General features: G+C 67.1%; 107 protein-coding genes, 1 other RNA gene and 1 pseudogene (1 of these 109 cut by a window edge). 64 read left to right on the forward strand and 45 right to left on the reverse strand.

The features are described from left to right. From ACZ2IA_RS00825 to ACZ2IA_RS00850, 6 genes are all read left to right on the forward strand, one after another. Positions 1-142, forward strand: partial view of a rod shape-determining protein gene (locus ACZ2IA_RS00825; RefSeq protein ID WP_470290655.1) — the 3' portion only. Its footprint begins 899 nt before the window's first position; only the last 142 of its 1,041 coding nucleotides appear in the window; its start codon lies beyond the left edge, outside the window; its stop codon occupies positions 140-142. 42 nt (positions 143-184) lie between these two features. Then, entirely contained in the window at positions 185-1,159 is a 975-nt protein-coding gene (gene mreC / locus ACZ2IA_RS00830) for a rod shape-determining protein MreC (protein ID WP_470290656.1), read from the forward strand. A gap of 9 nt (positions 1,160-1,168) precedes the next feature. Beyond that, positions 1,169-1,666: a rod shape-determining protein MreD gene (mreD, locus tag ACZ2IA_RS00835; protein WP_470290657.1), complete on the forward strand. Its 498-nt coding sequence runs from the start codon at positions 1,169-1,171 to the stop codon at positions 1,664-1,666. A gap of 10 nt (positions 1,667-1,676) precedes the next feature. Continuing rightward, on the forward strand, positions 1,677-3,674 hold the full coding sequence (gene mrdA, locus ACZ2IA_RS00840) for a penicillin-binding protein 2 (protein ID WP_470290658.1): 1,998 nt from the start codon (positions 1,677-1,679) through the stop codon (positions 3,672-3,674). Further along, positions 3,655-4,749 carry a rod shape-determining protein RodA gene (gene rodA / locus ACZ2IA_RS00845; RefSeq protein WP_470290659.1) on the forward strand — a complete coding sequence of 365 codons (1,095 nt, stop codon included), beginning with the start codon at positions 3,655-3,657 and terminating at the stop codon, positions 4,747-4,749. Before mrdA ends, rodA begins: the two co-directional genes overlap by 20 nt. Before the next feature lie 189 nt (positions 4,750-4,938). Further along, positions 4,939-5,799, forward strand: a complete 861-nt coding sequence (locus ACZ2IA_RS00850; RefSeq protein WP_470290660.1) for a sterol desaturase family protein — start codon at positions 4,939-4,941, stop codon at positions 5,797-5,799. Between the two features lie 337 nt (positions 5,800-6,136). Here the strand turns inward: ACZ2IA_RS00850 and ACZ2IA_RS00855 are convergent, their stop codons facing one another. The 3 genes from ACZ2IA_RS00855 to ACZ2IA_RS00865 form a co-directional block, all read right to left on the reverse strand. Beyond that, entirely contained in the window at positions 6,137-6,451 is a 315-nt protein-coding gene (locus tag ACZ2IA_RS00855) for an AzlD domain-containing protein (protein ID WP_470290661.1), read from the reverse strand. After that, complete coding sequence (locus ACZ2IA_RS00860; protein WP_470290662.1) at positions 6,448-7,155, reverse strand: AzlC family ABC transporter permease; 708 nt, start codon at positions 7,153-7,155, stop codon at positions 6,448-6,450. Before ACZ2IA_RS00860 ends, ACZ2IA_RS00855 begins: the two co-directional genes overlap by 4 nt. Positions 7,156-7,230: 75 nt before the next feature. Then, positions 7,231-8,082 (reverse strand): AraC family transcriptional regulator, encoded by an 852-nt coding sequence (locus ACZ2IA_RS00865; protein WP_470290663.1) that lies wholly within the window; start codon positions 8,080-8,082, stop codon positions 7,231-7,233. Positions 8,083-8,217: 135 nt separating this feature from the next. Here ACZ2IA_RS00865 and ACZ2IA_RS00870 point away from each other — a divergent pair, with 135 nt between their 5' ends. Further along, positions 8,218-8,571 carry a YkgJ family cysteine cluster protein gene (locus ACZ2IA_RS00870; protein ID WP_470290664.1) on the forward strand — a complete coding sequence of 118 codons (354 nt, stop codon included), beginning with the start codon at positions 8,218-8,220 and terminating at the stop codon, positions 8,569-8,571. Positions 8,572-8,624: 53 nt separating this feature from the next. Here the strand turns inward: ACZ2IA_RS00870 and ACZ2IA_RS00875 are convergent, their stop codons facing one another. Next, a complete protein-coding gene (locus ACZ2IA_RS00875) occupies positions 8,625-9,269 on the reverse strand; it encodes a MarC family NAAT transporter (protein ID WP_470290665.1) in 645 nt (214 codons plus the stop codon). 181 nt (positions 9,270-9,450) lie between these two features. Between ACZ2IA_RS00875 and ACZ2IA_RS00880 the strand changes: the two genes are divergently transcribed. The 9 genes from ACZ2IA_RS00880 (at position 9,451) to dinB (ending at position 18,762) form a co-directional block, all read left to right on the forward strand. Further along, positions 9,451-9,915: a copper chaperone PCu(A)C gene (locus ACZ2IA_RS00880; RefSeq protein ID WP_470290666.1), complete on the forward strand. Its 465-nt coding sequence runs from the start codon at positions 9,451-9,453 to the stop codon at positions 9,913-9,915. 903 nt (positions 9,916-10,818) lie between these two features. After that, on the forward strand, positions 10,819-12,456 hold the full coding sequence (locus tag ACZ2IA_RS00885; protein ID WP_470290667.1) for an Nramp family divalent metal transporter: 1,638 nt from the start codon (positions 10,819-10,821) through the stop codon (positions 12,454-12,456). Between the two features lie 179 nt (positions 12,457-12,635). Then, positions 12,636-12,860: a hypothetical protein gene (locus ACZ2IA_RS00890; protein WP_470290668.1), complete on the forward strand. Its 225-nt coding sequence runs from the start codon at positions 12,636-12,638 to the stop codon at positions 12,858-12,860. Positions 12,861-12,863: 3 nt separating this feature from the next. Then, positions 12,864-13,664, forward strand: a complete 801-nt coding sequence (gene hflK / locus ACZ2IA_RS00895; protein WP_470290838.1) for an FtsH protease activity modulator HflK — start codon at positions 12,864-12,866, stop codon at positions 13,662-13,664. Next, the gene (hflC, locus tag ACZ2IA_RS00900; RefSeq protein ID WP_470290669.1) at positions 13,664-14,539 is read left to right on the forward strand and encodes a protease modulator HflC; all 876 of its coding nucleotides are present in this window, start codon (positions 13,664-13,666) and stop codon (positions 14,537-14,539) included. Before hflK ends, hflC begins: the two co-directional genes overlap by 1 nt. A 1-nt stretch (position 14,540) precedes the next feature. Continuing rightward, positions 14,541-15,779: an NRAMP family divalent metal transporter gene (locus ACZ2IA_RS00905; protein WP_470290670.1), complete on the forward strand. Its 1,239-nt coding sequence runs from the start codon at positions 14,541-14,543 to the stop codon at positions 15,777-15,779. Positions 15,780-15,815: 36 nt separating this feature from the next. After that, positions 15,816-17,042 (forward strand): YjbE family putative metal transport protein, encoded by a 1,227-nt coding sequence (locus tag ACZ2IA_RS00910; protein ID WP_470290671.1) that lies wholly within the window; start codon positions 15,816-15,818, stop codon positions 17,040-17,042. 336 nt (positions 17,043-17,378) lie between these two features. Further along, positions 17,379-17,666: an Rdx family protein gene (locus tag ACZ2IA_RS00915; protein WP_470290672.1), complete on the forward strand. Its 288-nt coding sequence runs from the start codon at positions 17,379-17,381 to the stop codon at positions 17,664-17,666. Positions 17,667-17,688: 22 nt separating this feature from the next. After that, positions 17,689-18,762, forward strand: coding sequence for a DNA polymerase IV (gene dinB / locus ACZ2IA_RS00920; protein ID WP_470290673.1), 1,074 nt, complete (start codon positions 17,689-17,691; stop codon positions 18,760-18,762). A gap of 322 nt (positions 18,763-19,084) precedes the next feature. On the opposite strand, the gene ACZ2IA_RS00925 is transcribed toward dinB, so the two are convergent. Then, positions 19,085-19,456, reverse strand: a complete 372-nt coding sequence (locus ACZ2IA_RS00925; protein ID WP_470290674.1) for a hypothetical protein — start codon at positions 19,454-19,456, stop codon at positions 19,085-19,087. A gap of 41 nt (positions 19,457-19,497) precedes the next feature. Then, entirely contained in the window at positions 19,498-20,529 is a 1,032-nt protein-coding gene (locus ACZ2IA_RS00930) for a sensor histidine kinase (protein WP_470290675.1), read from the reverse strand. A gap of 32 nt (positions 20,530-20,561) precedes the next feature. Between ACZ2IA_RS00930 and argH the strand changes: the two genes are divergently transcribed. The 7 genes from argH to ACZ2IA_RS00965 all read left to right on the forward strand — a co-directional run bounded on the left by argH (position 20,562) and on the right by ACZ2IA_RS00965 (position 31,112). Next, positions 20,562-21,944: an argininosuccinate lyase gene (argH, locus tag ACZ2IA_RS00935; RefSeq protein WP_470290676.1), complete on the forward strand. Its 1,383-nt coding sequence runs from the start codon at positions 20,562-20,564 to the stop codon at positions 21,942-21,944. Positions 21,945-22,139: 195 nt separating this feature from the next. Beyond that, the gene (locus ACZ2IA_RS00940; RefSeq protein WP_470290677.1) at positions 22,140-23,723 is read left to right on the forward strand and encodes an ABC transporter substrate-binding protein; all 1,584 of its coding nucleotides are present in this window, start codon (positions 22,140-22,142) and stop codon (positions 23,721-23,723) included. A 211-nt stretch (positions 23,724-23,934) separates the two neighbouring features. Next, positions 23,935-25,515 carry an EAL domain-containing protein gene (locus ACZ2IA_RS00945; protein ID WP_470290678.1) on the forward strand — a complete coding sequence of 527 codons (1,581 nt, stop codon included), beginning with the start codon at positions 23,935-23,937 and terminating at the stop codon, positions 25,513-25,515. 227 nt (positions 25,516-25,742) lie between these two features. Beyond that, positions 25,743-27,344, forward strand: a complete 1,602-nt coding sequence (locus ACZ2IA_RS00950; RefSeq protein WP_470290679.1) for an EAL domain-containing protein — start codon at positions 25,743-25,745, stop codon at positions 27,342-27,344. Positions 27,345-27,566: 222 nt separating this feature from the next. After that, complete coding sequence (locus ACZ2IA_RS00955) at positions 27,567-28,337, forward strand: DeoR family transcriptional regulator (RefSeq protein ID WP_470290680.1); 771 nt, start codon at positions 27,567-27,569, stop codon at positions 28,335-28,337. Between the two features lie 175 nt (positions 28,338-28,512). Beyond that, positions 28,513-30,450 (forward strand): ribonuclease catalytic domain-containing protein, encoded by a 1,938-nt coding sequence (locus ACZ2IA_RS00960; protein WP_470290681.1) that lies wholly within the window; start codon positions 28,513-28,515, stop codon positions 30,448-30,450. Positions 30,451-30,776: 326 nt separating this feature from the next. Next, on the forward strand, positions 30,777-31,112 hold the full coding sequence (locus tag ACZ2IA_RS00965; protein ID WP_470290682.1) for a hypothetical protein: 336 nt from the start codon (positions 30,777-30,779) through the stop codon (positions 31,110-31,112). 227 nt (positions 31,113-31,339) lie between these two features. Here ACZ2IA_RS00965 and ACZ2IA_RS00970 read toward each other — a convergent pair. From ACZ2IA_RS00970 to edd, 3 genes and pseudogenes are all read right to left on the reverse strand, one after another. Further along, positions 31,340-31,519 (reverse strand): annotated as a pseudogene (locus ACZ2IA_RS00970) (ATP-binding protein); the annotation flags it as partial. Between the two features lie 1,055 nt (positions 31,520-32,574). Then, entirely contained in the window at positions 32,575-33,207 is a 633-nt protein-coding gene (eda, locus tag ACZ2IA_RS00975; protein WP_470290683.1) for a bifunctional 4-hydroxy-2-oxoglutarate aldolase/2-dehydro-3-deoxy-phosphogluconate aldolase, read from the reverse strand. Between the two features lie 5 nt (positions 33,208-33,212). Further along, entirely contained in the window at positions 33,213-35,057 is a 1,845-nt protein-coding gene (edd, locus tag ACZ2IA_RS00980) for a phosphogluconate dehydratase (RefSeq protein WP_470290684.1), read from the reverse strand. A gap of 228 nt (positions 35,058-35,285) precedes the next feature. On the opposite strand from edd, the gene zwf reads away from it, so the two are divergent. The 6 genes from zwf (at position 35,286) to ACZ2IA_RS01010 (ending at position 40,662) form a co-directional block, all read left to right on the forward strand. Further along, a complete protein-coding gene (zwf, locus tag ACZ2IA_RS00985; RefSeq protein WP_470290685.1) occupies positions 35,286-36,743 on the forward strand; it encodes a glucose-6-phosphate dehydrogenase in 1,458 nt (485 codons plus the stop codon). 20 nt (positions 36,744-36,763) lie between these two features. Then, positions 36,764-37,435 (forward strand): 6-phosphogluconolactonase, encoded by a 672-nt coding sequence (gene pgl, locus ACZ2IA_RS00990; protein ID WP_470290686.1) that lies wholly within the window; start codon positions 36,764-36,766, stop codon positions 37,433-37,435. Between the two features lie 38 nt (positions 37,436-37,473). Then, complete coding sequence (gene hexR, locus ACZ2IA_RS00995) at positions 37,474-38,337, forward strand: transcriptional regulator HexR (protein ID WP_470290839.1); 864 nt, start codon at positions 37,474-37,476, stop codon at positions 38,335-38,337. Next, positions 38,334-39,983 carry a glucose-6-phosphate isomerase gene (gene pgi, locus ACZ2IA_RS01000; protein WP_470290687.1) on the forward strand — a complete coding sequence of 550 codons (1,650 nt, stop codon included), beginning with the start codon at positions 38,334-38,336 and terminating at the stop codon, positions 39,981-39,983. Before hexR ends, pgi begins: the two co-directional genes overlap by 4 nt. Before the next feature lie 91 nt (positions 39,984-40,074). After that, a non-coding RNA gene (locus ACZ2IA_RS01005) (sX9 sRNA) lies at positions 40,075-40,150 on the forward strand. A gap of 59 nt (positions 40,151-40,209) precedes the next feature. Beyond that, positions 40,210-40,662, forward strand: a complete 453-nt coding sequence (locus ACZ2IA_RS01010) for a YehS family protein (protein ID WP_470290688.1) — start codon at positions 40,210-40,212, stop codon at positions 40,660-40,662. A gap of 552 nt (positions 40,663-41,214) precedes the next feature. Here ACZ2IA_RS01010 and ACZ2IA_RS01015 read toward each other — a convergent pair. Continuing rightward, complete coding sequence (locus ACZ2IA_RS01015; protein ID WP_470290689.1) at positions 41,215-41,535, reverse strand: MGMT family protein; 321 nt, start codon at positions 41,533-41,535, stop codon at positions 41,215-41,217. Beyond that, entirely contained in the window at positions 41,535-42,185 is a 651-nt protein-coding gene (locus tag ACZ2IA_RS01020; RefSeq protein ID WP_470290690.1) for an MBL fold metallo-hydrolase, read from the reverse strand. The genes ACZ2IA_RS01015 and ACZ2IA_RS01020 overlap by 1 nt, the downstream gene beginning before the upstream one ends. Before the next feature lie 153 nt (positions 42,186-42,338). Between ACZ2IA_RS01020 and ACZ2IA_RS01025 the strand changes: the two genes are divergently transcribed. Next, positions 42,339-42,692 carry a DUF4352 domain-containing protein gene (locus tag ACZ2IA_RS01025; RefSeq protein WP_470290691.1) on the forward strand — a complete coding sequence of 118 codons (354 nt, stop codon included), beginning with the start codon at positions 42,339-42,341 and terminating at the stop codon, positions 42,690-42,692. Between the two features lie 40 nt (positions 42,693-42,732). Here the strand turns inward: ACZ2IA_RS01025 and ACZ2IA_RS01030 are convergent, their stop codons facing one another. From ACZ2IA_RS01030 to ACZ2IA_RS01045, 4 genes are all read right to left on the reverse strand, one after another. Then, on the reverse strand, positions 42,733-42,990 hold the full coding sequence (locus ACZ2IA_RS01030; RefSeq protein WP_470290692.1) for a GIY-YIG nuclease family protein: 258 nt from the start codon (positions 42,988-42,990) through the stop codon (positions 42,733-42,735). Between the two features lie 174 nt (positions 42,991-43,164). Continuing rightward, a complete protein-coding gene (ccsB, locus tag ACZ2IA_RS01035; protein ID WP_470290840.1) occupies positions 43,165-44,349 on the reverse strand; it encodes a c-type cytochrome biogenesis protein CcsB in 1,185 nt (394 codons plus the stop codon). Then, positions 44,349-46,367 (reverse strand): cytochrome c biogenesis protein ResB, encoded by a 2,019-nt coding sequence (locus ACZ2IA_RS01040; protein ID WP_470290693.1) that lies wholly within the window; start codon positions 46,365-46,367, stop codon positions 44,349-44,351. The genes ccsB and ACZ2IA_RS01040 overlap by 1 nt, the downstream gene beginning before the upstream one ends. A 115-nt stretch (positions 46,368-46,482) precedes the next feature. Next, positions 46,483-47,097, reverse strand: a complete 615-nt coding sequence (locus ACZ2IA_RS01045; RefSeq protein WP_470290694.1) for a c-type cytochrome — start codon at positions 47,095-47,097, stop codon at positions 46,483-46,485. 90 nt (positions 47,098-47,187) lie between these two features. Between ACZ2IA_RS01045 and yihA the strand changes: the two genes are divergently transcribed. Beyond that, on the forward strand, positions 47,188-47,832 hold the full coding sequence (yihA, locus tag ACZ2IA_RS01050) for a ribosome biogenesis GTP-binding protein YihA/YsxC (RefSeq protein WP_470290695.1): 645 nt from the start codon (positions 47,188-47,190) through the stop codon (positions 47,830-47,832). Between the two features lie 226 nt (positions 47,833-48,058). On the opposite strand, the gene ACZ2IA_RS01055 is transcribed toward yihA, so the two are convergent. From ACZ2IA_RS01055 to ACZ2IA_RS01065, 3 genes are read right to left on the reverse strand one after another with little or no spacing between them, the layout of a single operon-like run. Continuing rightward, the gene (locus tag ACZ2IA_RS01055) at positions 48,059-48,895 is read right to left on the reverse strand and encodes a septal ring lytic transglycosylase RlpA family protein (RefSeq protein WP_470290696.1); all 837 of its coding nucleotides are present in this window, start codon (positions 48,893-48,895) and stop codon (positions 48,059-48,061) included. Positions 48,896-48,930: 35 nt separating this feature from the next. Continuing rightward, positions 48,931-49,395 (reverse strand): tRNA (cytidine(34)-2'-O)-methyltransferase, encoded by a 465-nt coding sequence (locus tag ACZ2IA_RS01060; protein ID WP_470290841.1) that lies wholly within the window; start codon positions 49,393-49,395, stop codon positions 48,931-48,933. Positions 49,396-49,435: 40 nt separating this feature from the next. Next, positions 49,436-50,158, reverse strand: a complete 723-nt coding sequence (locus ACZ2IA_RS01065) for a phosphoribosyltransferase family protein (protein ID WP_470290697.1) — start codon at positions 50,156-50,158, stop codon at positions 49,436-49,438. Between the two features lie 53 nt (positions 50,159-50,211). Here ACZ2IA_RS01065 and bioB point away from each other — a divergent pair, with 53 nt between their 5' ends. The 8 genes from bioB to ACZ2IA_RS01105 all read left to right on the forward strand — a co-directional run bounded on the left by bioB (position 50,212) and on the right by ACZ2IA_RS01105 (position 59,513). Continuing rightward, positions 50,212-51,195, forward strand: a complete 984-nt coding sequence (gene bioB, locus ACZ2IA_RS01070) for a biotin synthase BioB (protein ID WP_470290698.1) — start codon at positions 50,212-50,214, stop codon at positions 51,193-51,195. Between the two features lie 83 nt (positions 51,196-51,278). Further along, positions 51,279-52,433, forward strand: coding sequence for an 8-amino-7-oxononanoate synthase (gene bioF, locus ACZ2IA_RS01075; protein WP_470290699.1), 1,155 nt, complete (start codon positions 51,279-51,281; stop codon positions 52,431-52,433). Positions 52,434-52,646: 213 nt separating this feature from the next. Beyond that, entirely contained in the window at positions 52,647-55,475 is a 2,829-nt protein-coding gene (locus ACZ2IA_RS01080; RefSeq protein ID WP_470290700.1) for a bifunctional diguanylate cyclase/phosphodiesterase, read from the forward strand. Further along, on the forward strand, positions 55,447-56,064 hold the full coding sequence (locus ACZ2IA_RS01085) for a class I SAM-dependent methyltransferase (protein ID WP_470290701.1): 618 nt from the start codon (positions 55,447-55,449) through the stop codon (positions 56,062-56,064). Before ACZ2IA_RS01080 ends, ACZ2IA_RS01085 begins: the two co-directional genes overlap by 29 nt. 23 nt (positions 56,065-56,087) lie before the next feature. After that, positions 56,088-56,855 (forward strand): pimeloyl-ACP methyl ester esterase BioH, encoded by a 768-nt coding sequence (bioH, locus tag ACZ2IA_RS01090; protein WP_470290702.1) that lies wholly within the window; start codon positions 56,088-56,090, stop codon positions 56,853-56,855. After that, the gene (bioC, locus tag ACZ2IA_RS01095) at positions 56,852-57,766 is read left to right on the forward strand and encodes a malonyl-ACP O-methyltransferase BioC (protein ID WP_470290703.1); all 915 of its coding nucleotides are present in this window, start codon (positions 56,852-56,854) and stop codon (positions 57,764-57,766) included. Before bioH ends, bioC begins: the two co-directional genes overlap by 4 nt. Before the next feature lie 50 nt (positions 57,767-57,816). Continuing rightward, positions 57,817-58,737, forward strand: coding sequence for a patatin-like phospholipase family protein (locus tag ACZ2IA_RS01100; protein WP_470290842.1), 921 nt, complete (start codon positions 57,817-57,819; stop codon positions 58,735-58,737). A gap of 110 nt (positions 58,738-58,847) precedes the next feature. Next, positions 58,848-59,513 carry a glutathione S-transferase family protein gene (locus ACZ2IA_RS01105; protein WP_470290704.1) on the forward strand — a complete coding sequence of 222 codons (666 nt, stop codon included), beginning with the start codon at positions 58,848-58,850 and terminating at the stop codon, positions 59,511-59,513. Positions 59,514-59,580: 67 nt separating this feature from the next. On the opposite strand, the gene ppc is transcribed toward ACZ2IA_RS01105, so the two are convergent. Beyond that, complete coding sequence (gene ppc, locus ACZ2IA_RS01110) at positions 59,581-62,292, reverse strand: phosphoenolpyruvate carboxylase (RefSeq protein ID WP_470290705.1); 2,712 nt, start codon at positions 62,290-62,292, stop codon at positions 59,581-59,583. A gap of 277 nt (positions 62,293-62,569) precedes the next feature. On the opposite strand from ppc, the gene hemC reads away from it, so the two are divergent. From hemC to ACZ2IA_RS01130, 4 genes are read left to right on the forward strand one after another with little or no spacing between them, the layout of a single operon-like run. Beyond that, complete coding sequence (hemC, locus tag ACZ2IA_RS01115) at positions 62,570-63,502, forward strand: hydroxymethylbilane synthase (protein WP_470290706.1); 933 nt, start codon at positions 62,570-62,572, stop codon at positions 63,500-63,502. Positions 63,503-63,504: 2 nt separating this feature from the next. After that, positions 63,505-64,257 carry a uroporphyrinogen-III synthase gene (locus tag ACZ2IA_RS01120; protein ID WP_470290707.1) on the forward strand — a complete coding sequence of 251 codons (753 nt, stop codon included), beginning with the start codon at positions 63,505-63,507 and terminating at the stop codon, positions 64,255-64,257. Continuing rightward, positions 64,254-65,294 (forward strand): uroporphyrinogen-III C-methyltransferase, encoded by a 1,041-nt coding sequence (locus ACZ2IA_RS01125; RefSeq protein ID WP_470290708.1) that lies wholly within the window; start codon positions 64,254-64,256, stop codon positions 65,292-65,294. The genes ACZ2IA_RS01120 and ACZ2IA_RS01125 overlap by 4 nt, the downstream gene beginning before the upstream one ends. Next, positions 65,291-66,499, forward strand: a complete 1,209-nt coding sequence (locus tag ACZ2IA_RS01130) for a heme biosynthesis HemY N-terminal domain-containing protein (RefSeq protein WP_470290709.1) — start codon at positions 65,291-65,293, stop codon at positions 66,497-66,499. Before ACZ2IA_RS01125 ends, ACZ2IA_RS01130 begins: the two co-directional genes overlap by 4 nt. Before the next feature lie 139 nt (positions 66,500-66,638). On the opposite strand, the gene ACZ2IA_RS01135 is transcribed toward ACZ2IA_RS01130, so the two are convergent. Continuing rightward, positions 66,639-67,346, reverse strand: coding sequence for a pseudouridine synthase (locus ACZ2IA_RS01135; protein WP_470290710.1), 708 nt, complete (start codon positions 67,344-67,346; stop codon positions 66,639-66,641). Between the two features lie 43 nt (positions 67,347-67,389). Continuing rightward, complete coding sequence (locus ACZ2IA_RS01140; RefSeq protein WP_470290711.1) at positions 67,390-69,306, reverse strand: sensor domain-containing diguanylate cyclase; 1,917 nt, start codon at positions 69,304-69,306, stop codon at positions 67,390-67,392. Positions 69,307-70,000: 694 nt separating this feature from the next. On the opposite strand from ACZ2IA_RS01140, the gene ACZ2IA_RS01145 reads away from it, so the two are divergent. Further along, a complete protein-coding gene (locus tag ACZ2IA_RS01145) occupies positions 70,001-70,495 on the forward strand; it encodes a GNAT family N-acetyltransferase (protein WP_470290712.1) in 495 nt (164 codons plus the stop codon). A gap of 170 nt (positions 70,496-70,665) precedes the next feature. On the opposite strand, the gene thpR is transcribed toward ACZ2IA_RS01145, so the two are convergent. Beyond that, a complete protein-coding gene (gene thpR / locus ACZ2IA_RS01150; protein ID WP_470290713.1) occupies positions 70,666-72,021 on the reverse strand; it encodes an RNA 2',3'-cyclic phosphodiesterase in 1,356 nt (451 codons plus the stop codon). A gap of 167 nt (positions 72,022-72,188) precedes the next feature. Here thpR and ACZ2IA_RS01155 point away from each other — a divergent pair, with 167 nt between their 5' ends. Next, the gene (locus ACZ2IA_RS01155; protein WP_470290714.1) at positions 72,189-72,818 is read left to right on the forward strand and encodes a LysE family translocator; all 630 of its coding nucleotides are present in this window, start codon (positions 72,189-72,191) and stop codon (positions 72,816-72,818) included. 100 nt (positions 72,819-72,918) lie between these two features. On the opposite strand, the gene arsC is transcribed toward ACZ2IA_RS01155, so the two are convergent. Further along, complete coding sequence (arsC, locus tag ACZ2IA_RS01160; RefSeq protein ID WP_470290715.1) at positions 72,919-73,269, reverse strand: arsenate reductase (glutaredoxin); 351 nt, start codon at positions 73,267-73,269, stop codon at positions 72,919-72,921. Between the two features lie 62 nt (positions 73,270-73,331). After that, the gene (locus ACZ2IA_RS01165) at positions 73,332-74,210 is read right to left on the reverse strand and encodes a LysR family transcriptional regulator (RefSeq protein WP_470290716.1); all 879 of its coding nucleotides are present in this window, start codon (positions 74,208-74,210) and stop codon (positions 73,332-73,334) included. A gap of 99 nt (positions 74,211-74,309) precedes the next feature. Here ACZ2IA_RS01165 and ACZ2IA_RS01170 point away from each other — a divergent pair, with 99 nt between their 5' ends. Further along, positions 74,310-74,642, forward strand: a complete 333-nt coding sequence (locus tag ACZ2IA_RS01170) for a DMT family transporter (protein WP_470290717.1) — start codon at positions 74,310-74,312, stop codon at positions 74,640-74,642. Between the two features lie 60 nt (positions 74,643-74,702). On the opposite strand, the gene ACZ2IA_RS01175 is transcribed toward ACZ2IA_RS01170, so the two are convergent. Both ACZ2IA_RS01175 and ACZ2IA_RS01180 read right to left on the reverse strand, forming a co-directional pair. Continuing rightward, positions 74,703-74,948, reverse strand: coding sequence for a DUF2164 domain-containing protein (locus ACZ2IA_RS01175; RefSeq protein ID WP_470290718.1), 246 nt, complete (start codon positions 74,946-74,948; stop codon positions 74,703-74,705). A 93-nt stretch (positions 74,949-75,041) separates the two neighbouring features. Continuing rightward, a complete protein-coding gene (locus ACZ2IA_RS01180; protein WP_470290719.1) occupies positions 75,042-76,628 on the reverse strand; it encodes a DEAD/DEAH box helicase in 1,587 nt (528 codons plus the stop codon). A gap of 546 nt (positions 76,629-77,174) precedes the next feature. On the opposite strand from ACZ2IA_RS01180, the gene ACZ2IA_RS01185 reads away from it, so the two are divergent. Next, positions 77,175-77,723: a YaeQ family protein gene (locus tag ACZ2IA_RS01185; RefSeq protein ID WP_470290720.1), complete on the forward strand. Its 549-nt coding sequence runs from the start codon at positions 77,175-77,177 to the stop codon at positions 77,721-77,723. A gap of 101 nt (positions 77,724-77,824) precedes the next feature. On the opposite strand, the gene ACZ2IA_RS01190 is transcribed toward ACZ2IA_RS01185, so the two are convergent. The 5 genes from ACZ2IA_RS01190 to ACZ2IA_RS01210 form a co-directional block, all read right to left on the reverse strand. Beyond that, the gene (locus ACZ2IA_RS01190) at positions 77,825-78,034 is read right to left on the reverse strand and encodes a hypothetical protein (protein WP_470290721.1); all 210 of its coding nucleotides are present in this window, start codon (positions 78,032-78,034) and stop codon (positions 77,825-77,827) included. A gap of 192 nt (positions 78,035-78,226) precedes the next feature. Then, positions 78,227-78,667: a hypothetical protein gene (locus tag ACZ2IA_RS01195; RefSeq protein WP_470290722.1), complete on the reverse strand. Its 441-nt coding sequence runs from the start codon at positions 78,665-78,667 to the stop codon at positions 78,227-78,229. Between the two features lie 5 nt (positions 78,668-78,672). Next, positions 78,673-80,649 carry a phosphocholine-specific phospholipase C gene (locus ACZ2IA_RS01200; protein ID WP_470290723.1) on the reverse strand — a complete coding sequence of 659 codons (1,977 nt, stop codon included), beginning with the start codon at positions 80,647-80,649 and terminating at the stop codon, positions 78,673-78,675. A gap of 239 nt (positions 80,650-80,888) precedes the next feature. After that, the gene (locus ACZ2IA_RS01205) at positions 80,889-81,662 is read right to left on the reverse strand and encodes a DODA-type extradiol aromatic ring-opening family dioxygenase (RefSeq protein WP_470290724.1); all 774 of its coding nucleotides are present in this window, start codon (positions 81,660-81,662) and stop codon (positions 80,889-80,891) included. A 106-nt stretch (positions 81,663-81,768) separates the two neighbouring features. Further along, positions 81,769-82,179: a DoxX family protein gene (locus ACZ2IA_RS01210; protein WP_470290725.1), complete on the reverse strand. Its 411-nt coding sequence runs from the start codon at positions 82,177-82,179 to the stop codon at positions 81,769-81,771. 126 nt (positions 82,180-82,305) lie between these two features. Between ACZ2IA_RS01210 and ACZ2IA_RS01215 the strand changes: the two genes are divergently transcribed. Then, positions 82,306-83,193, forward strand: a complete 888-nt coding sequence (locus ACZ2IA_RS01215) for a LysR family transcriptional regulator (protein ID WP_470290726.1) — start codon at positions 82,306-82,308, stop codon at positions 83,191-83,193. A 530-nt stretch (positions 83,194-83,723) separates the two neighbouring features. On the opposite strand, the gene ACZ2IA_RS01220 is transcribed toward ACZ2IA_RS01215, so the two are convergent. Continuing rightward, positions 83,724-84,575, reverse strand: coding sequence for a hypothetical protein (locus ACZ2IA_RS01220; RefSeq protein ID WP_470290727.1), 852 nt, complete (start codon positions 84,573-84,575; stop codon positions 83,724-83,726). Positions 84,576-84,766: 191 nt separating this feature from the next. Here ACZ2IA_RS01220 and ccoG point away from each other — a divergent pair, with 191 nt between their 5' ends. Beyond that, positions 84,767-86,128: a cytochrome c oxidase accessory protein CcoG gene (gene ccoG, locus ACZ2IA_RS01225; RefSeq protein WP_470290728.1), complete on the forward strand. Its 1,362-nt coding sequence runs from the start codon at positions 84,767-84,769 to the stop codon at positions 86,126-86,128. Positions 86,129-86,177: 49 nt separating this feature from the next. On the opposite strand, the gene ACZ2IA_RS01230 is transcribed toward ccoG, so the two are convergent. Continuing rightward, the gene (locus ACZ2IA_RS01230) at positions 86,178-87,533 is read right to left on the reverse strand and encodes an aminotransferase-like domain-containing protein (protein ID WP_470290729.1); all 1,356 of its coding nucleotides are present in this window, start codon (positions 87,531-87,533) and stop codon (positions 86,178-86,180) included. A gap of 117 nt (positions 87,534-87,650) precedes the next feature. On the opposite strand from ACZ2IA_RS01230, the gene ACZ2IA_RS01235 reads away from it, so the two are divergent. Beyond that, positions 87,651-88,127 carry a hypothetical protein gene (locus tag ACZ2IA_RS01235; protein ID WP_470290730.1) on the forward strand — a complete coding sequence of 159 codons (477 nt, stop codon included), beginning with the start codon at positions 87,651-87,653 and terminating at the stop codon, positions 88,125-88,127. Here ACZ2IA_RS01235 and ACZ2IA_RS01240 read toward each other — a convergent pair. After that, complete coding sequence (locus ACZ2IA_RS01240; protein WP_470290731.1) at positions 88,119-89,285, reverse strand: GGDEF domain-containing protein; 1,167 nt, start codon at positions 89,283-89,285, stop codon at positions 88,119-88,121. The genes ACZ2IA_RS01235 and ACZ2IA_RS01240 overlap by 9 nt on opposite strands. A gap of 76 nt (positions 89,286-89,361) precedes the next feature. Beyond that, the gene (locus ACZ2IA_RS01245; protein ID WP_470290732.1) at positions 89,362-90,453 is read right to left on the reverse strand and encodes an MFS transporter; all 1,092 of its coding nucleotides are present in this window, start codon (positions 90,451-90,453) and stop codon (positions 89,362-89,364) included. A gap of 121 nt (positions 90,454-90,574) precedes the next feature. On the opposite strand from ACZ2IA_RS01245, the gene ACZ2IA_RS01250 reads away from it, so the two are divergent. Beyond that, the gene (locus tag ACZ2IA_RS01250; RefSeq protein ID WP_470290733.1) at positions 90,575-91,564 is read left to right on the forward strand and encodes a serine/threonine protein kinase; all 990 of its coding nucleotides are present in this window, start codon (positions 90,575-90,577) and stop codon (positions 91,562-91,564) included. A gap of 61 nt (positions 91,565-91,625) precedes the next feature. On the opposite strand, the gene ACZ2IA_RS01255 is transcribed toward ACZ2IA_RS01250, so the two are convergent. After that, a complete protein-coding gene (locus ACZ2IA_RS01255; protein WP_470290734.1) occupies positions 91,626-91,868 on the reverse strand; it encodes a DUF2798 domain-containing protein in 243 nt (80 codons plus the stop codon). A 106-nt stretch (positions 91,869-91,974) separates the two neighbouring features. On the opposite strand from ACZ2IA_RS01255, the gene ACZ2IA_RS01260 reads away from it, so the two are divergent. Further along, on the forward strand, positions 91,975-92,877 hold the full coding sequence (locus ACZ2IA_RS01260; protein WP_470290735.1) for a LysR family transcriptional regulator: 903 nt from the start codon (positions 91,975-91,977) through the stop codon (positions 92,875-92,877). A 151-nt stretch (positions 92,878-93,028) separates the two neighbouring features. Here ACZ2IA_RS01260 and ACZ2IA_RS01265 read toward each other — a convergent pair whose 3' ends face one another. Beyond that, on the reverse strand, positions 93,029-93,565 hold the full coding sequence (locus tag ACZ2IA_RS01265; RefSeq protein WP_470290736.1) for an acyloxyacyl hydrolase: 537 nt from the start codon (positions 93,563-93,565) through the stop codon (positions 93,029-93,031). 284 nt (positions 93,566-93,849) lie between these two features. Beyond that, positions 93,850-94,470: a LysE family transporter gene (locus ACZ2IA_RS01270; RefSeq protein ID WP_470290737.1), complete on the reverse strand. Its 621-nt coding sequence runs from the start codon at positions 94,468-94,470 to the stop codon at positions 93,850-93,852. A 131-nt stretch (positions 94,471-94,601) separates the two neighbouring features. Here ACZ2IA_RS01270 and ACZ2IA_RS01275 point away from each other — a divergent pair, with 131 nt between their 5' ends. The 4 genes from ACZ2IA_RS01275 (at position 94,602) to ACZ2IA_RS01290 (ending at position 97,903) form a co-directional block, all read left to right on the forward strand. Beyond that, positions 94,602-95,057: an Lrp/AsnC family transcriptional regulator gene (locus ACZ2IA_RS01275; RefSeq protein ID WP_470290738.1), complete on the forward strand. Its 456-nt coding sequence runs from the start codon at positions 94,602-94,604 to the stop codon at positions 95,055-95,057. A 103-nt stretch (positions 95,058-95,160) separates the two neighbouring features. After that, positions 95,161-96,555: an MFS transporter gene (locus tag ACZ2IA_RS01280; RefSeq protein ID WP_470290739.1), complete on the forward strand. Its 1,395-nt coding sequence runs from the start codon at positions 95,161-95,163 to the stop codon at positions 96,553-96,555. Between the two features lie 116 nt (positions 96,556-96,671). Continuing rightward, positions 96,672-97,484 (forward strand): lysozyme inhibitor LprI family protein, encoded by an 813-nt coding sequence (locus ACZ2IA_RS01285; RefSeq protein WP_470290740.1) that lies wholly within the window; start codon positions 96,672-96,674, stop codon positions 97,482-97,484. Between the two features lie 14 nt (positions 97,485-97,498). After that, positions 97,499-97,903, forward strand: a complete 405-nt coding sequence (locus tag ACZ2IA_RS01290) for a lysozyme inhibitor LprI family protein (protein ID WP_470290741.1) — start codon at positions 97,499-97,501, stop codon at positions 97,901-97,903. Between the two features lie 84 nt (positions 97,904-97,987). Here ACZ2IA_RS01290 and ACZ2IA_RS01295 read toward each other — a convergent pair whose 3' ends face one another. Next, the gene (locus ACZ2IA_RS01295; RefSeq protein WP_470290742.1) at positions 97,988-98,479 is read right to left on the reverse strand and encodes a glycine zipper 2TM domain-containing protein; all 492 of its coding nucleotides are present in this window, start codon (positions 98,477-98,479) and stop codon (positions 97,988-97,990) included. 199 nt (positions 98,480-98,678) lie between these two features. Here ACZ2IA_RS01295 and ACZ2IA_RS01300 point away from each other — a divergent pair, with 199 nt between their 5' ends. Together ACZ2IA_RS01300 and ACZ2IA_RS01305 are read left to right on the forward strand one after the other, a co-directional pair. Next, positions 98,679-99,020, forward strand: coding sequence for a hypothetical protein (locus ACZ2IA_RS01300; RefSeq protein ID WP_470290743.1), 342 nt, complete (start codon positions 98,679-98,681; stop codon positions 99,018-99,020). A 56-nt stretch (positions 99,021-99,076) separates the two neighbouring features. Next, the gene (locus ACZ2IA_RS01305) at positions 99,077-99,574 is read left to right on the forward strand and encodes a M48 metallopeptidase family protein (RefSeq protein WP_470290744.1); all 498 of its coding nucleotides are present in this window, start codon (positions 99,077-99,079) and stop codon (positions 99,572-99,574) included. A gap of 198 nt (positions 99,575-99,772) precedes the next feature. Here the strand turns inward: ACZ2IA_RS01305 and ACZ2IA_RS01310 are convergent, their stop codons facing one another. Continuing rightward, complete coding sequence (locus ACZ2IA_RS01310) at positions 99,773-100,672, reverse strand: DMT family transporter (RefSeq protein ID WP_470290745.1); 900 nt, start codon at positions 100,670-100,672, stop codon at positions 99,773-99,775. A gap of 91 nt (positions 100,673-100,763) precedes the next feature. On the opposite strand from ACZ2IA_RS01310, the gene ACZ2IA_RS01315 reads away from it, so the two are divergent. Further along, complete coding sequence (locus ACZ2IA_RS01315; RefSeq protein ID WP_470290746.1) at positions 100,764-101,327, forward strand: helix-turn-helix domain-containing protein; 564 nt, start codon at positions 100,764-100,766, stop codon at positions 101,325-101,327. On the opposite strand, the gene ACZ2IA_RS01320 is transcribed toward ACZ2IA_RS01315, so the two are convergent. The 3 genes from ACZ2IA_RS01320 to ACZ2IA_RS01330 form a co-directional block, all read right to left on the reverse strand. Further along, positions 101,317-102,252, reverse strand: a complete 936-nt coding sequence (locus tag ACZ2IA_RS01320; protein ID WP_470290747.1) for an alpha/beta hydrolase — start codon at positions 102,250-102,252, stop codon at positions 101,317-101,319. The genes ACZ2IA_RS01315 and ACZ2IA_RS01320 overlap by 11 nt on opposite strands. Before the next feature lie 168 nt (positions 102,253-102,420). Then, complete coding sequence (locus tag ACZ2IA_RS01325) at positions 102,421-103,695, reverse strand: aryl-sulfate sulfotransferase (protein WP_470290748.1); 1,275 nt, start codon at positions 103,693-103,695, stop codon at positions 102,421-102,423. Between the two features lie 42 nt (positions 103,696-103,737). After that, on the reverse strand, positions 103,738-103,878 hold the full coding sequence (locus tag ACZ2IA_RS01330; RefSeq protein WP_470290749.1) for a hypothetical protein: 141 nt from the start codon (positions 103,876-103,878) through the stop codon (positions 103,738-103,740). A 300-nt stretch (positions 103,879-104,178) separates the two neighbouring features. On the opposite strand from ACZ2IA_RS01330, the gene ACZ2IA_RS01335 reads away from it, so the two are divergent. The 5 genes from ACZ2IA_RS01335 (at position 104,179) to alr (ending at position 108,070) form a co-directional block, all read left to right on the forward strand. Beyond that, positions 104,179-104,370 (forward strand): Lar family restriction alleviation protein, encoded by a 192-nt coding sequence (locus tag ACZ2IA_RS01335; protein WP_470290750.1) that lies wholly within the window; start codon positions 104,179-104,181, stop codon positions 104,368-104,370. Positions 104,371-104,837: 467 nt separating this feature from the next. Further along, the gene (locus tag ACZ2IA_RS01340) at positions 104,838-105,041 is read left to right on the forward strand and encodes a dodecin family protein (RefSeq protein ID WP_470290751.1); all 204 of its coding nucleotides are present in this window, start codon (positions 104,838-104,840) and stop codon (positions 105,039-105,041) included. A 51-nt stretch (positions 105,042-105,092) separates the two neighbouring features. Continuing rightward, positions 105,093-105,566, forward strand: coding sequence for an Hsp20/alpha crystallin family protein (locus tag ACZ2IA_RS01345; protein WP_470290752.1), 474 nt, complete (start codon positions 105,093-105,095; stop codon positions 105,564-105,566). A gap of 665 nt (positions 105,567-106,231) precedes the next feature. Continuing rightward, positions 106,232-106,567: a hypothetical protein gene (locus tag ACZ2IA_RS01350; RefSeq protein ID WP_470290753.1), complete on the forward strand. Its 336-nt coding sequence runs from the start codon at positions 106,232-106,234 to the stop codon at positions 106,565-106,567. A gap of 276 nt (positions 106,568-106,843) precedes the next feature. Next, the gene (gene alr, locus ACZ2IA_RS01355) at positions 106,844-108,070 is read left to right on the forward strand and encodes an alanine racemase (RefSeq protein ID WP_470290754.1); all 1,227 of its coding nucleotides are present in this window, start codon (positions 106,844-106,846) and stop codon (positions 108,068-108,070) included. 1,226 nt (positions 108,071-109,296) lie between these two features. On the opposite strand, the gene ACZ2IA_RS01360 is transcribed toward alr, so the two are convergent. Continuing rightward, positions 109,297-109,632: a DOPA 4,5-dioxygenase family protein gene (locus ACZ2IA_RS01360; protein ID WP_470290755.1), complete on the reverse strand. Its 336-nt coding sequence runs from the start codon at positions 109,630-109,632 to the stop codon at positions 109,297-109,299. Between the two features lie 76 nt (positions 109,633-109,708). Next, positions 109,709-109,942, reverse strand: a complete 234-nt coding sequence (locus ACZ2IA_RS01365; RefSeq protein WP_470290756.1) for an HP1242/YdcH family protein — start codon at positions 109,940-109,942, stop codon at positions 109,709-109,711. Positions 109,943-110,028: the final 86 nt, after the last annotated feature.

Raw genomic sequence — 110,028 nt, forward strand, 5'->3', positions numbered from 1 at the left:
GGACATCGACCGGCTGTTGGCCGAAGAGACCGGCCTGCCGGTGTTCGTCGCCGAAAACCCGCTGACCTGCGTGGTGATCGGCTCGGGCAAGGCGCTCGACAAAATGGACAAGGTCGGCACCATCTTCACCAACGTACCTTAAGCGGGAAGCCGCGCCGCTCCTGACGGGGCGGCGTTTTTTTGCATGGATTTCGCCAATACCCCCAGCTTTTTCCGCCAGGGTCCGCGCCCGCTCGTCCGGCTGATCAGCTGCGCGACGCTGTCGGTCGCGCTCCTGGTGGCGGACAGCCGTTTCGGCCTGATGGAACCGGCGCGCGAAGCGATGTCGGTGGTGCTCTACCCGCTGCAGTGGGCGGTCAACGCGCCGGTCACCGGCGTGCGCGAGCTGAGCCGCTTCTTCACCTCGCAGACCGAGTTGCAGCAGGAGAACACCCGGCTCAGAGCCGCCGCGCTGAACAACGCCGCCCAGCTCGGCCGGCTGGCGACGGTGGAACGCGAACTGGCCGAGCTGAAGACGCTCGCCCAGATCGTCTCGAGCCGCACCGACGTCGCCGCGCAGGCCGAGGTGCTGTACACCGGCCGCGACACCTTCACCTATAAGCTGATCATCGACCGCGGCACCAACGCCGGCCTGAAGGGCGGCATGCCGGTGCTCGACGGCCACGGCCTGCTCGGCCAGATCACCCGGGTGCAGCCGTTGACCGCCGAGGTGACCCTGGTGGTCGACAAGAACCAGATGGTGCCGGTGATGATCGAGCGCACCGGCCAGCGCGCCATCCTGTACGGCTACGGCGGCGGGGTGGAGCTGCGCTATATGCCGGTCCATGCCGACGTCAAGGAAGGCGACCGGCTGGTCACCTCCGGCATCGACAGCGTGTTCCCGCCGGGAGTGCCGGTGGCCCAGGTCAGCAAGGTCGACCGCAACGCCGGCGCGGCGTTCCTGCGCGTCGCCTGCGCGCCGTACGCCGGGGTGCAGAGCTCGCGCTACGTGCTGGTGGTGAGTGAAAAACAGATGCCGCCGCCGCCCAAGCCGGCGCCCGAGGTCGCGCCACCGGATGCCAAGGCGGCCAAAGCCGCCAAGGCCGCCGCCAAGTCGGCCGCCAAATCGGCCAGCAAGCCCGCCGCCAAGGCGCCGGCCACCCCGTCCGGTCAACGCTAGGTTTTATCGATGGAACGTCCGCAGGAACTCCTCAAACCGGTAAAACGCCGGCTGATCTACCTGACCTTCGCGCTGGCGCTGATCGTCGAGCTGGTACCGCTGCCGGTCGGCTCGGTACGGTGGCTGCCCGATTTCGTCGGCATGCTGATCCTCTACTGGGTGCTCAACCAGCCAAGCCGGGTCGGCATCGGCACCGCCTTCATGCTCGGCCTGATCGCCGACGTGGCCACCGCCGGGCTGTTCGGCCAACACGCGCTCGCCTACACCGTCACCGCCTATCTGGTGCTGCTGCGCCAGCGCCAGCTGGTGATGTTCAACCTGGGGATCCAGGCGATCGCGATACTCGGCCTGTTGCAGGTGAACCAGCTGATCATGGTGCTGGCGCGGATGGCGACCGGCTCGGCCTTCGTCGGCTGGAGCTTCTTCCTGCCGCCGCTGATCGGCGCGCTGCTGTGGCCGCTCTTGACCAACCTGCTGGTGCTGCCGTACCGCCAACGTTCGCTGTAAGGCTGTCCGGATGCCGCGCCCTACCCGCTTGAAAAACACCCGCTCCGACGACGACCAGTTCCAGCTGCGTCTGGTGGTCGCCTACGCCTTCATGGTGCTGATGTTCCTGGTACTGGCGAGCCGTTTCGTCTACCTGCAGGTGCTGCAGCACGACCACTACATGACGCTGGCGCAGAACAACCGCATCTCGCTGGTGCCGACGCTGCCCAACCGCGGCCTGATCGTCGACCGCAACGGCGTGGTGCTGGCGCAGAACTACTCGGCGTACACGCTGGAAGTCACCCCGGCCAAGACCGGCGGGCTCGACGCCACCGTCGCCGAACTCGGCAAGCTGGTCGAGCTCACCCCGCGCGACATGAAGCGCTTCAAGAAATTCCTGTCCGAGTCGCGCAGCTTCGAGCCGGTGGCGCTGAAGATGAAGCTGTCCGAGGAAGAGGCCGCACGGGTCGCCGCCAACGCCTGGCGCCTCCCCGGCGTCGAGGTGAAGGCGCGGCTGTTCCGCGACTACCCGTTCAAGGAGATGACCAGCCACGTGCTCGGCTACATCGGCCGGATCACCCAGAAGGACCAGGACCGGCTCGAGGAAGAAGACAAGACCGCCAATTACCGCGGCACCAACTACATCGGCAAGACCGGCCTGGAAGCGGTGTACGAGGACGACCTGCACGGCACCTCGGGCTTCGAAGAGGTGGAAACCGACGCTGGCGGCCGCGCGGTGCGCACGCTCAGGCGCACCGCGCCGATCAACGGCAACACGCTGAAGCTGGCGCTCGACATCCGCCTGCAGGAACTCGCCGACAAGCTGTTCGGCCAACGTCGCGGTGCACTGGTCGCAATCGACCCGCAGACCGGCGGCGTGCTGGCGTTCCTGTCCAAGCCCGGCTTCGACCCCAATCTGTTCGTCGACGGCATCGACAGCGCCAGCTGGAAGGGCCTGAACGACGACTGGCAGAAGCCGATGATCAACCGCGCGCTGCGCGGCGTCTACCCGCCGGGTTCGACCTTCAAGCCGTTCATGGCGATGGCGGCGCTGGAAACCGGCGCGATCGGCTACAACGATGTGCGCGCGGCGCCGGCGTTCTTCACCCTGCCCGGCTCCAACCACCAGTTCCGCGACTCGAACAAGCGCGGCAACGGTTCGGCCAACCTGGCGCGCGCGATCCAGGTATCGAGCGATACCTTCTTCTACAAACTCGCCTGGGACATGGGCATCGACAAGATCCACCCGGTGCTGGCGCAGTTCAGCCTGGGCAGCAAGACCGGCATCGACCTGGACGGCGAAGCCGTCGGCGTGCTGCCGTCCAAGGAGTGGAAGGAAAAACGCTTCGCCCGCTACAAGCCGGAAGTGCGGCGCTGGTACCCGGCCGACGTGGTCAGCATCGGCATCGGCCAGGGCTTCAACGCCTATACGCCGCTGCAGATGGCCAACGCCGTCACGCTGATGGCCAACGGCGGACAGGTGTTCAAGCCGCACCTGGTGCAGGAAGTGGCCGACGCCAAGACCGGCAAGGAGCGCCGCATCGAGCCGCAGCCGGAGCGCCAGCTGCCGTTCAAACCGGCCAACTTCAGCTACATCCAGCACGCGATGCAGAGCGTGCTCAAACCGGGCGGCACCGCCGCGCGGATCGGCGTCGGCCTGCCCTACACGATGGCCGGCAAGACCGGTACCGCGCAGGTGGTGGCGATCAAGCAGGGCGCCAAGTACAACTCGTCGGCGATCGCCGAGCAGCAGCGTGACCACTCCTGGTTCGTCGCGTTCGCCCCGGTCGAGCAGCCGAAGATCGCCGTGGCGGTGATCGTCGAGAACGCCGGCTGGGGTGCCGCGGCGGCCGCACCGATCGCCCGCGCGCTGTTCGACTTCTACATGACCGGCAAGGTCCCGGCGGATCTCGCCGGCCAGCTGACCACCGTCAAGACCACCGCGGTCGATGCCGCCGCCGCCGCCCGCGCGCAGGCCGAACGCGCCGCCGCTGAACAGGAAAGTGCCGATGCAAGCCCACCCCCTTAAGCGCCTGTGGGACTTCATCAAGGAGCCGCTCGACGGCTGGTTGATGCTGTTCCTCGGCCTGATCTACGTACTGAGCCTGTTCGTGCTGTTTTCGGCCGACAACCAGGACTGGGGCCGCGTGACCGCCAAGTTCGGCTACACCGCGCTGGCGCTGGTGGTGATGTGGGGCCTCGCCTACCTGCGCCCGCAGCTGGTGATGAACTTCGCGCCGCCGATCTACCTGGTCGGCCTGCTGCTCTTGATCGGCGTGGCGCTGTTCGGCGTCGTGGTGAACGGCTCGCGGCGCTGGCTGGAGCTCGGCATCACCCGCATCCAGCCGTCCGAGATCATGAAGATCGCGATCCCGATGATGCTGGCGTGGTTCTTCCAGAAATACGAGCTGTCGCTGAACTGGCGCCACTACGTGGCCGCCGGGCTGATGATGGTGATCCCCGGCGCCCTGGTACTGAAGCAGCCGGACCTCGGCACCGCCTCGCTGATCATGGCGGCCGGTTTCTTCACAATGTTCTTCGCCGGGCTGTCGTGGAAACTGATCATCGGCGGTCTCGTCGCCTTCCTCGGCAGCCTGCCGGTGATCTGGAACCTGATGCACGACTACCAGCGGATGCGGGTGTTGACGCTGATCGACCCGATGCAGGACCCGCTCGGCGCCGGCTACCACATCATCCAGTCGATGATCGCGATCGGCTCGGGCGGGCCGTGGGGCAAGGGCTGGCTGAACGGCACGCAGACCCACCTCGACTACATCCCCGAGCGCACCACCGACTTCATCTTCGCGGTGTACTCGGAGGAATTCGGCCTGGTCGGCAACATCATCCTGCTGATCCTGTACCTATTGGTGATCAGCCGCGGCATGATGATCACCGCGCGCGCGCCGACACTGTACGGCCGGCTGATGGCCGGCGCGATCACGCTGACCTTCTTCGTCTACGCCTTCGTCAATATGGGCATGGTGTCGGGCATCCTGCCGGTGGTCGGCGTGCCGCTGCCGCTGGTTTCGTACGGCGGCACCGCGACGCTGTCGATCCTGGTCGGCCAGGGCATGCTGATGGGCATCGCCAACCAGCGCAAGTAAGCGTCTATGAACCCGACCAACCGGCGCCCCTGGCGCCGGTTTTGTTTTGCCCGCGCCCGGGCGCAAACGCCACAACGTCGGCCGAAAGCGGCCCCCACGCACGATTCCGGTTGAATTCAAACAAGTGCTTGATTAGTATTCCTTGGCAACACAGAGAGCCGGCAAACGGCCAACACGAGGAACAGGGCGATGGGGTTTGACGTAGAGCTGATCCTGCTGGCGCTGGCGCCGGTGTTCGTCGGCTGCATCGCGTGGGAAATGCTCTGGTGGCGGCGCCGCGGCAACGACGCGGTGTACCGCTGGCGCGACACGCTGTGCAACACCGGTCTCGCGCTGCTGCACCAGGGCGCCGACAAGCTCGCCTGGCTGTTCGTCATCCCCATCTATTCCTGGGTGTACAAGCACTGGCGCCTCCACAGCTTCGACAACTCCTGGCTGTCGTTCATCGCGCTGTTCCTGGTGCAGGACTTCCTCTACTACGGGTTCCACCGGATGAGCCACCGGGTGCGCTGGCTGTGGGCGGCGCACAGCGTCCACCACAGCTCCGAGCACATGAACCTGTCGACCGCGTTCCGCCAGAGCCTGATGTACCCGGTCGCCGGCATGTGGCTGTTCTGGCTGCCGATGGCGTGGCTCGGTTTCCAGCCGGCGCTGATCGTGGCGATCGTGCTGCTCAACCTCGCCTTCCAGTTCTTCGTTCACACCCAGGCTATCCCCAAGCTCGGCATGCTCGAATGGGTGCTCAACACCCCGTCGATCCACCGCGTCCACCACGCCCGCAACCCGCAATACCGTGACCGCAACTACGCCGGCGTGCTGGTGATCTGGGACCGGCTGTTCGGCAGCTACGTCGAGGAAGACCAGGACGAGCTCTGCGACTACGGCACGGTGAAACGGGTCGCGTCATTCAACCCGCTGGTCGTGACATTCAGCGAGTGGCGCGACATGGCCGTTGAAACCTATCGCGCCAAGACCTGGCGGGATCGCTTCAAGCTGCTGTTTGCACCGCCTGAAATCGCGGAAACTGTCGCCGCCGCCCGGCGCAAATAATTACCCGCATCCATACGCCGGTGCGAACGTAGTCAAATGATGATGTTCAAGACGCGCGCATTTTTATCGCTATGACGCTTCCCCACCGGGGAGAACCGGCGCGTCATCTGCCGCTGAACCGCATCGTCACACTACAAACCAGGCCGCCCCACCAGGCGGCCTTTGCTTTTCCCGGCCGCCGCCCTAGCCCTATCAAGCAGAAAGTCATTCTTCTCGCTGTCACGATCCGGTCTGCGTGTCGCGCAGCGGACCCGCGACCGCCACTACGCTCGGCCTGTGGATAAGTCTGTGGACAAGCTGTCAGCCGGCGCTCGATAAGCTGTGGGTAACCGGTGGACTACGCCAGCCACTTCACCGCGCCGTACACCACAAAACCGACCACGATCGCCGCCAGCGTGTGGCGGGTGAAGAACGCGACCGCGCCGGCCACCAGCGTACCGATCAGGTAGGGGTTGGCCGGTGACAGCCACAGCGTACCCTGCGGCGCCAGCGCCATCGGCACCACCAGCGCCGGCAGCACCGCCACCGGCACGTAGCGCAGCGCCCGCTTCACCAGCGGCGGAAACGCCAAACGTTGGCCGAACACCAGGAAGCTCGCGCGGATCAGGAAGGTCAAGAGCGCCATGCCGCCGATCGCCAGCCAGTGGTTCATGCCGCCACCTCCTTGTGCACACCACTCAGCCGTTCGGCCAACAGGCCGGCCAACACCCCGGCCGCGGCGGCCGCCATCAGGTCGAGCTTGTACGGCAGGCCGCGCGCCGCGAGCGCCACCGCTCCGGCCGCCAGCGCCGCCGCCAGCGACGGGCGGTGCTTCAAGGCCGGCGCGACGATCGCGGCGAAGGTCGCCACCATCGCGAAATCGAGGCCCCAGCCGGACAGGCCAGGCACCGCCTCGCCGAGCAGCACGCCGACCGCGGTCCAGACGAACCAGTTGCCGTACATCGCCAGCGAGGAGCCGAGCCAGTAGGCGCGGCCGCCCTCGACCAGGCCCTCGCGCAGCCGGTGCTCGACCACCGCGAAGGTCTCGTCGGTCAGCCAGAACGCCAGCGGCAGCCGCCAGCGTAGCGGCCAGTCGCGCGCGTAGGGCAATAGCGTCGCGCTATACAGGGCGTGGCGAAGATTGACGACGAACGTGGTCAGCCAGATCACCGGCAGCGCCGCGCCACCGGCGAACAAGGTGGCGGCGACGAACTGCGAGGAGCCGGCAAACACGATCAGCGACATCGCCAGCGTCTGCGCCGACGTCAGGCCGGCGCCAAGCGCCAGCGTACCGAAGATCACGCCGAACGGCGCGGCGCCGACCAGCATCGGCACGCTGTCGCGCGCACCGGCCAGGAAGGGGGAGGAAGGATTCATCGCATCGCAACGGTGGGGTGGATGCCTTGATGTTGGCCGAAACCGGCCGCGCTGTCTTGAACGATCTTGCGCTGCTCAGCCGGCGCGCCCGGCCCGGCGTGGTGCGACGCCGAGGCCCTGCTGGTAGGCGGCCGGGGTGATGCCGAGCGCCTGGCGGAACGCGCGGGTGAAGTGCGGCTGGTCGGCGAAACCGAGCCGGCCCGCCACCTCGCCGGCCGGCACGCCCTGCGCCAGCATGGTGCGGCCGCGGGTCAGCCGCAGCTGGTTGCGCCAGGCGATCGGCGGCAGGCCGTAGGCGGTGCGGAAACTGCGGTTCAGATGGTACGGCGACAGCCCGACCGCAGCGGCCAGCTCGGCGAGCGACAGATTGTCGGCGAGCCTATCGGCCAGCAGCTGGCGCACCCGCTCGACGTTGTGGCGTACCTGCCCCGCCTGCGGCGCGTGGCCGAGCATGTGGCGCGACAACACGTCGCCGAACACCGCGTACAGCCAGGATTCGCGCAGCAGCCGGTCAGAGCTGTGCCGCAGGATCCGATAGAGCCGGGCCAGCCGCCGCGCCAGCTCCGGGTCGATCACCGCCGTGTCGCGAAAGAACGGCTCGACACCGGGCCGGCCGCTTAGCTGTTCGGCCAACTCGCGCATCAGCGCCAGCGACGGGTAGTAGCCGCAGTACGCCCAGCCGCCGTCGCTGCCGGCCTTGGCGGTGTGCACCGCGCCGGGGTTGACCAACACCAGCGCGCCGCGGCCGGCGCGGTAGCGACTGCCCTGGTAGTCATACGACTGCACGCCGTCGAGCAGCGTGTTGACCACGTACTCCTCGTGGAAATGCGGCGCGAACCTGTAATGCACATAGCGCGCCGCCTGGCACTCCAGCGCGCCGACGTCGTCGGCACGGAAGAAACGGGTGTATTCGGCGGAGGCGGGCATGGACGGGGACGCACGGGCAAAGACGCCCATTCTGCGCGGGCGCTCGCCCCTCGGCAAGCGGGGGCTTGAAGCGGCGCCGGGCGCCCTTATCTGAGCGTGCGGTTCCCGATTGTTGCGTTGTTTCGACTTGGCATCATGAGCTCACCGACCCCATCTCCTTGTCTTGCCTGCGGCGCCTGCTGCGCCAGCTTTCGCGTGTCGTTCTACTGGGCCGAGGCCGACGACGCGCCCGGCGGCACCGTGCCGGTCGCGCTGACCGAACAGCTCACCCCGCACCTGCGCGCGATGCGCGGCACCAACCAGAAGGCACCGCGCTGCCAACAGTTGCAGGGCGAGATCGGCGCGGCGCGCTGCGCGATCTACCCGCTGCGCCCCAGCCCCTGCCACGAGTTCGAACCGTACGACGAGCACGGTCAGCCCGACCCGCGCTGCAACCGCGCCCGCGAGCGCCACGGGCTGGCGCCGCTGAGCGCGTTCGGCCAACCCTAAACGAACACGCCGCCCCTAGGGGCGGCGTGGTGGACGGCAAGCGGGGCATCGGCTCAGGAGCCGGCCATGAAGGTGCGCACCCCGGAGCCGACGAACTGCACGCCGACGCAGATCAGCAAGAAGCCCATCAGCCGGGTCATCACCTCGCGGCCGGCGCGGCCCATCCGCTGGCTGATCATCGTCGACGAGCGCAGCACCAGCCACATGCCGACCGAGGTGCCGGCGATCGCCAGGACGGTCATGAAGAACGCCGCCGCCCGGCCCGGCCAACTCGGCTGCTCCATGATCTCGGTCGAGATGCCGATCACCACCGCGATCGTTCCGGGGCCGCTGATGCCCGGCATCGCCAGCGGGAAGAACGAATAGTCCTCGCGCTCGCTGGACGGCCGCGGCGTCATCTGCGGATCCTGGGTCAGGAACAGCATCCGGTAGCCGAGCACCGCCACCACGAAGCCGCCGGCGATCCGCAGCGCGCCGTACGAGATGCCGAACACCGCCAGGATCAGGTTGCCGGCCATCAGGCACACCAGCATGATCGCCGCCGCGTAGACGCAGGCCATCTTGGCCTGATGGTCGCGGCGCCGTTCGCTCATGTTCTGCGTCAGCGACACGAACAGCGGGATCTTCGACAGCGGGTTGGTGATGGTGAGCAGGCTCACCAGGCCGCCGAACAGGAACTGCAGCGATAGGTTGATCATGAACGGGGAGTGTCGACCAGAAGTGCTGCATTTTAGCGATTTCTGCCGCCGCGGCCGACGCGCGGTCGTGTTCTAGCAAGCCGATGTCGCCTCGGCGCAAGCGGCGCTGCGGCATTCGGCCGCACGGCGCCGCAGGGCATTCGTGCTAGGCTGACTGCACCGCCCCTTCTGGAAGATACCGATGCTCACCCGCCTGTTCGCCGCCGCCTGTCTCTGCCTGTCGCTGCCCGCCTTCGCCCACGACTTCCATGCCGGCGACATCGCGATCGGCCACCCGTGGAGCCGCAGCACCGCACCGACCGCCAGCGTCGGCGGCGCCTACCTGTCGCTGGCCAACCACGGCAAGCAGGCCGACGCCTTGCTCGCGGCCAGCACGCCGCGCGCCGCCCAGGTCGAGCTGCACCAGAATATCAACGATAACGGCGTGATGAAGATGCGCGAGCTGAAGGACGGCCTCACGATCGCGCCGGGCCAGACGGTGACGCTACAGCCGGGCGGCGCGCACCTGATGCTGATGAACCTGTCCGCGCCGCTGAAGCGCGGCGATCGCTTCCCGCTGACGCTCACCTTCAAGCGCGCCGGCAAGGTCACCGTCGAGGTGGTAGTCGACGACGGTGCGGCGCCCGGCGACGCACACCAGCACTGAGCGGTCGGACGATCACTAGCCGCCGCCCGTCTGCCGAGCGATTTCCATGTCATTTTATTTAAGAAACGACCACCCCCTGCCATTTGCGGCACCACTACTCCCGCCGGCAACGAAGCCCGCCATTGAGGCCGAACATTTCGTTACAAGCCGCTCGTTGACCCGGCCGCGGGGGAATACCTAAAATTCGGTGGTTATACAAAGAAGAGGTCCACTGCCTTGGACAGTCATAGTCGTCAACAGGACATGCTTTCCCTATAAGCTTGGCAAGACCTCTGCTTTTCCCTTAAGCCGCCGTCTTGCTCCAGGCAAGCGGTGCGCGCATCCCGTTTTCCCGTGCACCCCGTATCGATCAAAACCTGAATACAGGCTTCGTCCTGTCTTCGCCGCTGCCGCCGTGCGTATGTTATCCGTCCGGTCGTCGGCACAGGTTTTGTGCGTCCTTTTGACCGCCACTGCCATTGCCGTGATGGTGCGTCGCAACCCGCTCCTGACTCAGGAGCACGCGCGCCCCATGTCATCCGATTCGGATGATCGTCCTCGCCACCGTCAACCGCAACGCCGCCTCGTACGTTGCTGATTATTTGCGGCAGATGCATTGGCCGTTTTCTCATTCTAAGGAGCCGTTGATTCATGGACCCCAGTCCTAGTTGGCCGGTCACGCCGGCCAGAGTGGCTCCGTTGGATGGGAGAACGTAAAGCGATTGCTCTTTACCGCCCCCCGTTAAATCCCGCCTTTCCCCTCTATCTGGCGTGACCGGCTAATCCAGTCGGTGGCAAGCAAGCCTTGCCGCCGGGCTGCCATTACCTGCCGATTTCGAGGCTGCATGGCTATTTCAGCAAGCAATAGCCATATAGCTCCGGACCGGCCAATGCCAACACCCAGATAATTGAGGGGAAATCCCCATGGCCAACCAAAAAGTGGAAGCCGCCGTACTCGATACGGCACACGTCGGCGATATTCGCGGCGCACTCGGCACGATTCGGCACGACGACATCGAGGCGCGTCACAACTGGAAGCAGCGCTTCAAGACCCTGCTGGCGATCCTCGGCCCGGGGCTGATCGTGATGGTCGGCGACAACGATGCCGGCGCATTCAGCACCTACGCGCAGGCCGGCCAGAACTACGGCACCTCGCTGCTGTGGACGCTGTGCCTGTTGATCCCGGTGCTGTACGTGAACCAGGAGATGGTGCTGCGCCTGGGCGCGGTGACCGGTGTCGGCCACGCCCGGCTGATCCTGGAGCGCTTCGGCAAGTTCTGGGGCGCGTTCAGCGCGATCGACCTGTTCATCCTCAACGCGCTGACCATCGTCACCGAGTTCATCGGCATCAGCCTGGGGATGGACTTCCTCGGCGTGCCCAAGGTGGCGGGCGTCTGCCTGGCAGCCGTGTTCATCATGCTGTCGGCCAGTACCGGCGATTTCCGGCGCTTCGAGCGCTTCTCGCTGATCCTGGTGGTCGGCAGCCTGGTACTGGTGCCGATCTTCGTGATGGTGCACCCGCCGCTGAGCCTGGTGGCGCACGACTTCCTGGTGCCGCAGATGCCGGCCGGCGGCAAGCTGTCGGACGTGATGCTGCTGATCATCGGCATCGTCGGGACGACGGTGGCGCCGTGGCAGCTGTTCTTCCAGCAGAGCTATGTGATCGACAAGCGCATCACCCCGCGCTTCATCAAGTACGAGCGCGCAGACCTGTGGCTCGGCATCGCGCTGGTGGTAATCGGCGCGGTGGCGATGATCGCCTTTACCGCCCAGCTGTTCGCCGGCCGCCCGGAGTTCGGCCACTTCCAGGACGCCGGCGCGGTGGCCACCGGCTTCGCCAAGTACTACGGCCGGCTGCCGGGCGTACTGTTCGCGATCGCGCTGATCGACGCCAGCATCATCGGCGCGATGGCGGTGTCGCTGTCGACCGCTTACGCGCTGGGCGACGTGCTGAGCCTGAAGCATTCGCTGCACCGCAAGCCGGGCGACGCCAAGGGCTTCTACGCGATGTACTGCGGCCTGATCGCGCTGGCCGCGGCGCTGGTGCTACTGCCGGGCGTGCCGCTGGGCCTGTTGACCAACGCGGTGCAGACGCTGGCCGGAGTGCTGCTGCCGAGCGCTACCGTGTTCCTGTTGATCCTGTGCAACGACAAGGACGTGCTCGGCCCGTGGGTGAACAGCCGCATGACCAATCTGCTAACCGCGGTGGTGGTGGCGGTGCTGGTGCTGCTGTCTATCATCCTGACCGCGGCGGTGGTGTTCCCGGACATGTCCGGCGAAGCGATCACCGACATCCTGATCGGCGGCGGCGTGATCGGCCTGGTGATCGCGATCGCGGTGAACGTGCTGCACGCCCGCGAGGAAGCCGACCGGGGCATCCCGAAACAGGAGCGCAAGGTCGACCTGAAGACGCTGTACAGCTGGCGGATGGCGCCGCTCGCCAAACTGGCGCCGATGGTGCTGTCGCAGCGCAACCGCCTCTGGATGGGCGTGCTGCGCGGCTACCTGGTCGTGGCGATGGGCATGGTGATCTATCGGGTGCTCCAGGTAGCGCTGACCTAAAACGGCTCAGCCAGTGATATAACAACAACCAACACCGGGCCCTCGCCCGGTGTTGGGCTGTTAAGCCAAGCCGTTCGGCCAACCTGGCCTGTCGGCTTGGCTTAGCGGCCCCAAGCCCGCGGCAAGCGGGCTCGGTCATTTTCCGGGTGCCAGACACCGATCCATTCAGCGAGACACAGATGGCTTCTCAACAGCACGAGGATGACAGTGCGGCCGTCCCGTTCCGGGCGCTGCGCCGGCAGTTCGACTACTACCTGCGGCTGTTCGGCCTGCAGGGCAAGGGGCTGGCCCTGCTGCTGGGCTTGGTGGCAGTGGCCTGGCTGATGGCCGGCGTCTACCGGGTCCAGCCCGACGAACAGGGTGTGGTGCTGCGCTTCGGCCAATGGGTCGACACCACCGGGTAGGGGCTGCGCTACCACCTGCCCTGGCCGGTCGAGACGGTGCTGCTGCCCAAGGTCACCCAGATCAATCTGATCCGGCTCGCCAACCTGTACGACGGCATGCCGACCGACGTCACCGACCCGCGCGAGAAGCAGATGCTCACCGGCGACGAAAATATCGTCGAGACCGACGCGGTGGTGTTCTGGCGCATCAAGGACGCCGGCCAGTTCCTGTTTAGGGTGAAGGACCCGGAAACCTCGCTGCGCATCGCCGCGGAAAGCTCGCTGCGCGAGGTGATCTCGCGCACGCCGATCCAGGCCGCCATGTCCAATCGCCGCCAGCAGGTGGCCGACCAGAGCCGCGAACTGCTGCAGCAGCTGCTCGACGAGGAGCACGCCGGCATCCTGGTCACCCAGGTGCAGTTGCAGCGGGTCGACCCGCCGTCGGCGGTGATCGACGCGTTCAACGACGTGCAGCGCGCCCGCGCCGACCAGGAACGCGCCCGCAACGAGGCGCAGGCGTACAGCAACGACATCCTGCCCAAGGCGCGCGGCGAGGCCGCCCGCATCGAGCAGGAGGCCGACGCGTACCAGAGCCAGGTGGTCAACCTGGCCGAGGGCGAGGCGAAGCGCTTCGACTCGGTGTATCAGAGCTACGCGCAGGCCAAGGACGTCACCGCCTGGCGTTTGTATCTGGAAAGCATGGACGAGGTGCTGAAGAAGGCCAGCAAGGTGATCATCACCGATTCGAGCGGCAAGGGCGGCGGTGTGGTGCCGTATCTGCCGCTGCAGGACAAGGCCAAGAGCGGCGGCAAGGAGGTGCACTGATGAACCCACGCCTACGCGGCATCGGCGTGCTGGGCGGCTTTGCGCTGCTGTGGCTGCTCGGCTCAACCCTGTACACGCTGTCCGAGGGACAGCAGGCGCTGGTGATCCGGCTCGGCGCACCGGTCGACGTCAGCGAACAGCCCGGCCTGAAGTGGAAGCTGCCTATCGTCGACACGGTGCAGTTCTACGACACCCGGCTGCAGACGCTGGCGCCGCCGCCCGAACAGGTGATCCTCGGCGACGAGAAGCGCCTCGAGGTCGAGACCTACACCCGCTACCGCATCGCCGACCCGCTGCGCTTCTACCAGTCGCTGCGCACCGAGAGCCAGGCGCGCGCCCAGCTGAGCCAGCTGGTCAGCACCTCGCTGCGCCGCGAGCTGGGCAAGGTGCCGCTGAAGGCGCTGCTGTCGGCCGAACGCAGCCAGACCGTGGCGCGCATCCAACAGGAAGTGGCGGAACGCGCCCGGCCGCTCGGCGTGGCGGTGACCGAGGTGCGGCTGCACCGCGCCGACCTGCCGCTGGAAACCAGCCAGGCGATCTACGACCGGATGAAGTCGGCGCGCCAGCAGGAGGCGAAGGAGTTGCGCGCACAGGGTGCCGAGTGGGCGCAGCAGATTGAGGCGCGCGCCGACCGCGACCGCACCGTGATCCTGTCCGAGGCGCAGCGCCAGAGCGCGATCACCCGCGGCGAGGGCGATGCCCAGGCCAACCTGATCCTGGCGCACGCGTTCAGCAAGGACCCGAAGTTCTACAAGTTCTACCGCTCGCTGCAGACCTACCGCCAGTCGTTGGCCGAATCGGGCGCGACGCTGGTGCTGTCGCCCGACTCGGCGCTGCTGCACGACTTCAGGAACGGTCCGGGAGGCAAGCGCTGAGATGAACAGCAGCCGAACGCTTTCGCTCTCCCGCCTGAAGCACCTCGCCGCCGCGCTCGGCCCGGGGCTGGTGGTGATGCTCGCCGACACCGACGCCGGCAGCGTGATCACCGCCTCGCAAAGCGGCGCACAGTGGGGCTATCGGCTGCTGCTGCTGCAGTTCCTGATCATCCCGCTGTTGTTCGTGGTGCAGGAGCTGACGGTGCGCCTCGCGCTGTGTACCGGCAAGGGCTATGGCGAGCTGATCCTGCAGCGCTTCGGCGGCGCGGCGGCCAAGCTCGCCACCGTCACGCTGGTGATCAGCTGCTTCGGCGCGCTGGTGACGCAGATGAGCGGTCTGGCCGGCGTCGGCCAGCTGTACGGCGTGCCGGTGTGGCAGACGATCGCGGTGCTGGCGACGCTGATCTTCGCGATGGTCTGCACCGGCAGCTACCACTCGGTGGAGCGGGTGGCGATCTGCCTCGGGGTGTTCGAGCTGGCCTTCCTAGTGGTGGCCTGGCGCGCGCAACCCGACTACGGGCAGCTGTTCGGCCAACTGCGCCATATGCCGCTGTCCGACCGCAATTACCTGTACCTGCTGGCGGCGAACCTCGGCACCAGCATCATGCCGTGGACGGTGTTCTACCAGCAGTCGGCGCTGATCGACAAGGGCCTGGATCTGTCCGACCTGAAGGCGGCGCGGCTCGACACCCTAGTCGGCGCGCTGCTCTGTCAGGTGGTCACCGCCGCAGTGCTGGTGGCGGCGGCGGCGGCGTTCGCCGGCAAGGGCAGCGTGGCGCTCGACAACATCCCGCAGATCGCCGAGGCGTTTACCGCAGTGCTCGGCAAGCGCACCGGCGAGCTGCTGTTCGCGGTGGCGCTGAGCGGCGGCGCGCTGGTGGCGACCATCGTGGTCTGCCTGTCGACCGCCTGGGCGCTCGGCGAGGTCAGCGGCAAGCGCCACTCGCTGGCCAACCACCCGCGCGAGGCGCCGTGGTTCTACGCCGCGTTCGGGCTGATGCTGCTGGCCGGCGGCGTATTGGTGTCGTCCGGGATCAACCTGGTGCGGCTGTCGATCGCCACCGGGGTGGTCAACGCGCTGCTGCTGCCGGTGGTGCTCGGCTTCCTGTACTGGCTGGCGCACCACGAGCTGCCCGAGGAACACCGCCTGAAGGGCTGGTACGGCTACACCGTCGCCACGGTGTTCGTGCTGACCGTCGGGCTCGGGCTGTACGCCGGCATCGCCGGGGCGCTGGGATGACGCCGATGAGCAAACACGACTCCGGCAAGGGTGGGAATGATGGGCTTTGACAGTTTCGGCCACGCCATCACGATGGCGTTTCAGGTGTTCTTTCTCGACCTGATCCTGAGCGGCGACAACGCGCTGGTGATCGCACTCGCCTGCCGCCGCCTGCCGCGCCCGCTGGTGAAGCGCGCGGTGCTGATCGGCACCGGTTTCGCGATCCTGCTGCGGGTGCTGCTGACCACGGTGGTCAGCTTCCTGCTGCAGGTGCCGATGCTGCGCCTGGTCGGCGCGGTGCTGCTGATCGGCATCGCGATCAAGCTGCTGCTCGGCGACCTCGAACCGGCGACGCAGGGCGAGTCAGGCGACACCGCGTCCGATGCCGACCGGCTCTGGTCGGCGGTAGTGGTGGTGGTCAGCGCCGACCTGGTGCTGAGCCTCGACAATGTGGTGGCGCTGGCCGCCGCCGCGCAGGGCAGCGTGCTGTTCCTGGCGCTGGGCCTGCTGTTGAGCGTGCCGCTGTTGATGTACGGCAGCCTGTTCATCGCCCGCTTGCTCGACGACAACCCGCTACTCGTGCCGGCCGGCAGCGCGCTGCTCGGCTGGATCGCCGGGCGGATCGGCGTGTCCGACCCGCTGATCGCCGGCTGGATAGCCAGCCAGGCGCCGGCGCTGTCGCTGGTGATCCCGCTGCTGTGCGTGGTGTTCGTGCTGCTGGAGAGCCGCATCATCCGCCAGCAGCGCGGCCGGCCGGCTGGTGGCGCCGCCGCCGCTCGGGCTGGCCGCCGGCCTGGTGGCGCGGCTGGCCAGCTTCGGCGAATCGGCCGACAAGGCGGAGGCGGCCAAGCTGGCCACACTGGCCCCCGTCAGCGCTTCGCTCGACGCGCCGGCCGTGGTGATGGTGCGAACGGTCGAGCCGGCGCCTGTGCCGCCCCGCAAAGAACTCCCCGCCCCGACGAGCGCAGCCGAGCCCGACGCCGACCCGGTGCAGAGCTCGCGCGCGCTGTCGCTGCTGCTGAAGGCGCTGGTGACGGCGGCGGCGCTGATCGGCGTACTGGCAATCGGCTGGCTGCTGTTCCACCTGGCAAGCCAGGGCATACTGCCGGCGCCGGAACACCCGCCCCACTAGCCCCGCACCGCAGCATGCAAAACGCCCCGCCGACACCGGCGGGGCGTTCTCGTTGCAGCGGGGCTTATTTGGCAGCGGTCTTGCCGGCAGGGCGAAGGCGCTGGCGAGCGCTACGAGCAGCAGGGTCTTGTTCACCGTCTGTCTCCAGATAGCAGCGCATGTTGTTGTGCTGCCGGAGCCTCGCATCGTCAGGTGAGGATTTTATGACATATAAAAATAGATCCACACAAATCGAGCCCTGGCCGGATCGTCGCGCATTCGCGTTGTGTCAATGTGACAGTTGTAAACATTCTTTGCAGATAGTGCTTTACCGACGGCGCCGGCTTGGGCAGACTCTGCCGCGGAGATGGCCGGACTGTCGGACAAAAAATGCATCGCCAAGTCTGCTAGCGATGGAGGAGACAAGCCACACAACACCATAAGCCCGCACCGGCCATCCCGCCCCCGCCCGTATCGGTTATGCTTGGCTTTTACGCATGACCTGCACCATGACTCCCGCTACCCCCCGCATTACAATCCGCTACTGCACCGGCTGCCGCTGGCTGCTGCGCGCCGCTTGGTACGCGCAGGAACTGTTGACCACCTTCGAGAAGGAGCTGGGCGAAGTCAGCCTGCAGCCCGGCTCGGGCGGCATCTTCCAGGTTTGGCTCGACGGCGAACGGCTGTGGGACCGCAAGGACGACGGCGGCTTCCCCGACATCAAGGCGCTGAAGCAGGCGGTGCGCGACCGCGTCGCGCCGAACAAGCCGCTCGGCCACAGCGACACCCCGGCCTGACACAGCCAGGTTGGCCGAAGCGATGGACGCGCCTCAGCGCAAGATCATCCACGTCGATTGCGACTGCTTCTACGCCGCGATCGAGATGCGCGACGATCCGAGCCTCGCCGACATTCCGCTGGCGGTCGGCGGCCGCCCCGATGCGCGCGGCGTGATCGCCACCTGCAATTACATCGCGCGCCGCTACGGCGTGAGGAGCGCGATGGCCTCGGCTACCGCCATCAAGCGTTGCCCGAAGCTGAAGATCATCCCGCCCGACATGGCGCGCTACCGTGCCGCCAGCCGGCAGATCATGACCATCTACCGCGACTACACCGAGCTGATCGAACCCTTGTCGCTCGACGAGGCGTATCTGGACGTCACCGCCTCGCCGCACCACCAGGGCAGCGCCACCCGCATCGCCGAGGAAATCCGCGCGCGGATCCACGCCGAGGTCGGTATCACCGCCAGCGCCGGGGTGGCGCCGAACAAGTTTCTCGCCAAGGTGGCGAGCGACTGGAACAAGCCGAATGGGCTGTGCGTGATCCGCCCGCAGGACGTCGCCGACTTCGTCGCGGCGCTGCCGGTGACGAAGATCCACGGCGTCGGCCGGGTCACCGCCGAGAAACTCGCCGCGCTCGGCATCCTAAACTGCGCGGATCTGGCCGCCTGGCCGCTCGACAAGCTGACTGAACAGTTCGGCCGCTTCGGCGAACGGCTGCACCAGATGGCACACGGCATCGACCACCGGCCGGTCGAGACCGAGCGGCCGCGCAAGTCGCTCTCCGTCGAGGAGACCTTCGTGCGCGACCTACCGGATCTAGCCGCCTGTCACGCCGAGCTGCCTGCGCTGCTGACGATGTTGGCCGAACGCTGGCAGCGCGCAGACTCCCCGCCGTTCAAGCAGCTGACCGTCAAGATCAAGTTCGCTGACTTCTCGCAGACCACCGCCGAGCATCTGGGTAGCAAACTCGACGCCGCCGGCTTCGCGGCGCTGCTCGATGTCGCCTGGGCGCGCGGCGCGCGGCCGGTGCGGCTGCTCGGGGTCGGGGTGCGGATGAGCGAGGACGGGCAGGTTCGGCCTGAGCAGCTGACGCTGTTCGGCACGAGAGAATAGCGGGAAATATGGCAAGGTTGGCTGAAGCAGACACAACTGAATTTAGACCGTCACCAATTGCTAAAGCCCCTGTTCGGCAAGACACGCCCAATGGAGACCAAAGCAGCTCCGAGAAATTGGGCCCCGCAGCCAAAGTTCAAGGATTAGGCTCTGTCATATGATTCCTCATGTGAGCCAAGAATATCGGCCTTGGTGATGGAGGAAATCACACGGTCAAATTCCGCGAGAATGGTTCGGGCGGAGATATCTGATTCCGATTCTGGATCGTTCACGAAGATATCCCGGTTTGGGACATCCCATCCCGCAGGGCTTCGATTGGAAGTTACAGGGTTTTCCTTCCCGGCTTCTCCATCTTGGCTGCCGGCATACGAATTGCGGATAAGGTTTTCTTGAGCTGAGTTAACTCATCGAATGCTCTTGGCGAAAAGCATTTCTTGGCTTGGCACATGGTTCTCACAACTTCGTAGGCCCCGAGCGTCCACAACCACATCAAAGTTTCCGCACGTACCATTCGGCCTCCATCCACCACCGAGTCAGAAAACGCGCTCTCAAGGTTCTCTATGATTTCATCGCATATCGCGAGAAGCACGTTCACTCGACCAGAGAGATAGAAGGAAAACGCCATAAGGGGCTCCCGCTCCACAACTTGCTCCCATGTCGGGTTTATGAGCACTTCTTTGATACGGCGACTCACAGTCACTTCTCCTGCCTAACCTCAGCTCACAGACAAAGACCTCAGCCGCGCTCGCGCAGGAACGCCGGCAGATGCGTATCGATCGCCACCGGCCGGTACGGCAGCTCGAGCCGGGTGACGAAGCTGTCGACGCCGCGCTCGGTCGACAAGGTCGCGTCGCCTTCGAACATCAGCGCCAGCCGCTCGGCGATATTGCCGAGCGCCATGTGGTTGCCGGCCACCTTCAAGGCCGGCTCGTCGGCAACCGGGTTGAGGATGGTGATCACCAGCCGGCGCCGGTACAGCGCCGCCTCGATGCGGATCTCGCCGGGCACGATCAGCGTCTCGACGCCGTGGCTGACCGCGTTCTCGACCAGGGGTTGCAGCAGCAACGGCGGCAGCAGCGCGTCGTCCGGCGCGTCGAGCTGCCAGCTCACCTGCAGCCGCTCGCCGAGCCGCTCCGCCTCGATCGCCAGATAGAGTCGCGCCAGCTCCACCTCGCGCGCCAGCGTCGAGCTGCGCCCCGGGTCGGCCAGCTGGGCGCGGAACAGGTCGGCCAGGTTCTCCAGCACCATCTCGGCGCGTGCCGGCCGGCTGCGGATCAGGCTGATCGCCGCGTTCAGGCTGTTGAACAGGAAATGCGGGCGGATCCGCGCGGTCAGCGCCGCGAGCCGCGCCTCGGGCAAGGCCGGCGACAGCGCCCGTTCGCGCAGCGCGAAGTAGTGCATCAACAACAGCGAGAGCACCCCGACCCAGGCCAGATGCTGCCAGCGAACGCCGTGCCCGCCGCTGCCCGACAATTCGACCAGAGCGAACGCCAAGACCGACACCGCCACGCCCCACGGCGCCGGGTGACGCCGCCGCGCCAGCCACGGACTCGCCAGTGCGAGAGCTGCCAAGGTCAGCGCGAGACCAGGCGCCACCCAACGCGCCAGACCGAACCAGCCCGCGGCAAAGCCGTGTCCCGCCTCGGTTTTCAGCAAGGCCAGTGCGGCCAGCAGCAGCACGACCGCCGCGATTAGCCGGACGATCACCGCGGCGCGCCGGAAGTCGGGCACCGCGGTCAGCCCGGACGATTGACGTATAATGGCCATTTTCCGATCGCATACCCTGGGTGGACATTGTCATGCATGATAGCAAAGCCTGGTCCGGCCGGTTCTCGGAACCGGTCGCCGAACTCGTCAAGAAATACACCGCGTCCGTCACCTTCGACCAGCGCATGGCCGCGTTCGACATCGACGGCTCGCTCGCCCACGCCGCCATGCTGAACAAGGCCGGCGTACTGTCCGACGACGACCTGGCCGCTATCCGCCGAGGCATGGCAGAGATCCTCGACGACATCCGCGCCGGCCGCTTCGACTGGAGCCTCGACCTCGAAGACGTGCACATGAACGTCGAGAAGCGCCTGACCGACAAGATCGGCGATGCCGGCAAGCGCCTGCACACCGGCCGTTCGCGCAACGACCAGGTGGCGACCGACATCCGCCTGTGGCTGCGCGCCGCGATCGACGACATCGCCGGCCTGATCACCGAGCTGCAGGCCTCCTTGCTGGACCTCGCCGAACAGCACGCCGACACGGTGATGCCGGGCTTCACCCACCTGCAGGTGGCGCAGCCGGTCACCTTCGGCCACCACATGCTCGCCTACGTCGAGATGCTGACCCGCGATGCCGAGCGGATGGCCGACGTGCGTAAACGCGTCAACCGCCTGCCGCTGGGCGCCGCCGCGCTGGCCGGCACCACCTACCCGATCGACCGCTACTACACCGCGCAGTTGCTCGGCTTCGACGACGTCTGTCAGAACTCGCTCGACGCGGTGTCCGACCGCGACTTCGCAATCGAATTCACCGCCGCGGCGTCCCTGGTGATGATCCACCTCTCCCGCCTCTCGGAAGAGCTGATCCTGTGGATGAGTCCGCGCGTCGGCTTCATCGACATCGCCGACCGCTTCTGCACCGGCTCGTCGATCATGCCGCAGAAGAAGAACCCGGACGTGCCGGAGCTGGTGCGCGGCAAGTCGGGCCGGGTGGTCGGCCACCTGATCGCGCTGATCACGCTGATGAAGTCGCAGCCGCTCGCGTACAACAAGGACAACCAGGAAGACAAGGAGCCGCTGTTCGACACGGTCGACACGCTGGTCGACACCTTGCGCATCTACGCCGACATGATGCGCGGCATCACGGTGAAGCCGGAGACCATGCGCGCCGCAGTGCTGCAAGGCTTCGCCACCGCCACCGATCTGGCCGACTACCTGGTGAAGAAGGGCCTGCCGTTCCGCGACAGCCACGAGGTGGTGGCGCTGGCGGTACGCTACGCCGAGACGCAGGGCGTCGACATCGCCGACCTGAGCCTCGACAAGCTGCGCGAATTCTCGCCGCTGGTCGACGAGGACGTGTTCGCGGTGCTGACCCCGGAAGGCAGCCTGGCGCAGCGCGACCACGTCGGCGGCACCGCGCCGAACCAGGTGCGCGCGCAGATCGCCCGCCACCGCGCCCGGCTGGCCGGCTGAGCCCTTACCGTTACACCAGCAGACAGGCCGGGTTCGTCCCGGCCTTTTTCATGCCCGCAAGCTTGGCCGAACGGCCGGCGTCGCATGCCAGCCACATAGCAGCAAACGACATTATCCAATCGCCGGCGGGTATTTCCACCAGAAACGATAAGCCAGTAGACTAATCGGTCCATCCCCAGACCGGTGATCTCAATCATGCTGCGTTCCGTCGGCCGCCTGGCCCTGCCCGCCCTCGTCCTCGCCACCACCGCCCACGCCGGCGGCACGCTGATCTACTGTTCCGAAGGCAGCCCGGAGGGCTTCGACCCGGCGCAGTTCACCACCGGCACCACCTTCCACGCCTCGTCGGCGACCATCTACAACCGCCTGGTCGACTACGCGCCGGGCAGCACCCGGCTCGACCCGAGCCTGGCGACGCGCTGGCAGGTGTCGCAGGACGGCCTGACCTACACCTTCACGCTGCGCCAAGGAGTGAAGTTCCAGACCATCCCGGGCTTTGCGCCGAGCCGCGACTTCAACGCCGATGACGTGCTGTTCACCTTCCAGCGTCTGCTCGACAAGAACCAGCCGTTCCGCAAGGCCTACCCGACCGAGTTCCCGTACGTGGCCGACGCCGGCCTCGACAAGAACCTCGACAGGGTCGAGAAGGTCGACGATCACACGGTGCGCTTCGTGCTGAAGAAGCCGGACAGCGCCTTCCTGCCCAACCTCGCCACCGACTTCGCGTCGGTGCTGTCGGCCGAATACGCCGAGCAGCTGTTGAAGCAGGGCCGCCCGCAGGACATCAACCTGAAGCCGGTCGGCACCGGCCCGTTCATGCTGAAGAGCTACCAGAAGGACGCGACGATCCGCTACGCGCGCCATCCGGGCTACTGGCGCGCCGCTCACGTCAAGATCGACAACCTGGTGTTCGCGATCACCCCGGACTCGGCGGTGCGGGCGCAGCGGCTGAAGGCCGGCGAATGCCAGCTGGCCGACAGCCTGAAGCCGGACGACATCGCCGAGTTGAAGAAGGCGCCGCAGGTACAGCTGATCTCGCGCCCGGGGATGACGCTCGGCTTCCTCGCCTACAACACGCAGAAGCGCTACCTCGACCAGGCGAACGTGCGCCGCGCGCTCGACATGGCGATCGACAAGCCGGCGATCCTCGCCGGCATCTACCAGGGCAGCGGCATCGCCGCCAGCAACCCGATCCCGCCGGGCCAGTGGGGCTACCACGCGCTGAAGGGCGCACCGTACAACCCGGCCGAGGCGCAGAAGCTGCTGCGCGCCGCCGGCGTGCCGCAGGGCTTTGAAGTGGCGCTGTGGGCGATGCCGGTGCAGCGCCCGTACAACCCGAACGCGAAACGGATGGCCGAGATGATCCAGTCCGACTGGGCGAAGGTCGGCGTCAAGGCGAAGATCGTCAGCTACGAATGGGGCGAATACAACAAGCGCATCAAGAAGGGCGAGCACGACGCGGCCTTGCTCGGCTGGTCGGCCGACAACGGCGACCCGGACAACTGGCTCGGCACCTTGCTGTCCTGCGACGCGATCGGCGGCAGCAACAGCGCGCGCTGGTGCGATAAGGACTACGACAGCCTGGTGACGCAGGCACGCGGCCTGCAGGACGTCAAGGCGCGCAGCAATCTGTACTCGCGCGCGCAGCTCGTGTTCGGCCGCGAACTGCCGTTCAGCCCGCTCGCATACACGGTGGTGTACAAGGCGGCGCGCAAGAACGTGCAGGGCGTGGTGATCAGCCCGCTCAACACCAGCTTTGAGGACATCAGCGTGCGTTGAGAGCCGCTAACAAAACGAGGCTTAGCCGAGTTTCTGCGCAGCTAAAACCCTCCCGGCGTTGTTGCGCTGCCTTGCCGTACGACTACTGTTTGGCAGCGCGACGAGCGGGATCGCTTCGCTGGGTTTTGTTCACGACTCTAAACAACGGCGGCGGCTTGGGCCGCTTGCCGCCGCCCCCTATACTAGGGCTCCGCCACGCCCGACGATCCGTATGCCCGCCACGCTCAAGGCCTTCCGTTCCGTCTTTCCGCCGTCCCGTCGCCTGCCGCTGATCGCGGCGCTGGCCGTCGCACTGCTCGGCCCGGCGATCGGCGCGGGGATCGCCTACTACCAGGCCCGCTACTGGCTGAACAACAAGGCCGGCTATCGCGCCGGCGAGATCATTCAGAGCTCCAACGAGATGCTGGACGGTGCCGCGCGCACCGGTCTGCGGGTGCTGCCGCTGCTCGACAAGGACTGCGCGCAGATCCGCCAGAAGCTGGTGCTGTCGGCCGCGCTGACCCCCTACGTACGCTCCTTGTCGCTGTACCGCGGTGAGCAGGCCTACTGCTCGTCGCTCAGCGGCGCGGCCGTCTTCGACTACCCGCACGCGCAACTGGCCCGGAACGGCAACCTGGCACTGCTGCCGGGCAACAAGTTGACCCCGAACCAGCCGCTGCTGCTGCTGCGCATCGAACGCGGCAACGAAGGGGTGTTGATCGGCCTGCTCAACCATTTCGTCGCCGAGACGCTGGTCCCGACCCAGGAGGACACCGAGAGCGACGCCTTCCTGACCATCGGCGCGCTGCATCTGGACCGCCACGGCGCGGTGCATCCGGCCTCGTCCGCCGCCGGCAGCACGCCAGTGATCGAGGCCCACGCCGGCTCGACGCGCTTTCCGGCGCTGAGCGCCACCGTGCGGGTCGACCGGCAGACCCTGAACCGCTTCTTCTGGCAGCACTACGCGCCGCTGCTCGGCCTGCTGTTGCTCGGCGGGATCGTCGGTGGCGTGCTGAGCTACCGGCTGCTGACCCGGCGCGATTCGGCCGACCGGGAGCTGACGCGCGCGCTGCGCCAGAACGAGTTCGAGCCGTTTTACCAGCCGGTGATCGAGAGCCAGACCGGCCGCTGTGCCGGGGTCGAGGTGCTGATCCGCTGGCGCCATCCCGACAAGGGACTGATCCGCCCCGACCTGTTCATCCCGATCGCCGAGGAGACCGGGCTGATCCTGCCGATCACCCGGCAGCTGCTGCGTAATGTCGCGGCGCAGCTAGAGCCGCTGACGTTGCCGGCAAACTTCAAGGTCGGCATCAACCTGGCCCCCGCCCACCTGCTCGAACCGTCCTTGATCGACGACTGCCGCGCCTTCCTCGCCGCCCTGGCGCCGCACGGCGTCACGCTGGTGCTGGAGCTGACCGAACGGCACATGGTCGACGACGACGAGGCGGTGCAGCAGGCGATGCGCCGGCTTCGCGAGCTCGGCGTGCAGCTGGCGATCGACGACTTCGGCACCGGCCACAGCAGCCTCGCCTACCTGCACAAGCTCAACGTCGACTACCTGAAGATCGACCAGGCCTTCGTCAGCGCGGTCGGCCGCGATTCGCTCGGCGTCACCGTGCTCGACGCGATCATCGACCTGGGACGCCGGCTCAATCTGGCGCTGGTCGCCGAGGGAGTGGAAACCGCGGCGCAGCGCGGCTACCTGTTGCAATGTGGCGTCAGTTTCCTGCAGGGCTATCTGATCGCCCGACCGATGCCCGTCGAGCAGTTGCGCGACTATCTCGATGGCAAGCAAACACTTTCAATTCGCTGACATTTTTGTCACAGCGGCTTTTATTTAAATTCACTATTCTGGCCGTTTAGTTAATAATCGTGTCTTCATTTTTTACTGATTGAACGGAAAGTTTGATCTGCGCGCTCGACAGCCGGCACGCCGCCACTCACCATTCTGAGTCGATCGTTGACTGAGACCCCTTCAGCCCGCGCCCTACTGTCGCCGCCGGGGGTTGGCGTGCCAGCCGGGAGGCCTTTCCTCTTTCTATGAAGCCTCTCTCCTCCCTGTTCTCCCACGGACCGACCGCCAGCGCCCGGCATCGCCGCGACTGGCTGATCACGCTCGCGGCCGGCGTCTGCGCGGCGCTGCTGGCGGCCTGGCTGCTCGGCTACGGCATGCAGCGGGAGGTGAAGCAGCAGGCGCTGCAGAACGCCCGGTTGAGCCAGCTGGCGATCGACCGGCTGCTCGACGACGTCGGCACAACGCTGCGTCAGGTCGAGCCGCTGGTCGCGCTGCCCTGCCAGCAGCTGCGTACCCGGCTCAGCCCGGTGGTCGCGGCCAACCCCTACGTACGGACGATCGGGGTGATCAACGGCCGGAGCCTGTACTGCCTGACTTCGCTGGGCCGGGTCGACGTCGACATGCCGCAGCTGAGCTTCGCCCGACCCGAAACGCTGTGGCTGGCGCCACGCCCGCTGATCGGCGAGGGCCGGGCCAGCCTGGAGATGCTGCGCCGCCTGCCCGACGGCCACAGCGTGCTCGCCTCACTCGACATGCGGCTGCTGCGGCCGTTTCTGCGCCGGGTGCTGCTCAACAATCTGCAGGACCATGGCCTGGTGATCGGCGAGCAGCTGTACCTGGGCGAACAGCTGCTGGCGAACCTGCCGAAGCCGGATGCGCTGATGGTGCAGGTCGACTCGACCCGCTACCCATTTAGCGTGCTCGGCTACACCGAGCGCAGTGTGCTGTGGCGCCACATCGCCGACGAGCTGCAGATGAAGCTGCCACTGTTGCTGCTGGTCGGCGTCGTGGTCGGCATCGTCACCCGCCGCGCGTTGCGGCGTCGGCGCTCGCAAAGTAGCCGGCTCGAACAGGCACTGCGCAACCGGGAATTCCTGCCCTATTACCAACCGCTGATCGACACCCGCAGCGGCCGCTGCGTCGGCGCCGAGGTGCTGATGCGCTGGCAGCCGGATGGCGGCACGCTGGTGCCACCCGACCGTTTCATTCCGCAGCTGGAGGAAAACGGCCAGCTCGCCGCCGCCACCGCGCTGTTGATGCGTCAGGTGGCCACGGACCTCGCCGGCCTGGTGCTGCCGCCGGACTTCCATCTGAGCATCAACATCAGCCCGAGCCAGCTCGCCGACCCGGCGCTGGTCACCGACAGCCGGCTGCTGCAACAGGCGGTCGCGGCGAGCCAGGGACGGATCGTGCTCGAGCTGACCGAGCGGGTCGCGCTCGAGTCGACCGGCGCTACCCAGGCGACCTTGCAGCGGCTGCGCGAGCAGGGAGTGAAGATCGCCATCGACGACTTCGGCACCGGCCACAGCAGCCTCGCCTACCTGACCGAGCTGAAGGTGGATTACCTGAAGATCGACCGCCGTTTCGTCGCGACGATCCGGGGCGACGCGCAAAGCGCGGTGCTCGACGCGATCATCGCGCTGGGTCGCCAGCTGAAGCTGGTGACGGTGGCCGAGGGGGTGGAGACCGAGCGCCAGGTGGGCTATCTGCGCGCCCGCCAGGTGACGCTGCTGCAGGGCTTCCTGTACGCGCGGCCGATGGACTGCGCCGCGTTCGGCCGCTACCTCGCCGACAGCGGCGCCGCCGACCTGCCGGCGCCGGCCGAGCCGGTGTTCAGTCGCGGCTGAGCGTGCGCCCGACCGCCTCGCGCCAGCCGGCGTAGCGCGCGTCGCGGCGGCGCCGAACAGCATCGCGCGAGTGCTGGTAGTGCCTTGGTCAATAGCCAGGATCAGAGCGTCCATCAAAATCGCCCTTTGTGTATCGAAATTGAAGAAAGCACGCGCCCGGATTTGCTCACGTCGCAACAACTATGTTAAAGACAGTGACGTAATTTTCGCTTTCGAACCATCATGAGCCGATCCCCTCGACACGATAGAATCCTGCAGCTGGTCCGCGACAACGGCTTCATGCCGATCGAAGAACTGGCCCGGCTGCTGGACGTCACCCCGCAGACCATCCGCCGCGACATCAACCAGCTGTGCGAGGCCAACCTGCTGCGTCGCTACCACGGCGGCGCCGCGCTCGGCAGCAGCGTGGAAAACGAGGACTACTTCGCGCGCAAGGGGAAGTTCCAGAGCGAAAAAGCGCATATCGCCGACATGATCGCCGAGAGCATCCCCGACCACGCCTCGCTGTTCATGAGCATCGGCACCACGATCGAGGCGGTGGCGCTGGCGCTGACCAACACCCACAAGGGGCTGCGCGTCATCACCAACAACATCCACGTCGCGTCGATCATGTCGGCCAACCCGGACTTTACCGTGCTGATCACCTCGGGCACGGTCCGCGCCTCGGACGGCGGCGTCACCGGCGTCGCCACGCTCGACTTCATCAACCAGTTCAAGGTCGACTACGCGATCCTCGGCATCTCCGGCATCGAGCCGGACGGCTCGCTGCTCGACTTCGACTACCGCGAAGTGCGCGTCGCGCAGGCGATGATGGTCAACGCGCGGCACCGTTACCTGGCCGCCGACCACAGCAAGTTCGGCCGCAACGCGCTGGTGCGGATGGGCCACATCAGCGAGTTCCACTCGGTGTTCACCGACAACGAGCCGCCCGAGCCGCTGAAGAAGCTGCTCAACGAACACAACGTCAAGCTGTTCCTGGCCGCCCCGCTGTAAGCGCCGGTCCGACCCGAGCCGCCGCTCGCCTCGTCCAGGAGGGGAGCGGCGGCTTTGTCATTGGCACGCGCTACCGGCGGCACCGGCCCGGCCACCCGTCGTCGGGCGGCTGCCGGGCAGGGCCGCTGCGCTGTTATAATCGCCCCCTTCCAGCTCCACACTGTTAGCGCGCGCAATGAATATTTTTTACGAGGAAAGCGGTGCCTTCAAGGTCGGCACCGTGGTGACCAAGAACGACGCCTCGTTGCAGGTCGACACCCTGCACGGCAAGCGCGCCAAGATCAAAGCCGCCAACGTGATGATCGAATTCACCAGCGCACTGGCCGAGTTCCTGCCGGCCGCCGAGGCGCAGGCCGACGAGATCGACGTCGACTTCCTCTGGGAAGTGTGCGGCGACGACGAGTTCGACTTCGACAGCATCGCCAGCGAGTACTTCGGCCATAAGCCGAACGCCATCGAGGGCGCCGCGACGCTGATCGCGATCTACCGCACGCCGATGTACTTCTACAAGAAGGGCAAGGGCCGCTTCAAGGCCGCGCCGGAAGAGTCCTTGCGCGCGGCGCTCGCCGGCATCGAGAAGAAGAAACGCGAACAGGAACAGATCGACGCCTGGGTCGCAGAGATGGTCGCGGGGCAGCTGCCGGATGCGATCAAGAGCCAGCTGATGACGCTGTTGCACCGCCCGGACAAGCAGACGCTCGAATTTAAGGCCTTCGACGCCGCCTGCCAGAAGAAGGCGCTGTCGCCGCTGAAGCTCGCCGCCGCGCTCGGCGGCATCCCGTCGGTGCCGGACTACCTGCTCGCCGGCTTCCTGATGGAGCACTTCCCGAAAGGGCGCGGCTTCGGCCCACTGCCGGTGCCGACGCCGTCCGACGACCTGCCGACCGCCGACGTCGCCGCGTTCTCGATCGACGACGCCGCCACCACCGAGATCGACGACGCGCTGTCGGTGAGCGACCTGCCCAACGGCAACAAGCGCGTCGGCATCCACATCGCCGCGCCGACGCTCGGCATCGCCACTGGCTCCGAGATCGAGCGGGTGGTGTTCCAGCGCCTGTCGACCGTGTACTTCCCGGGCGACAAGATCACCATGCTGCCGGACGAGCTGGTGCAGGCGTTCACGCTGCAGGAAGGCGAAGCCTGCCCGGCGCTGAGCTTGTACGTCGAGGTGACACCTCAGTTCGAACCGGTCGGCTATGAAAACCGCATCGAGAAGGTGCGCATCGCCGCCAACCTGCGCCACGACCAGCTCGAGCAGGTGTTCAACGAACAAACGTTGGCCGAAGCCGGCTTCGGCCCGGACTATGCGTTCAAGCATGAACTGGTCTGGCTGTGGCAGTTCGCGGTGGCGCGCGAGAAATTCCGCGGCAAGCACGACCCGAGCCGCCCGGTGCAGAGCGACTACAACTTCGCCGTGATCGACGGCAAGGTACAGATCACCACCCGCAAGCGCGGCGCGCCGATGGACAAACTGGTGTCCGAGCTGATGATCCTCGCCAACAGCGAGTGGGGCCGCATGCTGGCCGAAGCCGGCATCCCGGCGCTGTATCGCGCGCAGACGATGGGCAAGGTGCGGATGACCACCAAGGCCGAGCCGCACGTCGGCCTGGGGGTCGCGCAGTACGCGTGGAGCACCTCGCCGCTGCGTCGCGCCGCCGACTTCGTCAACCAGCGCCAGCTGACCGCGATGATCCGCGGCGAGACGCCGCAGTTCGAGCAGGGCGACGCGATGCTGTTCGCGGTGCTGCGCGACTTCGACGCGGCGTACAGCGCGTATCTGGGCTTCCAGGACCGGCTGGAGTACTTCTGGTGCCTGCGCTGGTTCACCCAGGAAGGCGTCAGCGAGATCACCGCCAACTTCATCAAGGAAGACCTGCTGCGCCTGAACGGCCTGCCGATGCGGGTACGCGTGCCGGGTCTGCCGACGCTGGCGCCGGGCGACACGGTACGGCTCGGTGTGATGCGGATCGACGAGCTGGAGCTGACGATCGAGTTCCGCTTCCTGGGGCTGGAGGGTCATCAGGACCTGGCCGAGGAGAGCGCGGACGAGGTGGGTGCCGGGGGCGTGGTCGAGGTGGAAGCGGTCAGCGAGAGCGCGTTGCAGGCGGGGTAAGCTGCGTTACACTGTTTGGAAGAAGCCGGCCGAGGGGTCGGCTTTTTTGTTGGCTCTGTTCGCGTTACGTGTTGATTTCGTCAATACTCAAGTAGGACAAGGAGCGCGACGATGCGGGCGGAATAGTGCAAGCGAATGCTCAAGTGGGCCGGTCAACTCACAACAGAGCAGCTCGACGACCTTTTCCGGCGGCTAGAGAAGCGACGAGCTGCCATGTTCTCCTAACCGGGTGCCGGATGCGGCTCGCGGCACGGCCTGCTGCCGCCAGTGCGGCAGCCTGAATGTCGTTAAGAACGGCCATGCTCATGGCTTGCAAGGAGATGAATGTGAAGAAGATTGCATTGGTTCTAGCATGCATGATTCAGCCAAGCTTCGCGATCGAGCCTTTTCAGGCAGCACCCGTTGAGCCTTACCAGAGCGAGACCATCAAGGCGGATCCCCCCGCCCCGCCCCCCCATCTTTTTACACAGCAGGAAATGCAACGGATGTCGGATAACGATGTCCGTGCCGGGCGCACCGCTAAGAACAAGAAGCATGGTCGTGGTAAAGGCGGCAATGCCGCCAATAACTGCGCACCCAACTGTGGGTATGACTACAGCAAAGGGGAGAGCGCTCCGACGATCTACAGTCCATATCACAACTACAGTCCATATGGCAATTGATCACACAAAACAGACACCATGGCCGACATCAAGGCAGACCCGCTGATTGTTCAGCCGGAGTAGGTCACCCCAAAAGCACCCACCGGCTCACGACCGGTGCCAGTGCGGCAGAGTCGCGGTCAGATTGCACAGGCCCCTGTTGTCAACGCCGGTTGAAATCTGACCCACTTTGGCCGTAAATCGCAGAGTAAATTTGCCCCACCCAGGCACTCTGGGGTGGCCGTCACTTTCTTGACCGTCCCCGCTTTTCGCTTATCTTTCCGCCGGTAGCTTTCATCGCTCATGCTCACATATGGGCATGATGCATGCAGTCGATCCAGCATCGCCGCCGTCAGCGTGGCATCGTCAGCAAAGGTGCTACCGTACTGACTGAATAGCAGATTCGACGACAGAGTCAGCGAGCTTTTTGTTGACTGGCCGGGGGGCGGAGTCTTGGGTTCTACTTAGGCAACGTTAGCGGGACTGGCAGCTTTGTCGGTCTCGCCCGACTGGCGAGGTACTTTCTTTTGTCTCGCCAAAAGAAAGTACCCAAAGAAAATGCGACCCCGATGCGCTGGCCTTCGGCTTCCCTCGCACCTGCCCAAGCGGCCAGGCGCCGCCGAACTCGCGGGCGGCTAACGTCCGCCCGCTCGAACAAGCGGCGGCTTAAAACCTGGCCGCTTGACGATCGCTCGGCAGCGCAAAGGGGGATGGGCAGGATGATTGTGGCGGCAATGGATTTGGAAGAAGCCACTGAACGGCTTCCGGTTACTTGAAGGTTGGCCGAAGCCGACCACTATCCGGTGGATCACGCATCAGGCTCTTTCGGCCAACCTTGCGGCTTATCCACAGCAGCCATCCATTCAGTGGCTTTATCCACACCCACCTCCTACTCCAAAACAACCCACTGATTTTCCAAGCCAATTCACGACGGCCACCTACCACTGCCAATTCCCCTTCGACGCCGCCGAGGACGGCACGGCCAACGGGGGGATGTCGGCGAGCACTGTCCGAGTGCCGACGCAGTCGGCGCGAGTTGCGCAGCCGCCCGTTGGCCGTGGCGCCCGCAGGGCAGCCCGCGTAGCGGGCCGGCGTCGTGGGGTCGCCTTTTCTTTGGGTTCTTTCTTTTGGCGAGACAAAAGAAAGAACCTCGCCAGTCGGGCGAGACCGACAAAACCACCGCCCCCGCCAACGTTGGCAGAAACGCACTACCAGATGGCGGCGCAAGTCGCCTCCGCCATCCTAACAAGCCTGAGAAAACAGGCTCCCACAACCTTTCGGCCAACCTTCTGATCGTTCCGTAATCACCCACACGGAGGCCCTCAGCAACACCCCCGACACTCCTACCCCACTACAACGTTGGCCGAGCAAGACTCATCCGATTCGGCCAACCTCCCTACCCCACCAGACAAAAAAAGAGGGCGACACATGGTCGCCCTTGGGAGAGAAATGCAACAAAAAACACAAGGAGAAATCGTTTCGCTCAGCGCTCGCGCAATGCCCGCGCGCCGCGCGCCAATTCGGTGATCCGCGCCCAGTCGCGCGCCGCGATCGCGTCGTCCGGCGTCAGCCAGGAGCCACCCACCGCCAGCACATTCGGCAGCGCCAGGTAGTCGCCGGCGTTCTTTTCGCTGATGCCGCCGGTCGGGCAGAAACGCAGCTCGGACAGCGGACCGGCCAGCGATTTGAGCAGCTTCACGCCGCCGACCGCCTCGGCCGGGAACAGTTTCTGGATCAGGAAGCCCTCGTCGGCGGCGCGCATCGCCTCGGACGGGGTGGCGATGCCGGGGATGAACGGCACGGCGCTCGAGCGCGCCGCCGCGGCTAGCTCGCCGGTCAGGCCCGGGCTGACGCCGAACTGCGCGCCCGCTTCCAGCGCCGCTTCCCACTGCGCGCGGGTGCGCACCGTGCCGGCGCCGACGATCGCGTCGGGCACCTCCTCGCGCAGCCGGCTGATCGCGGCGAGCGCGCCCTTGGTGCGCAGCGTCACTTCCAGCACGCGGATGCCGCCGTCGACCAGCGCGCGGCCGAGTTCCGGCGCCAGGCCGGGGTCGGACAGCACGATCACCGGCATCACCGGGCCGTCTTGCAAGAGGGAAAGCGCGTCGATCGTCATCGTCATCAATCCTTGTTGGGGTGCCACAGCGGGTGGCGGAAACTCATCGCGCCGGCCTCGGCGCGGTCGGCGGTGTGGCGGAAACCGGCGAACAGCTCGCGGCCGACGCCGAAGTCGTTGCCGGACAGGTCGGCCGAAGCCAGCGGGCGGGCCGCCCACTCGGCCGCGTCGACCAGCACGTCGAGCGTGCCGGCGTCGGCGTCGAGGCGCAGCGGGTCGCCGTCGCGCAGCTTGGCGATCGCGCCGCCGTCGAGCGCCTCGGGGCTGACGTGGATCGCCGCCGGCACCTTGCCGGACGCGCCGGACATCCGGCCGTCGGTGACCAGCGCCACCTTGAAGCCACGGCCCATCAGCACCGCCAGGGTCGGGGTCAGCTTGTGCAGCTCGGGCATGCCGTTGGCGCGCGGGCCCTGGAAGCGGATCACCGCGATGAAGTCGCGCTCCAGCTCGCCGCGCTTGAACGCGTCGAGCAAGGCGTCCTGGCTGTCGAACACCAGCGCCGGTGCTTCGACCAGCCGGTGTTCCGGCTTCACCGCCGACACCTTGATCACCGCGCGACCCAGCGGCCCGGTGATGAGCTTCAGTCCGCCGTCGGCCGAGAACGGCTGCGACGCCGGACGCAGCACGTCCAGGTCGCCGGACACCGCCGGTGCCGGGCGCCAAGCGAGCTGGCCGTTGTCGAGCCACGGTTCATTCGTATAGTGCGTCAGTCCCTTGCCCGCGACGGTGTTGACGTCGTCGTGCAGCAGACCCGCGGACAACAGCTCGCGGATCACGAAACCGATGCCGCCGGCGGCGTGAAAATGGTTCACGTCGGCGCCACCGTTGGGATAGACGCGTGCCAGCAACGGCACGACGCTCGACAGCTCGTCAAAATCGTCCCATGAGATGTCGAGGCCGGCCGCGCGGGCGATCGCGACCAGGTGCAGGGTGTGGTTGGTCGAGCCGCCGGTGGCCAAGAGGCCGACGATGCCGTTGACGATGGCTTTCTCGTCGATCACGTGGCCGACCGGGGTCGGCGTGTCACCTTGGTTGGAAATCTGTACCGCACGCCGCGCAGCGGCGCGGGTCAGCGCCTCGCGCAGCGGCGTGTTCGGGTTGACGAAGGCAGTGCCCGGCAGGTGCAGGCCCATGATCTCCATCAGCATCTGGTTGGAGTTGGCGGTGCCGTAGAAGGTGCAGGTGCCCGGACCGTGGTAGCTCTGCGACTCGGACTCGAGCAACTCGGCGCGGCCGACCTTGCCTTCGGCGTAGAGCTGGCGGATGTGCGCCTTCTCGTCGTTGGACATACCGGTGGTCATCGGCCCGGCCGGCACGAACAGCGCCGGCAGGTGGCCGAAGGTCAGCGCACCGATCATCAAGCCAGGCACGATCTTGTCGCAGACGCCTAGGTACAGCGCCGCGTCGAACATCTGGTGCGACAGCGCCACCGCCGTGCTCATCGCGATCACGTCGCGCGAGAACAGACTCAATTCCATGCCGGCCTGGCCCTGCGTCACGCCGTCGCACATCGCCGGCACGCCGCCGGCAAACTGCGCGGTGGCGCCGGCACGCAAGGCTTCGTCCTTGATCCAGGCCGGGAACGCCTCGAGCGGCTGGTGCGCCGACAGCATGTCGTTGTACGCGGACACGATCGCCAGGTTCGGACGCTCGACCGCCTTCAGGCGGAACTTGGCGTCGTCCGGCATCGCCGCGAACGCGTGCGCCTGGTTGGTACAGGAGAGCTGGCTGCGCTCGACCCGGCCATGCTTCTGCGCCGCGGCGACGTGCGCCAAATAGGCGGCGCGGGTCGGTAGGCTACGGGCGGCAATGCGGCGGGTGACCTCGGCAACGACAGGATGCAGCGGCATGGCAACGGTCCGGGCGGTAGAAAACGATACCCAGATGGTAGTTTTACTACAAACAAAATGCAAGCCGTACCGCCGCAAGCGCCCGGACGCCGTCGCAAAAACACCAAACAATTCGTGCGTTTAGCCCGCGGAATGCCGAATCGGCGCGGCACCCGCTAAACTGGCTGGACAAGCCCCCACGCTTTGGTAGTATTACTACATTACCACTACCTGCCACGGAGACCCGGCGTGAACCCTACCCCCGCATTCGACATGGTGCTGTTCGGCGGCACCGGCGACCTGGTGATGCGCAAACTGCTGCCGGCGCTCTATCAGGCGCACGCCGCCGGTTCGCTGAACACCGACGGCCGCCTGCTGGCGCTCGGCCGCAAGGACTGGTCGCGTGAGCAATACCTCGGCTTCGTCGAGGAGCACGCGCGGGTTCACATCAAGGAATACTTCGACGCCGGCCAGTGGCAGCACTTCTGCGAGCGGATCGACTATTTCCGCCTCGATGCGTCCGACGCCGCCGGCTACCCCGGCCTGGCCGAAAAGCTCGCCGGCCATCCGCAGCGGGTGGTGGTCTGTTACCTCGCCACCGCGCCCGACCTGTTCGCGGGCATCTGCGAGAACCTGGCCGCGGTCGACCTGAACGACAAGCATGTGCGCGTGGTGCTGGAGAAGCCGCTCGGCCACGACCTCGACTCGTCGAACGCGATCAACGACGCGGTAGCGAAACACTTCGCCGAGGACCAGCTGTACCGGATCGACCACTATCTCGGCAAGGAGTCGGTGCAGAACCTGCTGGCGATCCGCTTCGGCAACGCGCTGTTCGAACCGTTGTGGCGGCGCGAATGGGTGCGCGACGTGCAGATCACCATCGCCGAGGACCTCGGCGTCGAGAGCCGCGGCGACTTCTACGACAACACCGGGGCGCTCAGGGACATGGTGCAGAACCACCTGCTGCAATTGCTCTGCTTCGTGGCGATGGAGCCGCCGGCCAGCCTCGACGCCGACGCGATCCGCGACGAGAAGCTCAAGGTGGTCAAGTCGCTGCGGCCGTTCAGCACCGACGACGTCGCCAACAAGACGGTACGCGGCCAGTACAAGGCCGGCGCGGTGAGCGGACGGCCGGTGAAGGGCTACCTGGAAGAGGACCACATCCCGCCGTCCAGCCGTACCGAGACCTTCGTCGCGATCAAGGCCGAGATCGACAACTGGCGCTGGGCCGGCGTGCCGTTCTTCCTGCGCACCGGCAAGCGGCTGCAGGAACGGGTCGCCGAGATCGTGATCAATTTCCGCGACGTGCCGCACAAGCTGGTGCCGGGCCCCTCCGGCCTTTCGGCCAACCAGCTGGTGATCCGCCTGCAACCGGAGGAGAGCATCCGCCTGCACTTCATGGCCAAGGCGCCGGGCGACTCGCTGGTGCTGCAGCCGGCCTACCTGAACCTCGATTTCCACGAGATGTCGCGCTCGCGCCGCGCCGACGCCTACGAACGCCTGCTGCTCGACGTGATCCGCGGCCGCCTCGCTCTGTTCATGCGTCGCGACGAGCTGGTCGAGGCGTGGCGCTGGGTCGAGCCGATCATCGAAACCTGGGAGGCGGCGACCACGCCGCCCAAACAGTACACCGCCGGCAGCTGGGGCCCGGCCGCGTCGAGCGCGCTGTTGTCGCGCAACGGCGTCGCCTGGCACGAGGAAAGCTGACACTAACCGACAGGACCCCTATGAGCGCCCACTGGCAGACTTTCGACACCCCCGCCGCGCAGGCCGCCGCCTTAGCCGCCGCGATCGCCGGCTGGCTGCAGGCCGCGATCGACCGCGACGGCGCCGCCGCGCTGGCTGTGTCCGGCGGCCGATCGCCGATCGCCTTGTTCACCGCGCTGTCCGGCGCCGACCTCGACTGGTCACGCGTCACCGTGACGCTGGTCGACGAGCGCGTGGTGCCGGCCGAGCACCCGGACAGCAACGCCCGGCTGGTGCGCGAACACCTGCTGGCGGGCAAAGCCGCCGCGGCGCGTTTCGTCCCCTTCGTCACCGACCCGGCCGACCCGGCCGCCGACATCGAGCGTCTCGAGCGCGAACTGCCTGAACTCACCGTCGCGGTGCTCGGCATGGGCGAGGACGGCCACACCGCGTCCTTGTTCCCCGACGCGGAAGGGTTGGCCGAAGGGCTCGACCCGGCGAGCCCTAATAAGGTGATCGCGATCACGCCGCCTGCCGCACCACACCGCCGGCTGACGCTGACGCTGGCCGCGCTGGCCGCCGCCGAGACGCGGCTCCTGGCGATCAACGGTGCGGGCAAACGCGCCATCGCCACGATCGCCGAAGCGGACGTGCAACGCTACCCGGTCGGCGCCTTGCTCGCGCTGCCGCTCACCGTGTACTGGTCGCCATGAGCAGCCATCCCGACACCCCGTCGATGGAAGCCGGCAACCTGCTCGAGCGGGTGCGCCAGGAGCTGCCGGCCCTGTCGGCCGCCGAGCGCAAGGTCGCCGAGCTGGTGCTGGCGCAGCCGTACACGGTGATGCAGGAGGCGGTCGGCGAGATCGCCCGACGCGCCGGCGTCAGCCAGCCGACCGTGATCCGCTTCTGCCGCTCGCTCGGCCTTTCCGGCCTGTCCGACTTCAAGCTCAAGCTCGCCGCCAGCCTGATGCCGGGCGTGCCCTATGTGCACGCCGCAGTGCGCCCCGACGACGCGATGCACGACATCGCCGCCAAGGTGTTCGACAACACCGTCGCCGCGCTGATCGCCTGCCGCAACCAGGTCGAGCCGGTCGCGGTCGAGGCAGCGGTCGAGGTGCTGAACAAGGCGCGCCGGGTCGAGTTCTACGGCCTCGGCAACTCCGGTATCACCGCCGCCGACGCGCAGCACAAGTTCTTCCGCTTCGGCCTGCCGACCGTGTCGTACAACGACCCGCACGTGCAGGCGATGGCGGCGACCTTGCTCGGCGAAGGCGACGTGGTGGTGGCGATCTCCAACACCGGCCGCACCGTCGACCTGATCGAGGCGGTGGCGCTGGCGCACGCCAACGGCGCGACGGTGATCGCGATCACCAAGCCGCACTCGCCGTTGGCCGAACACGCCGACCTGGTGCTGGCCGCCGATGTGCCCGAGGACGCCGACACCTACAGCCCGATGCTGTCGCGCCTGGTGCACCTGGTGCTGATCGACGTGCTGGCGGTCGGCGTCGCCCTAAAGCGCGGCCCGGCGCTGATCCCGCAGCTGGAAAGAGTCAAACGCAGCCTGACCCGCAAGCGGCTGCGCCAACCACCCCTGAGCGATCGAGGAGAATCATGAGCCTGCTCACCGAGCTACCCGCCTGGAAGGCGCTGTGGGACCACTTCGCCGCGGCGAAGGACGTGCACATGCGCGAATTGTTCGCCACCGACCCGGGCCGCGCCGAGCGCTACTCGCTGGAGGTGGACGGGCTGTTTCTCGACTACTCGAAGAACCGCATCGCCGACGACACGCTGGCGCTCTTGATGGAGCTGGCGCACCAGGTCGGCCTGCCGGCCAAGATCAAGGCGATGTTCAAGGGCGAGAAGCTCAACACCACCGAGAACCGCGCCGCGCTGCACATCGCCTTGCGCAACCGCACCAACGCGCCGATCCGCGTCGACGGCGTCGACGTGATGCCGCAGGTCAACTCGGTGCTGGAGCGGATGACCCGCTTCGCGCACTCGGTGCGCTCGGGCGAGTGGCTCGGCTACACCAACCAGCCGATCACCGACATCGTCAGCATCGGCATCGGCGGCTCGGATCTCGGCCCCCTGATGGTCTGTAGCGCACTCAAACCGTACGGCCACCCGCGCCTGAACATGCACTTCGTCTCCAACGTCGACGGCGCGCAGCTGAAAGAGACGCTGAAGCGGGTGCACTCTGAGACCACGCTGTTCGTGGTCGAATCGAAGACCTTCACCACGCAGGAGACGCTGACCAACGCGATCACCGCGCGCGAATGGTTCCTGGCGCGCTCGCGCGACGAGAAGGCGGTCGCCAAGCACTTCGTCGCGGTGTCGACCAATAAGCAGGCGGTCGCCGACTTCGGCATCGACCCGGCGAATATGTTCGAGTTCTGGGACTGGGTCGGCGGCCGCTACAGCCTGTGGTCGGCGATCGGCCTGCCGATCATGCTGTACCTGGGCGAGGAGAACTTCACCGAGCTGTTGAACGGCGCGCACAGCATGGACCAGCACTTCAAGAGCGCACCGCTCGAGGCGAACATGCCGGTGCTGTTGGCGATGGTCGGCATCTGGTACATCAACTTCTACGGCGGCGGCTCGCACGTGATCGCGCCGTACGACCAGTACCTGCACCGGCTGCCGGCGTTCATTCAGCAGCTCGACATGGAGAGCAACGGCAAGCAGGTGATGCTCGACGGCAGCCCGGTCGACTTCGAGACCGCGCCGATCATCTGGGGCGAGACCGGCATCAACGGCCAGCACGCGTTCTTCCAGCTCTTGCACCAGGGCACGCACATCTCGCCGATCGACCTGATCGCGTCGCTGGAGAACCGCTCCAGCCTGCCCGGCCACCACGAGATCCTGCTCGCCAACGTGTTCGCGCAGGCCGAGGCGTTCATGCGCGGCAAGACCGCCGACGAGGTGCGCGAGGAGTTGGCCGAACAGGGCCTGTCCGGCGACGCGCTGGAGGCGCTGGTGCCGCACAAGGTGTTCGGCGGCAACCGGCCGACCAACACGCTGTTGATGTCGCGACTCGACCCGCGCAACCTCGGCTCGCTGATCGCGCTCTACGAGCACAAGATCTTCGTGCAGGGGGTGATCTGGCACATCAACTCGTTCGACCAGTGGGGGGTGGAACTGGGCAAGCAGCTGGCCAAGACCATCCACGCCGAGCTGACCGGCAAGCTGACGGAGGCGCCGCACGACAGCTCGACCGCGCGGCTAATCCAGTTGTATCGCCAGGCGAACGGCCGCGGCTGAGAATCCGTCCTCAAAGCTACTGCGCAGGCGTAATCTCGGGTTGGGCGGTCGGCGTGCGTATTTGTAATACGCTCAGCGATCGGGAATCCTCATGTACTCCATGTACATTCCGGTTCCTGCGCTCCGTCCGCCCCGAGCTGACGCCCGCTCGCGACGCGTTGAGAACCGATTCTGAGGTGCGATTCACGCTATCATCCGCCCCGACCCATTCCAGGCCCTAGCTACCATGACCAATAACGACATCCTGCGCAGCCTGCGCTACCTGCTCGACAGCAGCGAGACCAAGATGGTCGAGGTGATCGCCCTCGCCGGACAAGAAGTCGACCGCGAGGCGCTGGCCGCCTACCTCAAGAAGGACGACGAGGAGGGCTTTCGCGACTGCCCGGCCGCCGTGTTGTCCGCCTACCTCGACGGCCTGATCGTCGAGCGGCGCGGCCCGAGCGACCGCCAGCCGCCGCTCGAACCGATGTCGCACAACCTAGTGCTGAAGAAACTGCGCGTCGCGTTCGAACTGAAGGAAGACGACGTGATCGAGACGCTGAAGCTGGCCAACTTCCGGGTCTCCAAGCCCGAGCTGTCGGCGCTGTTCCGTAGCCCGGACCACAAGAACTACCGGCCCTGCGGCGACCAGTTCCTGCGCAACTTCCTGAAGGGGCTGACGCTGCGGCTGCGCGGCTGACTGCCCGCCGAGATAGCCGGCCCCGACCGGCTCTGCTTTTCATGTCGCATCGTGACTGGCGGCGCACCGGCCGCCGTCGCCGGTGAGCATCCGCACGGCGCCCTGATGAGCCCGGCACGTCGGCATTGCCCGAACCGTTCTGCCCGAGCCCGTCGGTTCCCCTCCTTCGCCGTCACGGCCCCGCCTTGCCGCGGGCCGCCTGAACTGTCCACGCCACCATCAGAAGCCCCAGGCTGCGATCCCCCACAGACCGGGCAGCCCTGTCGTCACCCATTCATCATTAATCAACAAAACAACAAAATACGGCTGCTTTCATAAATATTTGCTGAAAAATGACGGTGAGGATTATAGCTTTACGCTAAGATGATACCGATACACAGCGCCAGTGGAATCGGCGGTAACTGCACGGTTTCTTGTCAATCTCCATCCTTTTCGCCACCGCAATGCGGTGGCATTTTTTTTGGCGGGACCGACAAACAAAACGCCACCGCATCGCGGTGGCGTCGTCGATACAACGTTGGCCGAACGGCCCACGGGAAGCGGCGTGCCGCGTCAGTCGAAACGGCCGGCCGGCCAGCCGTAACGACGCAGGTCGACCCGGCCGCTGCCTTCCACCTCGACCCCTTCGGCGTCGAGCAGCAGCCGCTGGTAGTCGGCCCCCGGCGTGCCCGGCCGGGCGATCCGGCCACCGCTGCCGACCACCCGGTGCCACGGCACGATCGCCCCGTCCGGCAGATGGCCGAGCAGCCGGCCGACGTGGCGGGCGTGGCGCGGGTAGCCGGCCAGCTCGGCGAGGGTGCCGTAGGTGGTGACGTGGCCCGGCGGGACCCGAGCCAGCTGCGCCAGCACCGCGCGGTCAAAATCGGGCGACATCAGCGGTAGCGCGGGTCGGCGACGAAGGGGTTGTGGCGCTTCTCGGCGCCGATCGTGGTGAGCGGGCCGTGGCCGGGGATCACCGTGGTGTCGTCGGGCAACAGGAACAGCTTTAGCCGGATCGCGTCGAGCAGCTGCTGGTGGTTGCCCATCGGGAAGTCGGTGCGGCCGATCGAGCCCTGGAACAGCACGTCGCCGGCGACCAGCAGCCCGGCCGCGGCGCTGTAGAACACCACGTGGCCGGGGGTGTGACCCGGGCAGTGGATCACGCTCAGCGTCTCGTCGCCGACGCTGACCGTGTCGCCCTCTTCCAGCCAGCGGTCCGGCGTCAGCGCCTCGCTCCTCGGGAAGCCGAACATCTGTCCCTGCGTCGGCAGCTGGTCGAGCCAGAAGCTTTCGGCCGACTGCGGCCCCTCGATCGCGACGCCGAGTTCGGCGGCCAGCGCCGCCGCGCCGCCGGCGTGGTCGATGTGGCCGTGGGTGAGCAGCAGCTTCTCGACGGTCAGGCCCTGTGCGTCGACCCAGCCCTTGATGCGCGCGATGTCGCCGCCGGCGTCGACCACCGCGGCGCGGCGGGTGACGTCGCACCACAGCACCGAGCAGTTCTGCGCGAACGGGGTGACCGGGATCAGGTGGTAGTGCAGGCTCATGGCAAGGCTCCGGCAAATAAGCACAATTGTGGCACGCCGACCGGCCGTCACCAACCGTCACCCAAATCCCACACGAAGCGGCTGCCGTGCCGTGCCCGCTTGGTCGAAGATAGGCAGCCACCCTCCCCTGCCCACGCACCCAAGGATCCCCGCATGAAAGCCATGCTGCTCGCCGCCTGCCTGACTCTCGCTGCCGGCCTCGCCCACGCCGCGCCACCGACCGCCGTGCCGCTGAAGGTGCACATGCTGGAGACGCCGGAGCCGGGCCGGGTGGTCGCGCACATCGCGCTGACCAATACTTCCGCCCAGCCGCGTTCGCTCGACAAGCTGAAGCTGTACGGCCGCGACGACCTCGGCCGGCGGCTGACGCCGGGGCTGATGGACCGCGAACTGACCCGGGGTACGCTGGCGCCGGGCACCACGCTGAACGGTGCGGTCGGCTTCGAGCTGGAACGGGGGCGCCGGCTGGAGAGCGTCGAGATCACTGCCTGGCCGCCGGCGGGTTAAGCACCGTTGCAGGGCCGGACGCTGCCACGGCCGGCCCTGCCTATCGGGACTCGCCGTGGCGCGTGCAGAACGCGCGTTTCTCGGCGGCGGACAACTGCTTGAACGCGTATTCGGCCTTCAGCGCGTTCGAGCGGTCGGCAAACTCCACCGTCAGCAGCAACCGCTCGGGCGGGTTCAGCCGGGTGTAGCGCGCGCCCTTGCCGGCGGCGTGCGTCGCGTAGCGGCGCGCCACGTCGGTGCTGATGCCGGTATAGAGCCGGCCACCGGCGCATTCGATCACATACAGGAACCAGGGCATCGCGGGTCGGGAAAACTATCGTGGGCCCGCCATGCTGCCGGGCCGCCGCGCGGCGGTCAAAGCCTGCGTCGGCCGAGGGCCTGAAACGAGCAACCCTGGCGCGTCGCAGGACACCGCCGGGGTCGAAGGGGTCAAGGTTGGCCGAAGCGTTCGGCCAACCTTGGTGGTAACGGCTTACAGGCCGCCGTAGGAGTGCAGGCCCGACAGGAACATGTTCACGCCGAGGAAGGCGAAGCTGGTGACGAACACGCCGATCACCGCCCACCACGCCAGCGGCTCGCCGCGCCAGCCCTTCACCAGGCGGATGTGCAGCCAGGCCGCGTAGTTCAGCCAGACGATCAGCGCCCAGGTCTCCTTCGGGTCCCAGCTCCAGTAGCCGCCCCAGGCGTCGGCCGCCCACATCGCGCCGAGTATCGTCGCGATGGTGAAGAACAGGAAGCCGAGCGCGATCGCCTTGTACATCACCTCGTCGATCACCTCGGCGCTCGGCAGGCGGCGGGCGAACCAGCCCGGCTGCGCGCCGTCACCGGCCGACTCGGCGCGCTTGGCGTCGCGCAGCACCAACAGCTCGGCGATGCCGAGCATCGCCGCCATCGAGAACGCGCCGTAGCCGACGAAGTTGGCCGGCACGTGGATCTTCATCCACCACGACTGCAAGGCCGGGATCAGCGGCTGGATCTCGTGCGCCTGGCGGTCGAAGGTGTACCAGAGGATGAAGCCGACCGCCGCGGTGATCACCAACAGCACGAAGGCGCCCATCTGCCGTGCGGCGAACTTGGCCTCGTAGTACAGGTACATCAGCGAGGTGATCAGACAGAACAGCACGAACACTTCGTACAGGTTCGACACCGGGATGTGGCCGACGTCGCTACCGATCAGATAGCTCTCGTACCAGCGCACGAACAGGCCGGTCAGGCCCATCGCCGCCGCCGCCCAGGTCAGGCTGCTGCCCATCTTCTGCAGCGTCTCGGAGCGGCGGATCAGCCCGGCCCAGTACACCAGCGCGGCGAGGAAGAACAGCGTGCACATCCACATGATCGCCGACTGGCTGGACAGCGCGTACTTGAGCCAGAACGCGCTCTGGCTGCGCGTGAGATCGCCGTGGTACAGGCTGATCGCGCCGAGCGCCAGCGCACCGGTCAGCGGGAAGAACACCCGCCACGCCTTCCAGAACCAGCCGAGCGCGACCAGGCCGAGCGAGGCGCCGGCCAGGATCGTCACCTCGTAGTAGTCCAGCACCTCGCCGTACAGCACGTAGGTATACGCCGCGGCGGCCAGCACCATGAGCGCGTAGCCCCAGTCGACGGCCGACAGCCGCTTCAGGAGCGGGGGATTTTCGTAAGAGTGAGCCAATTCCATCATGCGTCTCGCACCAGCTGATTCAGGGATTCGGTATGTCGCGCAAAATCGCGATCCAGGTCGCGGTTCGGGCGGTTCGAGCTCATCGCCACGCGCAGGCGGTCGCCGTAGCACAGCACCCACAGGCGCACTTCGCGTACGTAGAACATCAACAGGATGCCGATCACCAGCAGCAAGGCGCCGAGGTAGACCAGGTTCTTGCCCGGGCTACGGGTCATCTGCAGGCCGGACGCCTGCACCTGCTCGAAACCGGTCAGCTGCAGGAACACCGGCGCGCCGTAGTCGTTCAGGGCGCTGACGCCGACCAGGCTGTCGAGCAGGAAGCGGTAGTGCCTGGCGTCGGCCGGCAGCGGTTTCAGGCCGGCACGCGCTTGCGCCACGTCCATCACGTCGACCACCGCGCCTTGCAGGATCTTCACATAGGTCTGCGCCACCGCCTGGCGCTTGTCGGCCGGCACGCGCTCGTCGAGGAAGGTCTCGAGCGCGCTGAAGCCGCCCTGCGCGAAGCGCGCCAGCACCCAGGTCACGCTGCGCTGGAACTGCTGCTGCATCGCCGGGCTGATCGCCTGGCCCTGCAGCGCCTTGGCGGCGGTGCGCGCGGCGATCTGGTCGTACAGCGCCGGGTCGAGCAAGGCGGTGCGCAGCCGCATGAAGGTGTCGATATTGCCGTCGTCGTCGAGCGGCAGACGCAGAAACTGGAACGGCTTGGCCACCTCGCTACGCACGCCGCTGATCAGGTAGCTCGCGTCGTCCTGCGCTATCGGCGCCATGTACTGCTGGTACTCGCGCGCCTGGCCCTGGGCGTCGCGCAGCTTGAAGGTGATGCTCGGGCCGACGTTCTTCAGCGCCTTCTCGCGCTTCACCTCGCGCGCGTCGTGCATCCGGTCGGCCAGCGTCTTGGCGTCGTTCTGCGCGCCGCCCATGCTCTCGATGTTGAACACGCGCAGCTCGCCGAATTCCAGCTGGTAGTCGCGGCCGTTCGCCGTCAACGGTTGCGAGGCCAGCGAGGTGCCGCGCAGCGTCACCGGCGCCATCGCCGGCTGCGCCAGGTTCCAGCCCGTAAGCGTGAGCGGCGAGCCACCATCGCCGAAGCTCGCCTGGTAGATCGCGATGCCGTCGACGATCAGCGGGTGGTTCACCTTCACCGTCGCCGGGGTCTCCTTGCCGGTCTTCTTGTCGGTGACCACGATGTCGCTGGCGAACAGTTTCGGCATGCCGTTACTGTAGTAGCCGACATAGAACTTCTTCAACGTGACGATGAACGGCAGCTCCTGCACCAGGTAGCCGTTGCCGGCGTTCAGGAAGATCACGTCGGCGCTCTTGTTCTCGGCAATGGTAACGTTACCGCGGAACGACAGGTTGCCGGCCGACAGACGGCTCGGCTCGGGAATCTGGCTTTGCGGGATGTCGCGCGTCTCCGGCACGATCCGGCCGGCCAGCTCGCCGAGCTTCAGCGGCAGGTTGCCGTCGAGCAGGCCGCCGATACAGATCACCACCATCGCGATGTGCGCGCAGAAGTAGCCGAGCTTGTTGGCCGAGCCCTTCTTGGCGGCGAACAGCGTCGCGCCGTCGTCGCGCTCGCGCACCTTGAAGCGGAAGCCCTCGCGGCTCAGGTAGGCGGCCAGCGCCTCGGGCTTGACGGTGCCGTGGAGCTCGACGCTGTGCTTCATCGCGGCGAGCGACACATTGCTCGCCTTGTCGCGGAAGCCCTTCATCTCCTTGAGGAAGCCCGGACCATTGCGCGTGATGCACAGCGCGGTCGACAGCACCAGGAAGGCCAGGATCACCAGGAACCAGCCGGAGTGGTACACGTCGTAGAGGCCGAGCGCCTCGAACACGCGGAACCAAAACGGGCCGAACTCGAAGGCGTAATTGGGGTACGGTTCGTTCTGCTTGAGCACCGTGCCCACCACCGAGGCGATCGCCAGGATGGTCAACAGGCCGATGGCAAAACGCATCGAGCTCAACAACTCGAACAGGGAAGAACCAAAACCGGCCTGGCGTTTGCTTGTTTTCATCTATTTGTACGGCACAAAAAAAGGGAAGCCCCGAGCGGGCTCCCCTTTTGAGTAACACGGGGCACGAAAGTTGCGCCCGACGCCGCGCCTTGCGGCGCGGTCAGCCACGCGCGGCTTAGCGCAGGCCGGAGATGTATTCGGCCACCGCCTTCATCTCGGCATCGCTCATCCGCGACGCGATGTCGGACATCACCGGGTTCTTGCGCTCGGTACCGGCCTTGAAGTTGTTCAGCTGGGTCAGTACATAAGCGGCGTGCTGGCTGCCCAGGCGCGGGAACTTGTCCGGGATGCCGGAACCGGCCGGGCCGTGGCAGGCCATACAGGCCGGCACGCGGGTGACCGGGTTGCCGACGCGGTAGACCTGCTTGCCGAGCGCCATCTGCGACTTGTTGTTGGCCTCACGCGGCTTGATCTTCTGCGAGCTGAAGTACGCGGATACGTTCCACATGTCGTCATCCGACAGCGGAGCGGCCATCCCCATCATCACCGGGTTTTTGCGCGCATTGCCTTTGAAAGCCTGGAGCTGATCGTGAATGTACTTCTGGTGTTGGCCGGCCAGTGCCGGGTAATTCGACCCCGCGCTGTTGCCATCGACACCGTGGCAGGCGGCACACACCTGATCCACGATCAGTTTGCCCTTTGCCGGGTCGCCTTGGTATACCGGGCTGGCCGCGAAGGCGCTGCCAGCTACGGCGGCGGCGGCCAGCGCCAAGAGCATCTTAGGTTTCATGGTCGCTCCTTAGGAGAATGCGGTAACTGTCAGCAAGAGTGGCAATTCTAAACCTGCTATTCTATACCAACTGATTTCAGCCTTACTACTATGTCTATCTTTCAGAACGCTACATTTTATACCACTGTCAATCACCTGAAAGATCTGCCGCCGACTCGCGCCGAAGTGGCGTTCGTCGGCCGCTCCAACGCCGGCAAATCCAGCGCGATCAACACGCTGACCAATCGCACCCGGCTCGCCTACGTCTCCAAGACCCCCGGCCGCACTCAGCACATCAACTTCTTCGATCTGGGCGACGAGCGCTTCATGGTCGACCTGCCGGGCTACGGCTACGCCCAGGTACCGGAACCGGTGCGCGCCCACTGGGTGCAACTGCTCGGCCGCTACCTGCAGAGCCGCCAGAGCCTGGTCGGGCTGATCCTGATCATGGACGCGCGCCATCCACTCAAAGACCTCGACGTTCGCATGCTCGACTTCTTCGGCGACACCGGCCGGCCGGTGCACATCCTGCTGTCCAAGGCCGACAAACTGTCGCGCCAGGAGCAGGCCAAGACGCTGGCCCGGGTGAAAGAGGCGCTGGCCGAGCGCGCCGAACGCCAGCCGGTCAGCGTGCAGCTGTTCTCCAGCCTGAAGAAGCAGGGCATGGACACGGTGGAACAGGTGGTCAACGACTGGTTCGCGCTGGCCGACGAGACCGCCGCGCCGCACGACGAGGACGACAGCAACGCCGGTTGAGCCGCGACGGGAACTTTACCGCACGGGGCGTGCACTAAGTACGCAGGCGTCATTATGGCGCCTCCCGCTACCCTCCCTGAGCGGGTGCCTTGATCTGACATTGAGGCGCTTCTGACCCCGGCCCGCCCCGTTGCGGGACCGGGGTTTTTTTACGTCCCGACCAGCCACAAAAAAAGGCGAGGAACCTGAGTTCCTCGCCTTTTTACATTCGATGGTCAGACCCCGCTTAACTGGAGGTCACCTGAGCGGTCACGCTCAGTTCGGCCGCGGTCTTCTGCGCCTCGGCCGGGTTGTCGAACGGCCCCATGCGCACGCGGTAGTTGCCCTGCTGGTTGACGATGGCAAGCTTGGCGTCCTGCTGGCTGTCGAAGTGGCCGACCAGCTCCTTCAGCCGCGACTCGGCACTGGCAAGCTTCGAGAAGCTGCCCAGCTGCAGGTAGACCGGCTTGAGCTCGGCGGCGCGCTCGTTGTGCGCCACCGCTTCGCCACCGGCCGCCGGCCAGACGCGCTCGATGCGCACCTTGGCGCTGCCGTTCTTGACGAAACCGAGCTTGTAGGCGGCCGCGTACGACATGTCCATCACCCGATGCGGGTGGAACGGACCGCGGTCGTTGATCTTCACGATCACTTCCTTGCCGTTCTGCAGATTGGTCACCCGCGCATAGCTCGGGATCGGCAACGTCGGATGCGCCGCGGTCATCGCGAACATATCGTAGCGTTCACCCGAGGTGGTCTTGCGACCGTGGAACTGCTTGCCGTACCAGGACGCCCGCCCCACCACCTGGTAGGGTTTGGCGCTGGTATCCGGACGGAAGCTCATGCCCATCGCGGTATACGGGCGGTTGGCGGACCGGATGAGCGGCTCGTTCTGCGGGACCGCGTCCGGCACCAGCTCCAGGTTCACTGGAATGTGCGCGGCCGGGCCGTCTTTCTGGAAATAGGCGCCTTTATTGCTGGCGACCTTCTTGGGCTGACTGGTGGCACTGGCGGGTTTTACGGTGGAGCAGGCCACCAGTACCAGACTGAGAAAAGCTAGCCACAGCCATCGGAGAACAGGTTTCATATACCTCCCTTATGCTGTTGTGCCAACGGTGAACGTCAACTCCCTCCAATGAAGCCGGTTTGGCGCCAGGCTTCGAACACTGTCACCGCCACGGCGTTGGACAGGTTCATGCTGCGGGAATCCGGCCGCATCGGCAGCCGGATCCGGCGCTCGGCAGGAAAGCGTGCAAGCACGTCTTCCGGCAGGCCGCGCGACTCGGGGCCGAACAGCAGTACATCCCCGGGGAGGAAAGCCACCTGGTCATGACGGGTGGCACCCTTGGTGGTGGCGGCGAAGATCCGGCGCCCTGACAACGCGGTCAGGCAGGCGTCGAAGTCTTCATGAACCACCAGCCGGGCATACTCGTGGTAATCGAGTCCGGCCCGACGCAATTTAGCGTCGTCGAGCGGGAAGCCCAGCGGTTTGACCAGGTGCAGTTCACAGCCGGTGTTGGCACATAATCGAATCACATTGCCCGTGTTGGGCGGGATTTCCGGCTGGTAAAGAACTACGGTAAACATTGATAGCGAGGCGGATTGTTCCAAGGAATCAAACGCTTGGTCAAGTTTTAGAAAAAATGGCCCGTGCCAGCACTCTGGCGTCGACCCGTTTTGCCCCCTGTTTTTTCAGCACCAGCGCCAGCGCCGAGAGGGTCGATCCCGAGGTGGCAACGTCGTCCACCAGCAGTACGTGAAGCCCTTTTACGGCAGGGTCTACGCCAAAGGCATCACGCAAATTGCGGCGCCTTTCGGCCAGCGTTAAACGGGCCTGCGGCGGGGTGTTGCGTTTTCTCCACACTCGTGTCGCCGAAAACGGGCTGGCCAGTGTAGCAGCGAATGCACGCGCCAGCACCTCGCTCTGGTTGAAACCGCGTTCGGCCAGCCTGGCCGGCGCCAGCGGCACCGGCAGCACCAAGTCTGGTTTTTCGCCGACGTTGGCAACATTTAGCGCGAATAATTGCGCCATCACCCCGGACAATTCGTAACGCCGGCCGTATTTCCAGGCGTGCAACAACCCGGCCAGCGGGAAATCGAAGCGCAGGACGGCGTCGAGCCGGTCGAAAAACGGCGGCAAACGCTGGCATTGACCGCATGACGGCGCCGCGACGGCGAGCGGCAAGGCGCAATGCGGACAGCTCAGACCACTAAACCACGGCAGACCGTCTTGACAAACAGCACAAAGTCCATTAAGCGCATCTCGACTGCCACACAACGCGCATTGCTGCTCAAAAAATGGGCAGTTGTTAACAAATCGATCCAGCAGGTTTGACAGCGTAGGGGGCATCGCGCAGCATCACTCGCAGTGTTCTTAAACCTTCATAGACGACAATTATTGATATGTCTTCAAATCAGATCGTTTTCCAGCGCCCGGCCACCCCGCACCGCGAGTCCGGCCAGTGGTCGGTCGGCGAAGTCGAGGCGCTGTACGCGCTGCCGTTCATGGAACTGGTGTTCCGCGCCGCCGAGGTGCATCGCCAGTATTTCGACCCGACCCGGGTGCAGCTGTCGACGCTGCTGTCGATCAAGACCGGCGGCTGTCCGGAAGACTGCGGCTACTGCCCGCAGTCGGTGCACCACGACACGCCGGTGCCGAACGAGCCGTTGATGACGGTCGACCAGGTGGTCGCCGCCGCGCGCGCCGCCAAGGCCAACGGCGCCGGGCGTTTCTGCATGGGCGCCGCCTGGCGCGGCCCGAAGGATGCCGACCTGGAACAGACGCTGGATATGGTGCGTCAGGTCAAGGAACTGGGGCTGGAGACCTGCGCCACCTTCGGCCTGCTCAAGGATGGTCAGGCCGAGAAGCTCAAGGGCGCCGGCCTCGACTACTACAACCATAATCTGGACACCGCACCGGACAAATACGCCGACATCATCCAGACCCGCGACTACGAGGACCGCCTAGACACGCTCGGCAAGGTGCGCGGCGCCGGCCTGTCGGTGTGCTGCGGCGGCATCGTCGGGCTGAACGAGACGCGCGAGGATCGCGCCGGGCTGATCACCCAGCTGGCCAACCTCGAGCCACAGCCGGAGTCGGTGCCGATCAACAGCCTGGTGAAGGTGGAAGGCACGCCGCTGGAGGACGCCGAAGAGCTCGACTGGACCGAGTTCGTGCGCACCATCGCGGTGGCGCGGCTGACCATGCCGGAGAGCTACGTGCGGCTGTCGGCCGGCCGGCGCGGCATGCCCGAGGCGATGCAGGCGCTGTGCTTCCTCGCCGGCGCCAACTCGATCTTCTACGGCGACAAGCTGTTGACCACCGGCAACCCGGACGTCGAGGCCGACCGCGCGCTGCTGACCAAGCTCGACCTCGCGCCACTTTAAACCCGCGTCATTCCTATCCACCGGTTGGCCGAAACACTCTCTATATAATGAGACGGTTTCGGCCAATTTTTCATGAGGACCCCATGCGCCCCAACCAACTGGCCGATGCGCTGTCGGCGCTGTCCGACACGCACCGCTACCGCCACCGCGCTCTGCTCGACAGCCCGCAAGGCACCCAGCTCGTCATCGACGGCCGCGAGTTCATCTCGTTCGCCAGCAACGACTACCTCGGCCTCGCCAACCACCCGCGCCTGATCGCAGCGGTCCAAGAAGGCGTGGCGCGCTGGGGGGTCGGCGGCGGCGCCTCGCACCTGGTCGCCGGCCACTTCGGCGCGCACGAGGCGGCCGAGGCGGCGCTCGCCGACTTCGTCGGCGTCGAGGCGGCGCTGCTGTTCTCGTCCGGCTACGCCGCCAATCTCGGCGTGCTCACCGCCCTGCTCGACCGCCACGCCACCGTGTTCGCCGACAAGCTCAACCACGCGTCGCTGAATGACGCGTGCGTATTATCGCGTGCGACTTTTAAGCGATTTAAGCATAATGACCTCGAGCAGCTCGCCGAACAGCTCGAACAGAGCCCCGCCGGCACCCGGCTGATCGCCGTCGACGCGGTCTACAGCATGGACGGCGACGAGGCGCCGCTGGCCGGCCTGCTCGCCTTGGCCGAACGGTTCGACGCCTGGCTGTACCTCGACGACGCGCACGGCTTCGGCGTGCTCGGCGACGGCCGCGGCAGCTTCGGCGAATGCCCGGCGCTCGCCGGCTCGGAACGGGTGATCGGCATGATCACGCTCGGCAAGGCCGCCGGCGTCGCCGGCGCCGCGGTGCTCGGCTCGCGTCGGCTGATCGACTGGCTGGTGAACCGCGCGCGCAGCTATATCTATACGACCGCGCAGCCGCCGGCCTTGGCCTGCGCGGTCAGCGCCAGCGTCGCACTGCTGCGCGAGGAGGGCTGGCGGCGCGAACGCTTGTTCGAACGGGTGCAACAATGCCGTGCGATGCTCGGCGCCGGCCGATTTACGCTGGGCGACTCGCGCACGCCGATCCAGCCACTGGTGATCGGCAGCGACGCCGACGCGCTGCGGGTGGCCGCAGCGCTGCGTGAGGCCGGGCTGTGGGTGCCGGCGATTCGTCCGCCGACGGTGCCGGAAGGCAGTGCGCGGCTGCGCATCGCGCTGTCGGCGGCGCACAGCGAGGAGGATTGCCGACAGCTGGCCGACGTGCTGCAACAATTCGAATAGGGGCCCCGATCAGCCCTGTGCCGTGCTCGGTGCCGATCGGGGGATGTCGGACGGGCGATTTGGACACAGGGGGTGCGGCGCTGCCGCCCTGCTACGCACGAAGAGCCGCGAGCAAGCCCCAGGGCAACGACGCCGGAGATTTATTAGCGACGCTAAAGAAAGCTCCCGGTCTGTCGTAGTGTGTATATATGCGGAAAGCGCCACGATCATTCGATGACAAGCACGGCTGATAACCTGATAACGCCGCCGGCCGCGCTCGACAAAGCCCTGGCGATGCTGGCCCGCCACGGCTCGCTGTCGGCCCTCGCCATCTGGGCGCAACGCGGCCAACGCTGGCTGCGGCTGGCGGCGCTCGGCCAGGCCGACGCGCTGCCCAGCGCCGACGCGCTGCAGGCCGGCTTGGCCGCGCCACCCGACGGCGGCGCGCTGCCGCTGCGCGAAGCGGAGCAGACGGTCGGCTGGCTGGTCTGGCGCGGCCAGGCCTGTCCCGACCTCGATGCGCTCGCCGAGCTGTTGGCCGGCCACTTGCTGTGCGTCCGGCTGCGCGACGCGCTGACCGTCTCCCGCCTGTCCCACGAAATCCTGCTCGACATCAGCCAACTCGGCCACCAGTGCGGCCACGCCGAGGAACTGGCGCAGCAGTTCCTGCGGCGGCTGGAGCGGCTGATGGACGCGCAGCACTGCTACATCGCACTGCTCGACGACGAGCACGCCGCGCTGCGCTTTCCGTTCTACCGCGACGAGCGCCATCCGCTCGACCCGGCCCAGCCGGCCGCCGACGCGCTGCCGCCGCGGCTGGTCGGCCACCTGCTGCAGTCGGGCCAGCCGCTCTACTACAGCCGCGACGCACTGGTGCGGCTGATCCATGAACAGGGCTGGCCGTGCCCGCCGCACGCCCCGCTGCCAGCCAGCGGCATGGCGGTGCCGCTGGTGAACGCGCTCGGCCAGCCGGTCGGTGCGCTGGTGCTGCAGCGCTACCAGGGCGAGGCGCTGTCCACCGCCGAGCAGGCCAGCCTGCTGCTGCTGGCCCGCCACCTCGGTTTCGCGCTCGACACGCTGCGCTACCCGAGCCAGCTGGAGCGCCAGGTGCAGTGCCGCACCAGCGAACTGGAGGGGGTCAACGCCCGGCTGCGCGCCGAGGTCGCCGACCGCCAGCACCACGAGCGGCTGCACGGCGTGCTGTACCGGATCGCCGAGCTGGCCAACACCAGTCTGTCGCTGGGCGCCTTTCTCGCCGGCCTGCACCGGCTGTTGGCCGAACTGATGCCGGCCAGCCACTGCCTGGTGGCGCTGTACGACGCCGGCCAGGACCTGCTGAGCTTCCCGTACAGCTCGAGCGCCGGCAGCACCGCGCCGCGCCGCCCGGGGCGCGGCGCGATCGAGCAGGTGCTGCACAGCGGCCGGCCGCTGCTGACCACCAGCAAGACGCAGGGCGACGGCAACCCGATCAACTGGCTGGGGGTGCCGCTGTTCAGCGAACACAATCTGTTGGGCGTGCTGGCGGTGTCGAGTGACGACAGCACGGTGCGCTTCAGCCTGCGCGAGCAGGAAATCCTCGAATTCGTCGCCAACCACATCGGTGCGGCGCTGTCGCGGCTGCGCGCGCTCGAGGCGCTGCAGGGCTCGTACGCCGCGCTCGAGGCGCGGGTGCGCGAGCGTACCAGCGAGCTCGACGCGGCCAACGCCCAGCTCAAGTACGACAGCCTGCACGACCCGCTCACCAACCTGCCCAACCGCGCCTACTTCGCGCGAACGCTGCGCGAGAGCTGGGAGCAGTTCATCGCCGGCGGCCACCGCTTCGCGGTGCTGTTCATCGACCTGGACCGCTTCAAGCGGGTCAACGACACGCTCGGCCACCTGGCCGGCGACCACTTGCTGTTCGAGGTCGGCGCGCGGCTGCACCGCTGCCTGCGCCAGACCGACTTCCTGGCGCGGATCGGCGGCGACGAGTTCGCGGTGCTGCTGTCCGACGTGAAGAGCTTCGACGACTGCGAGCCGATCGCGCGGCGCATCGTCGCCGAGTTCGAACACCCGGTGATCCTGCACAGCCGCGAGGTGTTCACCTCGGCCAGCGTCGGCGTGGTGCTGGCCGACCGCGACCTGTACCACCAGGCCGACGACCTGTTGCGCGACGCCGACCACGCGATGTACCGCACCAAGCAGCAGGGCCGGCACGGCTACACGCTGTTCAACCACGCGCTGCGCCGCGACCAGGCCGACCAGCTGGCGCTGGAGTCGGAGCTGCGCCGCGCGCTCGAGGAACAGGACCAGCTGATCCCCTACTACCAGCCGTTCGTGCACGCGATCAGCGGCGAGCTGGTCGGCTTCGAGACGCTGGTACGCTGGCGCCACCCGGAGCGCGGCATGCTGTCGCCGGCCACCTTCCTGCCGGTGGCCGAGGAAAGCGGCCTGATCGTCCGGCTCGACCGCTATATGATCGAGGCGGCCTGCCGCCAGCTGACCCGCTGGCAGCTGACCGGCCGGGTGCCGGCGTCGCTGGCGCTGCACATCAACCTGTCGTCGACCAACTTCCACGACCCGGGCTTCGTCACCTGGCTGACCCAACTGGTGCGCCAGCTCGACCTGCCGCCCGGCACGCTGTACCTGGAGATCACCGAGAGTGCGCTGATCGACGAGCCGGACACCGCCGCGATGGTGATGGCGGCGCTGCGCAAGCTCGGCGTGCGCCTTGCGCTCGACGACTTCGGCACCGGCTACTCGGCGCTTTCGTACCTGCACCGCTATCGCTTCGACAAGCTGAAGATCGACCGCGCCTTCGTCAGCGAGGTCGACAGCAAGGACGAGGCCGATGCGATCGTGCGCGCCATCCTGGCACTGGCCGAGGCACTCGGCCTGGAGGTGGTCGCCGAGGGGGTGGAAACCGAGGGCCAGCTGCGCCGTCTAAGTGAAATGGGGTGTCACACCCTGCAGGGTTTCTACTTCGCGGCGCCGGCACCGGCCGAGCAACTGGACTGGTCGCGCCTGGCGACGCCACTCGTCAAGGTGGCCGACCATGTCGCACCCGCTTGCCAGCCAATTTAACCGCTTGCGCTACAACTTCTACGCGCCGTTCTACGACCGCGTGGCGGTGGTGTTCGCCGGCCAGCGGCGGCGCGCGATCAACCTGCTCGAGCCGCTACCCGACGAACGGTTGCTGATCGTCGGCGCCGGCACGGGTCTCGACCTCGACTTCCTGATGCCCAGCCAGCGGCTGACCGCCATCGACATCTCGCCCGGCATGCTCGCGAAGCTGCAGGCGCGCGCCCGCACGCTCGGCCTCGCCGTCGAGGCGCGGGTGATGGACGGCGAGAAGCTGGCGTTCGCCGACGGCGAATTCGACGCGGTAGTGCTGCACCTGATCCTGGCGGTGATCCCCGACCCGGTCGCCTGCCTCAAGGAAGTCGAGCGGGTGCTGAAGCCGGGCGGCCGGGTGGTGGTGTTCGACAAGTTCCTGCCCGACGCCGGCCATGCCGGCCTGCTGCGCCGTTCGGCCAATCTACTGACCCGGCTGATCGCCACCGACATCAACCGCCGGCTCGGCGACATCGTCGCCGCCACCGGCCTTACCAAGATCCACGACGAAACGGCCGGCCTCGGCGGTTTCTTTCGCATCGCGCTCTTGCGAAAATAGCGTTTTGCCCGCATCTTGCGCCGATGAGCTGTTTTGTTGAAACGCTGGGCCGCGGCCCGGACGTGGTGCTGCTGCACGGCTGGGGACTGCACGGCGGCGTGTTCGCCCGGGTGGCCGAACAACTGGCCGATAGCTACACGCTGCATCTGGTCGACCTGCCCGGCCACGGCGCCAGCCCCCTCCCCGCCGGTCCGTATACTGCCAACGCGATCGCCGACCAGTTGGCCGAGCAATTTCCACTGCCCTTGCATCTCGTCGGCTGGTCGCTCGGCGGCCTGATCGCCCAGCACTGGGCGCACCGCCACCCCGACTCGGTACGGAGCCTGGCCCTGGTGTCGACTAGCCCGCGCTTCGTGCGCGACGAGAGCTGGGACCATGCGCAGCCGCGCGCGCAGATCGAGGCGGTCGGCGCCAGCCTCGACACCGCGTTCGAGCTGACGCTGGAGCGCTTCCTCGCCTTGCAGACGCTCGGTGCCCCCGCGGCGCGCGACACACTGAAGGCCTTGCGCGAGCTGCTGTTCTCGCACGGCCGCCCTCAAGGGCTGGCACCCGCGTTACAATTGCTGCTCGACGCCGACGCGCGCGCCATCGCGCCCGAGATCGGCTGTCCGACCGCGCTGCTGTTCGGCGCGCGCGACATGATCACGCCGATCGGCGCCGGGCGCTGGTTGGCCGACGCGCTGCCGGACGCCACCCTGACCGAATTTCCGCAGGCCTCGCACGCGCCGTTCCTGTCGCACGAGGCCGAGTTTCTGGCGGCGCTGCGCCGCCACCTGGACCACCACGCATGAGCGAAGCCTTTTACACCGACAAGGCGCGGGTGCGCGCCGCCTTCGAGCGCGCCGCCGCCAGTTACGATTCGGCCGCCGTGCTGCAGCGCGAAGTATCCGACCGGATGGCCGAACGGCTCGCCTACATCAAGCACGAGCCGGCGGTGATCCTCGACGCCGGCAGCGGCACCGGCTACGGCGCCGCGCAGCTGCGCGAGCGCTACCCGGACGCGCGGGTGATCGAGCTCGATCTGGCCGCGGCGATGCTGCAGGCGTCGCGCGTCAAGCAGCAGGACGGCGCCGGCTTCTTCGGCCGACTGCTGGGCAAGGCGCGCTCGCCGTGGCAGGTATGCGGCGACCTGGAGGCGCTGCCGCTCGCCGACCAGAGCGTCGACATGATCTGGTCGAACCTGGCGATCCAGTGGGTGAACGTGCCGGACTCGGTGTTCGCCGAGTTCCGCCGCGTGCTCAAGCCGGACGGCCTGGTGATGTTCTCGACGCTTGGCCCGGACACACTGCTGGAATTACGCGCGGCATTCGCCGGCGTCGACGGCGCCACCCACGTCAACCAGTTCATCGACATGCACGACCTGGGCGACGCGCTGGTGCGCACCGGCTTCGGCGAGCCGGTGATGGACATGGACAAGATCGTGCTGACCTACGACGACGCGCGCGGCGTGATGCAGGACCTGAAGGCGATCGGCGCGCACAACGCCACCGGCGGCCGCGGCCGCGGCCTGATGGGCAAGCACGCCTGGCAGCAGGTGTGCGCCGCCTACGAGGTGCGTCGCCGCGACGGGAAACTCCCGGCGACTTATGAAGTCGTATACGGGCACGCCTGGTTCGGCCGGCCGAAGCAGAAGGCCAACCTGTTGCCCGACGGCCGCCAGGTGATCGAATTCGCCAAGCCCGGTCAAGCACCGCGCCGATGATTATCTTTATGAGAGCATGCCCAGGCCGGCGACCCCGGCCTTTTTCAATGATGAAATCACTGTTACGCCCTATTACCCTGTTGGCCGCGCTGACGCTGGCCGCCTGTACCTCGACCACCGCACCAACCCCGGTCGCCCCTCCCACCCCGCCGGCCGAGGTGAAACCGCAGCCGAAACCGAAGATCGCGCTGGCGCTCGGCGGCGGCGCCGCCAAGGGCTTCGCCCACATCGGCGTGATCAAGGTGCTGGAAAACGCCGGCATCAAGGCCGACATCATCACCGGCACCAGCGCCGGCGCCTTGGTCGGCAGCCTGTACGCGTCGGGTCTGAACGGCTTCCAGCTGCAGCTGAAGGCGGTGCAGCTCGACGAGACCAACCTGACCGACTTCAGCCTGTCGAGCGACGGGGTGATCAAGGGCGAGGCGCTCGCCAACTACGTCAACCGCCAGGTCGGCAACCGCCCGATCGAGAAACTGGCCCGGCCGTTCGCCGCGGTCGCCACCGACTTCGATAGCGGTGCGCGGATGGTGTTCAAGACCGGCAATACCGGCCAGGCAGTGCGCGCGTCGGCAAGCATCCCGAACGTGTTCCAGCCGGCGGTGATCAACGGCCGCCGCTACGTCGACGGCGGCCTGACCAGCCCGGTGCCGGTCAGCGCCGCGCGCGAGATGGGCGCCGACTTCGTGATCGCGGTCGACATCTCGGCGCGACCACGCGCCGGCAGCGGCGGCGGCTTCCTGGCGATCCTCGACCAGAGCCTCAACATCATGAGCGTGCCGATGCTGCAGCACGAACTGAAGCAGGCCGACGTGATCATCCGCCCGCAGGTGCAGCACATCGGCACCACCGGCTTCGCCCAGCGCAACCAGGCGATCCTCGAGGGCGAGAAGGCCGCCGCTCAGGCGGTGCCGATCATCAAGAAGCTGCTGGCGCAGAAGGCGCAGCAGATGACACTGACCGCCGCGCGCTAAGAGACCAGTACGATGACAGCACGCCGCCCACCCGGGCGGCGTTTTTTTTTGCGCCCAATCCCGTTGGCATTCGTGCTACAAAGAGGCTTCCCCCCGATGGAGAGTGTCCGATGATCACCCTGTACGGTGCCGCGCTGTCCCCCCACTACAACAAGGTCAAGATCGCCCTGATCGAAAAGGGCGTGAACTTCCAGGAGCAGTTCACCCCGCCGTCGCAGGAGCCGGAGCTGCTGGCCAAAAGCCCGATGGGCAAGATCCCCTTCGTCGAGATCAACGGCGAACCGTTGGCCGAATCGTCGGTGATCCTCGAATGGCTGGAAGACGCGTACCCGACTACCGCACTGCTGCCGCCGACTCCGCTCGGCCGCGCGCACGTGCGCGAGCTGACCGCGCTGTTTGAACTCTACCTGTACACCCCGGGTATCCCGCTGAGCAGCCACCTGATGTGGGACAGCCCGCTCAGTGCCGAGCAGCGCGACGAGGCGCTGGCGAAGATGCGCCGCGGCGTCGCCGCGCTACTGCGCCGCGCCAAGCTGACACCGTGGCTGGCAGGCGACGGTTTCACCTTGGCCGACGTCAGCGCGGCGGCGATGCTGCCGGGCCTCGTCGAGTCGACCCGGTCGCTGTTCGGTGCTAGCCTGCTCGACGAGTCGGCCGAACTGAGCGCGCTGTTCAAGACGCTAGGCGAGCGCCCCAGCGTGGCGCGCTGCTGGGCCGACCGCGACGCCGCCGTCATGCGCTTTCGCGAGTGGCGCAAACAGCAGGCGGCCGGCTGAGCCGACACAAAAAAAACCGGCCGGGGATAACCCGGCCGGTTTTTTTTCTAGCCCTAGCGCGAGCGAATCAGCCGCTGTTGCGCAGGCCGGCGGCCACGCCGTTGATGGTCAGATGGATCGCGCACAGCGCCTCGGCGTCGTTGGCGTCCTCGCGCAGCCGGCGCAGCAGCTCGACCTGCAGCAGGTTCAGCGTGTTCAAATACGGCAGCCGGATCGCGAGGCTGCGCGCCAGCGACGGGTTGTCCTGCAGCAGTCGGGTCTGGCCCGTGATCGCGAACAAGGCGTTCTGCGTCTGGTTCCATTCGGCCTCGATCGCGCCGAACAGCCGTTCGGCCAAGCTCTGGTCGGACACCAGCGTGGCGTAGCGGCGCGCGATCGCGAGATCCGCCTTCGCCATCACCTGCTCCATATTCGACAGCACCACCTTGAAGAACGGCGAGCTGCGATAGAGGCTCTGCAGGCGCGCGAGGCCGGCATCGCCGTGGCGCGCCAGGAACGCCGACACCGCCGAGCCGAAGCCGAACCAGCCCGGCAGCATCAGCCGCGCCTGCGACCAGGAGAACACCCACGGGATCGCGCGCAGGTCCTTGATCGAGGTGAGGCTCTTGCGCGACGCCGGACGGCTGCCGATGTTGAGCTTGGCGATCTCGGCGATCGGGCACGCCTCCATGAAGTACTGCATGAAGCCGTCGGTCTCGACCAGCGCGCGGTAGGCGGCGAACGCGTCGCCGGACAGCTCGGCGAACACCGACTCGTCGGTCTCGCTGCCCGCCGCGCCGGTCAGGCTCGCCTCCAGCGTGGCGGCGACCAGCGCCTCGAGGTTGCGCGCGCCGTTCAGCGTGTCGGCGTACTTGGACGCGATCACCTCGCCCTGCTCGGTGATGCGGATCCGCCCGGCCACCGACCCGGCCGGCTGCGCCATGATCGCCTCGTACGACGGGCCGCCGCCGCGGCCGACCGAGCCGCCGCGGCCGTGGAACAGCTGCAGCTTGACGCCGGACTTGGCAAAGCTCTGCACCAGCCGCTTCTCGGCCTGGAACAGTTCCCACTGGCTGGTGAGGTAGCCGCCGTCCTTATTGCTGTCCGAGTAGCCGAGCATCACTTCCTGCAGGTCGCCACGGCTTTGCAGCAGCTGGCGGTACCACGGCAGCGCGAACAGCGCATCGATCACCACGGTGGCGTTCTGCAGGTCGCCGATCGTCTCGAACAGCGGCACCAGGTTCAGGCGCGCGCGCGGCGTGCCGTTTTCGAGCCGGATCAGCCCGGTTTCCTTGCACAGCAGCGCCAGCGCCAGGATGTCGCTGACGGTGGCGCAGTTGGAGATGATGCTCTGGCTGATCGCGCCCTCGCCGAACACGTCCTTGACGCGGTTCGCCTCGCGGAAGATCGCCAGCTCCTTCTCGGTGTCGGCGCTGTACGACAGGTACGGCGAGTACAGCAGCCGCGGCGTGGCCAGCTCGCGGCTGAGCACCCGCACCCGTGCCGCCTCGTCGAGCGCACCGTATTCCTCGAGCCCGGCCTGCGCAAACAGCTCGGCGACCACCGCGGCGTGCTTGTCGGCATGCTGACGCAGGTCGACCGGCATCAGGTAGAAGCCGAACACGTCGATGGCGCGGATCAACCGGCTCAAGCGGCCCTCTTCGGCCAACATCGCGCTGCCGTTGGCGCGCAGCGAATCGGCCAGCACCGCCAGATCGGCGGCGAACGCCGCCGCGTCCGGGTACGGCTCGGCGGCCGGGTAGCGACCGCGCGCGGCCAGCCCGCGCACCGCCGACGCGCCGGCCAGGCGCGCCTCGATCCGCGCCAAGGCGCGGCGGTACGGTTCCTCGCGACGCGCCTCGGCCTGGTCGGGCGAGGCGTCGGACAGCGCCTGCACGTCGGCGCTGACGCTGACGCGACGGCTGGACAGCGACAGTTCGCGGTACAGCCCGGCCAGCTCGTAGAAATAATGCTCGAACGCCACGTCGGCCTGGCGGGTGATCGCATGGCGCAGCACGTCGGCGTCGACGTTCGGGTTGCCGTCGCGGTCGCCGCCGATCCAGCTGCCGACCTTGACGAAGGACGGCAAGGCCGGCGCCTCGCCCCAGCCGGCGCGGATCTGCTTTTCCAGCCGCTCGTACAAGCGCGGCAGCGCTTGGAAAAAGGTCAGCGGGTGGTAGGCGACGCCGTTCTCGATCTCGTCCTTCACCGTCATCCGGAAGTGGCGGATTTCCGAGGTCTGCCACAAGGTCAACAGCACACGTTTCAGTTTGGCGGTCAGCTCCTCGCGCTCGTCGTCGGTCAGGTCGTCGCGGTTGAGCTGGCACAGGAAGGTGCGCACCGCGCGCTGGCCGTCCAGCACGCTCTGGCGCTGCACCTCGGTCGGGTGTGCGGTCAGCACCGGCACCACGCTGGCGTCGGCCAGCGTGTCGGCCAGCCGTTTCAGCGTCACGCCGTCCTCGCGCAGCTTCTGCAGCGCGCGCTTCAGGCTGCCCTGCTGCGGCGCCGAGCCGGCCAGCTTGTGCGCGCGGCGGCGGCGGGCGTGGTGCAGGTCTTCGGCGATGTTGTACATCTGCGCGTAGAAGCCACAGGCGCGCACCAGCGCGGTGGTGTCCTGCGGCGGGAGCGTGGCGAGCCGGCCGGCCAGTGCGTCGGCGCTGGCGCCGGCGTCCGGCAAGGCGGCGAGTTCCGCGCGGATCGCCTGGCCGCTCTGTTCGGCCAGGATCTCGGCCAGCAGCGCGTCGAGCCGCGCCAGGTCCTGCTTGAGCGGCAGGTCCTTGTCCAGTGCTTGGTGAGACATCTATTTCCCCGATATGGCTATGGTTATGAAATGGTGTGAAAAGCGGTCAGGCAAGCCGCCGCTCGCGGCGCTTGCCGCAGCTTGCCTGACGGATCTCCGGGCGACTATCGATCATACCAAGTTCGTGCCACCCCTCCCTTAGCTCGATTTGCTATATATATTTCTTATATATGCCATAAAGCGGCACAAGGCCGTTCGGCCCGTCGCCGAGCGGTCGCTTCACCCCGTGCTAGAATCGGCGCATCCATTGTCTATTCCAATCTACACCCCGCGCATCATGAAGAAACTTGTCATCGCCAGCCGCGAGAGCCGGCTCGCCCTGTGGCAGGCCGAGCACGTCAAGGCCCGCCTCGAGGCGCTCTACCCGGAGTTGAGCGTCGAGATCCTCGGCATGACCACCCAGGGCGACCAGATCCTCGACAAGACGCTATCGAAAATCGGCGGCAAGGGCCTGTTCGTCAAGGAGCTGGAAACCGCGCTGGCCGACGGCCGCGCCGATCTGGCGGTGCATTCCATTAAAGATGTGCCGATGACGCTGCCGGACGGCTTCGAGCTGGCGGCGATCAGCGAGCGCGAAGACCCGCGCGACGCCTTCGTCTGCAACGCCTACGCCAGCCTCGCCGAACTGCCGGCAGGCAGCGTGGTCGGCACCTCGAGCCTGCGCCGCGAGGCGCAGCTGCGCGCGCACTATCCGCAACTGACGGTGAAGCCGCTGCGCGGCAACGTGCAGACCCGACTCGCCAAGCTCGACAACGGCGACTACGACGCGATCATCCTGGCCGCCGCCGGCCTGAAGCGGCTGGAGCTGGCCGACCGGATCCGCGCCGAACTCGACCCGGCCGAGAGCCTGCCCGCCGCAGGCCAGGGCGCGCTCGGCATCGAGATCCGCGCCGACCGCACCGACGTCGCCGCGCTGCTCGCGCCGCTCAACCACCCGGATACCGCCGCCTGCGTCAGCGCCGAGCGGGCGCTGGCACGCGAACTGGGCGGCAGCTGCCAAGTGCCGCTCGGCGCCTACGCCACGCTCTGCGACCGCGCGCTGACGCTGCGCGCGCTGGTCGCCCACCCGGACGGCTCGGTGGTGCTGCGCGCCGAGGCGAGCGCGCCGCTCGAGTACGCCGATGCGCTCGGCCGGGTGGTGGCGAAGAAGCTGATCGATCAGGGCGCGCTGCCGCTGATCGCGGCGGTGCTGGCCGAAGGCGCGCGCTAGCGATGGGCCTCGCCGGCCGCACCGTGCTGGTGACCCGCCCGGCCGCGCTAAGCGCCGCGCTCGCCGCCCGCCTGACCGCCGCCGGCGCCACACCGCTGGCGTTTCCCTTGCTGGAGATCGTGCCGCAGCCCGCGGCGCTGGCCGCGCTGCCGACCTTGGCCGAACGCGCCGACTGGTTGGTCTTCGTCAGCCCGAGCGCGATCGACGTCGCCTGGCCGGCGCTGGCCGAGCGGCCGCTTGCGGCCAAGCTCGCCTGCGTCGGCGCGCCGAGCGCGCGACGCCTCGCGGCGCTGGCCGGTCGCCCGGTGTTGTGCCCGGCCAGCGGCGCGGACAGCGCCGCCTTGCTCACCGAACCGGCGCTGGCCGAGCTCGCCGGCCAGCGGGTACTGATCGTGCGCGGCGTCGGCGGCCGCGCCGAGTTGGCCGAAGGGCTGGCCGCCCGCGGCGCGACGGTCGAGTTCGCCGAAGTGTACCGACGCGTCGACGCCACGCCCGACTGGGCGGCGTTTGACAGCGCGGCGGATGCTGGCACACTGGTAGCCGCCTGCGTCACCTCGACCGAAATCGCCGAGCGCTTATTCAGCTTGGCTGGCCGCCCCCGCGAGGCGACGTTACAATCGCTGCTATACAGCGTGCCGCACGCACGCATCGCCGAACGGCTCGCGCAGCTTGGCGCGCGCCATGTCGTGACAACCCTGGCCGGCGACGACGCACTGGTCGACGGCCTTAGCGAATGGTTCCAACGCCACCCATGAGCGAAACGCAAACCATCGAATCCACTCCCCTCAAGCCCGCGCGGCGCTCGCCGCTGTCGGCCGCGCTGCTGGTTGCGCTGGTCGCGCTCGGCGTGTCCGGCTGGCAGTACTACGACACCCGCCGCGAACTGGCCGACGTGAAACTGGCGCTGGCACAGCGGCTGGCCGAGTCGGGCGGCGCCGCCAAGGAACTGCGCGGCCTGACCGAGCAGGCGCTGTCGACCAGCCGTGCCACCGACGGCAAGCTGGCGGTGATCGAAGCGCGCGTCAACGAGTCGGCCGGCCAGTACGCCACGCTCAATAGCATGTACCAGGAGCTGACCAAGAACCGCTCCGACTGGCTGCTGTCCGAGGTCGAGCACACGCTGGCGGTCGCCAGCCAGCAGCTACAGCTGGCCGGCAACGTGCCGGCGACGATCGCCGCGCTCGAAAGCGTCGACGCCCGGCTCGCCAAATTCGACCGGCCACAGCTGATCAGCGTGAAACGCGCGGTGGCGAAGGACCTGGAAACGCTCAAGGCACTACCCTACCTCGACACGGTCGGCCTGACGGTTAAGATCGACCGGTTGCAACTGGGCGTCGACGCGCTGCCGCTGGCGATCGACCAGCACCGCCTGGCGCCGGGCAAACAGAACGTGCTGCCGGCGCCGGTGGCCGCGTCCGAACCGCTGTGGGAACGCCTGATCGCCGATGTCAGCCGCAGCCTCGGCGAGCTGGTGCACATCCGCCGGATGGACAAGCCCGAAGCGCTGCTATTGTCGCCGGAGCAAGCGTTCTTCCTGCGCGAGAACCTCAAGTTGCGCCTGTTGGACGCCCGTCTCGCGCTGATCCAGCGCGACGGCAACACCTATAATTCCGACGTCGCCGGCGCTGAAAGCTACGTGCTGCGCTACTTCGACCGCGACGCGCCGGCCACACAGAAGTGGCTCGCCACCTTGGCCGAACTGAAGGGCGCGCCGCTCAACGTCGCGCTGCCCGACCTCAACACCAGCCTGAAGGCGGTGCGCGACGCGCAGGGCACGGGAGACCAGCCGTGAAATTCGTGATCTGGATTGTCGGCCTGTTCGCGCTGGCGGTGCTGGTGGGGCTCGCCTCCACCGTCAACACCGGCTACGCCATCCTGTTTCTGCCGCCGTACCGGCTGGAAGTATCATTCAACGCGCTGATCATCGGCGTCCTGCTGTTGATCGTGGTGGTGCATTTCGCGCTGCGGCTGATCGGCCTCGCCGCGCGAATGCCCGAGGAAGTGCGCCGCTTCCAGCGCCAGAAGAAGCTGAAGGCTGCCCGCCACGCGCTGCGCGAGGCCGGCATCGCCTTCTTCGAGGGCCGCTTCCAGCGCGCCGAACGCGAGGCGATCCGCGCCATCGACGACGAGTACAGCGAGGAGAACCGCGCGCTGGCGCTGTTGATCGCGGCGCGCTCCGCCGGTTCGATGCGCGACTACGAGAAGCGCAACCAGTACCTCGCCAAGCTCGACGGCCTGCCGGCGCGGCTGCAGCTGGCGCACCACGTGCTGGAAGCCGAGCTGAAGCTGGACGCCAAGGACGCGCCCGGCGCGCTGGCGGCGATTGAACGCGCCCGGTCGATCTCGCCGAACCTGACCAGTGCGCTGAAGATCGAGCTGCGCATCCGCCTGCTGCAGAAGCAGCCGGACGCGGTGCTGGCGCTGACCGAGAAGCTGTTGAAGTCGGACGCGCTCGACGCCGAACAGGCGCGTCGTTACCGTTTGACCGCCTATCGCCAGCAGCTGGGCTCGCTCACCAGCGGCGCGGAGATCCAGGCCTGGTTCAAGCGCATCCCGGAGGTGGAGCGTGCCAACCCTGACCTGCTGGCCGACGTGGTGGCACGGCTGACTACGCTCGACGACAGCGACCAGGCGGCGACGCTGATCGCGCTGGCGCTCGGCGACGAGGAGCGCGCCACGCCGGAGCTGGCGCAGAAACTCGGCCACCTCGCCGCCTCGCTGTCGCCGGACAAGCGTCTGGCTCTGATGCACGACGCCGAGGGCTGGCTGAAGAGCCGCCCGGACGACCACCTGCTGTTGCTGGCGCTCGGCCGCCTGGCCTTGGCGCAGCATCTGTGGGGCAAGGCGCAGAGTTATCTGGAGGCCAGCCTGTCGCTGACTCCGACGCTGACTGCGCACGCCGAACTGGCGCGGCTGTTCGAGGCCACCGGCAAGGAGAGCGAGGCACACCGCCACGAGACGCAGTGCCTGCGGATGGCGCTGGAGATGGGCTACTGAGCCGTCTGACACAGAGCAAAAACGGGAAGCCGAGGCTTCCCGTTTTTCATGACTGGCCAAGGCGGCCCTAAATCGTTAGCGCCTGTCGGATCAGCGAACTTCCCTATCTACCGGTGCCGGATCGCTCACAGTACAGCGCTCAAAAACCCAACGCCGCCAGCTCCTCGCGGCTCAGCCAGCGCCACTCGCCTTCGGCCAAGTCGCCGAGCCCGACCTCGCCGAGGCTCAGCCGGTGCAGCGCCTCGACCCGGTTGCTGGCGGCGGCGACCATCCTCTTGACCTGGTGGTACTTGCCCTGGGTGATGGTCATATCGATAGTGTGCGCGTCGCGCACGTCGACCGCTTCGGCGACGATCTTCTCGTCGTCGTCCTTCAGGTACACACCCTTCAGCAGCCGGCCAACCAGCTCGTCGTCGGTCGGGTGCTTCAATGTCACCCGGTAGCACTTCGGCACCAGCTTCTTCGGCGATGTCAGCGCGTGGACGAACTGGCCGTCAGTACTCATCAGCAACAGGCCGGTGGTATCGACATCGAGCCGGCCGACCGCGGCAATGCCGAGCGCCTCGAACTGGTACGGCAACAGGTGGAACACACTCGGGTTGTGCAGCGGCCGGTGCGAGGTCTCGTAGCCGCCCGGCTTGTGCAGCATCAGGTAGAGCGGCAGGTCGAGCAGCGGCCAGGCTTCGCCGTCCACCTCGAGCTCGCCGGGACTGGCGGGGTCGACCGGCTGGCGGTAGTCGGCGGCCGGCTCGCCGTCGATCAGCACCAGCCCGGCCTCGATCAGCTTGCGGCATTCCTTGCGACTGCCGAAGCCCTGCTCGTGCAGGAGTCGGTAGAGTTCTTTCATTCGGGCGATGGTAGCACAGCGGCCGGCCCCGCCGCTGGACCGGCTAGGCCCGCTGCTGCTCGGTGCGCAGCAGCGCAACGCCGGTCGGCACCGGCCCGTTGGGAGAGGCCCGGTAGACCCGGTTGCGGCCGTCGGTCTTGGCGGCGTACAGCGCCGCGTCGGCCGCATCGAGCAGGCTTTCCACGTCGATACCGTATTGCGGTGCACAGGCGACGCCGAGCGACAGAGTGATCGACAGCGGCCCATTGGTCGACTGGATCACCAGCTCGGCAACGCCCTGACGCAGCGCCTCGGCCTTGGCGTAACTGATCTCCATCGACGCGCCCGGCAACACCACGATGAATTCCTCGCCGCCGTAGCGGCAGACGATGTCGTCGCTGCGGAAGTGCGAGCGCAGGTACTGGCCGAGCGTGGCGAGCACCATATCGCCGGTCAGGTGGCCGTGGTTGTCGTTGATCTGCTTGAAGTGGTCGGCGTCGAGCATGATCACCCCGACCGGGCGCTGCAGCGCCAACAGGTGCGACAGCGTGCCCGGCAGGGTGCTGTCGAGGTAGCGGCGGTTGAACAGCCCGGTCAGCGGGTCGCGCACCGCCTGCTCGCGCAGACCGTGCTGCAGCTCCTCGATCTCGCTGACGTGGCGGCGCAGCGCGTCGTTGGCGGCCTTCAGGCTGGACTCGAGGCGCTTGCGCTCGCTGATGTCGTTGATGCCGGTGAGTACGCACAGCACGCCGTTGCTCTTGATCACGGTACACGATAGCCAGGCCCAGAAGCGCCGGCCGTAGCCGTCGATCAGTTCGACCTCGCGATCGAGGATAGTGCCCTGGTTGCGCAGGATGCCGGAGATCTGCTCGCGTTCGGTCTCGCTGGCGTAGAACGACTGCACGTAGAGCGGCGAACCCGGCAACAGCTGGTAGTGGAACAGCGCCTCGGCGCGCGGGTTGGCGTACACCACCTGGCCGTCGGACAGCTGATTCATCACCATCGGGAACGGCGCAGCGTCGGCCACCAGTTTGAAGCGTGCCTCGCTTTCGGTCAGCTCGCGGGTGCGCTCGCGCACCTTGTCCTCGAGGTGCTGATTGACGTCGCGCAGGAACAGCGCAGACTCCTCGCGCTCGGCCACCAGTGCGCCGACCACCAAGAGCGCCATCGACTGCACCATCACTAAGGTACCGGTGCACAACAGCGCCTGACGAATCGAGTCGATGTAGAACACCCCGCCGCTTTGCGCGGTGCCGGCGATTGCCACCAGCGCCACCAGCGTCGACAAGAGGTGCGACTGCCAGAGCGGGAAGCGCGCCACCGTCCAGAGCATCGGCAGCAGCAGCAGGAACGACAGCACCGCCAGCTGGCCGCGGCCATCGTGGACCAGCCAGAACAGCACGGTGGCGACCCCCAGCGTGCAGCAGGTCAGGATCAGCCTCTCCAACAGGCGCCACTGCCCCCAGAAGCCGGGGCGTCTAAAGGCATCGAGCACCAACAGCGCCAACGGCGCGAACAGCAGGATGCCGCCGGCGTCGGACAGCCACCAGCGCAGGAACTGGGTGGCGAGGGTCAAGGAGTCACCGCTGCCGGCCAGACCGATCGCCGCGGCACCGCCCAGCGCGGAGATCAGCGAGGACAGCATCGTGCCGCACCACAGGAACGACCAAACGTCGCTCTGGCGCGACAGGCGCAGCGGCGCGCGGTGCAGCCGTCGCAACAGGCTGGCGCCGATCCACGGCCCCAGCGCCGACGTGGCGCCGGCTAGCATCGCCTCCGGCCACGGCAGGCCGGCCTGCTGGAAACTGAGCCAGAATGCGCCGAGCCAGACCCCGGTCAGACCGCGCCCGCCACGCCAGATGAACACCACCAGCGCCAGCGCGGCGGGCGGCCACAGTGGCGCCGGTAACAGCCCCTGCGATGGAAACAGCAGGGTGGCCGCGCATCCGACCAGGGCGTACAGCAGCGCAATAGCGGGCACATCAAGGTGACGAAGTACGATCCCCTCGATCCGCGAAACCGGAAAGTTGAACAGAGTGGAATCCCTTTGTAGTTATTTGCGGCTCGTGTTCAGTCCCGGCCGCTGTCTGATCGTTTATTAGTTTACTCGCCGTTCATGACATATGCTTTGGCATAGTCATAAACAGCGGGCAATGGCATCCCAACCTAATAATCGAATAGCGCGGACATTTCCATCGAAAAATGAACGACTTGGCGTAATAACCGACCGTTCCGTCTAGCCCTGTCGGACCACTGCAACAATCGACAACCGCGGTTGGCACTCCGACAAGCGGCAAGGTGGTAGCGCTGCCGGCCCCCATCGGCGCCGTCCTCGACGAATAACATTTAGATACGCATGTTATTCATTAAATAAATTACATGTCGACTTTTGTAGCATTACGAACCGAAAAAACCGCGGCAAACAGCCCCCATCCCACCGGACAAAAACACCACGCCCCTCGGCTGTAATTGGCGATCAAGGTGTGGGGCACGGCCCGGCCAACCGGCCTGGAGCGTCGCTGACAGAAAGCCGACGTCTTGGCCCAGTGACAGAGCTCGGGCATACCGCAAGGCAGGGCGGCAATGTTGGAAAGGTCGTCAGCGGCGCTTAACGGTTGACGGCGGCTGCGCCACAATGGTCGGCATCTGCAACCAACGCCCTCCCTTGAAGACCCATGAAGCCGATCTTTCGCCTCGCCACCGCCGCCGATCTGCCGGCCATCGTCGCCATCTACAACAGCACCGTCGCCTCGCGTCAGGTCACCGCCGACCTGGAGCCGGTCAGCATCGAGAGCCGACAAGCCTGGTTCGACGCGCACCAGCCGCAGCGGCGCCCGCTGTGGGTACTGGAACGGCAAGGAGAGGTGGTTGGCTGGGCCAGCCTGTCTGACTTCTACGGCCGCCCGGCCTACCAGGCCACTGCCGAGCTCAGCATCTATCTGCGCGAAGACAGTCGCGGCCTGGGCTTGGGACGGCGCCTGCTCGACGAAGCACTCGCCCGCGCGCCCGGGCTGGGCATCGACACGCTGCTCGGCTTCATCTTCGGCCACAACCAGCCGAGCCTGGCGCTGTTCGAGCGCTATGGCTTTAGCCGCTGGGGCGAGCTGTCGCAAGTGGCGGAACTGGACGGGGTGAAGCGCGACCTGATCATCGTCGGTCGGCGGGTGTAAGGGCGGGAAAAACCCGCTCGCCGCAACACGGCTAAGGGCCGCTGACAAAACCCAGCGAAGCGACCCCGGCCAGGCGCACTGCCGCAGACAGTACAAGGCGTACGGCAAGGCAACAACGCCGGGAGGGATCTGTCAGCGGCGCTAAACCGCACGGCGGCGGATCACGACGGCTACCCGCCCGGCACCGACACGATCCAGCCCTCCAGCGGGTCGATGCCGGCCGGCAGGCCGAAGCGCTGGTCACGACGCCGTTCGGCCCACGCCGCCTGGATTAGACACAGTGTGGCGTCGAGCGCGTCGCCGCCGGCGTCGTCGATCAGTTCGGCACGTAGCGCCTCAGGTGCCAACAGGCGCGGCCAGCCGGGCAGGGTGCCCGATTCCAGCGCCGTGACGATGCGGACACGCTCGTCGCGGCGCGCCACGCTCTGCCGTGCCTGCTGATCGCTCTTGTACGAGGCGCGGGTGATCTGCCGGGCGAGGTAGCCGGGGTAGGCCTCCAGCGCGACCCGTTGCGGGTCGCCGCCGGCGAGGCCCGGCACGCTGACCCCGGCCTGCGCCAGACGCGGCGCCCCCTCCAGCAGCATCCACGCCACCGGTGGGTTCACCCACTTCATTGACGGCGACGAGCCGGTTAGCCGGTCGCAGCCGCGGTGGGCGAACTTATGCCCGGCCGGACGCGCGTCGCACCAGGCCTGGAACCGCGATTTGAGGTATGGCCGCGCCTCGTCGGCCGGCAACGCTGCCAGCCACGCCATCAGCGCCGGCCACGTGTTCGGCCATCCTTCCGCCTCGACCAGCGCGCGCGGCAACGAGAACGGGAAATCGAAACCGGCCAGCCAAGGCCCGGGCGTGGCGAGGAACGCCTCGAAGCCGGCCAGAGTAGGGTGGCGCTGCAGCGCCTCCAGCGTACAGACATCGCCTGCCAGCCGCCCGGCCGCGACCACGATCGGCTTCTGCCGGCTCGGTCGGCTGCTGAAGTCGACCCCGTACAAGGGCACGCTCAGCGCCGCACCGGTGAGCGGCCAGCGCGCCAGCTCGCGGTAACTCGGCCCGTGTGGCCCCAGCGTCGACGCGAGCAGTGCCAGATGATCGAGCGGCCAACGCACCGGCGCGACCGGATGGGTACGCATCGTCCGCCGCGCGCGGCGCAGCAGGGTCAGGTGCGGGCGATAGCGCTGGTGCTCCACCGCGAAGCCGGCCGCCGCCAGCTCGCGGCGCAGGCCCTCGACCAAGGCGGTGAGCGGCTCCGACGGTTCGGTCGGTGCCAGCCAGCCGATGCCGTTGTCCCAGCTGCCGACACGGTCGAAACGCAGCGATGACGCCGCCGCCGTGGCGGCGAGCCGGGCGCCGAGCGCGCTCAGCTCGGCCACGCGGTTGTCGTCGACCTCGCCGAGAAAGGCCAGCGTCAGGTGCTGCCGTTCGATCGGTGTGGCCTTGCCGCCGAGTGCCCGCGCCTGCTGACGGCCGAGCCGATCGAGACGGGCCAAGGCGTTGGCCGGTGGCCAGCAGGCGAAGAACAGGCGCATGACGACACCGTAGGCTTAAGGGGAAGAAGGACCATATCGGGCGAGCGGCGCATCGCCAGCCACCCGCAGGAGTGATGGCCTCGGCAGCGGACCGCCCGCCACTTGGCGGCCGAACCCGACCGGGGTTACCGTAGGCGTGTTGCCGGCCCTCATCACAAGGATACGCCATGCTGCTGAGCCTCGACCAAGCCCTGACCTTTCTCGCCGTCGCGATGCTGATCACCGTCTCACCCGGCCCGGACAATCTGATGGTGCTGAGCACCGGCGCCGCGCGCGGCCGCCGCGCCGGCATGGCGTTCGGCCTGGGCTGCGCCACCGGCTGCCTGAACCACACCGTGCTGGCCGCGCTCGGCGTGTCGGCACTGATCGCCGCATCACCAATGGCGTTCACCGCGCTGAAGCTCGCCGGCGGGCTGTACCTGGTGTACCTGGGCGTGCAGGCGATCCGCCACGCTGGCGGCGGCATCGGCCAGGCCCGGGCGGCGGCGTCGCAGCCAGCGTGGGCTCTGTTCCGCAAGGGCCTGATCGCCAATTCGATCAACCCCAAGGTGGTGCTGTTCTTCCTGGCGTTTCTGCCGCAGTTTGTCGACAGCCACGCCGGCCACACCGGCTGGCAGATCGCCCAGCTCGGCGTGCTGTTCACCTTGCAGGCGGCGCTGCTGTTCGGCCTGCTCGGCTACGGTGCCGGCCGGGTCGGCGCCTGGCTGCAGCGCCGCCCCGGCGTCGGCGGCTGGCTCGACCGGCTCGCCGGCACGGTGTTCGTCGGCCTGGGGCTGAAGCTGGTGCTCGGCCGCTGAAGCGTAGAGCCCTGACGTGCAAAGACCGGGTCGCGACCCGGTCTTTTTCATGCCCAAGCCTGGCCGAACGTCTCAGCAGGCGGTTCGGCCAGGCCCGCGACTACGGCAGGATCGCCAGCACGCTTTCCGGCGGCCGGCCGAGCGCCACCTTGTCGCCGACCACTACGATCGGCCGCTCGATCAGCCGCGGGTGCGCCACCATCGCGGCGATCAGCTCGTCGCGGCTCAGCGCCGGGTCGGCCAGGTTCAGCTCGGCGTATTCCGGCTCCTTGAGGCGCATCAGCTCGCGCGGCTCGAGACCGAACCGATCGAGCAATGTGGCGAGCGTCGCCGCATTGGGCGGGGTGAGCAGGTAGTCGACCACGTCGGGGGCGATGCCGCGCGCCTCCAACAGCGCCAGCGTCTCGCGCGACTTGGAACAACGCGGGTTGTGGTAGATGCGAACGGTCATCGGGGCCTCCTGTGAATGGATATCGGCGCGAGTGTACCGGCCGCCGGCCGCGCCGGCCACACTCAGTCGAGCACGCGCGCCAACAGCGCGGTCAGCCGCTCGCCGAGCCAGCGCCCCGCCGGCCCCAGCGGCACGCCGGGCGGCCAGAGCATCTCGACCGGTAGCGGCGACAGCGCCAGCGCCGGACTCGCCAGCTCGACCAGCTGGGTCTCGACGCTCTGGTAGCGGGCGATGTTGAGCGGCAGCACCGCCCAGCCGTGGCCCTGCGCGACCAGTTCGGCGATGCTGTAGAAGCTGTTCGAGCGCCACACCGCCGGGCTGAACGCCTCCTCGGCGGCGGCGTCGCTGTGCAGGATCAGCTGGCGGTGCTGCGCCAGCTCGCGCCGGCCGACTTCGGCCAACTGCGTCAGCGGATGGCCGGCGCCGGCGACCAGCGTCTGCGGCACCGCGCCGATCAAGCGTTGCTCGAGGACCGGGTCGGCCGGCTGGCGACGGAACTGGAATGCCAGATCGGCGCGGCCGCCGGCGACCCAGCCGGCCACCTCGGCCGAGGTGCCGTTGAGCAGCGTCAGCTCCAACGCCGGAAACGCCGCGGCGAGGCCGCCGAGCATCTCGATCAAGGCCGGGTAGGGCAGCGCCTCGTCGAGCGCCAGCGTCAGCCGCGCCTCGGCGCCGCTGGCGAACGCCAGCGCGCGGTTGTCGAGCACCCGGCTCTGCCGCAGCAGCAGCTGCGCCTCGGCCAGCAGCACCCGCCCGGCGTCGGAGAGCACCGGGTTGCGGCGCGAGCGGTCGAACAGCTCGACGCCCAGATCGGCCTCCAGTAGCGCCACGCCGGTGCTGACCACCGACTGCGCCCGACCGAGCTTGCGCGCCGCGGCCGAAAACGAGCCGCACTCTGCTGCCGCGACGAACTGGCGCAGCTGTTCAAGCGTCCATTGCATCGTTATCTATCTGTTTATCAGATGGTTACCATCTTTGGATTATCTGCAAAAGCGATGAAAATGTCCGCATTCGTTAGCGCTATTTGCAGGAGGCTTGTCATGAACGGTTTCATCTACCTTACCATCGCCATCGTCGCCGAAGTGATCGCCACCAGCTCGCTGAAGGCGGCCGACGGTTTCACCCGTGCCGGCCCGAGTGTCGTCGTAGTGATCGGTTACGGCATCGCGTTCTGGATGCTGTCGCTGGTGCTCAAGACCGTGCCGGTCGGCATCGCCTACGCGCTGTGGTCGGGACTCGGCATCGTGCTGGTGACCGTCGCGGCGATGCTGCTGTACGACCAGAAGCCCGACCTCGCCGCCATCGCCGGCATCGTGCTGATCATCGCCGGCGTGCTGGTGCTCAACCTATTTTCCAAGATGAGCGCGCACTGAGGTGAACGCCCGGTTCTGGCAAGGCGCCGGATGCTGCGCCGGGCGCCCCGTTCACCGCGGCTACTGCTCCAACTGCCAAAGATCATCCTGCAGCCGCTCGTAGCGATCGGTGACCACCCGGCGTGCGTCGTCGAGCGCGCGGTTGTAGATCAACGGGCCGAGTTCGGCGGCGATCAGCTCGAGCAACTGCTGCGCCTCGAAACCGCCGAGCTCGAGGTCGAATTCACGCTGCAGCTGCTGTTGCAGCGTCGGTGCCAGCGCGAGGAGCTGGTCGTTGTTCAGCCAGCGGAAAGCGGGGTTTGCCATGACAGGGCTCCGAATCGGGAACGACGACGATCATCGCGCCGCCGCAAGCAAAACGCCCGGCATGACCGGGCGTTGTCGTGTGCGGCGCGCGCCTTAGCGTGGCTTACGCGGCGCGTTGAACAGGGCGGCGGACTGGCTGCGGCCAGCCGGCTTGCCGCGACCCTGGCCCTGCGGCGCGCGGTTGCCGTTCACGTCGGCCCTCTTCGGCGGGACCACGTTGCCGTTCACCTCGCGCTGCTCGGAAGGCGGGCGATTGCCGTTCGGCTCGCCGCGGGCCGCCTGGGCCGGCTTCGGCGCACGACGCGGCTGACCGTTGGCCGAAGCGGCCGGCTGGCTCTTGCCCGGCGCCTTGCCGCGCGGGCCCTGGCCATCCTGGCGTTGCGCCTGGCCCTTGCCGCCACTGCTCTTGCCGGCCGGCTGGTGACTGCCACGCCCCTGCGGCGCACGGCCGTCGGTATGACCCTGGCCGTTGCCGCCGCGACGCTGGCCGCCCTGCGGCTGCTGGCGCCCGCGCAGAATCGGCTCTGGGGCGACGCTCAGGTCGGCCTCGAAACCCGCGATGGTGAACTGCGGCACCGCCTTCTTGATCAGCTTTTCGATGTCCTTCAACAGCTTCAGCTCGTCGACGCATACCAGCGACACCGCTTCGCCGCTCGAACCAGCGCGGCCGGTGCGGCCGATGCGGTGCACGTAGTCTTCCGGCACGTTCGGCAGCTCGAAGTTGACCACGTGCGGCAGCTGGTCGATGTCCAGGCCGCGCGCGGCGATGTCGGTGGCGACCAGCACCTGCAGATCGTTGCCCTTGAAGTCGGCCAGCGCCTTGGTGCGGGCGTTCTGGCTCTTGTTGCCGTGGATCGCCGCGGCCGGGATGCCGCTCTTGTCGAGCTTCTCGGCCAGGCGGTTGGCGCCGTGCTTGGTGCGGGTGAACACCAGCACCTGCTGCCAGCTGCCGTCCTTGATCAGCTGGGTCAAGAGCTCGGTCTTCTTGTCGCGGTCGACCAGGTGCACCTTCTGGTCGACCAGCTCGTTGGCGGTGTTGCGACGCGCCACTTCGACCAGACCAGGATTATCGAGCAGCTTGTCGGCCAGCGTCTTGATCTCGTCGGAGAAGGTCGCCGAGAACAGCAGGTTCTGGCGCTTGGCCGGCAGCATGGCCAGCACCTTCTTGATGTCGTGGATGAAGCCCATGTCGAGCATGCGGTCGGCTTCGTCGAGCACCAGGATGTCGACGCCGGACAGGTCGACGGTCTTCTGGCCGGCGTGATCGAGCAGGCGGCCCGGCGTGGCGACCAGGATGTCGACCGGCTTGCGCAAGGCGGCGATCTGCGGGTTGATGCCGACGCCGCCGAACATCACCATCGATTTGAGCGGCAGGTACTTGCCGTAGGTGCGCACCGATTCCTCGACCTGGGCCGCGAGTTCGCGGGTCGGGGTCAGCACCAGCGCGCGCGGACGGCCGGCGCGCTTGGCCGGCTGCTCGGCCAGGCGATGCAGCAGCGGCAGGGTGAAGCCGGCGGTCTTGCCGGTACCGGTCTGGGCGGCGGCGAGCAGGTCGCCGCCCTGGATCACCAGCGGAATGGCCTGCGCCTGGATCGGCGTGGGCGAGGTGTAACCGGTGTCGGCAACGGCGCGCAACAGTGGTTCGGCCAACCCGAGGTCGGCAAAGTGTAGTTCGGACATTATTCAGTTCCAGCGACGACCCATCGCAGGGTGTGCGATACCAATCGGGGTGTCGGCAGACAGTGGGGAATTCGGTCGGCTTCGTGATGAAGCGGAAGAGTCACGCGCGCCATTGGCAGGACGCGGGAAGCAGGCAGTGTACGATTTTTACCGCGCGAGGAAAAGGCGAACGAACCAATACTGTCGCCGATCGGCACCATAGCCCCCCTTCGCCCGGGCTGGCAGCCCGTCGAGCATGGCGCCCTTTGGCCGTTTGCCAGCGGCTCGCGATGTCGCTGCCGCTGGTTTCGCCGTCCCGCCGCGCCTGGCGGCAACGGGCGCTTGGCGTCTGTTGCCTGCCACCTCGCCGCTGTTGGTGCGACGGTCCTCGGTAGGCCCGGTCGCCGCCGCCTTCTATCGCCGGCTGTTGCGCGACCGGTACTGTTGGCGCGGCTTCCTCTGTTGGCCAAGCGCGACAGCACGACGCCGGGCGGTATCCGGCTGGCCGGGCGCGGCCGGCGCAAAGCCGCTACACTGTCGGCCTTTCGATTCGCAAGGCCCGCCCCCATGGCGCTCAAAGCCACCATCTACAAAGCCGACCTCAATATCGCCGACATGGACCGCGGCTACTACGCCGGCCATAACCTGACCATCGCCCAGCATCCGTCCGAGACGCTGGAGCGGATGATGCTGCGCCTCGTGGCGTTCGCGCGCCACGCCAGCGAGACGCTCGCGTTCACCAAGGGCCTGTGCGCCGACGACGAGCCGGAACTGTGGCAGAAGAACTATTCGGACGAGATCGAGCTGTGGGTGGATCTGGGCGAGCCGGATGAGAAGCGGCTGAAGAAGGCCTGCGCGCGCGCCGAACAGGCGGTGCTGTACAGCTACGGCGGCCGCGCCGCCGAGGTGTGGTGGCCGCAGATCGCCGGCAAGCTCGACCGGCTCGACAACCTGACGGTGTGGGGCGTCGCCCCGGCGACGTTGGCCGAACTGGTTGAGCTGGTCGAGCGCAGCATGCAGCTGACCGTCACGGTGCAGGACGGCCAGATGTGGGTCGCCGACGCCAGCCGCAACGTGCTGGTCGAGTTCGAGCGGCTGAAGGAAGCGAAGCACTGAGACGTCGTACTCACCGCGCTAAAAACCGGGTCACTCGACCCGGTTTTTTTTTGCGCGTCCACCCCCGTCAGCAGCGTCGAGCCGGGCTCGTCACGCCGCCCTCACGCCCGGCTCCCGTGCAGCCAGGCCCACACGCGCCGGAGCAGCTCGGCCGGCATCGGCCGTTTCAGGCCAGCGGCCGCGTCGGCCCAGAAGCGCGACAACAGCAGCCGGCGTTCGGCCAGCAACAGGCGATTGAGTGGCAAATTATCTGCCGGGTCGACCGGCAGATCGGGGCGGGACAACCGCGGGGAGTGGTGCCAGGGGCTCATCGCCAACACCTCCAGAAGGACAACGCATCGCGAAGCCGCCGCGTGACGGCAGTCTTGTTCTGGATTAATGCTAGGTTTCCCGGCGTAAAAAAACGGCCAATTTAATTGTCAGCCGCATAAAGAACCCATAAAAACCGCGCTGGCAATGCAAAGGGTTGGCCGAAGCCAACCCTTGGGGGATGCCGGAACCGCTCAGTTGCCGTTCGGCGCAACTAGCGCGGTCCTGAGCGGCGGCGCGCCGTCCGGCACGGCCACCGCCCCGGTTAGCCGCAGCTCGCGGCGGGCCCCATCGCAGGCGAGCTCGACCCGGTCGGCGTCGACGCGGTTGAGTCGCAGCGGCCCGTCGAGCGACTGGCCGGCGCTCAAGGTGCGCGGCGGCCGGCCGGGCGCCCACAGCTGCGCGCGAATAGGCCGGCCGCCGGCGTCGCGCTCGACATTGAGCAGCGACCAGCGCGCCAGCATCACCGGCGCGCACAGCGCGGCGACGACGGCGCCATCGTTGGCCGTCGGAGCGACCGATGCCGACTGGGTCGCCACGCGCAGCGGCGGCTGCGGCGCGGCGGTGTCCAGCTGCCAGGCCACCCCGACGGCCAGCCCGGTCAACGCCAGCGCGGCGACGATCAGCGCGCGCATCGCCGTCACCAACGCTGCACCGGCGGACGCGACACGCCCGGGGCGCCTTCGACGTGGCCGGCCAGCGACTGGTAGAACACGCTGGAGTCGGCCAGCGTGATGCCGTAATCGTACCAGTCCTGCTCGGTCGGGAACGACTGCGTGACGCTCTGGCCACCCGGCACGCTGACGGTCCAGCTGCGCGTCGCGCTATTGTCGCCGTTGCGCTGCAGCACGGTGAAGCTCACCGCCTGGCTGCCGCCGTTGCTGAACGCGATCGACACCGGCTGGCCGACGCCGTTGGTGGACAGCACCACGCTCGGCTCCTGCAGACCGTTCACCGCACGGGCGTTCAGGTAGCCGCGGAAGCGGCGGAAGAACTGGCCCGGGCCGTGCAGTTCGAGGTCGTAGTAACCGTTGCCATACTTCACCGCGCTGAAGTAGTCCTTACCGCTGGCGCCGGAAGCGACGCTGTAGTACCACGGCCCGTCGGTGCGATAGGTATCGGCGTTGATCTGCAGCGCCGCGCCCTTGGCGCCGGCGTTCTTCCAGTTGACCCAGACCCGGCCGGCGGCCAGGTCCTGCGTCAACCAGCAGTCGAGCCCGTACGGCTGCACCCGCAGCGGCTTCTGGCCGGCCTCCTGCGGCGGCTGCACCGGGGTGCCGGTCGGCGCGGTCGGCGTCGGCAGGTTCTTGCACTGCAGATCGGCGGCGCTCGCCAGCGCCGCGGTGTCGGGCAGGGTCGGGAAGCTCGCATCCGACACGCTGAAGTCGAAGCACGAGGTCAGGTCGCCGCACACCTGGCGGCGCCAGGCGCTGATGTTCGGCTCGGCGACGCCGGTCCATTTCTCGAGGAATTGCAGCACCGAGGTGTGATCGAACACCTCGCTCGCGACCCAGCCGCCGCGACTCAACGGCGAGCAGACGATGGTCGGGATGCGCTGGCCCAGGCCGATCGCGGTGCCGTTGACGAACTCGCCAGCGGTGCCGGCCGGCGGCACCGGCGGGGCCACGTGGTCGAAGAAGCCGCCGTTCTCGTCGTAGGTGAGGATGAACACGGTCTTCTGCCACACTGCCGGATTGCTTGCCAGCGCCTGCAGGTACTGGCTGACGTAGTTGGCACCCTTGTTCGGCGCGTAGTACGGGTGCTCGGACAGCCCGGCCGGCGCGATCACCCACGACACCGCAGGCAGTCGGTCGCCCGCGACGTCGGCGGCGAAGTCGGCCGGCACGCGGCGCTGCATGCCGTTGACGTAGAGCGGCGAGCCGGCCGGCGCGTTCTTGAAGTTGGCGAACCAGGCGAGCGCGTTGTCGTCGTAGTTGTCCTGCTCCTGGTAGACGCGCCAGCTGATGCCGGCCGCCTGCAGCCGCTCGGCGTAGGTGGTCCAGGTGAAGCCGGCCGCCGGCTCGGTGTTGTCGATGATCGGGCCGCCGTACTGGCCGGCGGCGTCGATGCTGCCGCTCATCATGTAGAGACGGTTGGGGTTGGTCGAGCTGAGCGTCGAACAGAAGAACTGGTCGCAGACGGTGAACGAATCGGCGAGCGCGTAGTGCCAGGGGATATCGGCGCGGGCGAGATAGCCCATCGCGTAGCTGCCGTGCGCGCCGATCCAGTTGTCGAGCCGGCCGCGGCTCCAGCTGCTGTGCATCGCGTTCCAGTCGTGCGAGATGTCCTGCACGCAGTGGCCGGAGGTGACTTTGGAGTCGAGGTGCCAGGGCGCGAGCTGGCCGGTGCCGTTCTTCTGGAAGAACACCGAGCGACTGCCGGCGCCCTGGATCAGCAAGGGGTGATCGTCGGCGAAGCCCTGCACGCCGCGCATCGCGCCGAAGTAGTGGTCGAACGAACGGTTCTCCTGCGAGAAGATCACCACGTGCGCGATCGAGCCGAGCGTGCCGGACTGCGCCGGCGCGGCCAGCGCCTGTTGCAGGGCCGGCGGCAACAGCGACGCGCCGGCCAAGGCACCTGCGCCCTTGATGAATTCACGACGATTGATACGGGACATCCACGACTCCTGAGGGCTAGCTATCGAGGGCAACACGGACAGTGCGCCCATTCTTTTGGCATGCCGGCCACTCTAGGAAGTCGCGGTGACGCCCGCATGACGGAATCGCTGCAGCCTCGCGTCGCCGCAATGAAACGTCACACAGGCCTACGGCATGGATATGGCCCATCGACTACGGCGAGCGGACGCAAAAAAGGTTGGCCGAAGCCAACCCTTCCTCACTACCGTCTACAACCGTGTCAGCCGAACGCCAGCGCGTCCATCGCCACCGAGCGGTGCTCGACGCCGGCGTGGAACAGCGTCGAGTCACGGCCGCCGGCGCCCAATGCAAAGAACAGCGGCAGCAGGTGCTCGTCGGTCGGGTGGTTCTCCTCCGCGAACGGCGCGCGGGTCTTCCAGGCGAGCAGCGCGTCGATGTCGCCTTCGGCCAGACGCGCGAGCATCCAGTCGCGGAACTCGCTCACCCAGGCCGGCACCTCGGCGTCGTTCCACGCCACCTCGTAGAGGTTGTGCGTGAGGCTGCCCGAGCCGATCAAGAGCACGCCGTCGTCGGCAAGCCCGGCGAGCGCCTTACCCAGCGCGTAGTGCGCGGCGGCATCGGCGCGCGGCAGCACCGACAGCGCGACCACCGGCACGTCGTGCTCAGGGTACATCGCCAACAGCGGCACCCAGGCGCCGTGATCGAGGCCGTCGCGGTGGTCCGGCTCGACCGTGATGCCGGCGGCGGCGAGCCGCTCCCGCACCGCGACAGCCACCTCTGCGTCGCCCGGCGCCGGGTACGACAGCTGATACAGCTCGGCCGGGAAGCCGCGGAAGTCGTGCACGGTGCGCCACTCGTCAACGCTCGTCACCGTCGGCGCCAGCGCCGGACGGTGCGCCGACAGCATCACCACCGCGCGCGGCACCGGGTGGCGGGCCGCCCAGTCGCGCCAGGCGGCCGGCGCCGGCGAGCCGTCGATCAGCACCGACGGGCCGCCGTGCGACAGGAACAGACTCGGAAAACGCGTGCTCATGGTGAACTCCTTGCTGGGGCGCGGCGCCCTGGTCGGGACGCCGCGCGGGTCATCGTTACTCTAGTCTGGCACCGCCGACACGAGTCGGCGGTGATCATCGTGGCGCTTACTTCGCCTGGCGGCCCAGCGGCTTGATCGCGAACGCGCCGTCGCCGAGCAGCGCCACGGTCAGCGCCGCCACCACCAGGAAGGCCGGGTATTCCCAGCCGCCGCCCTGATTGGTGAACGACCAGCCGTTGTGCGCGTGGCCGAGAATGGTGGCGCCGAGCAGCAGCGGGATCAGCAGCGCGGCGATCTGCCGGCCAGCGACGCCGAGGATCAGCAGCAGGCCACCGCCGATTTCGGCCAACATCGTCAGGTAGGCGAGCGGCGCCGGCAGCCCCAGCGAGGCGAAGTAGCCGACCGTGCCGGCCGGGGTGAACACGAACAGCTTGGTCAGGCCGTGCGCCAGGAACATCATGCCGAGCGACAGGCGCAGGACGAAGGCGGCGTAAGGAGCGGTGCGTTGGTCGATCATGATGGTCTCCGTGGATGGGTCGTGCCGTATCGGCATGTCGCCATTAAAGACCATTGCCCACCCGCCAATAAACACCGAAAAATGCAGTAAATTGCTGCTTATCCGGAAACAGTTGGGAGCAGGAGGATGGACCTCGTCAACGCGATGCGGGTATTCCACGCGGTGGCCGACAGCGGCAGCTTCACCGCCGCCACCGAGCGGCTGCAGCTGTCGCGCGGCATGGCGACCAAGTACGTCAACTGGCTGGAGCGCCACCTCGGCACCCGGCTATTGCAACGCACCACCCGGCGGCTAGCGCTGACCGAGGCCGGGCGCGACTATCTGGCGCGGGTCGCGGTGATCCTGGCGCAGATCGACGAGGCGGAAGCGGTGGCGAGCCAGACCAGCGTCGAGCCGACCGGCAAGCTGAAGCTCAACGCGCCGCTGGCGTTCGGGCTGCGCCATCTGGGCGGGCTGATCGCCGAATTCCGCCAACGCTACCCCAAGGTGGCGGTCGAGCTGGAGCTGACCGACCGGCGCATCGATATGCTGGAAGAGGGGGTGGACCTGGTGCTGCGGATCAGCGACAAACCGGCCGACAGCACGCTGGTCGCCAAACCGTTGGCACCGATCCGGGTGGTGGTGTGCGCGGCACCAAGTTATCTGGAGCAGCACGGCACGCCGGCCACGCCGGAGGGACTGGCGCGCCACGAGTGCCTGCTCTACACGCTGAGCCAGCCGGCCGACCGCTGGGCGTTCGGCCCGGAGCGGGTGGTGACGGTGCACGGCGGCTTTGCCGCCAACAACGGCGACGTGCTGCTCGACGCGGCGCGCCACGGCCTCGGCATCATCCACCAGCCGACCTTCCTGGTCGGCGACGACCTGAAGAGCGGTCGGCTGGTCGAGATCCTCGCCGACTACCCGCTGCCGACGCTGCAGCTCTACGCACTTTACCCGCACCGCCAGCACCTGCCGCGCAAGGTGCGGGTGCTGCTGGAGTTCCTCGAGGCGCACTTCGCCGGCCGGGAGCCGTAACACACCGAAAAAGGCTCATGGGAACCGGGTTTGGGCTGCGGCTTTGTCGGTCTCACCGACCGGCGACCTACTTTATAAGGTTGGCCGAAAGGTTGCTGACCAAATGGCAGCAGGCTCGACCAAGCGATGCACCCGATCTTTCTTCCCTGCTCCTCTGCCGCCACAATCGACCTGCCATCCCCCTTCTGCGCTGCCGAGTGACCGGCAAGCGGCCAGGTTTTAAGCCGCCGCCTGTTCGAGCGGGCGGACGTTAGCCGCCCGCGAGTTCGGTGGCGCCTGGCCGCTTGTCGGGCGCGAGGGAAGCCGCAGGCCAGCGCGGTGGGGTCGCCTTCTTTTGGTTCCTTTTCTGGCGAGACAAGAAAAGGAACTCGCCGGTCGGGCGAGACCGACAACGCCGCAGCCCGAACGAATGCTTGCTACGGCGTTCACCTCAATTCCGCGAAGAACCATAAAAAAACGGCGGCCCGAGGGCCGCCGACTGGACGGGTGGTCGTCACCCCTCGGGTGAACTCAGGCGCGCACCGACACGTTCAAGGCACCGCGCTCACCCCGCCGATCGCACCGGCCGCGCCCTGGCTGCTCGCCTGGCCGAGCTGCTCGGCGATGTTCTGCGCCACCTGGGTCAGCTCCTGCGCCTTCTTCAGGTCCTCGCTGTTCTTGAGCCGGCCCTTCACCAGCGCCAGCAGCGCCTTGAGCTTGCGCACCGCGTCCTGGACCAGCTCGGCGTCGGCGCCACCCTGCTTACCGGACCCGCCGTCCTGCTTCTTTTCCGGCTCCTGCTGCTTCTCGGCCTCGGCCTGCGTGGTCGACACCGGGCCGGCCTGGTCGGCCGCCTGCTCCGCCGTCGCCCCCTCGGCCGGCGCGTCGGGCGAGGCATCGACCGGAGTGGCTGCCGCCGTCACGGCGACGCTGGCGCTCTGCGCCGCCTTGGCGCCGTCTGCCGCGGCCGGCCCTGTCGCCGCGACCGGCCGCACGGCGGACTGGCCCGCGCCGAAGCCGCCACCGCCGCTGCCTTCGCCCAGCACCGAGGCCGCCTGCTTCAGCTCCTGCGCGATCTGCTTCAACTGCGCCGCGAGCGCCTTGGCCTCACGCGGACCGAGACCGGCCAGCATCGTGCGCAGCATCTCAATCTGCTTCTTCAGCTGCTGGATCTTGGCGCGCGCGGCGCTCTTGCGCTGCGCGGTGGTGTCGATGCGCGGCGCGCTCTGCAACTGCTGCAGCAGCGACTGGTCCTTCTTCTGCTTGGCCTTGGCCTTGTCGCTGATCGACACCTTTTCCTGGTCGAGCGCGGCGAGCAGGGTGGTGCTCGGGGTGGCGACGCCGAGCGGGCTGAGCGTGCCGGTAGGCGCCGCCTGGCCTGCGCCGAGTGGAGTTGTCTTCATCGGGGTTTCCTGTAGTAGCCAAATCTTATTGAGGCTATCGGCCGGCCTACTCCAAGGTTGAGCGCGGCGCCGACCAACGGTTCCACGTGGAACCCGGCCGGCTGTGCTCCTGTTTTGCCGCCTCGCTGTGTCTTTGCGCGCCGCACCATGCTGCCTAGCATCGAGCCATCCCTTTGCACCACGAGGCGGCGATGAGCACGCAAGCGATTCCGATCAAGATCTACCCACGGCTGACCCGCGGCCGTTTCAACAACTGGCGGGTGCTGACGGTGCTGGCGACGCAGCTGGTCTATTTCGGCCTGCCCTGGCTCACCTGGCACGGCCGCCAGGCGGTGTGGTTCGACCTGCCGGGCAGCCAGCTGCACCTGTTTGGGCTGACGCTGTGGCCGCAGGACTTCGTTTATCTGGCGGCGCTGCTGATCTTCTGTGCGATCGCGCTGTTCTGGTGGACCGCGATCGCCGGGCGGGTCTGGTGCGGCTTCTCCTGTCCGCAGACGGTGTACACGGAGATCATGCTGTGGATCGAGCGCTGGGTGGAGGGGCCGCCGCGCGCGCGTCAGGCGCTCGACGCAGCGCCGTGGTCGCTACGCAAGCTGCGCATCAAGGGCAGCTCGCACGGCCTGATGATCGCGCTCTCGCTCGCGACCGGCGTCACGCTGGTCGGCTACTTCGTGCCGATCCGCGGCGTGGCGGCGGCGCTGCCCTCCGGTGCGCTGTCGGGCTGGCAGTGGTTCTGGCTGCTGTTCTACGCCGGCTTCACCTATCTGTTGGCCGGCCGGCTGCGCGAGAGCGTCTGCAAGCATATGTGCCCGTACGCGCGCTTCCAGGGGGTGATGTTCGACCCGGACACGCTGGTGGTGTCGTACGACGCCGCCCGCGGCGAGCCGCGCGGTGCGCTGCGCAAGAGCGCGCCGGCCACCGTGCGTGGCGACTGCGTCGACTGCGGGCTGTGTGTGCAGGTATGCCCGACCGGCATCGACATCCGCGCCGGCCTGCAGTACGAGTGCATCGGCTGCGCCGCGTGCATCGACGCCTGCGACACGGTGATGGACAAGATCGGTGCGCCGCGCGGGCTGATCCGCTTCGCCACCGAGAACGCGCTATCCGGCAAGGCCGCCGAGCGCGGCATCGGCCGGCGGGTGCTGCGGCCGCGGGTGATGGTGTATTCGGCGCTGATGCTGCTGGTCTTGGCCGCCAGCGTGACGATGCTGGCGCTGCGCACGCCGTTCCGCGTCGACGTGCTGCGCGACCGCGCCTTTCTGGTCAGGGAAACCGCGGACGGCTGGCTGGAGAACGGCTACACGCTGCGGCTGGTGAACACCCAGGGCACGGCGCAGCAGGTGACGCTGGCGGTCGACGGGCTACCTGGAATCAGGTTGGCCGAAGCGCCGGTGCTGACGCTGCCGCCACAGGCGACCCGTACCGTAGAGCTGCGTGTACAGGCCAGCCCCGAGGCGGCCGGTAGCGGCAGCCACCCGATCCGCTTCACCGTGCGTTCGCTGACCCAACCGAGCCTGCGCCACAGCGAAGACTCGCGTTTCATCGGCGAATAGCCGCGCGCCTAGCCGGGGTCGCTGCGCTGGGTTCTAGCTACGCAGAAACTCAGCGAAGCTTCGTTTTGTCAGCGACGCCAGCCAGCCGGGCGATCTCGGCCGCCAGCCAGGTCAGCAGCGCGTCCTGCGCGCCGGGCTGGTAGTAGCTGGCATTGAGGCGCAGCGCCGGCGCGCCGGCCCCGGCCGGGTAGCAGAAACTGCCCGGCGCGAAGTGGACGCCGACCGCGAGCGCCGCCTGCTGCAAGCGGGCGACGTCGAACGCGGCCGGCAGCTCCAGCCACAGGAAGTAGCCGCCGGCCGGTCGGCTCAAGCGGCAGCCGGCCGGCAGCGCGGCTTTCAGCACATCCCGCATCGCGCCTAGCCGTTCGGCCAACGCGGCGCGCAGGCTCGCCAGCGCCGCCGCGTCGCCGTGGCTGGCGAGCAATTCGGCGAGCGCCAGCTGGCTCGGCAGCGGCGAGGCGAGCGTCTGGTTCTGCTTCAGTTGCAACGCCGCGTCGTGCCAGCGCCCGGCCGCCAGCCAGCCGACCCGGTAGCCCGGTGCCAGCGACTTGGAGAAGCCCGAGCAGTACAGCACCAGGCCGTTGCGATCGAGCGCCTTCAAGGGCGGCGGCGCCTGTCCGGCCAGCGCCAGCTCGCGGTAGCTGTCGTCCTCGATCAGCGGCAATTGATACCGTTCGGCCAAGGCCAGCAGTGCGCGCTGCTGCGACTCGGCCAGGCACTGGCCGGTCGGGTGCTGGAAGGTCGGCATCACCGCCACGCCGGCCAGGTTCCCTGCCGCCGCCTCGCGCTCCAATAGCGCCAGGTCGAGCGCCCCGGCGGCGTCGAGCGCCAGCGGCAGCACCGCGATGCGCCACTCGGCCAACAGGCCGAGCAGGCCGGGGAACGCCGGCACGATGACCGCCAGCCGCGCCGGCCGGCCGCGCGTCGCCAGCTGCACCGCCAGGGTCAGCGCCTCCATCGCGCCGCAGGTGATGATCAGCTGGTTCCAGTCGAGCGCGATGCCCTGTGCCCGGTAGCGCTGCGCCAGCTGGCGGCGCAGGCTAGCGAGGCCGGCGGCGTCGAGCCCGGCCAGCGCCGCCGGGTAGTCGGGCAGCACCCGCGCCGCCGCGCGCGCCAGCGCCCGGCCGTCGAACAGCGCCGGGTTGACGAACGGCGAGCCCCACGCCGCCAGCTCTGGCCGCACGGCGGCCGGCGCCGCGCCGGCGATCACCCGGAAACCGGCACGCGGCAGCGCCTCGATATAGCCGCGCCGTTCCAGCTCGTGGTAGGCGTGCTTGGCGGTGGTCATGCTGACCCGCTGCGTCGCGCAGGTGGCGCGCAGCGACGGCAGCGCGTCGCCCGGCCGGTAACTGCCGCGCTCGATCGCCGCCACAAAAAACTCCACCAGCGTGGCAAACTTGGCCATTCCTAATAGGTTCCGAAATCGATGCCGGCCGAGTGTAGCGGAGAAGCGGCGAACCCGCTGCGCCGCGGCGCGTCCAAGCCCGTATTGCGAAGCCACCGCCGCATCAGGAGTATCCGCATGTCCCGCCCCATCCTGCCCGCCGCGCTCGTCGCGCTGCTGCTAGGCGCACCGGCGCTGGCCGCCGACGGAGCCGTCGCGGCGCAAAGCTACAAGATCGACTGTCTGCCCGACGCCGGCCGCAGCCAGAGTCTGGCCGACTGGCTGCGCCTGCGGCTATCGCTGCGCGGTCTCGACGAAAACAACGCCCACCCGGCGCTGCGGCTGTGCTTCCGGATCGACGCGCAACAGCGGATCGCCCCCGGGCCGAACGTCGGCGTCGGCGTCGGTTATGGGCGCTGGCGAGGGGGAGGCTGGGGCGGCGGCTATTGGGGTTCGCCGGCCTACGACGTCGAGACGGTGCCGGTGGCGTCTCTGACCGCGCAGCGCCCCGACGGCAGCGTCTACTGGCAGGGCAGCCAGGACGCGAGCGGCAACGGCGAGGCGGCGCGGCAGGACGCGCTGCGCCGACTGATCGAGCGGCTGCCGCTAGACTGAGGCCTGCGCCGGCGCGCCGTGCCCCGCCAGCTCGACGCGGTTGCGGCCACGGTGCTTGGCCTGGTAGAGCGCCCCGTCGGCGGCGGCCAGCAGCGGCTCGAGCCGGTCGAGCTCCGGGCGCAGACAGGCGAGCCCGACGCTGATCGTCAACGCGATGCGATGTTGGCCGAACACCACCGGCTCGGCCGCCATCTCGGCACGCAGTCGCTCGGCCACCCGCTGGGCCTCGCTCGCGGTGGTGCCCGGCAGCACCACACAGAATTCCTCGCCGCCGTAGCGGCCGATGATGTCGCCACGTCGGCAGCCCTGGCTCAGGCGCTCGGCGAACTGGCGCAGCGCCGCGTCGCCGCCCGCGTGGCCGTAGTGGTCGTTGATCGACTTGAAATGGTCGAGGTCGATCATCAGCAAGGCCAACAGCGGCTGCTGGCCGACCGCCTGTTCGGCCACCGCCAGCAGCGCGCGCCGGTTGTAGAGGCCGGTGAGCGCGTCGCGTTCGGCCAGGCAGGCGAGCCGGTGCAGCAGCTTTTCGTTGGTGATCAACAGGCCGCCGAGCACCAGCGCGAAGAACAGCAGATTGGCCGTGAACTGCAGCAGGCGCTGCCAGGGGTCGGCGAGCAGATCGGTGCCCGCCGGCGCGGCCACCACCACGCCGAAACGCACCACGAACACCGCCATCAACAGGCCGAGCACCAGCGCGCTCAGCGTGTGGCCGGGCGACCGTAGCAGCCGGTGCGACGAACGGACCTCCCAGCCCATCGCGGCGCACAACAGCAACATCGTCGTGCTGGCCACCATCAGCCGGATGCGCAGGTGGTCGTCGAGCGTGGCCGCGACCAGCAGCGCGAACGCCACCGCCAGCGCCGCCGCGGTGCGCCGCCACGGCAGCGCCTTGCCGTGCGACTGGCGCAGCCCGAACCACAGCGCGGTCACGAAACCGAACGACAGGCTGTTGAGCAGCAGCACTCTCAGTAGCAGCGACAGCTGCTCGCGGTGCATCAGCATCAGCGAAAACAGCGTGCTGGCCAAGCAGCCGAGCGCCCAGGTCAGCAGCTCGCGCTCCTCGCGGTTGCTGCGCCAGAACAGCAACAAGGTCAGCGTCACTACCGCGCTGTAACAGGTCTGTATCAGGTAGCTAGTCGGGTTGTCGATCCAGAACATAAAGGTCTCCACGGCCATCGACCGGCCGCCTTGTCTCGGCCATGATGCACGAAGAGATCGCTCGATGTGCAACGATTTATGCCGTCGCCGGTCGCTCGAGCCGGTCGCACCGTGCCAGCGCCGGGAACCAGCGCATCCACAGCCCCACCACCACCAGCGTGCCGGCACCGCCGAGCACCACCGACGGCACGGTGCCGAACCAGGCCGCGGTCACCCCCGACTCGAACTCGCCGAGCTGGTTCGACGCGCCGATGAACAGCGAGTTGACCGCGCTGACCCGGCCGCGCATCTCGTCCGGTGTCTCGAGCTGGATGAAGGTGCTGCGGATCACCACGCTGATCATGTCCGACGCGCCGAGCACCACCAGCGCGGCTAGCGACAGCGCGAAGTGCTCCGACAAGCCGAACGCGATGGTGGCGAGGCCGAACACCGCCACCGCGGCGAACATCACGTAGCCGACCCGGTGCTTGACCGGGTAGCGCATCAGCCACGCCGACATCGCCAGCGCGCCGACGGCCGGCGCCGAGCGCAACAGGCCCAGGCCCCACGGCCCGGTGCGCAGGATCTCGCCGGCGTAGATCGGCAGCAGCGCGGTCGCGCCGCCGAGCAGCACCGCGAACAGATCGAGCGAGGCGCGCTGCCGGGACGGTTCGCTGCGCCGCGCGCTCAGGCTCGCCACCAACACCATGCCGATCAGGTAGATGGCGAAATCCAGGCCGTAGGTGAACGACGCGCCGATCGCGTACAGGAAGCCGCCGAGCGCCGGCGCGAGTATGGTCGGCATGTCGAACGCGCGGCAGACGCCGATCAGCACCGACAGCACGAAGATCAGCCCGCGGCTGGTCGAGAAGCCGGCGCCCAGGCTGCCGAGCAGCAAGAGGCCGGCCACCAGCGCCTGCACCGCCATGCTGATCGCGACGATGCGTCGCCGGTCGTAACGGTCGGCGACGCTGCCGGTGACCAGCACCAACAGCACCCGCGGCAGGAACTGCAACAGGCCGACCAGGCCGAGGTCGAGCGCGCTGTGCGTCAGCGAGTACACCTGCCAGCCGATCGCGACGGTAAGGATCTGGAAGCCGCCGGTCAGGCAGACCCGGGCGAACCAGAAGCGCCAGAACGGCGCGAAGTGGCGCAATGAGGAGGGTTCGGGGGGCGGGGGATTGCTCATGCTGGCTGATAATAACGTCGGGAAATAGTCACTTAGAGACTACCCGGCCGGCGCCAGCGGCGCCACGGGATTGTCGTAACGGATTGCAATCGCGTCCGGCACCCGCGCCGTATAATGGCGCATGACCACCGACCTCCCCCCTCCGTTCGCCGCGTTGACGCCGGACACCCTGCTGACCGCGCTGGAAGGCCTCGGCCTGCCGGTCAGCGGCAGCCTGCTCGCGCTCAACAGCTACGAAAACCGCGTCTACCAGGTCGGCCTCGACGACGCGCCGCCACTGGTCGTCAAGTTCTACCGACCGGCACGCTGGAGCGACGCGCAGATCCGCGAGGAGCATGACTTCGTCGCCGAGTTGGCCGAACGCGAGATCCCGGTGGTCGCGCCGCTGGCCTTCGACGGCGAGACGCTGCACCGCCACGCCGGTTTCCGCTTCGCGGTCTACCCGCGCCGCGGTGGGCGCGCGCCGGAGCTCGACCGTCCCACCGTGCTGGAATGGCTGGGGCGCTTCCTCGGCCGCATCCACGCGGTCGGCGCGGTCCAGCCGTTCGCGGTGCGCCCGAAGCTCGATGCGGAAAGCTTCGGCGAGGAGCCGCTGGCCTTCCTCGCCGGCAGCGAGTTCCTGCCGCCGGACCTGCGCGAGGTCTACCTCGGTGTGGCGCGCCAGGCGCTCGACGGCGTGGCGCGTTGCTATCAGCGCGCCGGCGACGTCGCCACGCTGCGCCTGCACGGCGACTGCCACGCCAGCAACGTACTGTGGACCGACGCCGGCCCGCACTTCGTCGACTTCGACGACTGCCGGACCGGTCCGGCGGTGCAGGACCTGTGGATGCTGCTGTCGGGCGAGCGCGCCGAACAGAGCCACCAGCTCGCCGACCTGATGGCCGGCTACGAGGACTTCTGCGAGTTCGACAGCCGCGAGCTGTACCTGATCGAGGCGCTGCGCACCTTGCGGCTGATCCACTACAGCGCGTGGCTGGCGCGGCGCTGGCACGATCCGGCGTTTCCGGCGGCGTTCCCGTGGTTCGACAGCCCGCGCTACTGGCAGGACCGCATCCTGGAGTTGCGCGAGCAGATCGCGCTGATGGACGAGCCGCCGTTGTGGCCGGTGTGACGCGCCCTGTTCGATAAAAACAGCCTGGCCGAGCGGCCAGGCTGTTTTTTTATTCACCTCGTCAGCACGCGGCGGGCAGGCGGCGCGCCAGCAGCCTTTGGCTTACGCGCTGCACGCTCGGCGCGAGCAGCAACACGATAGCAAACGCGGCCGGCCAGGCGGCGACGAAGGCATGGCCCCAGCGCGCCAGGAAGTCCGGCCCGAAGCCGAGGTTCAGCCAGCTGACCCAGCCGGTCATCAGCACCGACATCAGGCCGGACATCAACAGCGAGAAGGTCAGGCGCAGGCGGGTGGCGTCGGACATGGTGGTTCTCCTTTTGAGCACGATGGTAGCGATGCCGTTATCCTAGCCAATCGCAATTCGGCCAACTACAGCCTATTTTTCAATCTCAAATTGCAGAAATGGAATCATGCTCGACGACCTGGCGCTGTTTATCGCGATTGTCGACGCCGGCAGCCTGCAGGCGGCCGCGCGCCGGCTCGGCCTGCCGCCGGCGACGCTGACCCGCCGGCTGCAGAAACTGGAGGCCGAGCTCGGCTGCCAGCTGCTCTTGCGCAGCGCGCGCAGCCTGAAGCCGACACCGGAGGGACGGCAGTATTACGAGCAATGCCGGCCGCTGCTGACCGCGCTGCAGCAGACCACCGCCGCGCTCGACGACGACCTCAACCAGGTGAAGGGCACGCTGCGGGTGCTGGCGCCGGTCAATCTGGGGCGCGGCCTGTTGGCGCCGGCGTGGGCGAGCTTTCTCGCCGCCTGGTCGGAGATTCGGCTGGAGCTGAGCCTGAGCAATCAGAGCGAGGACCTGTGGCGGCACGGCGCGGATCTGGCGCTCCGGGTCGGCGCGCAGAGCGACCCGAAGCTGCGCCAGCGTCGGATCGGCGCGGTCGGGCTGGCGCTGGTCGGGGCGCCCGGCTACCTCGCCGCGCACGGCGCACCCACGCATCCCGACGAGCTGGCACAACATGACTTGCTGGTGATCGAGCCGCTCGGCCCCTGGCAGTTCAGCGCCCGCGATGGCGGGGAGCGCATCGAACTGTCCCCGCCGGGCCGCTGCAAGGTCAACGAGCTGACGCTGGCGGTCAGCCTGGCCGAAGCGGGGCTCGGCCTGCTGTATTGCCCGCTGCCGTTCTGCCACGAGGCGATCGAGAGCGGCCGGCTGGTGCGGCTGCTGCCCGACTGGCGCACGCCGCAGCGCCCGATATATGCGGTGTGGCCTCAGCAACAGCTGCCGCGCAAGGTGCGGGTGCTGCTCGAGCATCTGTCGGACTTCGTGCAGGCAACGCCGCTGCTGCAGGGCGAGGCGCCGGACTGAACGGGCTCGGAGTCTGTTCAGAATCTGTCGCGAGCGGTCCTCAGCGGGGTGAAGAGCAGCGCAGAAACCGGAATGGACGTGGTGTCCATGAGGATTTCGAGCAGCGCATGAGCCCCGATCAGGACCGCGCAGTAAGATTATGAACAGACTCTCAGAAGCGGTAGCTGTAGCGCAGCACTACCGCGTCGCCGCCCGGGTTGGGCCTGTCGAGATCGGCGTTGGAGAAGTGCAGGTAGTTGACGCTCAGCTCCTGCCGGCCTAAAGCGTAGCCGGCGCCGGCACGGTCGGCGAACTGCCAGTGGGTATGGAGGTTGCGGGTGGAGGACCATCGGGTATTGTCGAGCAGCGCGACGCCGATACTGAGCTCGAGGAACGGCCCGGCGTCGGGACGGGCGGTCTTGAACTGGTAGTGCAGCACCGGTGCGGCGATGGCGCTCCACACCGGGTCGAGGTGGGTCCGGGAGTAGCCGACGCCCAGTTCGGCGCGGCTTTGCAGCACGCCGGTGGCGCTGTCCCACCACTGCCACGGCAGCACCCAGCCGAGCGTGACGCGGTAGTCGTTGAGCGATCCCTGGCCGTGCGGCCGGCTCAAGGCCCCGACCGAACCGCTTATGAAGTCGACCGCATTCGCCGACGGCACCAGGCCGCCGAGCAACAAGCCGATCAGCGCGCACGCAGAACGAGACATGGCCGGTTCCTCCTGGTTTCTTGATAGCTCCTTTAACAAGGTGTTACACGCCCCTCTGGGCGGGGCCGACCGCGCGCGCGTCGATGCTCTGCCGAACGGTCGTCGAGCGGGGAGGAAAGGAGGGAGGGGATCGAGCTCGCGGGCCGCGTCAGCCGACCGGCCGGCGCATAGCGACACGATCCGCTCGTGCATGATCAGCGTGTGGTCCTTGCCGGACTCCCGGATCTGCCGGCGCAGCGGCTTGCGCCGGTTTCACGTGAAGCTGGCTGCGCTGCTAGACACCATCAACCGAGTAGCGCCCGGCCGCCGAGCACGATGCCGAAGCCGAGCAACAGCAGCCCGCACAGCGCGTCGATCCGGCACCGCCACGCCGCGGACAGCTTGTCGCCGAGCCAGCCGACGCCGCCGGCCAGCATCAGCCACCACAGCACCGAACCGGCGAACACCCCGGCGATCATCACCACGCCGCCCACGGCGCCGGGCGCCTGCCGTCCCGCCAGGCCTGCAAACACCGCGATGAAGGACAGGATGGTCAGCGGGTTGCTCAGCGTCAGCGCGAATGCGCTCGCCACGTAACCGAGCAGGCCGGCGCCGCCGCTGGCCGCCACCTGCGCGGCCGGGGCGCGACGCAGCGTGGCGAGGCCGAGCCAGATCAGGAAGACGCTGCCGACCAGCGCCAGTGGCAGCGTCAATCGGGTCAGCCAACCGGTCAGCGCCCCCAAACCCGCCACGCCGAGCGCGGCATAGAGCGCGTCGGCGCCGGCTGCGCCGAACCCGGTCGCTAGGCCGGCGGCCCGGCCGTGCCGCAGGGTGCGCTCGATCACCAACAGGCCGATCGGCCCGACCGGCGCGGCGATCGCCCAGCCCACCAGCAGCGCCTGGCCGAACAGTGCCGTGTCGCTCATCGTCATCCCTTTCCACCGTGTTGGCCATGAGCACAGTGTGTACGCCGCGCGGCGCGTTTCCCATGCAGGATTTAAGGTGAAATGCCAATATCGGCTGCTATTTTTCGGTAACCAGACAAGAGGACAGAAAGATGGAAATCGACGGAAAGGCCTGGAAGATTCTCGCCGCGCTGCAGGCCAACGCGCGGCTGTCGCTGACCGAGCTGGCGCACGCGGCCGGGCTGTCGGTGCCGGCCGTGTCGGAGCGGCTGCGCCGGCTCGAGGAGGCCGGGGTGATCCGCGGCTACCGCGCCGAGGTGGCGCCGGACAAGCTCGGCTACCCCTTGCAGGCGCTGATCGGCATCACCGTGCCGCAGCCGTACAAGCCGACGCTGCTGGCGCAGCTCGACGCGATGCCCGAAGTGCTCGAGTGCCACCACGTCACCGGCCAGAATTCCTACGTGTTCCGCCTGGTCGCCCGCGACGTCGCGCACCTGGAGGCGACGCTGGCACGCGTCAACCATCTGGGCGAGACCCGCACCGCGCTGATCCTGTCTACGCCGATCCCAATCCGGCCGTTGCAGCCGTTCACACCACGGCGCGACTGAGGGCCGGTCATTCGGCCAACGTGGCCACCGCGCTCGCCGCCGCTCTTTCGCTCCGCCCGCTAGGGAATTCCCTAAGGTGTCGACACCCCGTCCCGGCGCTACAGTGAAGCGCGTAAGAACCTGCGCGCCCGCCCACAACACAACAACACGGGCGCGCCGACGAGAAACCGGGGCCACGACCCCGCAAGAGCGAGAAACCACGATATCCAGTTCCCCCCGCCAGTCGCAGGCGCGCACGGTGTTCCGTGTCGTCAGTGGCAACTTCCTCGAGATGTACGACTTCATGGTGTACGGCTTCTACGCCACCGCCATCGCGCACACCTTCTTCCCGGCCGGCAACGAGTTCGCCTCGCTGATGCTGTCGCTGATGACCTTCGGCGCCGGCTTCCTGATGCGGCCGCTCGGCGCCGTGGTGCTCGGCGCCTTCATCGACCGCCACGGCCGCCGCGTCGGGCTGTTGGTGACGCTCGCCCTGATGGCCGCCGGCACCTTGCTGATCGCCTGCGTGCCAGGCTACGCCAGCATCGGTGTCGCCGCGCCGGTCCTGGTGCTGGTCGGCCGGCTGCTGCAGGGCTTCTCGGCCGGCGTGGAGTTGGGCGGCGTGTCGGTCTACCTGTCCGAGATCGCCACCCGCGGCAACAAGGGCTTCTACGTCAGCTGGCAGTCGGCCAGCCAGCAGGTGGCGGTGATCTTCGCCGCGCTGCTCGGCGTGCTGCTGCACAGCCTGCTGCCGAAGGAGGTGATGAACGAATGGGGCTGGCGCGTGCCGTTCCTGGTCGGCTGCCTGATCGTGCCGTTCCTGTTCATCATCCGCCGCTCGCTGCAGGAGACCGAGGCGTTCAAACAGCGCAAGCAGCACCCGACGCTGGGGCAGATCTTCGCTTCGATCCGCCAGAACTGGTCGCTGGTGCTGACCGGCGCGTTCCTGGTGATGATGACCACCGTGTCGTTCTACATGATCACCGCCTACACGCCGACCTTCGGCAAGGAAGTGCTCAAGCTCGGCGAGGTCGACAACCTGATCGTCACCGTCTGCGTCGGCATCTCGAACTTCTTCTGGCTGCCGGTGATGGGCATGCTGTCCGACCGGGTCGGCCGCAAGCCGCTCTTGATCGCGTTCACCGTGCTGATGCTGGTCACCGCCTACCCGACCATGCTGTGGCTGACCAACGACCCGTCGTTCGGCCGACTGCTGCTGGTCGAGCTATGGCTGTCGTTCATCTACGCCAGCTACAACGGCGCGATGGTGGTGGCGCTGACCGAGGTCATGCCGCCGGAAGTGCGCACCACCGGCTTCTCGCTGGCGTACAGCCTCGCCACCGCGATCTTCGGCGGCTTCACCCCGGCGATCTCGACCTATCTGATCCACGCCACCGGCAACAAGGCGATGCCGGGCATCTGGCTGAGCGTCGCGGCGGTGTGCGCCTTGATCGCGACGCTGCGGCTGATGCGCGGCGGCCAGCAGCCCGCCCGGCGCGAGGCGAGCGCCGCCGCCTGAACCGGCTCGGGCGAGCACAGCAAAAAAGGTTGGCTTCGGCCAACCTTTTTTCATGGCGGCGTTCCCGCCGACTAGCCCGACCACATTTACAAGCCCCCCCATCCGCGCTCAAAATAATGCCGTTTGAATTCATTTTTGCCGACAAAAATTACATGTACAAAGTAGCCCTTTCCCTCGCCATGGTGGCCCTGGCGCCCGCGACCCTGGCCGCCAGCTTCGATTGCGCGCAGGCCACCACCCCGATCGAGAAGCAGATCTGCACCTCGCCAACCGTCTCGAAGCTGGACGATCAATTGGCGACCGCCTATGAAAACGCGCTAGAGACCGCGGACAACCCGGCCGCGGTAAAGAAAGCCCAGATCGGTTGGCTGAAAGACGTGCGCAAAGCCTGCCGCGACACGGCCTGCCTCGATCGCGCGTACCGGCAGCGGCTGGGCGAGCTCGCGGTGTTGAAGCCGGCCCCGTGGAAGACCTACCGCAACGAGGCGCTGGGCGTAGAGTTCAGCTATCCGGGCAACCAGGTCGTCGCGGTCGACCTGAAGCAGAAGACCATCACCACGCGCGGCTACCGCTTCGAACTGGGCCCGAACACGATGGGCTTCGGCGACATTCTGGTTTTCCGTGTAGGGGAAGGCGATCTGGAGCGAGGGCTGAAGGCCAGCGAGCATTTCGGGAAGCACAACGGTCAGTGGGCCATCGCCACCGACGGCGCGCTGGATGGAAAAGTCAGCTTTGCCCCGGCGGCCAAGTTCGCCGGGGAAGGATGGCAAGGACTCAAGGGCACCTACGGCTGCGGCACCTCGCACCAATGGGATTGCGGCGTCGCCGTGCTCAGCAATGGGAAGCGCTACCTGGTGGTCAGCCCGGACAATGGTGGCGACTTCGGGAAAAGCGAGCAGAAAACCCTCTCGTCCATCCGTTTCCACTGAGCCGGAGCTCGACTATGCCTCTCATCGGGTCAAAACCATCCCTCCGCCTGCTGCTGAGTGGCTGCCTGGCGCTGGCGAGCCTGCACGTGTTCGCCGACGACGTCGGACTCAGCAAAAAATACAACGCCTGCATGGATGGCGCCGGCGGCGTCACGGCATCGATGCTCGACTGCATCGGCGCCGAGACCGAGCGCCAGGACAAGCGCCTCAACAAGGCCTACAAGGAGCTCATGGCCGCCCAGACGCCGGAGCGCAAGAAGCGCCTGCAAGAAGCGCAACGCTTGTGGCTGAAATACCGCGAGGCCAACTGCGACTTCTACGCCGACCCCAACGGCGGCACGTCTGCGCAGCTGGGGGCGAACGACTGCTTCCTCAATGCCACGGCCACCAGGGCGAAGGAGCTGGAACTGCTCAAATAGTCACTTCCGACGCTCGTCGTCATCTAGTCGTCATCTAAAAAGACAAGCCGGCCATCAGGCCGGCTTTTGCTTTGGTGTAGCGGCTCAGCGCACCACCGGCTGCGCGTTCACCGTCAGCTCCAGCTTCTTGCCCGGGTTGTACGGCATCGTCACCGTCTCGCGCCGGCCGCGGTACTCGTAGGTGACCGCGTAGCCGGTCAGTTCTTGGCGGGGCGAGCAGGCCTGTGTCACCGGCTGGGCGCCGTTGCTGCCGCGCCCATGGGCGATCTGGCGGCCGGCCATCGCGCCGCCGAGCGCACCGACGATGGTGGCAGCGGTCCGGCCGCGGCCGCCGCCGACCTGATTGCCGAGCACGCCGCCGACGATGCCGCCGAGCAGCGCTCCGCCGTTCTCGGCGGTCATCAGCCCGTCAACGGTGTTGGCCACGTCGTTCGTGTTCAGCGCCGGAGCCGGGCAGTTGTCGTTGACCGTGCCGTACTGCGGGTCGCTGCGCAACACGGTGGCGTAGTCGGTGAAGGTGGCGGCCTCGGCGCCGGCGGCGGCCAGCAACAGGACGGTGAGCAGAATTCTTTTCATGATGTTTTAGGTCTCCGGAGAAGCAGCAAGCGGTACTGGCGACGGAGTATAAGTCCACAGCGGCGCATGACTTGTGAATGTCTGTTAGCAAATATTAAGCGCCGCTAAGCGCGGACTTGGCCTGACGCGCCGAGCTTGCCATACTCAGCGCTGCCGGCCGTTCGGCCGATCCTGTCCCCGATTTTTTCCGGAGCCCGCCATGCCGACCCCGACCTTCCGACCGTTGTTTGCCTTTGCCGATGACCACGCCGCGCTGGTCGAGATCAAACGCCTCGACCTGCCGCCGGACAGCCCGAAGGGGCGGGTCTACCACTGGTTGTGGCTCGACGGGGACGCCCCCACCGCGCTGACCTTCCGCGCCATGGAGCGCGAGCCGCTGCAGTACCGTCGCTTCGCCGAGGGCGAGCTGTGGTTCGACGACAGCGAGGGGACGCTACAGCTCACCGGCCAGCCGAGCCGGCGGCTGCCGGCCTGTGGCGAGGCGGGGCTGGCGCCGCGCTGGCAGGCGGCGATCGCCGCCTACCTTGCCGACCAAGGGTAGGCACCGCGGCGACGCGGCGCGTTACAATGGCGGCCTTGTTCCTGCCCCGACCCGCCATGTCCTCGCTACCCTATCTCGCCGGCTATTCCCCCGACCTGCAACAACGCGTGCAGGCGCTGCTCGACGCCGGCCGGCTCGGCGACTGGCTGGCGCAGCGCTATCCGGAACAGGCCCACGCGGTGCAGACCGACCGCGCGCTGTACGACTACGTCGAGGCGCTGCGCCAGCGCTACCTGCGCAATACCTCGCCGCTTGCCAAGGTGTTGTACGACAACCGCCTCGACCCGGTGCAGCACACGCTCGGCACCAACACCTACGTGCAGCGGGTGCAGGGCGGCAAGCTCAAGAGCAAGAACGAGATCCGCGTCGCCAGCCTGTTCCGCGACGCCCCGGAGGACTTCCTGCGGATGCTGGTGGTGCACGAGCTGGCGCACCTGAAGGAAAAGGACCACAACAAGGCGTTCTACCAGCTGTGCTGCCATATGGAGCCGGACTACCACCAGCGCGAGTTCGACCTGCGCGTCTGGCTGAGCTGGCGCAAGCTCGCCGGCTGAGCGGAACCCAAAACAAACAGCCTGGCAATGCCAGGCTGTTTGCTTGTAAGGTTGGCCGAATCGCTAAGTGTCGCTACCAAAACCCAGCGGAGCGGTCTCGGCTAGGCGCCCGGCCGCGGACAGTACAAGACGGGGCAACAACGCCGAGAGGGTTTTAGCTACGCAGAAACTCGTCAAAGCCTCGTTTTGTTAGCGACACTAGGCCGGGGCGGCGTTCTTCGCTCCCAACTGGCTGAGCAGCACGCTCGCCACGATCAGTGCCGCGCCGCTGATCGCCAGCAGCGTCAGCGACTCGCCCGCCAGCCAGCCGACCAGGCCGGCCCACACCGGCTCCATCGCGAAGATGATCGTCGCACGGGTCGCCGGCACCGTCTTCTGCGCCCAGTTCATCGTCACCTGGATCGCCGCGGTGGCGAAGCCCAGCGCCGCCACGCAGCCGATCAGGCCAGGGCTCGCCTGCGGCAGCGGCTCGCCGCTGCCGAACATCGCCACCGTGGCCAGCAACGACACCACCGCCAGCTGCACCAGCGTCACCCGGCGCGGCTCGCAGCGGCCGGCGTAGCGGCCGACCAGGCAGATCTCCAGCGCGATCGCCGCCGCGCCGGCGAGCGTCAGCCACTCGCCGGCGCCGAAGTGGAAGTTCAGCCCGCGCGGGTCGGACAAGAGCAGCAGGCCGACAAAGGCGATCAGCACACCGCCCCACGCCGCCAACGCCGGGCGATGGCGGAACAGCGCCCAGCTGAACAGCGGCACCAGCGGCACGTACAGCGCGGTCAGGAACGCCGACTTGCTGCTGGTGATGCTGGCAAGGCCGAGCGTCTGCAGCGAGTAGCTGAAGAACAGCACGCTGCCGACGACGATGCCGGCGCGCAGCTCGGCGCGGTTCAGCCCGCCCAGCACCCGCCACGCCAGCCCTAGCGCCACCAGCGCGGCGGCGCCGAAGCGCAGCGCAACGAAGCCGAACGGCCCGGCCCACTGCAGCGCGGTCTGCACCGCCAGGAAGGTGGCGCCCCAGATCATCGTGATGACGATCAGCAGCGTGTCGGGCAATAACGAACGGCGCGGCGGCGGCGCGGCAAGGCAGGCGGACGAACTCATGACGGGTCTCGACGGTGGGTAGTGGATTGCCGCGGGGCGGCATTGGGCAATATACTGCACAGATCAACCAATGTGCAATATAGTGCTCAAAATGGACAACGCCACCCTGCCGGTGATCCTCACCGTGTCGGCCAACCTGCGCCGCGCCCGCCAGCAACGCGGCTGGAGCCAGGAAAAACTCGCCAACGCCGCCGACGTCAGCCGCCGCATGCTGGTCAACATCGAGGCCGGCGAAAGCAATGTCAGCCTCGTCACGCTCGACCGGCTCGCCAGCGCGCTGGGGCTGAGTTTCGCCGAGCTGGTGCGCCCGGCCGACGCCGCCCCGGACAGCCCGGTGCGGGTCTGGCAGCGCTGCGACAGCCACGGCACGCTGCTGCAGAGCCTGTGCCAGCACGGCCAGACGGTGGAGCTGTGGCAGTGGCAAATCGGCGCCGGCGAGCGCTACGACGCCGACGCCGACCCGGCCGGCAGCCACGAGATCGTCTACGTGATCGCCGGCGAGCTGCGGCTGGAGATCGGCGGCGAGACGCGCCGGCTCTTGGCCGGCGACTCGCACGCCTTCGCGTCCGACCGCCGCTACGCCTACCTCAACCCCGGCGACACCCCGCTCGTGTTCACCAAGAACGTGATCCTTCCCGCGCCGCTTAGTTGCTGACGAAGGCGGCGATCGCCGCGTAGACGGACGCGCACTCGTCGGCCAGCAGCATCTCCATGTTCAGGAAGGCGTGGATCAGCTCGTCGAAGTGCCGGTGCTCGACCGGCACGCCGGCGGCGCGCAGCTGCTCGACGTAGGCGATGCCCTCGTCGCGCAGCGGGTCGAAGCCGGCGGTGAACAGCAGGGTGCGCGGCAGGCCGGGGCCGAATTCGCCGTACAAGGGCGACACGTCGCGGCGGTTTTCGGCATGCTGGAAGTAGTTGTCGAAGTACCAGGCCACCCGCTCCCGGGTCAGGAAATAGCCGTCGCCGTTCTCGGCGAACGACGCCTGGCGCATCGTGTAGTCGGTAGACGGGTAGAGCAGTACCTGGCGGGCGATCTGCAATGCGTCGTCGTACTGCGCGCGCAGGCTGACGCTGGCGGCGAGCGCCCCGCCGGCCGAGTCGCCGGCCAGGGTCAGCTCGCGAAGGTATGGCAGGGCGCGGCGATCGAGCGCGTCCCACACCCCGCGCGCCACCGCGTACGCGTCGTTGAGCCCGGCCGGGTACGGGTTCTCCGGCGCCAGCCGGTAGTCGGCCGACACCACGATCTGGCCGGTCGCCGCGGCCAGGCGCCGACAGATCGCGTCGTACACCGACACGCTGCCGGCCATGTGGCCGCCGCCGTGGTAGAACACGATCACCGGCCGCGCCTGATCCGGCGCCGGGTGGTAGATGCGCACCGGCACCGTATAGTCGGGCCCGGCGATCAGCTCCTCGTTGACCCAGGCGATCGCCGGGCCGGGGGTGACGAAGCCGAAGGTCAGCTTGGCCAGCGCTTCGCGCGCGCCGATCGCGGTGGGCTTGTAGCCGTTGGCGATCAGGATGGCGATCTGGCGATTCAGTTCGGCCAACCAGCCGGACAGTTTGGGGCTGACTTGTCGCATCGGGGCACTCCTCGCGGGGATGGTGAAAGCACAGTATGGAACGCCCCCATACTAGCCCGCGCGACGCGGCCTGTCCGGCCAACATCCATCTGGCATCACCCCGGCCGCAACAAAAAAAAAACCGGCCACCTCGCGGCAGCCGGCCAATCCTTTTGGGCCTCTGCCCGCTCAACCCAACGGCGAGCCCGTCTCCTCGTCGCGTGGCGCCACGCAGAAGTCCGCCTCGCCGCCCGCCCCCGCCACGCCCTGCACGCGGGTCACCCGGTCGCGGCCGATCGGCGCGGCGCCCGGCACGCGGAAAGTGGTCACGTCCAGCCGCTCGATCGCGACCTGATTCGGTTCGGTCAACTGCGGCACCCAGTCGTACGGCGCGCGGTAGGCGCGGTACACCAGGTTCAACTTGTGCACGCTGCCCCAGTACGGGCTGATGTATTCCCAGACGATCTCATGCTCCGCCGTCACCTCGAACAGCCGGCCGTCCGAGCCCTCGGTGATCAGCGTGTTGCCGTTGGGCAGGCGTTGCGCGCTACTGATGAACGGGCTGTAGAAGCGCGACGCGTCGAGCGGCACCACGAAGCCCGCCTCGGCCGGCGTGTACTGCCAGACGATGGCGAGGCTGACCGGGTCGATCTCCAGCACCCGCGAGTAGTCGCGCCGCGCGTTGCGCAGCCCGTCCGGCGACGCCGGGTTCGGCTCGCCGTAGCCGGCCCAGCCGCCGTTGTCGAATACCAGCAGGTTGCCGGCGCCGGGCAGGCCCTGCGGGATGAGGTGCGCGTGGTGCAGGCCGATGATCCAGCCGAGCGCCTTCTCCGCCTCGCTGCCGTCGTAGTTCGGACCGAGCCGCCACACGATTTTGCCGGTCGCCTTCTCGACGATCGCGACGATGTTCGCCTCGCGCGAATCCCAGATCAGATTGTCCGGGTGGAAGCGTTGGTCGCCCGCGTCGTAATGGCGGTTCGGCCCGAGCACCGACAGCGAATTGATGTGCAGCCAGTCGCCGACCGAGCGGTCGGCCAGCACGCGCAGGTTCGGGTTCCGGTACAGCGCGGTGCGTGCCGCATCGTCGAAGCCGAGCTCGTCGACGTGGTCGCTGGCGCGCCATTCCCAGACGACCTTGCCGTCCCAGCTCACCTCGACGATCTTGTCGTCGAGCAGCAGCTGGTCGGAGATCTTGGCGTTGTGCAATTCCTCATGCACCAAGAGCAGCGTGTTGCCGCGCGTCGTTTCGGGCACCTGGTCCGGCGCGTAGTAACCGACCGGGCTGCCGGTGCGCTGGTAGTCGTGGTGCTGGCGCGCCACCCAGCGGGTCGGCTCGCCCGGGTCGCTGACCTGCTCCAGGCCGTCGAAGCGCCAGACGATGTTGCCGTCCCAGTCCACCTGCACCAGGTCGACCTGGTCCTGGAACGCGTGCTGCGGGTTGCGGTTGGCGGTGCTGCCGAACACCTGGCCGCCCGGCAGCAGCTTGGCCGGGAAGCCCTGCAGCCCCTACCACACCTGCACCTCGCGGCCGTTCATGTCGATCAGCACCGTGCCGACGCCCTCGGCGTGGAACACGGTATAGCCGTTCCAGGCCTTGTCGGGGTTGTAGACGGTGGCGCCGGTGGGGTAGACGGTGGGGTGGCCCATGCTTCGCATCCTTGTCGTGGTCGGTAAAGATGCGGGGGCTGTTGCAAGCGCCGTGCCTGCGCAAGGTTGGCCGAACCGCGCGGCCGGCCGGCCCTGTGGCAGCAAGGGTTTCGGCCAACGTTGATGGCGATCTGAGAAAGAAAGCGGCCCGCAGCGCTGCGCCGAAACCGCCAGCGCCGCCGCATTTGCGGCAGCGACGGCACCGAATCGCGCAGGCAAGCCAGGAGCGTCCGACTAGGAGTGACACGGCCCGCGCCGTATCATGAACGAATGATGACTGCCGATTTTGGAAAACCCACGATGAACATCCCCACGCCGCTGGTCCCGAAACCCTGCCCGAAATGCGGCGCGTCCGCCGAAGTGGGCCGCTCCGGCTCGCACCGCTTCTGGGTGCAGTGCAGCGGCTACCTCGGCTACGGCAACTGCACTGCGATCGGGCCGCAGACCGACAACAAGAAGGAAGCGATCCTGAGGTGGAACGCCGGCCGCTGAGTTGAAGCTGTCTGTAGCTGGGCAAGGGCTGTAGTGCCGTCGCCCGGCGTTTCACTCCGTCGCGGCTGACGCGACACCATTGCTTCGGCCAAATTTTGGCAGCGCAGACAATGCGCCACGAGTCCCCCATACCACTCAACTTCTACGCTCATTCCTCCCAAGCTAGATGTCTACCGATTGAACACTTCGCTCCACCCATCCTACCTCGCTGGTCTATAAAGACGGGTGGCTGCCGCTTTCTCGAGAAGTGGGTGGAGGCAGTCATGCCTGCAGTGCTGCAAGTCCTCGACGCACGATTACCGTCCTTTATGGGATAGCTCCCAAATCAAGGGGGCTAAAGACAAAGTGGCATTGCTAAAAAGATGCTAATCCAACACATCTACCTTGCACGGCTCTGATGTTTGGGCGTTTCATCATCTCGAACCTTGCAAATGTCCTGTTTATTATGCAAAGAGGAGGTATTGATTGTGCCAAACACACTCAAAGTGGTGGAAGTGCTCGCCGAGTCGAAGGTCAGTTGGGAGGATGCGGCAGCAACCGCCATTTCAAAGGCTGGAGAAACCCTTCACGGCATCAAATCCATTTATATCAAGGATTTTGAAGCCACAGTGGAGAACGGGAAGATTTCAAGTTACAGGATCAATGCAAAGATTACCTTTTTGATTGATTAGTGTCCTGACAGTTTTTTTCTGGTACCACCCTTTAAATTTGGAGTATGCTTTGTGGCTAATATCTCGCCCTTCAAACCTTTCCAAGATCTTGCTAACTATGACCCGTTTAACATCTCCGAAAACATGCGCAAGATGTTCGGTGAGTTTTTTTCGCCAGATAACTGGATGTCTACCACGAACTGGATGACCAGCTTCGCTCAGCAAGGTATGACGGTCGACATCTCGGAGAACGACGCCAACTACATCGTTCGAGCGGACATTCCAGGAATGAAGAAAGAAGAGATCAAAGTTGAAGTCGATGGGAATTGTGTTTCCATCAGTGCAGAAACCAGAAGCGAGAAAGAAGAGAAGAAAGGAGAAACGGTCATTCGCAGTGAACGTCACTACGGTAAATTCTTCCGCAGTGTCACGCTGGATAAAAACATTGATGATGCCAAAGTGACTGCCAAATACACGGATGGGGTGCTGGAACTGACGCTGCCGAAAAAGAACGGGGGCCAAAGCAAGCAGATCACCATCCAGTAAGTCAGGTCAGAAGATCAGACCAGGAGACCGATTCCCGTGAATACTGGTCTCCGAAATGACAAATTTCTTGCCTGGAGGCATGGCTAGCGGCCCTTTGAGGCACTTCAACAAACTAGTAGCTCTATCTTCATCAATAGAAATTAGCAAGCAAGTAGAATGAGTGAAGGCGGACGCGCCGCACCCCATCAATGTACCTCTCGATGAGCCAAGCTTCGCTCCCCCATCCTATGAAGTGACGGCCAATGAAGTGACGGCCAATCGCAAGGTTGGCCGAAAGCCAACGAAAAAGGCAGCCACCCGGCTGCTTTTTCGTTGCTCCGCCTTTCGGCCAACCTTTTTCGTCAAACACTGACGTCGACTTCCCCCCGGCCGCTTCCTGCCTATCCCCAGCTCGCTGACCAACGCACTCGCCACAATCAGCGCCGCGTCGCCTACCCCGAGCAGCGTCAGTTGTTCGCCGGCCAACTAGCCGAACACCGCGCTCATCCTCAAGCCTTGTGCCAGAAGCCAGGCTTGCCACCAGAAGAGCGTTGTGCACGGCTCCTTCTTATCAATTGTTAACACTCCTTAGCAGTCCCCTCCGAAAACCTCACATATGCTGGCAGGGCATCAGCATGCAGTGCACAAGGCATTAGCAACCTGGCAACGATAACTGGAGAACAATCATGTCGAGCAAGATTCTGGCTGTGGTAGCGGCAACGGTACTCCTCGGCGCGGGCAGCGCCGCGTTCGCCGGCGGTAATGGCCATGGTGGCGGCAATGGTGGCGGCGGCGGCGGCGGACACGATGGCGGCGCGCATGGCCAAAGCCATGCCAGCGGCGACTCCGCTACGCATACCAGCAAACAAGGCGTGCTGAATTCGAATGGACTGAATGCGGCGGATCGCGACAAGGGCCACGAACGTGCCGCGGAACGGCACAGCCTGAACGCCACGAAGCATGATGAGGCGGGCCTGTCACCCAACAAGAACAAATCGCTGAAGCAGCCCGCGCAGGACTGATCTCCATCTACCAAAAAAAGGCAGCCACCCGGCTGCCTTTTTTCATTGCCCCGCCGTGCCTGCCGACACAGCTATTCCTAACGCATTTTTATCGATAACACGTGTTGAAATATGAATATTTCTGTCGCGATTCGCTAACGACGCTTTCCAATCTATCGACATAGCATGGGCGGGCAGCGCGGCTTGCCCGTTTCTCCTCGACACGGGGCTCTCGGCCCGCTGCTGTCCATAACAAGCAGGGGCCGGCCACGGCCCCGTGGAGAAGAGATAACGACCATGAAAATGAACCGTACCGTGCTGTCGCTCGCGCTGGGCCTCGCCTTCCTGAACGGCCAGGTGCAGGCCGCGCCGCCTCTGACCACCAGCAATGGCAAGGCCGCCGTCAGCGTCGCCGCCAGCAACGCCTGGGTGGAGATCGACCGCGCCGCCTTCGAGCACAATATCCGCACGCTGCAGACCACGCTCGCCGGCAAGTCGCAGATCTGCGCGATCCTGAAGGCCGACGCCTACGGCCACGGCATCGGCCTGTTGATGCCGACCATCATCAAGACCGGCGTGCCGTGCGTCGGCATCGCCAGCAACGAGGAGGCGCGCGTGGTGCGCGCCAGCGGCTTCAAGGGCAAGCTGGTACGGGTGCGCACCGCGACGCTGCCGGAGATCAACGCCGCGCTGAAGTACAACATGGAAGAGCTGATGGGCAACGCCGACCTGGCCCGCGAGGCCGGCGAGCTGGCGCGCCGCCACGGCCGCACCTTGCGCGTGCACCTGGCGCTGAACTCGGCCGGGATGAGCCGCAACGGCGTCGACATGGCCACCGATCAGGGCAAGCAGGATGCGGTCGCGATTACCGAGCAGCGCGGCCTGAAGGTGGTCGGCGTGATGACCCACTTCCCGGTCGAAGAGAAGGAAGACGTGCGGAAGGGCCTGGCCGTGTTCAACAAGGACGTGGACTGGCTGTTCGCCAACAGCAAGCTGGATCGCAAGAAGGTGACGGTGCACTGCGCCAACTCGTTTGCGACGCTGGAAGTGCCGGAGGCGCGTCTCGACATGGTACGCCCGGGCGGCGCGCTGTTCGGCGACACCGAGCCGTCGCACACCGAATACCAGCGCGTGATGCAGTTCAAGTCGCGTGTGGCGGCGGTGAACAGCTACCCGGCCGGCAACACCGTCGGCTACGACCGCACCTTCACGCTGAAGCGCGATTCGAAGCTGGCCAACATCCCGGTGGGCTACTCGGACGGCTACCGCCGGGTGTTCACCAACAAGGGCTTCGTGCTGATCGACGGCCAGCGCGTGCCGGTGGTGGGCAAGGTGTCGATGAACACGCTGATGGTGGACGTGACCGATGTGCCGGGCGTGAAGAGCGGCGACGAGGTGGTGTTGTTCGGCAAGCAGGGCAAGGCCGAGATCACGCAGACGGAAGTCGAGGATATCAACGGGGCGTTGCTGGCGGACCTGTATACGGTGTGGGGCAATTCGAATCCGAAGATTCTGAAGAACTAATGACACCGATTCCGCCGGCCGGGTGAAGGTTGGCCGAAAGAGGGGAGAAGGGCCGTCCGCGAGGGCGGCTTTTTTTCTGGGTGCGCGTGGGAGAAGGCGTGCGTTTCGGCCAACGTTGCTGGGAGCGGGAGCTTTGTCGGTCTCGCCCGACTGGCGAGGTACTTTCTTTGCTTCGTCAAAGAAAGTACCCAAAGAAAGACGACCCCAGTGCGCTGGCCTTCGGCTTCCCTCGCGCCTGCCAAGCGGCCAGGCGCCGCCGAACTCGCGGGCGGCTAACGTCCGCCCACTCGAACAAGCGGCGGCTTAAAACCTGGCCGCTTGACGATCGCTCGGCAGCGCAAAGGGGATGGGCAGGATGATTGCGGCGGATGTGGATTCGGAAGATTAGAAAACCAGGCTGTCTTGCTGACTCATTTGCCAAGGTCAGCTGAAGCCGATCCTAATCCAGCGGGATCACGCATCAGGCGCTTTCGGCCAACCTTGCGTTTATCCACAGTAGAACGCCAGCTGACAACTTTATCCACAAACACCAACAGCGCTAGAAATGCGCTGATTTTCCAGACCAATCCACGACCGCTACTGACAACCACCCATCCCCCTTCGACGCCGCCGAGGACGGCACGGCCAACGGGAGGTGTCGGCGAGCACTGTCCGAGTGCCGACGTAGTCGGCGCGAGTTGCGCAGCCGCCCGTTGGTCATGACGCCCGCAGGGCAGCCCGCGATAGCGGGCCGGCGTCGTGGGGTCGCCTTCTTTTGGTTCCTTTTCTTGGCGAAACAAGAAAAGGAACTCGCCGGTCGGGCGAGACCGACAAAGCCGCAGCCCACATCAACGTTGGCCGAAAGGCACGATGGGTTGCGGCAAATACGCCTTCACCCATCCTACGAGCTGACTCCCGAACCAATTCACGACAGCCCCCTATGGCCCCCCATCCCCCCTTCGACGCCGCCGAGGACGGCACGGCCAACGGGGGTAGTCGGCGAGCACTGTCCGAGTGCCGACGCAGTCGGCGCGAGTTGCGCAGCCGCCCGTTGGCCGGGGCGCCCGCAGGGCAGCCCGCGCAGCGGGCCGGCGTCGCGGGGTCGCCTTTTCTTTGGGTTCTTTCTTTTGGCGAAACAAAAGAAAGAACCTCGCCGGTCGGGCGAGACCGACAAAGCCGCAGCCCACACCAACGCTGGCCGAAAGAAGAGGGAACGGCCACCCCCTTCACGAATGCCACCTACGGTCTCACCCTCGACTCAGCGTCTCCAACTTCAACGGCAACACCTCCCCCAACCATCGCGCCCGCTCGGTGTGCCCGAGCAACTCATCGTCGATCACCGGGTGCAGCAACACCGGCAAGCCAGCCCGCTCGCGTTCGAGCAGCACCACCACCGCCTCCAGCTCCACGGCCGGGAAGTCCAGCTCGAACATCGGCCGCGTGTGCGGGCCGACTTCGCGCGGGATCAGCTTCCCGATCCAGCAGGATGCCGGCAGCACCGCGGAGAGCCGCTCGCGCAGCGCCGCGGCCTGCGGCGCCTGCTCCGGCAGGAAATAGATGTGGGCGTGGTAGGACGCGGCCATGAGCGCTGCCTCGGCAAGGGGGAAACGCGCATTGTGCCCGAAGCCGGGCCGGGCTGCCGACTAGGTGAGGCGGCGGCTACGCCCCATCCGCTCGGCGGTGCTCGGCGTCCTTCAGCAACTGGTAGAGCCTGTCCTTCAGCAGCAGTTTCTCCTTCTTCAGCACCTCGATCTCGATCGGGCTACCCAGCTCGATGCGCTCCTCCATGTTCCTGATCCGCTGGTCGAGCGCGCTATGCTGCTCGAACAGCTGGCCGAAATGGCTGTCTTCGGTTCTCAGGCGGGAAATCAGCTCGTGGTATTCGGGAAACATCGGCTTCTCCTCGAGTGAGGCGGCGCACCCGCTGTGCGTCGCACCCTTCCATGTTAGGCGGACAAGGACCCCTCAGCTTGATCCAG

The organism is Crenobacter sp. CS_VA4 (assembly GCF_055597485.1).

What these genes read in the sequence shown, in the direction of transcription:
- mreC (WP_470290656.1), top strand. Translation starts at nt 185, where the DNA reads ATGGATTTCGCCAATACCCCCAGCTTTTTCCGCCAGGGTCCGCGCCCG.
- mreD (WP_470290657.1), top strand. Translation starts at nt 1,169, where the DNA reads ATGGAACGTCCGCAGGAACTCCTCAAACCGGTAAAACGCCGGCTGATC.
- mrdA (WP_470290658.1), top strand. Translation starts at nt 1,677, where the DNA reads ATGCCGCGCCCTACCCGCTTGAAAAACACCCGCTCCGACGACGACCAG.
- rodA (WP_470290659.1), top strand. Translation starts at nt 3,655, where the DNA reads ATGCAAGCCCACCCCCTTAAGCGCCTGTGGGACTTCATCAAGGAGCCG.
- ACZ2IA_RS00850 (WP_470290660.1), top strand. Translation starts at nt 4,939, where the DNA reads ATGGGGTTTGACGTAGAGCTGATCCTGCTGGCGCTGGCGCCGGTGTTC.
- ACZ2IA_RS00855 (WP_470290661.1), bottom strand. Translation starts at nt 6,451, where the DNA reads ATGAACCACTGGCTGGCGATCGGCGGCATGGCGCTCTTGACCTTCCTG.
- ACZ2IA_RS00860 (WP_470290662.1), bottom strand. Translation starts at nt 7,155, where the DNA reads ATGAATCCTTCCTCCCCCTTCCTGGCCGGTGCGCGCGACAGCGTGCCG.
- ACZ2IA_RS00865 (WP_470290663.1), bottom strand. Translation starts at nt 8,082, where the DNA reads ATGCCCGCCTCCGCCGAATACACCCGTTTCTTCCGTGCCGACGACGTC.
- ACZ2IA_RS00870 (WP_470290664.1), top strand. Translation starts at nt 8,218, where the DNA reads ATGAGCTCACCGACCCCATCTCCTTGTCTTGCCTGCGGCGCCTGCTGC.
- ACZ2IA_RS00875 (WP_470290665.1), bottom strand. Translation starts at nt 9,269, where the DNA reads ATGATCAACCTATCGCTGCAGTTCCTGTTCGGCGGCCTGGTGAGCCTG.
- ACZ2IA_RS00880 (WP_470290666.1), top strand. Translation starts at nt 9,451, where the DNA reads ATGCTCACCCGCCTGTTCGCCGCCGCCTGTCTCTGCCTGTCGCTGCCC.
- ACZ2IA_RS00885 (WP_470290667.1), top strand. Translation starts at nt 10,819, where the DNA reads ATGGCCAACCAAAAAGTGGAAGCCGCCGTACTCGATACGGCACACGTC.
- ACZ2IA_RS00890 (WP_470290668.1), top strand. Translation starts at nt 12,636, where the DNA reads ATGGCTTCTCAACAGCACGAGGATGACAGTGCGGCCGTCCCGTTCCGG.
- hflC (WP_470290669.1), top strand. Translation starts at nt 13,664, where the DNA reads ATGAACCCACGCCTACGCGGCATCGGCGTGCTGGGCGGCTTTGCGCTG.
- ACZ2IA_RS00905 (WP_470290670.1), top strand. Translation starts at nt 14,541, where the DNA reads ATGAACAGCAGCCGAACGCTTTCGCTCTCCCGCCTGAAGCACCTCGCC.
- ACZ2IA_RS00910 (WP_470290671.1), top strand. Translation starts at nt 15,816, where the DNA reads ATGATGGGCTTTGACAGTTTCGGCCACGCCATCACGATGGCGTTTCAG.
- ACZ2IA_RS00915 (WP_470290672.1), top strand. Translation starts at nt 17,379, where the DNA reads ATGACTCCCGCTACCCCCCGCATTACAATCCGCTACTGCACCGGCTGC.
- dinB (WP_470290673.1), top strand. Translation starts at nt 17,689, where the DNA reads ATGGACGCGCCTCAGCGCAAGATCATCCACGTCGATTGCGACTGCTTC.
- ACZ2IA_RS00930 (WP_470290675.1), bottom strand. Translation starts at nt 20,529, where the DNA reads ATGGCCATTATACGTCAATCGTCCGGGCTGACCGCGGTGCCCGACTTC.
- argH (WP_470290676.1), top strand. Translation starts at nt 20,562, where the DNA reads ATGCATGATAGCAAAGCCTGGTCCGGCCGGTTCTCGGAACCGGTCGCC.
- ACZ2IA_RS00940 (WP_470290677.1), top strand. Translation starts at nt 22,140, where the DNA reads ATGCTGCGTTCCGTCGGCCGCCTGGCCCTGCCCGCCCTCGTCCTCGCC.
- ACZ2IA_RS00945 (WP_470290678.1), top strand. Translation starts at nt 23,935, where the DNA reads ATGCCCGCCACGCTCAAGGCCTTCCGTTCCGTCTTTCCGCCGTCCCGT.
- ACZ2IA_RS00950 (WP_470290679.1), top strand. Translation starts at nt 25,743, where the DNA reads ATGAAGCCTCTCTCCTCCCTGTTCTCCCACGGACCGACCGCCAGCGCC.
- ACZ2IA_RS00955 (WP_470290680.1), top strand. Translation starts at nt 27,567, where the DNA reads ATGAGCCGATCCCCTCGACACGATAGAATCCTGCAGCTGGTCCGCGAC.
- ACZ2IA_RS00960 (WP_470290681.1), top strand. Translation starts at nt 28,513, where the DNA reads ATGAATATTTTTTACGAGGAAAGCGGTGCCTTCAAGGTCGGCACCGTG.
- eda (WP_470290683.1), bottom strand. Translation starts at nt 33,207, where the DNA reads ATGACGATCGACGCGCTTTCCCTCTTGCAAGACGGCCCGGTGATGCCG.
- edd (WP_470290684.1), bottom strand. Translation starts at nt 35,057, where the DNA reads ATGCCGCTGCATCCTGTCGTTGCCGAGGTCACCCGCCGCATTGCCGCC.
- pgl (WP_470290686.1), top strand. Translation starts at nt 36,764, where the DNA reads ATGAGCGCCCACTGGCAGACTTTCGACACCCCCGCCGCGCAGGCCGCC.
- pgi (WP_470290687.1), top strand. Translation starts at nt 38,334, where the DNA reads ATGAGCCTGCTCACCGAGCTACCCGCCTGGAAGGCGCTGTGGGACCAC.
- ACZ2IA_RS01010 (WP_470290688.1), top strand. Translation starts at nt 40,210, where the DNA reads ATGACCAATAACGACATCCTGCGCAGCCTGCGCTACCTGCTCGACAGC.
- ACZ2IA_RS01015 (WP_470290689.1), bottom strand. Translation starts at nt 41,535, where the DNA reads ATGTCGCCCGATTTTGACCGCGCGGTGCTGGCGCAGCTGGCTCGGGTC.
- ACZ2IA_RS01020 (WP_470290690.1), bottom strand. Translation starts at nt 42,185, where the DNA reads ATGAGCCTGCACTACCACCTGATCCCGGTCACCCCGTTCGCGCAGAAC.
- ACZ2IA_RS01025 (WP_470290691.1), top strand. Translation starts at nt 42,339, where the DNA reads ATGAAAGCCATGCTGCTCGCCGCCTGCCTGACTCTCGCTGCCGGCCTC.
- ACZ2IA_RS01030 (WP_470290692.1), bottom strand. Translation starts at nt 42,990, where the DNA reads ATGCCCTGGTTCCTGTATGTGATCGAATGCGCCGGTGGCCGGCTCTAT.
- ccsB (WP_470290840.1), bottom strand. Translation starts at nt 44,349, where the DNA reads ATGGAATTGGCTCACTCTTACGAAAATCCCCCGCTCCTGAAGCGGCTG.
- ACZ2IA_RS01040 (WP_470290693.1), bottom strand. Translation starts at nt 46,367, where the DNA reads ATGAAAACAAGCAAACGCCAGGCCGGTTTTGGTTCTTCCCTGTTCGAG.
- ACZ2IA_RS01045 (WP_470290694.1), bottom strand. Translation starts at nt 47,097, where the DNA reads ATGAAACCTAAGATGCTCTTGGCGCTGGCCGCCGCCGCCGTAGCTGGC.
- yihA (WP_470290695.1), top strand. Translation starts at nt 47,188, where the DNA reads ATGTCTATCTTTCAGAACGCTACATTTTATACCACTGTCAATCACCTG.
- ACZ2IA_RS01055 (WP_470290696.1), bottom strand. Translation starts at nt 48,895, where the DNA reads ATGAAACCTGTTCTCCGATGGCTGTGGCTAGCTTTTCTCAGTCTGGTA.
- ACZ2IA_RS01060 (WP_470290841.1), bottom strand. Translation starts at nt 49,395, where the DNA reads ATGTTTACCGTAGTTCTTTACCAGCCGGAAATCCCGCCCAACACGGGC.
- ACZ2IA_RS01065 (WP_470290697.1), bottom strand. Translation starts at nt 50,158, where the DNA reads ATGCCCCCTACGCTGTCAAACCTGCTGGATCGATTTGTTAACAACTGC.
- bioB (WP_470290698.1), top strand. Translation starts at nt 50,212, where the DNA reads ATGTCTTCAAATCAGATCGTTTTCCAGCGCCCGGCCACCCCGCACCGC.
- bioF (WP_470290699.1), top strand. Translation starts at nt 51,279, where the DNA reads ATGCGCCCCAACCAACTGGCCGATGCGCTGTCGGCGCTGTCCGACACG.
- ACZ2IA_RS01080 (WP_470290700.1), top strand. Translation starts at nt 52,647, where the DNA reads ATGACAAGCACGGCTGATAACCTGATAACGCCGCCGGCCGCGCTCGAC.
- ACZ2IA_RS01085 (WP_470290701.1), top strand. Translation starts at nt 55,447, where the DNA reads ATGTCGCACCCGCTTGCCAGCCAATTTAACCGCTTGCGCTACAACTTC.
- bioH (WP_470290702.1), top strand. Translation starts at nt 56,088, where the DNA reads ATGAGCTGTTTTGTTGAAACGCTGGGCCGCGGCCCGGACGTGGTGCTG.
- bioC (WP_470290703.1), top strand. Translation starts at nt 56,852, where the DNA reads ATGAGCGAAGCCTTTTACACCGACAAGGCGCGGGTGCGCGCCGCCTTC.
- ACZ2IA_RS01100 (WP_470290842.1), top strand. Translation starts at nt 57,817, where the DNA reads ATGAAATCACTGTTACGCCCTATTACCCTGTTGGCCGCGCTGACGCTG.
- ACZ2IA_RS01105 (WP_470290704.1), top strand. Translation starts at nt 58,848, where the DNA reads ATGATCACCCTGTACGGTGCCGCGCTGTCCCCCCACTACAACAAGGTC.
- ppc (WP_470290705.1), bottom strand. Translation starts at nt 62,292, where the DNA reads ATGTCTCACCAAGCACTGGACAAGGACCTGCCGCTCAAGCAGGACCTG.
- hemC (WP_470290706.1), top strand. Translation starts at nt 62,570, where the DNA reads ATGAAGAAACTTGTCATCGCCAGCCGCGAGAGCCGGCTCGCCCTGTGG.
- ACZ2IA_RS01120 (WP_470290707.1), top strand. Translation starts at nt 63,505, where the DNA reads ATGGGCCTCGCCGGCCGCACCGTGCTGGTGACCCGCCCGGCCGCGCTA.
- ACZ2IA_RS01125 (WP_470290708.1), top strand. Translation starts at nt 64,254, where the DNA reads ATGAGCGAAACGCAAACCATCGAATCCACTCCCCTCAAGCCCGCGCGG.
- ACZ2IA_RS01135 (WP_470290710.1), bottom strand. Translation starts at nt 67,346, where the DNA reads ATGAAAGAACTCTACCGACTCCTGCACGAGCAGGGCTTCGGCAGTCGC.
- ACZ2IA_RS01145 (WP_470290712.1), top strand. Translation starts at nt 70,001, where the DNA reads ATGAAGCCGATCTTTCGCCTCGCCACCGCCGCCGATCTGCCGGCCATC.
- thpR (WP_470290713.1), bottom strand. Translation starts at nt 72,021, where the DNA reads ATGCGCCTGTTCTTCGCCTGCTGGCCACCGGCCAACGCCTTGGCCCGT.
- ACZ2IA_RS01155 (WP_470290714.1), top strand. Translation starts at nt 72,189, where the DNA reads ATGCTGCTGAGCCTCGACCAAGCCCTGACCTTTCTCGCCGTCGCGATG.
- arsC (WP_470290715.1), bottom strand. Translation starts at nt 73,269, where the DNA reads ATGACCGTTCGCATCTACCACAACCCGCGTTGTTCCAAGTCGCGCGAG.
- ACZ2IA_RS01165 (WP_470290716.1), bottom strand. Translation starts at nt 74,210, where the DNA reads ATGCAATGGACGCTTGAACAGCTGCGCCAGTTCGTCGCGGCAGCAGAG.
- ACZ2IA_RS01170 (WP_470290717.1), top strand. Translation starts at nt 74,310, where the DNA reads ATGAACGGTTTCATCTACCTTACCATCGCCATCGTCGCCGAAGTGATC.
- ACZ2IA_RS01175 (WP_470290718.1), bottom strand. Translation starts at nt 74,948, where the DNA reads ATGGCAAACCCCGCTTTCCGCTGGCTGAACAACGACCAGCTCCTCGCG.
- ACZ2IA_RS01180 (WP_470290719.1), bottom strand. Translation starts at nt 76,628, where the DNA reads ATGTCCGAACTACACTTTGCCGACCTCGGGTTGGCCGAACCACTGTTG.
- ACZ2IA_RS01185 (WP_470290720.1), top strand. Translation starts at nt 77,175, where the DNA reads ATGGCGCTCAAAGCCACCATCTACAAAGCCGACCTCAATATCGCCGAC.
- ACZ2IA_RS01190 (WP_470290721.1), bottom strand. Translation starts at nt 78,034, where the DNA reads ATGAGCCCCTGGCACCACTCCCCGCGGTTGTCCCGCCCCGATCTGCCG.
- ACZ2IA_RS01195 (WP_470290722.1), bottom strand. Translation starts at nt 78,667, where the DNA reads ATGCGCGCGCTGATCGTCGCCGCGCTGGCGTTGACCGGGCTGGCCGTC.
- ACZ2IA_RS01200 (WP_470290723.1), bottom strand. Translation starts at nt 80,649, where the DNA reads ATGTCCCGTATCAATCGTCGTGAATTCATCAAGGGCGCAGGTGCCTTG.
- ACZ2IA_RS01205 (WP_470290724.1), bottom strand. Translation starts at nt 81,662, where the DNA reads ATGAGCACGCGTTTTCCGAGTCTGTTCCTGTCGCACGGCGGCCCGTCG.
- ACZ2IA_RS01210 (WP_470290725.1), bottom strand. Translation starts at nt 82,179, where the DNA reads ATGATCGACCAACGCACCGCTCCTTACGCCGCCTTCGTCCTGCGCCTG.
- ACZ2IA_RS01215 (WP_470290726.1), top strand. Translation starts at nt 82,306, where the DNA reads ATGGACCTCGTCAACGCGATGCGGGTATTCCACGCGGTGGCCGACAGC.
- ACZ2IA_RS01220 (WP_470290727.1), bottom strand. Translation starts at nt 84,575, where the DNA reads ATGAAGACAACTCCACTCGGCGCAGGCCAGGCGGCGCCTACCGGCACG.
- ccoG (WP_470290728.1), top strand. Translation starts at nt 84,767, where the DNA reads ATGAGCACGCAAGCGATTCCGATCAAGATCTACCCACGGCTGACCCGC.
- ACZ2IA_RS01230 (WP_470290729.1), bottom strand. Translation starts at nt 87,533, where the DNA reads ATGGCCAAGTTTGCCACGCTGGTGGAGTTTTTTGTGGCGGCGATCGAG.
- ACZ2IA_RS01235 (WP_470290730.1), top strand. Translation starts at nt 87,651, where the DNA reads ATGTCCCGCCCCATCCTGCCCGCCGCGCTCGTCGCGCTGCTGCTAGGC.
- ACZ2IA_RS01240 (WP_470290731.1), bottom strand. Translation starts at nt 89,285, where the DNA reads ATGTTCTGGATCGACAACCCGACTAGCTACCTGATACAGACCTGTTAC.
- ACZ2IA_RS01245 (WP_470290732.1), bottom strand. Translation starts at nt 90,453, where the DNA reads ATGAGCAATCCCCCGCCCCCCGAACCCTCCTCATTGCGCCACTTCGCG.
- ACZ2IA_RS01250 (WP_470290733.1), top strand. Translation starts at nt 90,575, where the DNA reads ATGACCACCGACCTCCCCCCTCCGTTCGCCGCGTTGACGCCGGACACC.
- ACZ2IA_RS01255 (WP_470290734.1), bottom strand. Translation starts at nt 91,868, where the DNA reads ATGTCCGACGCCACCCGCCTGCGCCTGACCTTCTCGCTGTTGATGTCC.
- ACZ2IA_RS01260 (WP_470290735.1), top strand. Translation starts at nt 91,975, where the DNA reads ATGCTCGACGACCTGGCGCTGTTTATCGCGATTGTCGACGCCGGCAGC.
- ACZ2IA_RS01265 (WP_470290736.1), bottom strand. Translation starts at nt 93,565, where the DNA reads ATGTCTCGTTCTGCGTGCGCGCTGATCGGCTTGTTGCTCGGCGGCCTG.
- ACZ2IA_RS01270 (WP_470290737.1), bottom strand. Translation starts at nt 94,470, where the DNA reads ATGAGCGACACGGCACTGTTCGGCCAGGCGCTGCTGGTGGGCTGGGCG.
- ACZ2IA_RS01275 (WP_470290738.1), top strand. Translation starts at nt 94,602, where the DNA reads ATGGAAATCGACGGAAAGGCCTGGAAGATTCTCGCCGCGCTGCAGGCC.
- ACZ2IA_RS01285 (WP_470290740.1), top strand. Translation starts at nt 96,672, where the DNA reads ATGCCGTTTGAATTCATTTTTGCCGACAAAAATTACATGTACAAAGTA.
- ACZ2IA_RS01290 (WP_470290741.1), top strand. Translation starts at nt 97,499, where the DNA reads ATGCCTCTCATCGGGTCAAAACCATCCCTCCGCCTGCTGCTGAGTGGC.
- ACZ2IA_RS01295 (WP_470290742.1), bottom strand. Translation starts at nt 98,479, where the DNA reads ATGAAAAGAATTCTGCTCACCGTCCTGTTGCTGGCCGCCGCCGGCGCC.
- ACZ2IA_RS01300 (WP_470290743.1), top strand. Translation starts at nt 98,679, where the DNA reads ATGCCGACCCCGACCTTCCGACCGTTGTTTGCCTTTGCCGATGACCAC.
- ACZ2IA_RS01305 (WP_470290744.1), top strand. Translation starts at nt 99,077, where the DNA reads ATGTCCTCGCTACCCTATCTCGCCGGCTATTCCCCCGACCTGCAACAA.
- ACZ2IA_RS01310 (WP_470290745.1), bottom strand. Translation starts at nt 100,672, where the DNA reads ATGAGTTCGTCCGCCTGCCTTGCCGCGCCGCCGCCGCGCCGTTCGTTA.
- ACZ2IA_RS01315 (WP_470290746.1), top strand. Translation starts at nt 100,764, where the DNA reads ATGGACAACGCCACCCTGCCGGTGATCCTCACCGTGTCGGCCAACCTG.
- ACZ2IA_RS01320 (WP_470290747.1), bottom strand. Translation starts at nt 102,252, where the DNA reads ATGCGACAAGTCAGCCCCAAACTGTCCGGCTGGTTGGCCGAACTGAAT.
- ACZ2IA_RS01330 (WP_470290749.1), bottom strand. Translation starts at nt 103,878, where the DNA reads ATGGGCCACCCCACCGTCTACCCCACCGGCGCCACCGTCTACAACCCC.
- ACZ2IA_RS01335 (WP_470290750.1), top strand. Translation starts at nt 104,179, where the DNA reads ATGAACATCCCCACGCCGCTGGTCCCGAAACCCTGCCCGAAATGCGGC.
- ACZ2IA_RS01350 (WP_470290753.1), top strand. Translation starts at nt 106,232, where the DNA reads ATGTCGAGCAAGATTCTGGCTGTGGTAGCGGCAACGGTACTCCTCGGC.
- alr (WP_470290754.1), top strand. Translation starts at nt 106,844, where the DNA reads ATGAAAATGAACCGTACCGTGCTGTCGCTCGCGCTGGGCCTCGCCTTC.
- ACZ2IA_RS01360 (WP_470290755.1), bottom strand. Translation starts at nt 109,632, where the DNA reads ATGGCCGCGTCCTACCACGCCCACATCTATTTCCTGCCGGAGCAGGCG.
- ACZ2IA_RS01365 (WP_470290756.1), bottom strand. Translation starts at nt 109,942, where the DNA reads ATGTTTCCCGAATACCACGAGCTGATTTCCCGCCTGAGAACCGAAGAC.